This window comes from Roseovarius sp. (genome assembly GCF_030373445.1).
Taxonomy (GTDB): Bacteria; Pseudomonadota; Alphaproteobacteria; order Rhodobacterales; family Rhodobacteraceae; genus Roseovarius.
Window position 1 is genome coordinate 1 of sequence record NZ_JAUCYU010000005.1, and the last position, 107,976, is coordinate 107,976.

Genomic DNA, 107,976 nt, shown 5'->3' on the forward strand with positions numbered 1-107,976 from the left:
GTCTGCAATGTTATGCCACCGCCGACCTGGGCAATATCGCCTATGAAAGCGAGGCGGCCGACGGGATGATCGTCGACGAGGGTGTGATCGTGGAGATCGTGAGGCCGGGCACCGGCACGCCCGTCGCCCCCGGCGAGGTGGGCGAGGTGGTGGTGACCACGCTGAACCCGGACTATCCGCTGATCCGGTTTGCCACCGGTGACCTGTCGGCGGTGATGGAGGGCGCAAGCCCCTGTGGCCGCACGAATATTCGCATCAAGGGCTGGATGGGCCGGGCCGACCAGACGACCAAGATCAAGGGCATGTTCGTGCGCCCCGAGCAGGTGGCGGCGCTGGTGTCGCGCCATGACGAGATTTCCCGCGCCCGGGTGATCGCCAGCCGCGAGGGCGAGATGGACGTGATGACCGTGCAGATCGAGGCCGATGGCGGAGAGCCCGAATCCTATGCCAACGCGCTGGCCGATACGCTCAAGCTGAAGGGCCGGATCGAGATCGTCGCCAAGGGCAGCCTTCCAAACGACGGCAAAGTCATAGAGGATCAGCGCACCGGATATCGAAGCCTTGTCAGCCACTGACATACGATGCCCGATCGTTTCAGGTAAGCACTGTGGAGTTTTGCTTCGCGTCGCGTCGAGGCCTTGGCGTTCACCATGTGCTGCGGCATACTCGGGCTATCATTGTGTCGTGACCCGAGGCTCTTAATCGGTTCTACAGGTTCAGTATAGGGGTGCGCATGTCACATGCGTGTTTTCCGTGGGACCACTTGTTCTTGCCTTCGAAATGGTGATCTCGAACTTTCGTTACGGTGGGGAGCAGTATCGAACCGTCGGTCCGGATGTCAGATCGGCACACAAATCGCAAACGACGGTAAACAAGGCTCGATTATCCGCTCTATGGTCCAATGGTTTACACTGAATGACCATCCTTTGTTCAAGTGAGCAAGACGGGTGCCACTCTTTGACCGCCGCTACTGGTTAGTCAGGCGCCAGAACCCATGTTTGCGCGGGTGTTTCTCTTTGAGTGCCGTGACGAATTCCGCGTGGGTTGGGGCGTCTCCATGGTCTTCAATGGCGGCATCGCATGACTGGCATTCTTCAAGATGCCGCGCCGCGTGACGATAGCGTTTGGATTTCGCGCCATCGAGGCTGTCTTCAATCATTGCGCGCCGCATCAACGTTGCCGAGAGCGGGTGCTCCGCCTCAATCGCATCGGCGGTAGTCGAGAGAGTGTGATAGGAATTACCGTCCAATTCGTCGGCCCGAGCCATCACAACGCGAGCCGCGCGTGCGTGGGCTGACCAGTCAACGAGGAAACCAACGGCGGCCTCCACGCGGGGATATGTTTCCGCGAAGTCCAGGGCTGGAGGAAGCCGGTATCGAACGCTCGGTCCTGTATCCTGCAGATCACCCGTTTCGTGTGCCGTCGTGGTGTCTCAGTGCCGTGGCGACCAGTTCTGCCAGCCGACGTGCCTCGCCTTCACTCTGGGCGGCCGCTTGGTCAAAACCACGAGCCAGGTCTTCGCGTGCATTCGGGCCGTTTGTGACGGCCTCTGCCATTCCCATGACCATTGCCACTGCCGCGTGTTGCACCTCGATCACTTGATCCTCAAGTGCTTTGATTTTTTCTTCCGGCGTCATGGTGCCCTTTCGATATGCATCCGAGTTTATTGACAGTGGCAGCCTGTAAAGGCTCGCGACCTATGCGTAGTCCAATCGCTGAGTAGTGGTAAAGAACCCATCTGATTTTGAGCTGGGTAGAATTCTGGTTATATCTCGTCTTTGTCATCTGACGCCATCACGAGGGATGTTTTGCTCAACTTGCAAAACATTGACGCGTTTTCTCCGAAACGTACTGGACTGTCGCGCCGTTTCGAGCGTTGCTGTCCATGCGCCCGACAGAGTTTCGGGCTGCTCTCGGTGACAGGGCCGGCATTCGGCTGGCCCGCAACACGGGAGACCAACATGACGAAGACGAAGGCAAAGCTGGCAGGCAATAAGACCAGGAGCGCGGCACACAAACGGCAAGCCTCCAAACCGAAGACGCCGAGGAAGACCAAGGCCACGCTCATGCGCGAGATGCTGGAAGTCGAGGGCGGCGCCAGCCTTGACGATCTCTGCAATGCGACGGGCTGGCAGCCGCACACCGTGCGGGCGGCGCTCAGCGGCCTGCGCAAGGCGGGACACGTTATCGACCGCACCAGGGACGACGCAGGCAAGTCGATCTATCGGGTCACGGCCACAGGCGGCGCCACATGATGCCTCAAATCGACGAGATAGAAATGATGGACCGCCAGCAGCTCTTAGCGCTCTGGCAAGATCTCTTCGACGTACCGCCGCCAAAGAGCCTGAGCCGGCCCTTCCTGCGACGGGTGCTCGCCTTCGAGGTGCAGGCCCGCGCCATGGGCGGGCTGCCCAAAGGTTTTTCGGCCAAACTGGAGCGCGCGGCGGGGGAGGACGCGCCGAAGCGCAGTGATGGCCTGCAGCCTGGCGGGCGGCTCTTGCGCGAGTGGAACGGTATCACCCATGTCGTTGATGTCACGGAACAGGGGTTCCGGTGGCGCGATCAGACCTGGCGCTCGCTCTCGGCCATCGCGCGAGAGATCACCGGCGCGCACTGGTCGGGGCCGCGTTTCTTCGGCTTGCATGGCGGGGCAGGGCGGTGAGCCGCAAAATCCGGTGCGCGATCTATACCCGCAAGTCGACAGAAGACGGGCTGGAGCAGGGTTTCAACTCCCTCGACGCCCAGCACGAGGCCTGCGCGGCCTATGTGACCAGCCAGCGTGGCGAAGGCTGGACCCTACTGCCCGCCCGCTATGACGATGGCGGCGCGTCGGGTGGCACGTTGGAGCGCCCAGGGCTACAACGCCTCATGGCCGACATCGATAACGGCCGCATCGACATGGTGGTGGTCTACAAGATCGACCGGCTCACGCGCTCCCTTTCGGACTTTGCCAAGCTGGTGGACCGGTTCGAGGCGGCAGGCTGTTCGTTCGTGTCTGTCACGCAGGCCTTCAACACCTCCTCTTCGATGGGCCGACTGACACTCAACATGCTCTTGAGCTTTGCGCAGTTCGAGCGTGAGGTCACCGCCGAGCGCATCCGTGACAAGATCGCGGCCTCGAAGAAGCGGGGTCTCTGGATGGGGGGTGTCCCGCCGCTGGGCTATGACGCACATCCCGACCCCAACACCCGCAGCCTCGTCATCAACGAGGCGGAGCGTGAGACCGTCGAGACCCTCTATGCTCTCTACGACGAGCTCTGCTGCCTTCGGGCTGTCGAGCAGGAAGCCGAGCACCGCGGCCTGCGCTCCAAGCGGCATGTCTTCTCGACGGGCCGGGTGCAGGGTGGCGGGCCACTCTCACGCGGCCAGATCCATCACATTCTCTGCAACCCGATCTATACGGGCCGCATCCGCCACAAGGACAAGGTGTTCGACGGTCAACATGCTGCCATCATCGATGCTGACCTTTGGGACCGCGTGAAGGTCAAGCTGCAGGCGGCGAGCGCACGGCCGAGGTCGAAAGCTACGGCGCAGGTCGGCCCGACCGGTTCCGCTCCGCTGATGGGAAAGTTCCGTGACCAGACTGGCGATCGCTTGACGCCGAGTCATACGAGCAAAGGTCAGATGCGCGTCCGCTACTATGTCTCGAACCGCATACTCACTGGGACAAAGGATCCAAGCGGTTGGCGCTTGTCAGCGAGGCGCTTTGAAATCGGGGTCGCCGTCCTCGTTGCGGATCACCTCGATCACCTGTCCACGCGCCATGCCTTGTTCGGCACGCCGAACCTGGGGACGGCCGATGCCACCGGTCGCATGGTGACGAGATTGACTGAGCGCCTGCGGAACGGGGAGTCGCAGCTATTGGCGCAGCTTGTCAAAAAGGGACAGCTCGGGCACGAGAGGGTTTCCGTGACGCTCGATCGCGAGGCGCTTGCGGCGGCTTTGGAGATTGCGCCGGACAAGCTCGCAGAGCGGGCGGTCTCCATCGATGCCCCGTTTACGGTACGGCGTCGCGGCGTAGAGAACCGGCTCGTGGTCGGGGACATTCAGCCAGTGCCGGATCGCACGCTTCTGCGGGGCTTGGCCAAGGCACATAAATGGGCGGCGGATCTTCACGGCGGCATGCCGATTTCGCAGATCGCACGACGCGAACAGGTCACTGAGGCGTATATCCGAACTCGGGCGCAACTGGCCTTTCTCGCGCCCTCGATCCAAACCGCGTTCCTGCAGGGAACCCAGCCGGCTGACCTGACGCTCGAACGGCTGGTGCGTAGGGCGCTGCCCCTCGACTGGCACGCTCAGGAGCGTGCGCTGGGGTTTGCTCTTTGACGCCGCTTGGGCAAGCGTTGATCACTTTTTCTAATCGCCGACGATGTCCTTGCCGTCACCCCTTGAAGCGTGAACAGTGCCGCAGCTCCGCAGGTTGGCGATCGAGGGCGTAGAGCAGCTGGGACATGGTGTCCACCTGGTCATCATATTTGCCGTTTGGGAAGGACGCGACCTCAGACAGAAAACCCTCTTTCCAAAGTGCGTCGTGCGGTAGTCGTCCCTCCTTACGTTCCAGTTTTACAGTTTGTGCAGACATCCGCTGCACCTTGTCATGCCGCGGAGAGAAGCCCCGGACGCCACGATGGTTCTGTCGCATCAGATCATCGCATAGGCTGCGCCCGACATCCTGGGTCTCAACCACGATCAAATGCGGCGCCCATGTCTGCCGGAGCTTGAACGCCATTTGACGAAGCTCCGGGTAGATGTGCTGACCGCGATGCACATCGAGCAAGTCGATGTAATTGCCCTTGAGCCCCCAGGTGGTGCAGACCGAGTAGTCATTGGATTCGCCCGGCACCGAGGCGGTATCCCAGCTCTGCACGATGGCCTCGTAGTCTTTCCGGCGCAGGTTTGCAGGGATGGTCCCGAACCACTCGGGCCGAATGATCGAGCCGCCGGCCGGGGTGGGGGATTGCTGATACTGTGCCTCGAAGGTCTTGGACCCGACTTCCCGTCGCACCCGGTCGAGTGTCCCTCGGTCCATATGCGTCGGTGCCAGGATGTCATCAGGGCAGCGTGTCCAGGTCGCCCCTCCGGGAAGCGGGACCTCCCGGACTCTTGTCTCAATGGCAGGCAGCTCGAGGATTTCCCAGTCGCCTGAGGGCAAGAGACGTCCGGCCAGATCATCCTCATGGAGCCGCTGCATGATCAGAAGGATGGCGCCATGTATTGGCTTATCAAGGCGGCTTACTGTGGTCTCGCTATACCGCTTGTAAACAGCGTCGCGTTGAGTTTCCGATTGGGCGTCCTCGGCTTTCATCGGGTCATCGATGATTGCGAAGTCGCCTCCGAAGCCGGTTATTGCCCCGCCCATCGAGCGGGCCATTCGGTACCCCCCTGCTGTCGTCCGGAGTTCCGAAGCCGATGCACGACGCGGATCGAGCAAAAGTTCGGGAAACACAGCTCGATGCCACGGCGCCTCGATCAATCTGCGCACGTCCCGACTGAACCCTTCGGCGAGATCGCTTCCATAACTCAGGGACAAGATCCGCGCTCCGGGATGGCGCCCCATCAACCAGGCAGTGAAGGCCACATTGGCTATTGTGGATTTGAGGTGGCGCGGTGGCATGAGGATCATGGCGCGCTTGACCTCCCCGCGCTCGATGCGTTCCAGCAAATGGCAGATGGCCCGCATGTAGAGTGCGACGTCCAATGGCACGTCGCCGCGCAGCTCGCGAAAGGCACGGATGACGTAGCTCATGAGATTGTCGCGGTAGAGAAGCCGGGCGGCCTCAGCTGGGGGTATCAGTGACGTCATCGTCGTCCTCCGTCGGGTGTTCGAGGTCATGTTCGCTCTGGGCGTCCTCCAGAAGTTTCAACCAGTCTGCATGCGCACTCATCGCTTCGAGATCAGCTGACGTCAGCTGAAGCTGTTGGGGATGACTGGTCTCCGAGACATCGACTCCGATATAATCGGAAATAAATTTGATGGCCGGAAGGTCCCCTTTGAGAGCCTTTGCAAATACCGTAAACACCATGGCGTCGAGGTGCGTCATGGCCTGTGATTTCCCGTTTTTCTGGACGGTGATGTCCTCACTCGCAATCTGCATCAGCTTGGCCTTGATGCTGGTCTCCTTCTTACTCTTGCCCGACGGGTTGCCGGACTGGCCCTTCTGGAACTGGGTATGTTTCGGGGGCTTGCCGTAGCCGACTTCGTAGTCGGGTACCCCCTTTGGGTTCTTCGCCATCAGAAGGTCTCCTTGTCGGGGACGCCAGGAGCCTCAGAGGTCTCGCCCGACGTGCCACTTGCGATTTCGTTGAAAGAATGGCCGCTCTCGGCATGGATCGCGTCGCGCCCAGTCAGCTTCTGCCAGCGGCGGATCGACAGATCGACATAAGCCGGCTCGATCTCGACACCCACGCAGCGCCGCCCCGTGCGCTCGGCGGCCATGAGCGTTGTGCCCGATCCCAGAAATGGATCCAGCACCAAGTGGTCCGGTGCCGTGACATCAAGAAGCGCATCCATCACCAGCCGGACAGGTTTGACCGTTGGATGCGCCGCCCAAGCATCATCCGGGTCCTTGGCGCCACCTGTTGCCCCGGCGTATTCCCAGACATTGGTGCGGTTCCGGCCAAACTGCCCCAGTTGGACATTGTTCATATGTGCTGCCCCGGGTTTTCTGGCGACAAAAACGAACTCGTGGCGGCTGCGGTAAAGGCTGCCCATCCCGCCATTGCTCTTGGCCCAGACGCAGATGTTGAGGATGTCGAGGCCGAGCTTTTCGAGCGCCTCGTCCATTTCAACGTGATGCCGCCAATCCATGCAGGAGAAGACAACAGCGCCCGGTTTGATGTAGGCGACGGCCGACCCCAGCGCATCGACAAGCAGGGCTAGGAACTCGTCCCGGGACATCTCACCCGAGCCTTCCGCGAATTCCTTGAAGCCGCCTTTCTTGCCGCGCACGTGGCCGTTGACTTTCACGTTGTAAGGAGGGTCGGTGAAGACCGCGTCCGCCACATCACCGTTGAGGCATTTGGCAATGCTGTTGCTGTCGCGCGATGATCCGCAAACGATCCGGTGGTCGCCCAAAATCCACACGTCGCCCAGTTGGCTGACGATGGGTTCACCATGCGCCGCGACGTCATCGAGGTTATCGGCCGGGTCATCCTCGCCGACGTCATCTCCGCCGAATTTGATCGCTTCGATCTCGGGAAGCTCGAAGCCAGGGAGCTCGAAATCACCGTCGATCTCAATAAGTTCATTTATCTCGATGTGTAGCGCGTCGTCGTCCCACGCACCGGTTTCCTGAAGCTTGTTCAGGGACAATCTAAGACGACGGACTTCTTCGTCGGAGAGATCATCTACGATAATGCAGGGCACTTGTTCAGCCCCGAGCAGGCGCGCTGCCGCCAGCCGCGCGTGCCCGTCGATGACGTGGTACTTGCCATCGATCAGAATCGGAATGCGGTTGCCGAAGCGCGCGATGGACTGCTTGACAGCCTTCTCTTGTTTTTCGAGAGCCTTCCGAACTCGGCGCGGAGCGTCTTTGATTTTCCCTATCTCGACCCAAACAATTTCCACTGGCGGGAAGGGATCATTCTTGCCGTGGGTCGGCTTCGCTTGTTTGATGTGAACTGACATGGTCTCTCCGTACGCAATGTTAATTTCTGCGATGGAGAGAAGCGCCCTAGACGGCATGCTTCGACCATCGCGTTGAGAGCGATGAAGTCGGAAGCTTGCTGTATTCGAGCTTCGAATTTTGTATCTTTTCAATCGCAAGATCGCCTAAAGATGTCAATAGCTAATAATTGCGTAACTTATTGAACATAGTAGACAAACGGCCTGAAGGTCCTTAGCAAAATCCCCGCAGTTTGGACTGGACTTGGCGCGCGAACAGAGCGCCATTGCCGTGGGCGTGATGCGGTTCGAAGGTTGATTGAAGATGGGCGGAAAGGTTTGGGCCTTTGTCTCGGTCGGCTCGCTTCAGGCCGATGCCGATGTGCGACACGGGTGCATGCGCTGACATGGACAAGACGCTAGCCAGTGGCAAGCGTCGGACACGGAAACCGGTCATAGGCGCGCATTGGTGGCCTGCCAAGATCTGTCGAATTGGCAGAACGGTGATCTTCGAGCTGCCAAGTTCCTCGACGTGTCTGCGCCAAGAATATTTGAGAGGAAGGCCGGCGTCCTCCTCCTTGGTTGACCTTCAAAGAACTCCAGATAACAAGCCTTGACCATTCCCTGCAAATTCCCTGCTCGGACAGCCAGGGAAATCCTCGTAACTGCCTGATATCAGGAAACGTTCCTCGGGACTTTTCTCGTTGTTCGAAGAAATTTGAGAAATTTCCCTGCAAAATTCCCTGCGACCAGGGAAATCTCAGCAAAACCGAAGCGCGCCATTTGGCCAACTGAGACGCGGCCCGATGTTGCGCGGGAGATCAGGGAAACGGTGCGTCTCTGTTTCTAGATGCCGTCTGCAAGACCGGGAAAACACGCGGGAATTCGCAGGGAAAATGCACACGGGAAATGAGACTGGTCTGGGTGGCGGAGGAGGTGGGATTCGAACCCACGGTACGCTTTCACGTACGCCGGTTTTCAAGACCGGTGCAATCGACCACTCTGCCACTCCTCCGGGTCCGCATCTCCTTAAGGGGGCGCACGCGATTCTGAAAGGTGGCAAATCACGGGGAATTTCGCCAAGGGGCAAGCGGCGCACTTTTCTTGTGCCTTAACTGGCGCTAGACTGCACGCAGCGGGGTCCGCGTGGCGGGCTTGCGCGTGGGGCAACAGCGGAAAAATCCGGGTCAACCGGGAGGGCGCAGGGCAACGCGCCGCGACAGGCAAGGAACGTGGGATGGCGTATCACAATTCAGGGCGCAGTTTGTTGAGGGCGGGTACGGCGATCGCGCTTGCGGGCGGGCTGGCCCTTGGCGGCTGCGGCGAGGGCACCGAGGGCGGGGCCTTCGGGTTTCTCAAGCCCAAGGCGGGCGATGAAGAGGTTGCCGACATGCAGGACACCTCGACCACCAAGCTGGTCGAACGCGACGTCGAGGCGCCGGAGGTCTTCCAGGTCACCGACAGCGGCCTGTGGGACGGGCGCCCCTCGCTGGGTGGCGTCTGGGTGGCGCATCCGGACGTGAAGGAGCCCGAGCGGGTGATCATCCGCAACACCAAGAATTCCAAGTTCGTGATCGGGGCGCTGTTCCGGCGAGAGCGCAGCAATCCAGGTCCGTCGATCCAGGTCTCGTCCGATGCGGCCTCGGCGCTGGGCATGCTGGCAGGCGCGCCGGCACAGCTCAACGTGACCGCGCTGCGGCGCGAGGCGCAGCCCGAGGCGGAAGACGTGGCCGCCGCGCCGGCCGACCTGACCGCCCCCGAGGCCGTGGAAGAAAGCGCGCTCGACCCGGTCGATACCGCCGCCGCCGCGACGGAGCAGGTCGCCGCGACGCCGCCCGCGCCGGAGCCCGCGCCCAAGCCGGCGCAGAGCTCGTCGCTCGAGAAGCCCTATCTTCAGATCGGCATCTTCTCGGTCGAAGAGAATGCCCAGAACACCGCCGAGGCCATGCGCCAGAACGGCATGGTGCCGACGGTCAAGAAACAGAGTGCCAAGGGCAAGACCTTCTGGCGGGTCATCGTCGGCCCCGCCGCCAACACCACCGAGCGCAACGCGTTGCTGCGCAAGGTCAAGGGCGTCGGGTTCGACGACGCCTATCCCGTAACCAACTGAAGCTGATCCCTATGCCCCGTCTTCTTCCCCTCCTGGCGCATATCGTGCTGATCCTCCTGCTGGCGCTGCCGGCCCGTGCCTTCGACACCAATGCCAAGGCCGCCTTCGTGCTCGACATGACGACAGGCACCGTGCTTCTGGAAAAGAATGCCGACACGCCGCTGCCGCCGGCCTCGATGTCGAAGCTGATGACGCTCTACGTGGCGTTCGAGGCAATCCGCGACGGGCGGCTGTCGCTGGACGAGAAGCTGCCGGTGTCTGAGCACGCGATGAGCTATGGCGGCTCGACCATGTTCCTCGACACGACCGACCGGGTGACCGTCGAGGACCTGCTGCGCGGGATCATCGTGCTGTCGGGGAATGACGCCTGCGCCGTGATTGCCGAGGCGCTGAGCCCCAACGGCACGGAGGCAGGCTTTGCCCGCTACATGACCCAGCGCGCGCAGAAGATGGGCATGACCAACTCGACCTTCCAGAATTCCAACGGCTGGCCCGCTGCGGGCCACCTGATGAGCGTGCGCGACCTTGCGCTGCTGGCCCGCCGCATCATCGCCGACTTCCCGGAATTCTACCCGATGTTCGCCGAGACCGAGTATTCCTTCGACGGGCGGGCGCCGCAGAACACCCAGAACCGCAACCCGCTGCTGCGCCTTGGGATCGGGGCGGACGGGCTCAAGACCGGCCATACGGAACGGGCGGGTTACGGCCTTGTCGGCTCGGCCGAGCAGGGTGACCGCCGGGTGATCGTGGTGGTCTCGGGCCTGCAGACCGCCGCCCAGAGGGCCGAGGAGGCCGAGGCGCTGCTGACATGGGCCTTCCGCCAGTTCGTGCAGAAATCGGTGGTCAAGGCCGACACGCAGGTGGCCGCCGCCGATGTCTGGATGGGGCAGGCCGACCAGGTCGGGCTGGTCCCGGGCGAGGATGTCTCGGCCCTGCTGCCGGTGCTGTCCGACGAGGAGGTGCAGGCGCAGGTGGTTTACACCGGCCCGGTGCGCGCGCCGGTGGCCAAGGGCGACGAGCTGGCCCAGTTGGTCTTCGCGCCCGAGGGGCTGCCGGAGAAGAGCGTGCCGCTCTATGCCGCCAATGACGTGCCGTCGGGCGGGTTTCTCGTTCGGCTGAAGACGGTTTCGGGGTTGCTGATCAAGCGGCTGAGGCAGGGCCCCGAGGGCCAGCTTTGAGGGCCGGCGCCCGGTTCATCACGCTGGAAGGTATAGACGGGTCTGGCAAGTCGACGCAGGCGCGGCTGCTGGCCGAGGCGTTGCGCGGGCAGGGGCACGAGGTGCGCCTGACCCGCGAGCCGGGGGGTAGCCCCGGGGCCGAGGAGATTCGCAAGCTTCTGCTGGAGGGCGATCCGGACCGGTGGTCGGCCGAGACGGAGATCCTTCTGTTCACCGCCGCAAGGCGGGACCATCTCGAGAGGGTGATCGCACCGGCGCTGGAGCGCGGCGAGGTGGTGATCTGCGACCGGTTCGCCGACAGCACCCGCATGTACCAGGGCCTGCGCAGTGCCGAGGGGCGGGCGATGGTCGACCAGCTTCATGACCTGATGATCAAGCGCGAACCGGACCTGACGCTGTTGATCGATCTCGATCCGCAGGCGGGGCTGGACCGGGCGCTGTCGCGCAAGGGGAGCGAGGAGCGGTTCGAGAGCTTCGGCACCGATCTGCAGGCACGTATGCGCGAGGGGTTCCTGTCGCTGGCCCGCGACTTTCCCGACCGGATCACTGTCATTGACGGGGCCCGCGCGCCGGAACAGGTTGCGCAGGATATCCTGGGCGTCGTAACCTCGCGCCTCAGATGAGCGACGATCCTACTGCCAGACCTGACCAGATCGCTGGCGCCCCGCACCCGCGGGAGACGCCTGAACTTTATGGGCAAAAGCCCGCGGAGGAGGCCTTCCTGACCGCCTTCAACTCGGGCCGGATGCACCATGGCTGGCTGCTGACGGGCCCGCGCGGGGTGGGCAAGGCCACGCTGGCGTGGAAGATCGCGAGGTTCCTGCTGGCCACGCCAGAGGCCGACGATGGCGGGCTGTTCGGCGAGGCGCCGCCCCTTCCGGAGACGCTGGACATCCCCGAGGATCACCCTGTCGCGCGCCGTCTGCTGGCCGGGTCCGACCCGGGGCTCTACCACATCACCCGCCGGGTCAACGAGAAGACGGGCCGGCTGCGCGACATGATCGTCGCGGAAAACGTGCGTGATCTGAACAGGTTCCTGCACATGTCGGCGGCCGAGGGCGGGCGGCGCGTGGTGATCATCGACAGTGCCGACGAGATGAACACGCAGGCCGCCAATGCCCTGCTGAAGATGCTGGAAGAGCCGCCGGCGCGGACGACGCTTCTGTTGATCAGCCACCAGCCGGCACGGCTTCTGCCCACGATCCGGTCGCGCTGCCGGGACCTGCGGCTGGTGCCGCTGTCGACGGAAGACATGGCCGCCGCTCTGCGGCAGGCCGGGGTGGAGCCGGGCGAGGCGACAGAGGCGATTGCCGAGTTGTCCGGCGGGTCGGTGGGGGAGGCGGTGCGGTTGCTGAACCTCGACGGGTTAAAACTTTATGAAGAACTGGTCGGATTGGCGGCGAGCCTGCCGCGGCTCGACCGTCCGAAGGCCAACGCGCTGGCGCAGGCCGCCGCGATGCGGGGGGCCGAGGAGAAGCTCGACCTGCTGTTCGGCCTGACCGACCTGATGCTGGCCCGGCTGGCCCGCACCGGCGCCACCGGCGCCGCGCCGCCCGAAGCCGCGAGAGGCGAGGCCGAGATGCTGGCCCGCCTGTCGCCCGGGCCGCACCAGGCCCGCGCCTGGGCCAGCCTCGCGGTCGAGATCGGCGAACGGGCGCGGCATGGCCGGGCGGTGAACCTTGACCCTGCCGCTCTGGTGCTTGATACGGTCTTCAAGCTGCAAAACTGTGCCAGAGCCTGAGGTTTCATGTCAGACCCCGTCGCGATCACCGACAGCCATTGCCATCTCGACTTCGACACGTTCGACGAAGAACGTGACGATATCGTTAACCGCGCGGTCGAGGCCGGGGTCACGAAGATGGTGACGATCTGCACCAAGCTGCGGCTGGAGCCGCAGGTGCGGGCCATCGCCGAGGCCTACGCGCCGGTCTACTATGCCGCCGGTACGCACCCGATGAGCGCCGCCGACGAGCCGATGGCGACGGTCGACGAGCTGGTGAAACTGGCCGAGCATCCGAAATTCGTGGGCATCGGCGAGACGGGGCTCGATTACCATTACACCGCGGAGAGCGCGGAGGTGCAGAAGCAGAGCCTGCACATCCATATCGATGCGGCGCGCGAGACCGGGCTGCCGCTGATCATCCATGCCCGCGATGCCGATGAGGACATGGCGCGCATCCTGACGGACGAGTACAGGAACGGCGCCTATTCCTGTGTCATGCATTGCTTTTCTTCCGGTGAGGCGCTTGCGAAAGCGGCGCTGGAGCTGGGGTTCTACCTGTCGATGTCGGGCATCGCGGCCTTCCCGAAAAGCGGCGAGCTGCGGGATATCTTCGCCGCCGCCCCGGCCGACCGGATCCTGGTGGAAACCGACGCGCCCTACCTCGCGCCGCCGCCCTACCGGGGCAAGCGGAATGAGCCCGCCTATACGGTGCATACCGCCAAGGTGGGGGCCGAGGTGTTCGGCATGGACTGGCCCGATTTCGCCGCACAGACACAGGCCAATTTCCGGCGCCTCTTCTGGAAGGCGGCCGCATGACCGAAACGCGCTTTACCATCCTTGGCTGCGGGTCGTCCGGCGGGGTGCCGCGGCTGGGCAACAACTGGGGCGATTGCGACCCGGAAAACCCCAGGAACAACCGCCGCCGGTGTTCGATGCTGATCGAGCGGGAAGGCGAGGGGGGCACGACGCGGGTGCTGATCGATACCTCGCCGGACCTGCGCAGCCAGTTGCTTGGCGCGGGCGTGGGGGAGCTTGACGCGGTGGTTTACACGCACGACCACGCCGACCACGTGCACGGGCTCGACGACCTGCGGATGATCGTCTTCAACATGAAGCGGCGGGTGCCGGTCTGGGCCGATGGCGACACGCAGAACACGCTCTATTCCCGCTTCGGTTATGCCTTCATGCAACCCGAAGGCTCGCCCTATCCGCCGATCCTCGAGATGCACACCATCAAGGGCGACGTGGTGGTCGAGGGGGCGGGCGGCGCGGTGACGTTGCGGCCCTTCAAGGTGAACCACGGCTCGATCGATGCGTTGGGCTTCCGGGTGGGCGACCTGGCCTATCTGCCGGACGTGGCGGAGATACCCGAGGAGACGTGGGGCGCGCTGGAAGGGCTGGATTGCTGGGTGCTCGACGCGCTGCGCCGCACGCCGCACCCGACCCATGCGCATCTCGAACGCTCGCTGGAATGGATCGCCCGGGCCGGGCCGCGGCGCGCGGTGCTGACCAACATGCATATCGACATGGATTACCAGACGGTGGCGAACGAGACCCCCGAGCATATCACCCCTGCCTATGACGGCATGGTGATAACCTATACGGAATAAGGCGTTGCAGGCGCTTATTGATGTCATCCTTCCGGTCTTCCTGGTGATCGGGTTCGGCTATGTCGCGGTCTGGCGCGGCTGGTTCAGCCAGGCCGGGGTGGATGGGCTCACCAAGTTCTCGCAGAACTTCGCGATCCCCTGCCTGCTGTTCACCGCCATCGCGCGGCTCGACCTCGGGCAGAGCTTCGACATGCGACTGCTTGTCAGCTTCTACGCGGGCGCGCTGGTGGGGTTCACCTGCGGTCTCCTGGGGGCGCGGTTCCTGTTCGGGCGGGATTGGGAGGACGCCGTAGTTATCGGGTTTTGCTGCCTTTTCTCCAATTCCCTGCTGCTTGGCCTGCCGCTGACCGAACGCGCCTACGGGGCGGACGCGCTGGAGGCCAACTATGCCATCGTCGCGGTGCATTCCCCCTTCTGCTACGGCGTCGGGATCACGGTGATGGAGTTCGTGCGGGCCCGCGGGCAGGCCGGAATCAACGTGGCGGGCCGGGTGCTCAAGGCGATGTTCTCGAACGCGCTGATCCTCGGGATCGGGGCGGGGTTCATCGTCAACCTGTCGGGGCTGTACATCCCCGCCGTGGTGAATGACGCGCTCGACCTGATGGTGCGGGCGGCGCTGCCGGCGGCGATCTTCGGGCTGGGCGGGGTGCTGGCCAGCTACAAAGCGGAAGGCGATGTGCGGATCGTGCTTTATGCCTGTCTCATCTCGCTGATCGTGCATCCGACGGTGACACGCAGCCTTGGCATCGCGCTGCACCTGCCGGTGGAGCCCACGCGGTCGGCCGTGCTGACGGCGGCGATGGCGCCGGGGGTGAACGCCTATATCTTTGCATCCATGTATGGCCGTGCGATGCGCGTTGTTGCGACAACGGTGCTGTTCGCCACGACGTTAACAATTGGTACCGCGTGGGTGTGGCTGAGCTTCCTTCCGTAGACTGCAACGCTGTCGACAATCCTGACCCGAAAGCCTTAAGAATTCGCCAACGCCTCGCGATCACTCTTCCGGCGGGGCGCCCCCGGCGAAGCTGTTGCCGTTGACGTAGTCGCAGGGCGCCTCCTGCATCTGGAGGTGCAGGCCCTCGCCGGTATAGGGGTGGGCGCGGGCGAAGTCTTCGTCGACCTCGATGCCGAGGCCGGGCGCCTCGGGCGGGGTGACGAAGCCCTGTTCGACGCGGATCGAGCCCTTGATCAACCGGTCGTGGAACTCGGTCTCGATCGTCTCGCACATCAGCAGGTTGGGGATCGAAGCGGCGAGGTTGAGATTGGCCGCCCATTCCACCGGCCCGGCATAGAGATGCGGGGCGAGCTGTGCGTTGTAAACCTCTGCCATCGCTGAGACTTTCTTCATTTCCCAGATGCCGCCCGCACGCCCCAGGGCGGGTTGCAGGATAGCCGCCGCGCCCTCGCGCAGGAGGGGGGCGAACTCGGCCTTGGTGGTCAGCCGTTCGCCGGTGGCGATGGGGATGCGGACCTTGGCCGCCACCTGCGCCATCTGGCCGACGCTGTCGGGCGGCACGGGCTCCTCGTACCAGAGCGGCGAGTAGGGTTCGAGCGCCTGGCCGAGGCGGATGGCGCCGGCGGTGGTGAACTGGCCATGGGTGCCGAAGAGAAGGTCGGCGCGGTCGCCCACGGCCTCGCGGATGGCCTTGCAGAAGGCGACGGACATCGAGATGTCGGACATGGCCGGCATATGCCCGCCGCGCATGGTGTAGGGGCCGGCGGGATCGAATTTTACCGCGGTATATCCGCGGCTTACACAGTCCAATGCACTCTCGGCGGCCATCTCGGGCGAGGTCCAGAACTCGGAGATCTCATGGTGCGGCAGGGGGTAGAGATAGGTGTAGGTGCGGATGCGGTCGTTCATCTTGCCGCCCAGCAGCGCCCAGACGGGGCGGCCGCGCGCCTTGCCGAGAATATCCCAGCAAGCGATCTCGAGCCCCGAGAACGCGCCCATCACGGTGAGGTCGGGCCGCTGGGTGAAGCCCGAGGAATAGGCACGGCGGAACATAAGTTCAATGTTTTCAGGGTTTTCGCCCTGCATATGCCGCTCGAACACGTCGCGGATGACGGGCTTCATCGCCTCCGGCCCGATGGTCGAGGCATAGCATTCGCCCCAGCCGGTGATGCCGTCATCGGTGGTCAGCTTCACCAGTATCCAGTAGCGCCCGCCCCAGCCCGGCGCGGGCGGCGAGGTGACGATGATATCGAGGTCTTGCAGCTTCATGGCGGGGCTCCGGAGGGGGCTTTTGCGACGTCGGTATTACGTCGGTATCTTGTCGGTATTACGTCGGTGCCGTATCGGCCCGGCCTAGCGCAGCATGATCACGTTGCGCCGCGCGCCGCCCGTTTTGGTGTCGGCGAAGGCCTCGTTGATCTGGTCCAGCGACCAGCGGTTCGAGATAAGCTCGTCGAGCTTCAGCCGGCCTTGCGCGTAGAGGTCCATCATCCAGGGGATATCGCGCTTGATGACCACCTCGCCCATTTTCGAGCCGATCATGCCTTGGCCGGCGGCGGCGAAATTGGCGGGCTCGTAGGACGAGGCGGCCCCCGAGTGGGGCATGCCGACCATGATCACGCGGCCGCCCCCGGCCAGGTAGCGCGGCGCCTGGTCATAGGCGGGCACGGCGCCCACGGTGACGAAGACGGCATCGGCGCCCCGGCCCATCGCCTGCTTCGCGGCACGCCAGGGTTTCGCCTCGGTGGCCAGCACGCCGTCGGTCGCACCGAAGGCGCGGGCGTCCTCCAGCTTGGCCTCGCTCATGTCGACGGCGACGATGCGCCGGGCGCCGGCGATGCGCGCGCCCTGGATGGCGTTGAGCCCGACGCCGCCCGCGCCGATCACCACCACGTCCTGGCCCGCGCGCAGACCGGCGGCGTTCACCACCGCGCCGATGCCGGTGATCACCCCGCAGGCCAGCAGGCAGGCGGCGTCCATCGCCATGTCCTCGGGCATCTTCACCACCTGGCTGTGATGCACGACGACCTTCTCGGCGAAGGCACCGCAGGCCATGGCCTGGTGCAACACCCCGCCATCTGTCGTGGTGATCGGGCCGTGGTCGCCGTCGATGGGGGTTTCACAGCCCGTGGGCCGGCCGCCGCCGCAGCTGGGGCATTCGCCGCAGGCGCGGATCAGCGTCACGACAACCGGGTCGCCCTCGGCCAGCCCGTTGACCCCGGCGCCGACGCCGGTCACGCGCCCCGCGGCCTCGTGCCCGTAGACGGCCGGAAGCGTGCCACCCCAAGCGCCCTCGGCATAGGAAATGTCGGAATGGCAGATCGCCACGGCGTCGAGCGTCACCTCGATCTCGCCCATTTCGGGGGCGCGCAGGTGGATATCCTCGATCACGAGCGGTTTGCCGAATTCATGGCAGACGGCGGCCTTGATGGTTTGCATGTGCGTCCCTCCCGCAGGTTTTGAGGCCCAGCCTGACCCGGATTCTTTCCGGGGTGCAAGCCGGAAAACGGCCCGCAGGCCGGTGCAGGGCAGCAGGCCGCGCCCCGTGCTTCTTCTTGGGTAAAATACTCCGGGGGGAGCGTTGAAATCCCGCGGGATTTCAACGTGGGGGGCTGGCCCCCCCTCTGCGCCGGTTCAGATATGTCCCGTCTCGCGCAGGAAGTTCGTCAGCAGCCCGGCATAGTCCTCGGGCTGCTCGACGCAAGGCAGGTGCCCCGCCCGGCGCATCAGGTGGAAGGAGGCGCCCGGCACCAGCTCGACCGTTTCGCGCACGAGGTCGGGCGGCGTGGCGCCGTCTTCCGAGCCGGCGATGCCCATGACCGGAAGGCGCAGCCCGCTGGTGGGGGTATAGAAATCTGTGCCGGCGATGGCGGCGCTGCAGCCTATGTAGCCCTCGTCCGGCTGGCTGACGAGCATCTCGCGCCATTGGGGCAGGGCGTCGGAGGCGAGGAAGTCGCGCGAGAACCAGCGTTCCATCACCGCGTCGGCCAGCGCCTCGATCCCGCCCTTGCGGACGGCCTCGATCCGGTCCTGCCACATCTCCTGTGTGCCGATCTTGGCGGCCGTGTTCGACAGCACCAGCGCGCGGACCTGGTCGAGACGCTTGACCGCCAGCCCCTGGCCGATCAGCCCGCCGATGGAGAGGCCGACGAAGACGGCATCGCGCACGTTCAGATGGTCGAGCAGCTGTTCGGCATCCCGGACCAGCGCGCCCATCGCGTAAGGGGCAGGCGGCACGGAGCTTTGGCCGTGGCCGCGCTTGTCGTAGCGGATGATCCGCAGGCCTTGTGGCAGGTGGGGGAGGATGGGATCCCACAAATGCAGGTTGGTGCCGAGCGAGTTGGCGAAGACCACGGGCGCGCCGTTCGGGTCGCCGTCTTCTTCGTAATGCAGGGTGACGTCGTCGAGGGGCAGCTCGGGCATGGGGCCTCCGGTGGTCTTGTGGTTCGCGCCCGGGCCTGGCCCGGGGCCTTGTTGTCGGCTGCGCGAGGTCCCGGGTCAAGCCCGGGACGGGTCAGTAGGGCAGGCCCACGTAGTTTTCCGCCAGCGCCCGCTGGGCGGCCCCGTTCTCCGACAGGAAGGCCAGTTCGGCGGCCTGCACGTGCAGGTCGAATTCCGACTGTTCGGGGAAGCGGTGGAGCAGGTTGGTCATCGACCAGCTGAAGCGCTGGGTTTTCCAGATGCGTTTCAGCGCGGTCTCGGAATAGCGGTCGAGCCCTTCGCTCTCGCCGTCCTGATAGTGGGCGACCATGCCGTGATAGAGATAATGCACGTCGCTCGCGGCCGTGTTGAGGCCCTTGGCGCCCGTGGGCGGCACGATATGGGCGGCATCCCCGCAGAGGAAGAGCCGGCCCCAGCGCATCGGCTCGCAGACGAAGGAGCGCAGCGGCGCGATGGATTTCTCGATCGACGGGCCGGTAACGAGCTTTTCGGCCGTGTCCTCGGGGAGGCGGCGCTTGAGCTCTGTCCAGAAGGCATCATCCTCCCAGTCCTCGGGGCGGTCGGAGAGGGCGCACTGGATGTAATAGCGGCTGAGGTTCGCGTTGCGCATCGAGCAGAGGGCAAAGCCGCGTTCGGAATTGGCGTAGATCAGTTCGTGGTCGACGGGGGGTGTTTCGGACAGGATGCCGAGCCAGCCGAACGGGTAGGTCTTCTCGTACTCGGTGCGCACCTCTTCGGGGATCGCCTGCCGCGAGGGGCCGTGGAAGCCGTCGCAGCCGGCGATGAAATCGCAGTCGAGCCGGATGACCTTGCCGCCCTGCAGGAAGGTGATGTAGGGCGCGTCGGTGTCGAGGTCATGGGGCGTGACGCCCGCGCATTCAAAGAGCGTGGTGCCGCCCGCCGCCGCCCGCGCATCGTAGAGGTCGCGGGTCACCTCGGTCTGGCCGTAGACGATGACGTGGTTGCCGGTGAGTTTTTCGAAGTCGATGCGGAAGAGCCCGCTCTCGTGGGCGACGCCGGTGCCTTCGTGGATGATGCCTTCCTTGTCCATCCGTGTGCCCACCCCGGCCTCGCGCATGAGCCCGGCGAAGCCGGTCTCGAGCACGCCTGCGCGGATGCGGGCCAGCACGTAGTCGCGGGTCCGGCGTTCCAGGACGACGGTGTCGATCCCGTGTTTCATAAGAAGCTGGCCGAGCAGCAGGCCCGACGGCCCCCCGCCGATGATGGCGACCTGTGTGCGCATATTCGTCCTCCCTAAACGGTTGAGGCCAGTCTGGCGCAGGCCCCTATCCCGCGTAAAGGTCCATATGCGCCATCACCTGTCCATGATCTGACGCAAGTTTGTTATAGGGCGCCTCGGGGTGCGAGCCATCGGTCAGATGGTCGTTGAAGGCGCTGAAATAGGTCATCTCGCCGATCCGGCCGTCGAAATCGGGGTGGAAATGGCGCGACAGGAAGATCTGGTCGATCGACTCGAAGACCCCGCCGAAGGCCGCGGTGTAGACCATGTCGCGCAGGGATTTGCGGACGAAGAGCTTTTCGGCGGAATGCAGGCGGACGCGCTCGATATCCTCGGTGATCTGGAGGTTTTCCTGTTCGCTATAGCGGTCGGTGGGGCTTTGGGCGTCGTGGCGCAGCATCCAGGCATAGTTGCGGAAGGGCGTCTCGCCGGTGATGATCTCCGAGCTGACGGCGTGTTCGCCGTCGTTGAAATCGCCCATGGCCATGACCGGGTTGCCGGCCTGCAGCTCGGCCACGATCTCGCGGCGGAGCACCCAGGCCTCGGCCATGCGGCGGAGCGCCGAGCGGAGCGAACCCATGGCGCGGCCGACGGGGTCGTATTTCGTGAGGTCCTCTTCCGGCGCATAGGCGGCGCCGTCGGGTTTGATGTATTCGCCCAGCTTGGATTTCAGGTGGCAGTTGAAGACGGTGACGGTCTGGCCGCCGATGGGGATACGGGCCTTGAGGATCGGGCGCGAGAGGCGGCGGAGGGTGTAGTGGCCCGCGTCCTGCGCGTCGAGGCCGCGGAGGGGCTGGAACGGGATATGGAGCGGCTCGGGCAGGTCCTGGATGATCTCGGGCGGCTCGGCGAAGCCGAAGCGCGAAAGGAGTGCCAGGCCGGGGCGGCGCTTGCCGGGCTGGCCGGTGTCGGCGGAATTGGGGGCGAAGGCCAGCTCGGCCTCGCCGTAGGGATCGACGCGGATGCGGTCGAAGATGACCTTGCGATGGTAGCGCTTGGACTTGTCGGGGACGGTCGCGGCGTTCAGCACCTCGGCCCGTTCCGAGGCTTCCTCGATCACGTCGATCAGGGGCTCTTCCTCGAAGATCTCCTGGAAGCCCACGATATCGGCGTTCATGGTCAGAAGCTGGTCGGCCAGCCAGTCGGTCTTCCAGGCGTATTCCTCGGGCGTGTATTTCTGGAACTGGTAATATTCCTTGTCGGCGCCGATGAGGTTCTTGACGTTGAAACTGGCGATGGTGAAGCGGGGCATGGCGGGCCTTTGGGTTTTGGGTCAGTTGGATGTGTGAAAGGAATTGGCTGTAAGCTGTGGATAAGATGCGCGGTTTGGCGCGTCGGTTGAAAGGTGGCGTCGTTTTCCGCGCGGAAAACGGCGGGGAAAATGCCCATTTTCCAGCCCGGAATTTGCGCAAATTCCGGGGCGGGACGTCAGGCCATCCATGCGCTCAACCCTTCTTGTCCGGCAGGACGACGAGGGCATGGTCCTGCCCGTCGAGCGCGGCGTCGATGATCGGGGCGATCTCGTCCCAGTCGCCCCCGGCCATTCCGGCGCCGATCAGCGGATAGCCGACGCGGGCGTCGGGAAGCTCCTTGGCGATTGCCTCGAAGGCGGATTTCACGGCGTCGTAATCCACCTTCTTGCCGCGGCCGCGATAGTCGAACTGGGTGTAGGCGTTGACGATGGTCAGCTCGTTCCCGTCGCACTCGACCGTGGCACGGGTGATGGTGCCCAGCTTGTCGCGGTCGCCCTTTTCGGTGGCCTTGTCGGCCTTTTCCGCCTCGGGAAACTCTTTCGCGATGATCCTGGCGATGCCCGCGCCCATCTCGTTCTGGCAGTTGCAGCCATGCACGATGACATCGAACCGCCCGGATTGGCCGAGCTCCACCAGGTCGCCCTCGATGGTTTTCATGGGCCCTCCTCGAGCGTTGCCAGCGCGCGGCCGAAGATGGTGGCATCGACATTGCCGCCGGAGATGGTGCAGATCACCGTATCGCCCTCGATCTCGTGGCCGTGGTAGAGCGCGGCGGCCAGCGCCGCGGCGCCGCCGGGTTCGGCCACCAGCTTCAGCCGCTGGAACGCCACGCCCATGGCGCGCAGGCATTCCTCTTCGCTGACCGCGATGCCGGGGCCGCAGAGGCGTTGCAGGATCGGGAAGGTGATCTCGCCCGGCGAGGGCGTGAGGATGGCGTCGCAAATATTGCCCGAGGCGCGGGCGTTGCTTTCGCGCTGGCCGGATTCGAGCGAGCGGGTGACGTCGTCGAAGCCTTCCGGCTCGACCGGGCGCACCCGGAAGCCCGGCGCCTCGGCTTCCAGGGCCATGGCGACGCCGGAGGTGAACCCGCCGCCGCCGCAGCAGACCAGCACGTCGCCGCTCTCGATGCCTTCCTCGCGCGCCTGCTGGGCGATCTCGAGCCCGCAGGTGCCTTGGCCGGCGATCACCAGCGGTTCGTCGAAGGGTTTGACGAGGGTGAGGCTGCGCTCGGTCTCGAGCGCCTCGCCCACCGCCTCGCGGCTTTCGCCGTTGGCGCGGTCGTAGAGCACCACCTCGGCGCCCAAGGCGCGGGTGTTGTCGATCTTCAGCTTCGGCGCATCGGCCGGCATGATGATGACCGCCGGCACGCCGTATTCGGCCGCCGCCCTTGCCACGCCCTGCGCGTGGTTGCCGCTGGAATAGGCGAGGACGCCCTTGGCCCGCGTCTCGGGGTCGAGCGCCGAGAGGGCCGAGCGGCCGCCGCGATACTTGAAGCTGCCGGTGTGTTGCAGGCATTCGGCCTTCACGAAGACGCGGCGGCCGGCGATCTCGTCGAGGAAGGGGGAAGAGAGGAGGGGCGTGCGCCGGGCGTGGCCTTTCAGGCGCTCGGCGGCGGCACGGATCATGGTGATGTCGCTCAAGTGGTTCTCTCCAGCAGGGCGCGGATCGCGGTGAGGGATTGGGGTTCGTCGAGGAAAGGCACGTGTCCCCGGTCGGGGACCACTGCGGTGATCATGTCGGGGTGGCGGGCGTTCATCTCGGCTTGCGTCTCGGCGGTGAAGAGGTCGGAATTCTGCCCGCGGATCGAGGCGAGCGGCTGGTCCTTCAGCCCGTCGAAAAGCTGCCAGAGATCGGGGGCGTCGCCCGCGCCGGCCTGGCCGATCATGGCGTCGCGCAGGCGCGAGTCATATCGGATGCCGATGCCGCCGTCGTCGGGCTTTTCGAACCACATGAACTCGGCCTGCTCGCGCCAGCGTTCGAGCGGCACGCGGGGGAAGGCGGCCTCGTTGCCTGCTTTCAGGGCATCGGCGGCGCTGTCGAGATCGGGGAAGGGGGGCGTCTTGCCGACGTAATCCATGATCCGCTCGATGCCGATGGGGGCGACCTCTGGCCCGATATCGTTGAGCACCACGCCGTTGAGGCGGTCGGGATGGGTATGGGAGAGGGCCATGGCAATGAGCCCGCCGCGCGAGGTGCCGATGATGGTGGCCTTTGCCAGACCGAGGTGGTCGAGCAGTTCGACTGCATCCTGCCCTTCGCGCAGGATGTTGTAGGTCATGTAATCCTCGGCGTAATCCGATTGCCCGCGCCCGCGATAATCGAGCCGGATCAGGCGGGTCCCGGCCATGTGCGGCACGAGATAGGTGAAATCGGTGGTGTTCCGGGTGAGCCCGGCAAGGCAGAGGACGGGCGGGCCGTCGCCCTGATCCTCGTAAAAGAGGGACAGGCCGTCGGAGGTGGTGAACTTGGGCATCAGGCAGCGATCTCCGGTATTCCGGTGAGGTCTTTGAGAACGGTGTCGGGCCGGGCGGGCAGGCGGTCGATGGGGGCGCCCGCGCGGTTGACCCAGGCGGTGCGGAAGCCGTAGCCGGCGGCGGCCGCGGCGTCCCAGCCGTTGGAGGAGACGAAGAGCACCTCTTCCTTCGCGCAGCCGAAGCGTTGGCCCACGAGGTCATAGACGGTGCGGGCGGGCTTGAAGATGCCGACGCTCTCGACCGAAAGGACGTCGTCGAGCAGCGCGCCGATGCCGGCCGACTGCACCGCGCCGTCGAGCATGGGGGGCGAGCCGTTGGAGAGGATGGCGGTGGTTTTCCCGTTTTCCTTGAGGGCCTTGAGCATGTCCGGCACTTCCGGGAAGGCTTCGAGCTCCCAGTAGAGCTGGAGCAGGCGCTCGCGCAGCTCCGGGTCGCCCGCCAGCCCCTCGGCCTCGAGCGACCAGTCGAGCCCGTCCTGGGTGACCTGCCAGAAATCGGTATGCTCGGCGGTGATCGCCCGGAGCCAGGTGTATTGCAGCTGTTTGCTGCGCCAATGCTCGGCGATGGCGGGCCAGTGATCGCGGAACGCCTCGCGCCCCGGTTCCTCGGCGGCGTTGCGGGCGGCGGCGGCCACGTCGAAGAGCGTGCCGTAGGCGTCGAAGATGCAGGTGGTGATGGCCATGGTTGTCCCTCCCCGTGACGAGCGGCAGGTTGGCATGTCTGGCGGGCGGGTGGAAGGGCCATTTCCTTCAAGAAATATTGGTTTTGATCTCGCGCGCGGGCGCGCGTCGGTTTGCAATTCGGGTTCGGCGTTGCTACGTTGAGGTTTGTCGAGACAAGCACCCGCGTGGACCGCGGCCTTGTAAACCCATTCCCAAACCGATCGGATTCCATATGACCCAGGCAAAGACGGGCGACACCGTACGTATTCACTACACCGGCACCTTGACTGACGGCTCCACCTTCGACAGCAGCGAAGGGCGCGACCCGCTGGAATTCACCGTGGGCTCGGGCCAGATCATCCCCGGCCTTGATGCGGCCCTTCCGGGTATGGAAGAGGGCGAGAAGAAGACCGTCGAGGTTCCGGCGGACGAGGCCTATGGCCAGCCCGACCCGAATGCCAAGCAGGCCGTACCGCGCGCCGACATTCCGGAAGATATTCCGCTCGATATCGGCACCCAGCTTCAGGTGCAGACGCCGCAGGGCCAGGTGATGCCGGTGACCGTGGCGGAAGTGACCGAGGAGCAGGTGATCCTCGACGCCAACCACCCGCTGGCGGGCAAGGACCTGACCTTCAACATCGAGCTTGTCTCGGTGGCCTGACGACATACGCCGGACAATCCGGTAAGGGGAAACGCGCGCAAGGCCGAGGGGCCTTGCGCGCGCTTTTCGTGTGGTGGTGTGAGGCGCCGGGCGAGGGGCTGCCCGTGGGGTATAACACCGCCCGGAATCAAGCCGCGCCTTGGCGCGGCGCCGGGCGAGCGCCCGTCCGCCCCCGAGGGCGGGCGCTTCTGCAACGGGGCCATGCCGAGCTTAGGTTGGAAGTAGGCTGAACCATAAATCAACCATCACAACCGTCGGAGCGCCCACCCGCGGACGGCCGCCCGCCCGGCGCGTCGCTGCCTTAACCGAGCTCCAGCAGAACCGCCCCGGCGCGGCCCGGTTCCAGCACGATATCCTGTGCCTCGGCGGCTTTTTCCAGCGGCAGGACATGCTCGACATCCGGTTTCAGCGCCCCGTCGGCCAGGGCCGCGTGCAGCCGCTCGATGGCTTCGGCGCGCGGTGCGTCGGGCAGGATGTAGATCAGCGTGATGTCGAGTTTCAGCCCCTTGAACAGGTAGGGCCCGAAGGGAAGTTCCGGCGTCATGTTCTTGACCGAGCCATAGGCGGCGATGGTGCCGAGCGGTTTCATCACCTCGGCGAGCAGCGCGGCATTGACGCCGAATTCCACCTCGACGGCGCGGTCGATGCCCTTGCCGCCGGTCAGCTCGGTGATCTTCGCGGCCAGCTCGGGGTCGGCGTAGTCGAGCACGTGGTCGGCGCCTGCCGCCTTCACCCGGTCGGCGCCGCCCGTTGAGCAAGTGGCGATGACCGTGGCGCCGCCGGACTTGGCAAGCTGCACGGCGTTATGGCCCACGGCCCCGGCGCCGCCGCTGACGAGCAGGGTTTGCCCTGCCACGTCGCCGCCGCCGAAGACGGTCTGCGCCGCCGTCAGGCCGGGGATGCCCAGCGTGGCGCCGGCTTCGAGCGAGACGCCCTCGGGCAGCGGCACGGCCTGCGCCTCGGGCACGGCGATGTATTCGGCGGCGGTGCCGAAGGGGCGCTGCCACTGGCCGTTCCAGATCCAGACGCGTTGGCCGACACGGGCCGCATCGACGCCGTCGCCCACCGCCTCGATCACGCCGCTGCCGTCGGAATGGGGGATGATTCGGGGGAAGGGCGGTTTGGTCACCCCGGGGCGCGAGCCGGCGCGGGCCTTTGAATCCGACGGGTTCACGCCCGAGAAAGCCACGCGGACAAGCACCTCGCCCGGCCCGGCGGAGGGGGTATCGGCCTCGCCCGTTTCGAGGACATCGGCGGCGGGGCCGAAACGTTCATACCAGGCGGCGCGCATCTCGCTCTCCTTTTCGCTGAAATTCCAGGTGACTCACCGGCTTGCGGGGATGAGTAAAGGTTTTGTTTACCATGCGCACCTAATGCTCGGGGCCCTGAAAGTAAACGAACGGTGGCACATGATCATTGAAAGACGACCTGCACTTTTCCTCGCGGCCCTCGCCGTCTCGGCCGGGCTGGCCGGTTGTGGCACGCCCGAAAGCATGACCGAGCCGATCGTATCATCCTTCAACGAGGCAAGCGTCGAGATCCAGTTGGGGCAGGGCGACATGGGCTTCGTGAGCGAGGAGATGCGCGCGCAGGCGGTTCAGAAGGCCGACGCGAAAGCCGCGGAAATCTGTGCGCGCGGGCCGAACCGGCGGGCGGAATATGCAAGCCAGCGGCGCATCCCGCTCAGCCAGTATGTTTACGTGACCAAGCGACTGTATCTTTGTCTTAAGTGACTCGGTGATCCTTGCGTCGGGCGGCTGTTCGAGGAAGAACCGACGCCTTGACGCAAGGGGAGCCTGTATGCGCACCCCGGCCATGGATCCGGGGCGTCAGCAGCCTGTCGACGGGCGGCGGCCCGTGACAAGAAGGCATTCGCAAGTTGTTCTGGGAAAGGCCTTATTTCCCGGTACGGCGCAGGCGGATCACCACGTCGACGCTGGCCACCTCGGCCCCGTCGGGGGCCTTGGGCAGGCGGGCGATCTCGAGCTCCTCGGCGGGGGCGTCGGTGAGCTTCTGGTCGTCTTCCCAGAAGAAATGCGGGTGATCGTGGGTGTTGGTGTCGAAATAGCTTTTCGAGCCGTCCACCGTGATCTCCTGTACGAGGCCGGCGTCGCAGAACGCCTTGACCGTGTTGTAGATCGTCGCCAGCGACACTTTCTCGCAGGCCTCCTGCGCCGAGGCGTAGAGGCTTTCGGCGGTGAAGTGGCGGTGCCGGCCATCGCCGATCAGCAGGGTCGCGAGGGCGACGCGCTGTCTTGTCGGTCTCAGGCCCGAGCCTGCTAGCCACGCCTTGGCACGTGTGTTCGCTTGCGTTTCGGTCATTTCGTACCTCTTCGATCGGTTGCAATATAAGCAGTGGCACAGGGGGATTTCAAACAGATTTCATGGGTCTGGCCCATTGCCGCGGGGGTTGCGCGGGCTTGCAAGGCGCTTTGCCGCGATGGTAAGCAACGGGAACTGTGCCGCATCCAACATGAAAGGGTCGCCTGAATGGCCGACTACCCGAGCAGCTTCGACAAAGATGACCTGCTGAAATGCGCCCGGGGGGAATTGTTCGGCCCCGGCAACGCCCAGCTGCCCGAGCCGCCGATGCTGATGATGGACCGGATCACCGATATCTCGGCCGATGGCGGGCTGCATGGCAAGGGGCACGTGGTGGCCGAGTTCGACATCACCCCCGACCTGTGGTTCTTCGAATGCCACTTTCCCGGGAACCCGATCATGCCGGGCTGCCTGGGGCTTGACGGGCTTTGGCAATTGACCGGGTTCAACCTCGGCTGGCGCGGCTGGCCCGGGCGGGGCATGGCCGTGGGCGTGGGCGAGGTGAAGCTCAAGGGCATGGTGCGGCCCGACCGCAAGATGCTGACCTATTACGTCGATTTCACCAAGGCCGTGCAGACCCGCCGCCTGACCATGGGCGTGGCCGATGGCCGGGTCGAGGCGGATGGCGAGGAAATCTACCAGGTCAAGGACATGAAGGTGGCGCTCAGCGAGAGCTGAGCGCCGGCGTTATCAACGCAAGAGCCGGTCAGGCGGGCTGCGGCAGGGGCATGGCGCCTTCCGCTGCATGAGCCGCCCTGCCATCTTGCACCACCCTTCCCCAATGCCCTACAAGGCGTTGAGACAGCTAGGGAGGCAATATGCGCCGCGTCGTCGTCACCGGGCTGGGGATCGTCTCCAGCATTGGCAACAATGCCGAGGAAGTCCTTGCGTCGCTCAAGGGCGGGAAGTCCGGAATCACCGCAAACGAGGAGATGGCCGAGCACGGCTTTCGCAGCCGGATCGCGGGCGATCTGAAGATCGACGTGTCCGAGCATGTCGACAAGCGGACCCTGCGTTTCATGGGGCCGGGGGCGGCCTATGCCCATATCGCCATGCAGCAGGCGATTGCCGATGCCGGGCTCGAGGAAGGCGATATCGTCAACCCGCGCACCGGCCTTGTGGCGGGGTCCGGCGGGCCGTCGACATCCGCCATGCTGAGCGCGCACCAGACGGTGCTGAAAACCGGCGGGACCAAGCGGATCGGGCCGTTCGCCGTGCCGAAATGCATGTGCTCGACCGTGTCGGCGAACCTGTCGACCGCGTTCAAGATCAAGGGAATCAACTATTCGATCACCTCGGCCTGTTCGACCTCGCTGCATTGTATCGGCAACGCGGCCGAGCAGATCATGATGGGCAAGCAGGACGTGATGTTCGCCGGCGGCGGCGAGGAGCTGGACTGGACGCTCAGCTGCCTCTTCGACGCGATGGGCGCGATGTCGTCGAAGCGCAACGACACGCCGGAAGCGGCGAGCCGGGCGTTCGATGCCGACCGCGACGGGTTCGTGATCTCGGGCGGCGGCGGGATGCTGGTGCTCGAGGATCTGGAACACGCCAAGGCGCGCGGCGCGAAGATCTATGCCGAGGTCACGGGCTATGCCGCCACCTCGGACGGGCATGACATGGTGGCCCCCTCGGGCGAGGGCGGCGAGCGGGCCATGCGGCTGGCGCTGGATCAGCTCGGGAGCGACCGGAAGGTGGGCTACATCAACGCCCACGGCACCTCGACCCCGGTAGGTGATGCCGGCGAGGTGGCCGCGGTGCGGCGCATCTTCGGCGAAGGCCACGTGCCGCCGATCAGCTCGACCAAGTCGATGACCGGCCATGCGCAGGGCGCGGCCGGCGCGCTGGAGGCGATCTTCTGCCTGCTGGCGCTGGAGCATGATTTCATCATCCCCTCGATCAATGTCGACACGCTCGACCCGGAGATCAACGAGGGCGAGATCGCCACGGAATGCGCCGAGAATGCCGGGATCGACACGGTGATGACCAATTCCTTCGGCTTCGGCGGCACCAACGGCTCGATGCTGATGAGCAAGTATCACGGATAGGCAATAACAGATGAACAATTCGATGAAGGGCATGCGCGGGCTGGTCATGGGCGTGGCGAACGAGCGCTCGATCGCCTGGGGCATCGCCCGGGCCATGCACGAGGCGGGCGCCGAGCTGGCGTTTTCGTACCAGGGCGAGGCCTTCGGCAAGCGCGTGCAGCCGCTGGCGGCGACGCTGGGCTCGGACGTGCTGCTCGATATCGACGTGACCGACGAGGCCTCGCTCGACGCGGCGTTCGAGAAGCTGGGCGAGACCTGGTCGACCATCGATTTCCTCGTGCATGCCATCGCCTATTCGGACAAGTCCGAGCTGACGGGGCGGTTCCTCAATACCAGCCGGCACAATTTCAAGCATTCGATGGACATCTCCTGTTATTCCTTCATCGAGGTCGCCCGCCGGGCGCACCCGCTGATGAAGGAGAAGGGCGGCACGATGCTGACGCTCACCTACCAGGGGTCGAACCGGGTGGCGCCGAATTACAACGTGATGGGCGTCGCCAAGGCGGCGCTGGAGGCCACCACGCGGTACCTGGCCAACGACCTCGGGCCGGAAGGCATCCGGGTCAACGCCATCTCGCCCGGCCCAATGAAGACGCTGGCGGGCGCGGCCATCGGCGGCGCGCGGCGCACCTTCCGGCATACCGAGGAGAACGCCCCGCTCAGGGCCAATGCCACGCTTGAGGCGATCGGCGGCACGGCGGTCTATCTCGCCTCGCCCGCGGGGGCCTGTACCACGGGCGAGATCATCCGCGTCGATGGCGGCTATCACGTGCTGGGGATGCCGCAGGCCGAGAACCTCTGAAACCCGTTTTCGCCATGCCTTTGCCCTGCTTTGGCCAAACGGGCCTGTTAGGCGACGGTTATGGATTACATTCAGAAAGCCCAGGAACGGTATACCGAGAAACCCCATGTGGGGCGCTCGACACGGGCGCGGCGCTGGGCGCGCACGGTCTTGGGACTTCTGATCTTCACCTCGCTTTACGGGATCTGGCAGGAGCGGGCGCTGGCCCCGCCGGTGCATGACGGGATGCGCAGCATGGTCAGCCACGTGACCTATGCCATGGAAAATTCCGACGATATACGCGGTTTCGTGAAGCAGACTTTCGGCAGCCCTTCGGGCACGAGCGTCCAGCAGGAGTTCGACCCGATTACCCGCTGGCTGCTGAAATGGACGAGCTGAGCAGCGGCGCCTGACATCCGCGCCGCGCCGGGCTTGACGCCATCGGCACACGACCCCACGTGATGTGGGCTATGCCGACGCAAGAACGCTCCCATCCGAACGTGCCGGGCATTGACCAGAGCGACAGGCTCGTTCCGGTCAACCTGCGCCAGAGCGGGCAGACCCCGGTGCAATTGCTGATCTCGACCCGCGTGCGGAAATCGCCTTTCTGGCACCTGTCGATCGAGGCGGGCGCGTGGCGGGCGTCGGTCTACAACCGCATGTACCACCCGCGCGGCTATGTCCGCCCCGAGGATGGCGGCGCGATGGCCGAATACCGGGCCCTGGTGCATGGCGTGACCCTGTGGAACGTCGCGGTCGAGCGGCAGATCCGGGTGAAGGGCAAGCAGGCCGAGGATTTCGTCAACTACGTCATCACCCGCGATGCCAGCCGCATCAAGGTGATGCGGGGCAAGTATTGCATCCTGTGCAACGAGAAAGGCGGCATCCTGAACGACCCGGTCGTGCTGCGGCCCGCGCGCGACGAGTTCTGGTTCTCGCTGTCCGACAGCGACCTGATGCTGTGGCTTCAGGGGGTGAACACGCCGAAACGCTGGGATGTCGAGATCGACGAGATCGACGTGGCCCCCCTTCAGATCCAGGGGCCGCTGTCCGAGGACATGATGGCCGAGCTGATCGGCGAGGACCTGCGGAAGATTCCGTATTACGGATTGATGGAGGCCGAGATCGGCGGGGCGCCGGTGCTGATCAGCCAGACCGGGTTTTCCGGCGAAAAGGGTTACGAGGTCTATGTCTACAACGCCCACGAGACCGCCGAGCAGGTTTGGTATGCCCTGCGCGGCGTGGGTGCGCGCTATGGCCTGCGGGTGATCGCCCCGGGCCACCACCGCCGCATCGCCGCCGGCATCCTGAGCTGGGGGCAGGACATGGATCACGAGACCTCGCCCTTCCAGGTGAACCTGGCGTTCCAGGTGCCGAAGAAGAAAAAGGCCGATTACATCGGCAAGGCCGCGCTTGAAAAGCAACGCGAGCAGATCGAGGCGGGCAGTTATCCGTTCAGCCTCAAGCTTGTCGGCATGAAGATGGGCGGCCGGCCGATCACCGATTACGCGCCGGATTTCTGGCTGATCCAGAACAGTGAGGGCACGCGCTGTGGCTATGTCACCTCGCCCTGGTGGTCGCCGGAGCTGGAGACGAACATCGCGCTGGGCTACGTGCCCTGGGCGCTGTCAAAGGTCGGCACGGAGCTGAACGTGGAACTGCCCGAGACCTATGCCGAGCAATCCGGCGTGCCGGTGCGCGCCGTGGTTTCGGAAGTTCCGTTCGTCGCGTCGGAGCATCCGAGCGCGAGGGAACAGGGCAAGGGGACGGGCGAGTAGCGGCGTCGGCCGTTTCGGAACAGCCCGGCAGACCGCGAAGCGCAGGGGATCCGCCCGCTTTTTGCCGGGGCGGGACGCGGCTCAGGCCCAGATGTCGCCGATCGTGTAGCCCCGCGGGAACGGGTCCGTGGGGTCGAGGAGGTGTTGGGTGGTGCCGGTGATCCAGCCCTGTCCCGAGATGGAGGGGAGGATGGCGGGGTGACCGGCGACGGTGGTGGTCTCCTCAATGCGGCCGGTGAAGGTGGTACCGAGCGGGCCTTCGGTGATGAAATCCTCTTGCGGAGAGAGCTGACCCTTGGCGTGGGCGACCGCCATGCGGGCGCAGAGGCCGGTGCCGCAGGGGGAGCGGTCAAGCACGCCCGGCAGCGCGTGGGGGCGGGCCGGGTCGTAGCCGCCGGAGGAGACGGTGACGGCCTGCCGGGCATGGGTGCCCGGCGTGGTGGGCGCGCCGGTGAGGTTGGTGATGGTGGGCCCGGTGATGGCGGGGTTGTCCGGGTGGGTGACGGGGAGCTGGGCGCGGGCGGCGGCGAGGATGCGTTCGGAGGTGCGGACGATCTCGGCGCCGTTTGATGCGTCTAGGGAGATGCCGAGCGTGTCGGCATCGGCCAGCACGTAGAACATGCCGCCCCACGCGATGTCGACGGTGATCGGCCCGAGGTCGGGCACGTCGAGCGGGGCGTCGAGGTGGAGCGCGAAGGCGGGGACGTTGCGGAAGGTGACGCGGGTGACCTTGCCGTCATGGCAGTCGGCGCGGACGCGGACCAGGCCGGCGGGGGCCTCGAGGGTGAGGTCTGTGACCGGTTCGGTCATCGGCAGGATGCCGGTTTCCAGCAGGACGGTCGTCACGCAGATGGTGTTGGAGCCGGACATGGGCGGGTATTCCGTCTGCTCCATGATGATGAAGCCGGCGTCGGCGTCCGGGTGGCAGGGCGGCACGAGGAGGTTGCAGCAGAGCGCGGGCTGGCCGCGGGGTTCGCGGAGCATCAGGAGGCGCAGGTCGTCGGCGTGGGTGCGGAGGTGCTGCATCTGCTCGAAGACGGTGGCGCCGGGCAGGGGCGGGGCGCCGGAGGTGATGACGCGGCCGGGCTCGCCCTCGGCATGGGCCTCGACGGCGGTGATCATTCTCGTGGCGCGCATCGGTGCCTCCCCCGGTTTTGGGGGAGGCTATTGGGTCAGGGTGAAAAGGGGAAGGGCCCCTTATATGCCTCTTAGCTGTCCTGCGGGACGGCGGCGCGGTAGAGGTGCCAGGTGGCGTGGCCCAGCACCGGCAGGACGACGATCAGCCCGAGGAAGAGCGGCAGCGTGCCCAGCAGCATCAGGACCGCGACCACGGCGCCCCAGAGCGCGACGGTGACGGGGTTTTCCCGGGCGACCTGAAGCGAGGTGGCCACCGCGATGGGCACGCCCACATGCCGGTCGATCAGCATGGGCAGCGATATCAGGCTGATGACCAGCACGACCGCCGCGAAGACGAAGCCCACGGCCATGCCGGTGACGATCATCGTCCAGCCTGCAGAGGTGGTGAACACGTCGGTCAGGAAGGCGCTGGCGGAGGCGGGCGGTTCGGGGCCGAGTGTCCAGCCGTAAATCTGTAGCGCGGTGAACATCCAGGCCACGAAGATCGCCAGCAGGTAGAAAGCCATGGCCAGCACCGGGCCGATATTGCGGGCCTGCAGGACGGTGAGCGCGGTGCTCCAGTTGACGTTGGCCTGCGTCTCGGCCTTGCGGCTCATCTGGTAGAGGCCGATGGCGGCCACCGGCCCCAGCAGCAGGAAGCCCGCCGCGAGGGGGAAGATCATCGGCAGGAGCGCCTCGTTGAAGGCCATGACCGAGAGGGCGAGGCCGATGACGGGGTAGATCAGCACGATGAACATCACGTCGGTGCGGTAGCGCGAGAAATCGGCGAAACCGGCGGAAAGGGCCGCGCGGATGTCGGCGGTGGTGAGGATGTTGGTTTCCGGCGGTTCGGTGAGTTCGCTGCCGAGGGCGTCGGCGGCGCTGCCCATGGCGCGGCCGGTGCCGGAGGCGCCCTGGGCGAGCCATGTGAGGGGGTTTCCGATTGTCTTGACCATGATCGACCTCCCGATCGGGTGCCGGAACGGTCAGACCCGTCCCGGACGGGTGCCGGCGGCGCCGGCTTTCGGCCCGCCATTCCAAGGAGTTAGTGGGGAATTGTCGCATGTTTTGCCGATTCGCGCGAGGGGGATCACCAAGGCGTGAAGCGGGCTCAGTCGTTGTCGGTGAGGCCTGCGCCGGCGCCGGAGGCGCGGCTTTCGGGGGTGCCCGGCGCGTAGGTGCGGTGGGCGAAGGCGGTGAGGGTTTCCACCGCGCCCGCGGGGAGGTCGCCGCGATGGGCGCGGGGGAGGGGCTGGCCAGTCGCGTGTTCGGCGGGGCCGATTTCGAGCGTCTCGGTGCGTGTGGCGGTGAGCGCGGCCGGGTCGGCGATGTCGGCGAAGACGCCGTCGCCGCCGCAGGTGACGGTGACGCCGGGCCAGCGGATCGAGAGCGGGCGGCCGGCCAGGTCGGCGGCCCACGCGGTGTAGGGGACGAGAAGGAGCGGGCGGGCGGTGGCGGCCATGATGATGGTGCGGCCGTCTGCGAGGTCACGGGCGCGGTCGGTGAGCGCCGCGCCGGCGGCGGAGGGGCAGAGCAGGCCGTCGCGGGCGGCCCACGGGTCGGCATCGGTGCGGGGGCGGACGGCATCCCACGTGACGCTGTCCTGCGCGAGGAGCAGCGCGGCCAGCGTTTCCGCCCCCGGCCAGCCGGCGGCGCAGAGCCAGCGGGTGGCCTTGCCGGTTTCCTCGGCCAGCCCCCAATTCATCCCGCCGCCGCGGGCGGCCTTGCGGGCGAGCGCCTCGATCTCGTTCAGCGACCAGCTCATTCGCCGACCTCGGGCAGGCGCGGCAGGGTCCAGTCATCGGCGGCGTTGCGCGCGAGGTCCTCGGGGAAGGGGGCGTTCTGGTACATGTTGATGCGCACCCAGCGGTCGGAGCGCGGGTCGAAATGGCAGGCGCCGAAGAAGCTGAGCTTCATCCGGAGCATGTCGATGGGCATCATCGAGGCGTCGATCGTGTTGTCGCGGATCTCGGCATAGGGGAGCTGTGCGGCGATCTGGGCGCGGCGGGCGATGTGGCGGTGTTCCGGGTGCTTGAGCAGGAACTCGGCCACGGTGGGCGCGTCGGAGGCGGCGAGGGCGGCGTGCATCAGGGCGGCGTCGCGCCCGGGGCAGAGGGGCTGTTCGTAGGGGGCGAGGGGTTCCTCGAACCGTTCGCCCATGCGGGGCTCGAGCTTTTCCTCGGAGGTGTACCAGATGCGGGCCTGTGCGGGCTTCGCGCTCCAGTCGATGGCGAGGGCCCAGCCGTAGACATCCTCGATGATGACGCGGAGGTCGGCGAGGGGCATGGCGCCGTCGATGCGCCAGTTATCCTCCTCGTCGGCGCTCATGGTCTCGCAAAGGTCGTCGACCAGATCGCCATGGGGTTCGAGCAGGAGCGAGACGAGCTGTTCCTGCCCTTCGAGGGAGAGCGTGGCCTCGCCCCAGCGCCAGAGGCGGTCCCACGGGTAGGGGGCGGTCATGTCGGCGGTGTCGAGATGTTCCGTCAGCGCCAGCATGTCGGCGCGGAGGTCTTCCAGCTTGGCCTGCTGGCCGGGGTGCTCTGAGCGCCAGCCATGGGCGTGGATGCGGGCGCGGGCGGCGGTTTGGCGGAAAGCCGAGACAGTGGCACGCGGTGCCTCGGGGAGGGCGCGGACGCGGCGGAGCGCCTCTTCCCGGGAGGCGACCCAGTTGTTGAGGAGCGCGGGGTGGGTGATCAGGAAGGGCGCCATGCCGAGCCCGGTGGAATTTCCGATCCCGAAGCGGCGGCGCAGCACCGGGTCGAGGGCGAGGGCCTGACCGGGGGCGCGGACGCGGGCCATGTGCTCGACAAGGTCCATGACGAAGGCGCGGGTGAGGTAGACCGAGAGCATTTCGACCTGGAAGGGAGCCCGGAACTCGGGGCGGTCGGCGAGGGCGTCGCGGTCTGCGGCGCCGAACTTGCCGGAGCCGTAGACGGCGGTGGTGCGCATGAGGTAGCCAACCTCGGCGATTTTCCGCGCATCGGGCTGTTTTCCGGCGGCGAGGCGGTCGACCACGTAGTCCCAGAGCCGGACCGAGCGGTTGGCGCGGGAGAGCGAAAGTTCGCGCTCGGAGACGCGGCCGCCCTCCTGGCGGGGGACGTTCTTAGCGAGGCGGGCGATGTCGGCCTCGTCGGGGATGCCATCGAAGAGGGTGAAGGTGGCATCCCACGCGGTGGCGATCACCCGGTCAGAGCGCTGGTCGGCGGGCAGGTCGTGGGAGAAGGCGACGAGGGAATAGCTGTGGCGGGGCGTATGGGCCACGTAAACAGCGTGGCCTACGCCGTTGGTATCTATGTCGAAAACTCGTTCCTCGAAGCGCCATTGCTCGGCCTTCATGCGGCGCAGGAGCTGGCGCATGAAAGACAGGCGCGTCTGGTGGAACGCGCCGAGCCGGGCCAGTTTCATGACCGTGTCGGGCGCGCGCAGGGCAATGGTGGGCGTCTCGGCCTCGGCCATCATTCCGTCTTTCACTTGGCGCCGGGCCCGAAGTTCTGATCGAAAAATCGCAGCCAGTTCTCCCCCATGAGAGCGGCTGTTTCCCCGTCGTCAAAGCCTTTTTCGCGCAATCCTTGCTCGATACTAGCGAAATCGCGGTTGTCACGGAACCACGGGGGTTGCGGCGGGAAGCCGGGGGCCGTGGCGGAGCCCTCGCCGTAGTCGGTTTCCTTGGTCCAGCGGCCGGTGCGCATCCACTCGACAATGCTGTCCGGCTGGTCCTGGCAGAGGTCGGAGCCGATGCCGAAATGCTCGACCCCGAAGCGGTCGGCGGCGTCGGCGACCATGCCGCAGAAGCTGTCGAGCGTGCAGTCGGACTTGTCCTTGAGGTGATGGGGATAGAGGGAGAAGCCCATCATGCCGCCGTTTTCCGTGACCGCGCGGATCACGTCGTCGCGCTTGTTGCGCAGCGCAGGCTGCCAGCGGTGGGGATTGGCGTGGGTGATGGCGATGGGGCGTTCGGAGAGGTCGGCGGCCTCGATGGTGGAGCGGTCGGCGGAATGGCTCATGTCGATGACGAGGCCCACTCGGTTCATTTCCTTGATGACCTGGCGCCCCATGCGGGTGATGCCGGGGTCTTCGGCCTCGTAGCAGCCCGTGGCGAGGAGGGACTGGTTGTTGTAGGTGAGCTGCATGAAGCGGGCGCCGAGGGTGTGGTTGATCTCGACGAGGCCGATATCGTCTTCGATGGGCGAGGGGTTCTGGAAGCCGAAGAAGATGGCCGTGCGGCCGGATTCGCGGGCAAGGCGCACGTCGTCGCCGGTCAGCCCGTGGAAGATGAGGTCGGGGTGCTGTTCGAAGCGGCGGTTCCACGCCTCGATGTTCAGGACGGTTTCGTGGAAATTCTCGTGGTAGGCGATGGTGACATGAACCGCGTCGACGCCGCCCTCGCGCATCTGGCGGAAGATCTTCTCGGACCAGTTGGCGTATTGCAGGCAGTCGATGCGGTGGGGCCTTGCACCGGCCCGGGTGTCTTGCAGGGTCATGTTCGCGTCTTGCTCGCCGTCGCTGGGGATTTGACGGTATAGGGGCACGGGTGGCCGGCCAGATCAAACGCAAAATGGCGAGGATGGCCGCAGGGCGATCGCCGGCACGTCCGCGATCTTTGCTTGTGCCGCGTCCGGAGTGGTGCGAGAGTGAATGTCCGAGGTGCCGTTGCTCTTGTCGGAGGGCAACGGAGAATTGGGAAGCCGGTGAGAGGCCGGCGCTGCCCCCGCAACGGTAAGCATGGGGGGCAGGGGCGAGATGCCACTGGACGATTTGTCCGGGAAGGTGCCCCTGTCCTGACCCGCGAGCCCGGAAACCAGCCTTGGAGCAACGTCAAGCCGCGGGGGGCGGTGCGGGCGGATGGGTTTCGGCCATCGCCTTCCATGTCCTTCGCCCCAGTTCGGCCCGGGGTGTGGCCGGTGGAGGAAGATGAGATGACCGCAGCGCGGATACTGGATGGATTGGAACGCAGCGAGGCCACGGGTGCGGAGGCCGACAACGTGGCGCGCATGGGGTTCCTGGAATGGGCCTTTGGGTTGGAGGGCGAGGTGACGCCGGCCAAGGCGAAGGCGGCGCTGGACAGCGCCGAGGCGCAGGGGCCGGAGAGCGATGCGGCCTGTGCCTTCGTGGTGTTCCTGCGGCAGGCGACGCAGCCGATGATGGGCGGTGCGCGCCGGGGACGGCGGCGGGCGCTTCACTGAACGCGTGCGCCCGGCTAGGGTTCGGCATGACCAGCGAGAAAGAGAAGATGCAGGCCGGGGAATGGTATACGTGCCATGACCCGGAGCTGTTCGCGATGCAGGATGCGGCGAGGGCGGCGTGCCATGCGCATAACACCGGCGTGCCGGCGGAGCGGGGGCCGGTCGGCACCGGGTTGGCGGCGTTGTTCGCCGCGATGGGCGAGGGCTGCATGATCGAGGCGCCGTTTCATTGCGCCTACGGGGTGAACATCCATCTGGGCGCACGGGTCTACATGAACGCCGGCTGTACGATTCTCGATACCGCCGAGGTGCGGATCGGCGACGATACGATGCTGGGGCCGGGGGTGCAGATCTATTGCCCGACGCATCACAAGGACCGGGCCAAGCGGGTGGCCGGGCTGGAACGGGCGAGGCCGGTGACGATCGGGCGCGAGGTGTGGATCGCGGGCGGTGCGATTCTGTTACCCGGCGTGACGGTGGGGGACGGCGCGATCGTCGGCGCGGGCAGCGTGGTGACGCGGGACGTGGCGCCGGACACGATGGTGTTCGGCAACCCGGCGCGGGAGCGCGCCGGGTAGATCCGGTTCAGGCGTCCGTCAGGCCGCACCATTCGGCGATGAAGAGGGCGATGACTCCGGTGGATTGCTTGACGGAGGCAAGGTCGACCCGCTCGTCGAAGCCGTGGATGCTTTCGGCTATGGGCCCGTAACAGAGGCTGGGGATGCCGTGGTAGAGCCCGTAGAACCGGGTGTCCGTGAGCGCCGTGAACTGGCGGTCCTCGGGTCCGTCGGTGCCGAAGACGGATTTGTGTGCCGCCGCCAGCGCGGTTTCGGGGGCATCGGCGTTCTCCAGCACGAATCCGTCGGCCTGGAAGCCGTTCCAGACGATCTCGGGCGGGTTGGAGCGCAGGAACGGGTGGGCCTGCGCGGCCTTGGCAACGGTTTCGGCGATCTCGGCCTTCACGTCTTCGACCGACCAGCCGGGCAGGAGGCCCATGCGGCAGTCGACCTCGCACCAGGAGGGCACGGAGGAGGCCCAGTCGCCGCCCTTGATCTTGCCCGCGTTGAAGTTGACCGGGTGCTCGGCGCCCTTGAAGGCGGGGTGTTCGGCGGCGCGGGCGTTGTAATCTTCGCAGAGCTCTTCCAGCGCGGTGAGTACCTGGAACGTGCCCATGATGGCGTTGGCGCCGGTGCCGGCATAGGCCACGTGGGCGGGCTTGCCCTGAACGAGCAACTTGAACCAGACAACGCCGACCTGTGCGCGGACGAGGGTGTGGTGCGTGGGTTCGGGAATGAAGACGCAATCGGCGCGGTAGCCGCGGGCGAGGGTGGCGAGCGCCCCCATGCCGGTGCTTTCCTCCTCGATCACGGATTGGTAGTGGAGCCGGCCCTCGGGGGCGAACCCGGCGCGGCGGATGGCCTCTACGGCGAAGAGGGCGGCGGTATCGCCCGCCTTCATGTCGCCGGCGCCGCGGCCGTACATCCAGCCGTCTTTTATCACGGGGTCATAGGGCGGGGTGGCCCACATCTCGGCTGGGCCTTCGGGCACGACGTCTAGATGGCCCTGGAGAATCAGGGATTTTCCGCCCGATCCTGCGCCTTCGAGCGTGCCATTTACCGCGCGAATCTCGGTGATGTCGCCGGCGGAATCGCAAAAGCCCGGCTCGCTTGCCAGCTCGCTCATCGGCACGGTCCAGTCATCGACCTCCCATCCGCGGGTGGCGAGCGCGTCGGCCATGAAATCGAGCGCCGCGCCTTCCTCGCCCCGGCGACTGGGAATGCGCGTGAGGTCGGCAAGAAAGGCGACCTGGTCGTCGAAACCCGACTCGACCGCGTCGAGAATGGCCTGGGTGGTTTTTTCGGGGATGGCGGACATGACGGCTCCTTCTGTGATCCCGGGAAGGGGAGCAGCAGGGCGGCGAGCCGTCAAGGTGGATGTAGAAAAGGGGGCTCGGAAAATGAAAACGGCGGCGCCTGGGAGGAGGAGTGGCGCCGCCGTTCCATTACGTTCGGCCCTGGGAGGAGGAGTAGGGCCTTACGCAGCTGTTTGGACCAGAAGGTCCGTTGTTTTGGGCGACGACACCAGGGAGGAGGAGAGGTGCCGCCGCCATTTCCGGATGTCCCAGGGAGGAGGAGAGGGACACCCGAACCTTGTTATTCGCCGTAGATTGCCTCCCGCGCCTTGGCGCGGATGCCGGACCGGTGGATACCGAGGTCGGCCAGGGTGGCCGCGTCCAGCTCGGACAGTTCGCGCACGGTTGCGCGATAGGCGAGGTAGTCGTATGCCGCTTGCATCAGGTGATGCGCTGCAGCGCTAATTTCGATCGCGAGGCCCGTTCCTACGGCACCTTTCCCGCTTGTGTATGCCATCTCCGGCTCCGTCTTCTTTCCTGGTGCCCGAGGGCGTCGTCTTTTTATGTCGTCTTGTTGAGTACTAATTTACGCAAATGCTGCAGCTGCACAATACCTAGAAAAGCATTGCTGCTATGCAGAAAATGCATAAGCAAAGCTGACCTAAAATAAGGCAAGAAGACTGTTTTTTAAGCTGGAAATATCTACCCCTTGCAGGTGCAGAAAAATCTGCCACCTATTGCAGCAGAACTGACGGGAGAATGGGCATGACCGATATCCGCGCTGCGATCGAAGCCGAGCTGAAGCGGCTCGAGCTCCCCGACGGCGGCAACCTGATCTCGCGCGACATGGTGCGGGCGTTATCTGTCGAGGGGGGAGTCGCACGATTCGTCATTGAGGCTCCGAGTCCCGAAATCGCGAAAAAGATGGAGCCGCTGCGCGCCGCGGCGGAGCGTGCGGCCGCCTCGGTGGAGGGGGTCGAGCGTGCCTCGGTCGCGCTGACGGCGCATGAGCAGAGCGCCAAGGCGCCGCCGAAACCCGCCGGCGGGTCGGACGAGGGCGCGCCCTCGCTGAAACTGGGCGGGCATCCGAAGGGCGGGCAGGCCTCGATCCGGCCGGCCTCGGTGCGCTCGCTGATCGCCGTAGGCTCGGGCAAGGGGGGCGTGGGCAAGTCGACCGTGTCGTCGAACCTTGCCGTGGCGCTGGCGAAACAGGGCCGCAAGGTGGGGCTGCTGGATGCCGATATCTACGGCCCCAGCCAGCCGCGCATGATGGGCGAGAGCAAGCGCCCGGCCAGCCCCGACGGCAAGATCATCGAACCGCTGAAAGCGCATGGCGTGACCTTCATGTCGATCGGCCTGATGCTCGACCCAGACAAGGCGGTCGTGTGGCGGGGGCCGATGCTGATGGGGGCGTTGCAGCAGATGCTGAGCCAGGTGAACTGGGGCGAGCTGGACGTGCTGATCGTCGATCTGCCACCGGGGACGGGCGACGTGCAGCTGACGCTGAGCCAGCGGGCGCAGCCCACGGGCGCGCTGATCGTGTCGACACCGCAGGACGTGGCGCTTCTGGACGCGCGCAAGGCGATGGACATGTTCAACACGCTGAAGACGCCGATCCTTGGCCTGATCGAGAACATGTCGGTGTTTCACTGCCCTGAATGCGGCTACGAGGCGCATATCTTCGGCCATGGCGGCGTGTCGAAGGAGGCGGAGAAGCTGGGGATACCGTTCCTCGGCGCCCTGCCCATCGACCTTGATACAAGGCTGGCCGGTGACGAGGGCAAGCCCATCGCGCTGGGCGACGGCCCGATGGCGCAGGCCTATGCAAAGCTGGCCGACCGGCTGGTACAGGGCGGGATGGCCTGACCCGCTGTTCGGCGGCCCGGATCGCGCTAGGTCAGGGGCATGCTGATCGCGGTCATCTGCATTTACATGGGCGTCTGGGTCTGTGCGTATTTCGCGGCGCAGGCGGACGGGCGGGTGCGGTTCGCGGGGCTCTACGTGGTGGCGGTGCTGGTGTTGCCGAACTTGTTCGGGCTGGCGTTCTGGATGATTTATCAACGGGTTGACGGCGAGGGCGCGGCCGATCTGACGCGAATGGTGATCCTGGTCGGGGCAGGGCTGGGCCTTGTCTTCTACCCGCTGATCTATGTCCGGACGCGGCGGGGTGCGTGAGAGGCGCGTGAACCGCGCGCCACGGTCGAACGGTGCACTGCGTTTCGCGAGGCTCTGGAGTCAGGTTTTTCGCGAAACGCCTTAGTTGCTTTCCGTGGAGATCGGCAGCGGCGTGAGGTTGCCGTTGTTTCGCTTCTTCTCGTCCTCGAGGGCGGCTTTCAGCTCGGCCGCGCGCCTGGCCTTCTCGGCCTGTTCGGCCTCGGCGCGGGCCTTCGCCTCGGCCTCGCGTTTGGCCTGCGCGGTTTTCTCGGCCTCGAGGGCGGCAAGGCGCTCTTCCTCGCGCTTGGCGGCGGCTTCGGCCTCGGCCACGGCCTTGGCCTGGCGGTCGGCCTCCTTCCGGGCCTCCTCATCCTTCTCGGCCTCGAGACGGGCGATCTTCTCGGCCTCCTTGCGGAGCGCGGCCTGCTCTGCGGCGATCCGCGCTTCCTCGGCCTTGAGGATCTTTTCGGCCTTCTCGGCGGCCTCGAGCCGCTTTTCCTTTTCTCCGGGAAGCTCGACCGGGGAGAGGCCCATCTGCCGGGCGGCGGCCAGCGAGATCTTGGCCGAATCGAGCCCCTGCGGTTTCTGGTAGGCGCGGATGGCGGCCCTGGTGCCGCCGTCCATCTCGCCGTTGATCGGTCCGCGGTAATGGCCGCGCGCCTTGAGCGCCCGTTGCAGGGAGGTGTTGAATTCCGGCGTGAGCTGGTACTCGCAGGGGGTTTCGAACCAGGTGGCCTTGCGCGGCTTGACGATCTTCTGCTGGGTTTCCGTCTTGTAGACGGCGGGCGTGCCGGCGGTGCCGTCGGTCGCGAGCCCGGCAGGCTGGACGACGACCTGTTCGGTCACCGTTTCGATGACGGCGGGGGTTTCGTCCTGCGCCCAGCAGGTGCCGGGCTGGGCGCCGGGGGGCGCGTCGCGGGCGACCACTTCGGCGGGTTCGGCCATCTCGGGCAGGCCCGCCTGGCAGGCGCCAAGCAGGGATGTGGCCGCAACAACGGCTGGTAACAGGTTGATTTTCATGCTCGATGCCTCTTGCGGGCGGTCTTCTTGGGGCGCAGTCTAGCCGGTTTCGCCCTCGCGGGGAAGCGGGCAATCGGGATCGAGCAGCCGGTCTAGCAGCGGGGACACATCCTCGATCTCCTCGGCGACCACATGAACGACGCCGGCCTCGCGCTGAACCCGGCCGGTGACCCGCAGCAGCCGCCCCGAGATCACCGCCCGGCGGAAGCGTTCGTACATGTTGCGCCAGACGACGATGTTGACCACGCCGGTCTCGTCCTCGAGCGTGAGGAAGATCACGCCCTTGGCGGTGCCGGGGCGCTGGCGCAGGATGACCAGCCCCGCCACGGTGACGCGGGCGCCGCCCGGCGGCTCGTCGAGCCGGTCGGCGACGAGGGCCGCGGGCGGGCGCGGCCAGTCTGCGTAAAAGGCGGGCAGGGGGGACATGACTTTCATGAGAACGAATATAGAACATCCGGGATTTGTCGCAACTCCCGGCGCGTCCTGTCGCAAATGGGGCTGGCCTCTCCTACATGGCTTGGCTAGGAACCATTGAAATCCGAGGCGAGGGAGACCGCAGTCATGGCGAAAATCACCTATATCGAGCACAACGGCACGGAACATGTGGTCGAGGTGGCCAACGGGCTGACCGTGATGGAAGGCGCGCGCGACAACAACATCCCCGGCATCGAGGCGGATTGCGGCGGGGCCTGCGCGTGCTCGACCTGCCACGTCTATGTCGACCCGGCCTGGGTCGAGAAGCTGCCCGAGAAGGACGACATGGAAGAGGACATGCTCGATTTCGCGTTCGAGCCCGACCCGGCGCGCTCGCGCCTGACCTGCCAGCTCAAGGTGACGGATGCGCTGGACGGGCTGGTGGTGCAGATGCCCGAGAAGCAGATCTGATGCGCGCGCTGGCGGCGGTTGCCCTCGGGCTTCTGCTGCCGGCCGTCGGCTGGGCCTGCGAGGCGCGGACCGGGGGACATGGCCTGCCGGGGCGGGTTGCCGAGGCAGAAGTGGTCAATACGAAACCCGGTGGCGGTGTGCATGAGGGCTGGCTGCCGAGAGGCGCCCGGCTGGTGATGCATGCGGGGTTTTTGCAGGAAACGGACGAATACGGACATGGCGTGCTGGGCGACCTGCGCGATGCCAAGGCACTGACCATTCACCTGCGGATACTCGGCGATAGCCGCATCACTTGCCCGGCGGAGGTGATTCTTCCACAGGGCGAGGTGTTCGAGGATATCGCGCCGCGGCTGGCGGATCTCGACGGTGACGGGCTGCCCGAGATCGTCGTGGTGCAGTCGAACGCGCGGAAAGGGGCGCGGCTGGCGGTCTATGACCGGCGCGCACGGCTGGTGGCGGCGACGCCGAATATCGGGCAGCGGCATCGTTGGCTGGCCCCTGTGGCGGTGGCCGATCTTGACGGGGACGGGCATGTGGAGCTGGCCTATGTGGACCGGCCGCACCTGGCCAAGCGGCTGCGGGTGTGGCGGTTTCGCGGTGGTAAGCTCGAGCACGTGGCGGATGGCGAGGGGTTCACCAATCACCGGATCGGCTGGGATTTCATTGCCGGCGGGGTGCGCCGGTGTGGGGGCACTACGGAGATCATCACTGCCAACTCCGACTGGACCCGCAACGTGGCGGCCCGGCTCACATCAGGCCGGATCGCCCGCCGCGACCTAGGCCCCTACAGCGGCCCAAAAAGCCTCGACGCGGCAACAAACTGCCCCTGATCTTCTTCTGGCCGAAAATATCCCGGGGAGCGCCGGTTTGATGAAGCGCACCTGCGGTGCGACGGGCTGGCCCCTCGCTCCGGTCGGATGGCGCAAGCCATCCGATCAAAGAAGTTTACAAAGCCCGCCACCCGATATCGCGCCGGAACACGCCTTCGGGCCAGTCGATCTTCTCGATCATCCCGTAAGCACGGTCGGCCGCCTCGCGCAGGGTGGCTCCCCGCGCCGTGACGTTCAGCACCCGGCCGCCGGTGGCGATGACCTGGCCGTCCTTCCGCCCCGTTCCGGCGTGAAAGACCATGTGGAAGCTGTCTTCAGGAACGTCCTCCAGCCCCTTGATGACGCTGCCTTTTTCGTAGGCGCCCGGGTAGCCGTCGGCGGCCATGACCACGGTCATGGCGTGATCCTCGGCCCAGTTGACGCGGGCCTCGACGAGGCGGTTTTCGGCGGCGGCGTGGAGCAGGTCGAGCACCTGTGCGCCGAGGCGCATCATCAGGACCTGGCATTCCGGGTCGCCGAAGCGGACATTGTATTCGACGAGGCGCGGCTCGCCGTTCTTGATCATCAGCCCGGCATAGAGGACGCCCTGGTAGGGCGTGCCGCGTTTGGCCATCTCGCGCAGGGTGGGTTTTATGATCTCGTTCAAGGCCTTGTCAGCGATAGCTGATGTCAGGACCGGCGCCGGGGAGTAGGCGCCCATGCCGCCGGTGTTGGGGCCGGTGTCGCCTTCGCCGATGCGCTTGTGGTCCTGCGCGGTGCCGATGGGCAGCGCCTCTTCCCCGTCGCAGAGGATGAAGAACGAGGCCTCTTCGCCCTCCATGAACTCCTCGATCACCACCTCGGCGCCGGCCCCGCCGAAGGCGCCGCCGAACATGTCGTCGATGGCGGCGTGGGCCTCCTCGACGGTTTCAGCGACGATCACGCCTTTGCCGGCGGCCAGCCCGTCGGCCTTGACCACGATTGGAGCGCCCTGGGCTGTCACGTAGTCCTTGGCGGCGGCGGCGTCGGTGAAATGGCCATAGGCGGCCGTGGGGGCCTGTGCGGCGTCGCAGATTTCCTTGGTGAAGCTCTTCGAGGCCTCGAGCCGGGCCGCGGCCTCGGACGGGCCGAAGACCAGCAGGCCCGCGTCGCGCAGGCGGTCGCCGACGCCCGCGGCGAGCGGTGCCTCGGGGCCGATGATGACGAATTCGATGGCGTTGCCGTCGCAGAAATTCACCACCGCGGCGCCGTCCTCGATGTCGAGCGTGGCGCATTCGGCGATCTCGGCGATGCCGGCATTGCCCGGTGCGACGATCAGCTTGTCGCATTTCGGGTTCTGCATGACCGCCCAGGCCAGCGCGTGTTCGCGCCCGCCGCCGCCGAGGATGAGAATGTTCATGGCGCACGCCTCCTTGCCCGGTTCCGGCCTCTCGATAGCGGCAGCGGCGGAAGGTGGCAAGCGGTGGAAACGACCGGGAACAGGGAGGCGTTCGGGCACGTTGGGATCACAAGAAATCCACTCCAACCAAAGGACACGCAACATGGCACGTCTCGACAACAAGAAAGTCGCCATCCTGGCCACGCATGGCTTTGAACAATCGGAACTGGAACACCCGCTGAACGCCCTGCGCGAAGCCGGGGCCGAGGTGCACGTGATCTCGCCCGAGAGCGGCGAGATCAAAGGCTGGAAAGGCAGCGACTGGGGCACGCCCGTCAAGGTCGACGAGCTGCTCGACGATGCGCAGCCCGATCACTATGACGGGCTGGTGCTGCCGGGCGGGCAGATCAACCCGGACCTCTTGCGCGCGAACCCGACCGCTGTCGAGTTCGTCAAGGCGTTCTGGGCCGCCGGCAAGCCCATCGGCGCGATCTGTCACGGGCCCTGGCTGCTGGTCGAAGCGGGTGTGCTGAAAGGCAACAAGGTGACCTCGTACCACTCGATCAAGACCGACGTGATCAACGCCGGCGGCGATTGGGAAGACAGCGAATGCGTCTGCGAGAACGGCCTTGTCACCAGTCGCAACCCCGACGACCTGCCGGCCTTCAGCGCCAAGATGATCGAAGAGATCGCCGAGGGCCGCCACGACAAGCGCGCCGCGTAAGCGCGGGCGCTTTCCATCGCGGATCAGATCGGGCATGAATGGGTCATGTCCGATCTGATCGATGACCCGGCCCCGGGTGAGAATGCCCCCGAATTTTCCGTCTCCGAGCTGTCCGGCGCGGTCAAGCGCGTGGTGGAGGGGGAGTTCGGATTCGTCCGTGTCAGGGGCGAGGTGGGCCGCGTATCGCGGCCACGGTCGGGGCATATCTACCTTGACCTGAAGGACGACCGGGCCGTTCTGGCCGGGGTGATCTGGAAAGGAGTGTCCCAGCGTCTGGCGGTGCAGCCGGAGGAGGGGATGGAGGTTGTCGCCACCGGGCGACTGACCACGTTTCCGGGGCAGTCGCGTTACCAGATCGTCATCGACGACGTGAAGCCCGCCGGGGTGGGCGCGCTGATGGCGCTTTTGGAGAAGCGCAAGAAGGCGCTGGCGGCGGAGGGGCTGTTCGACGAGGCCCGCAAGAAGAGGCGGCCGTATCTTCCTGAAATCATTGGGGTTGTTACGTCGCCCTCTGGGGCGGTGATCCGCGATATCCTGCATCGTCTGCGCGATCGGTTTCCGCGCAAGGTGCTGATCTGGCCGGTGGCGGTTCAGGGTGAGCGCTGTGCGCCGGAGGTGGCGAGGGCCATCGAGGGGTTCAACCGGCTGACGCCCGGGGGCGCGTTGCCGCGGCCCGATCTGCTGATCGTGGCACGGGGCGGTGGCTCGGTCGAGGATCTGTGGGGCTTCAACGAGGAGATCGTGGTGCGGGCGGCGGCGGCGTCCCAGATCCCGCTGATTTCCGCCGTGGGGCATGAGACGGATACGACGCTGATCGATTTCGCGTCGGACGTGCGGGCGCCGACGCCGTCGGCGGCGGCGGAGCTGGCGGTGCCGGTGCGGCTGGATCTGCTGGCGTGGTTCGACAACCAGGAGGCGCGGCTGACCCATGCGCTGACCAAGGGGATCAGCGACAGGGGGCAGCGGTTGCGCGACCTGGCACGGGCGTTGCCGCGGGTCGAGACGTTGCTGGATGGGCCCCGGCAGAGGCTGGATGGCTGGGCCGAGCGGTTGCCGAATGCGCTGACCCGGTCGGTGCAGCTCAGGCGGGTGCAGCTTTTCGAGTGCTCCGGCGCGTTGCGGCCCGGCCTGCTGCGGCGGGCGTGGGAGAGTGACCGGCGGCGGCTGGAGACGGCGGTGGGCCGGCTGAGCACGGGGGCGATCGAGCGGGATATCGAACGAAAATCGCGGGATCTGACGGCGCTGTCGCGGCGGCTGTCGGATGCCGGAACGCGCCAGGTGCAGCGCTGGCGCGAGCGGATCGACGGGCTGGAGCGGCTGCGCGAGACGGTGGGCTACGAGGCGACGCTCAGGCGCGGCTATGCCGTGGTGCGGGGCGATGGCGGCGTGGTGACGACCAAGGCGGCGGCGGAGCGGGTCGGGACGCTGGAGATCGAGTTCGCCGATGGGCGACTGCCTGTGGTTTCCGGCGGTGGCGGGGCCCTGAAGCGGACGAAACCGAAGCCGGATGCGCCGGACCAGGGGTCGTTGTTTTGAGTCTTACGGCACGATCCGGAAATGTCAGGAATTGGAAATCATCCTGGTGATTTCAGCGATCAATTCGCCCATCCGCATCGCGAAAGGACAAGCCTAGACGCCGACGTCGGGCCCCATGCACATGAGCGGTTCATCCGTCTGGCGCACTTCGTAAAGCTCGGTCTGAGCCGGGTCGTTCTCGAACTGGGCGATCAGCCCGCCGGAGCGGCGCGTGAAGCTCCAGCATTGCGGATCGGGCTGGTTGTCGTAGACGAAGCAGATCAGCCCGTCGTCCTCGTACCAGACGCCTTCCTGGCACTTGCCGTCGAGAAAGGTCCAGCGGACGCGGCGGTTGGCGAGGTATTCCTCGGCCCCGTAGGGTTCGCCGCGCGAGCCGTAATAGAAGGTCTTGCCCTTGGTGTAGGCTTCGAACTCTCCGGCATCCATGACGTCCGCCGAGGCGGGCAGGGGCAGGGTCAGCAGGCAGAGGGACAGAAAGATTTTGCGCATGGGGCGAGTTTGGCAGATGCGATGGCGGGGCGCTAGACGATTCCGACGGCGTCGGTGCGGGTTTCGGGCGACGTGGCGTCAACCGGCTGCCAGCGGTCGCAGCGCGGGTTCATCATGCGGAACCAGAGCGGCGGGACCATGGCGATGGCGGCCATCACCGGCAGCGAGCGGGGCAGGCAGGGCATGGCCGAAGGGTCGAGCTGCAGTGCCGGGTAGGGGCGCGAGGGGGTGACGTGATGGTCGGAATGGCGCGGCGCGTTGACGGTGAGGGCGGATGAGAAGATATGCGGTGCGTTCCAGGAGTGCCGGGGGCCGACTGGTTCGGGCTTGCCATTGGGGAGCGTGCGGCGGCAGAGGCCGTAGTGCTGGACGTAATCGGACATAAGGATTTGCAATTGCGCGTAAATCGCCATGGCGAGGAGCGCGGCGAGCCCGGTGGGCCCGGCGATGAGGAGGGCCGCCGCCATGGTGGCGAGGGCGCCGCCCACGTAGGTGATATAGGGGTGCAGGCCGGGGTTCGAGGCGTTCCGGCGGCGGCGGTTCTCGGCGCGGAGGCCGGCGAGGAAGGATTGCCGGCCGACGCGGAGGGCGAAGCGGTAGAAATTCTCGCCCCGCGGCGCGCTGTTGGGGTCGGCGGCGCTGGCGACGTGGACATGGTGGACGAGGAGATGCGCGCTGGCGTGGTGGCCGACGAGGAGGGTGGTGTACATCCAGCGACCGAGATGGCGGAGCATGCGGTTCGGCTTGTGGATGAGCTCGTGCGCCACGGGGTGGGAGATCTGGCCGAAAACGAGGCCGCAGGCAAAGGCGGTCAGCACCCGTTCGGCCGGGGCGAGCCCGCTGGGGCCGCCGGCGGCCCATGTGCCCAGACCCAGCAGCACGAAATGGCCGAGGCCCAGCAAGGCAAGGAGGGGCGTGGCGGCGGGAAACTCGGCCTCGGGGTCGGTGTTGCGGATGACGCGGGGAATGAGCCTGTCCATCAGGAAGACGAAACCGGTGAGGTAGAAGGCAGCAAGCCACGGCCAGGCGCCGCCGAACAGGGCGGCGAGGCCCGCGAGGACGCAGGCAGACACCGTGACGCCGGCGAAGAGAAGCATCGTCAGCCGTCCTTTCGCCCCGAAAGACCAGATACCGAGGATGTCTACTACACCCGCAGTAAAGGAAACCACAACGCTTCCGGGCGCTTGTTTGTCGTTTTTGGCCTCGCGTTGTTGTCGAGCCACCGGTAGAACCCGGGCAACCACGTCAGAGGAGGTGTCGGATGGCACTGGATGAGCGCAAGGGTGTCTGGAAATCGGGGCGCGGCAAGGGCCGGCGCACGCCGAAGGGCCGTCAGCTCGAGGACCAGGCGTGGGAGGACGTGCGCGCGCTTCTGGGCGACGGGCCGCGGCGGACCGATCTGCTGATCGAGTACCTGCACCTGATCCAGGATGCGTTCGGCCACCTGTCGGCGGGGCACCTTCGGGCGCTGGCCGAGGAGCTGCGGATCGCGCAGGCCGAAGTCTATGAAGTTGCGACGTTTTACGCGCATTTCGACGTGGTGAAGGAAGGCGAGACGCCGCCGCCGGCGCTGACCATCCGGGTGTGCGATTCGCTGAGTTGCGAACTGGCCGGGGCGCAGGAGCTGAAGGCTGCGCTTGAGGCCGGGCTGGATGCGTTGGAGGTGCGGGTTCTGCGGGCGCCCTGCATGGGGCGCTGCGATACCGCGCCGGTGCTGGAGCTGGGGCACAACCATATCGACCATGCGACGCCGGAGAAGGTGAAAGCGGCGATAGCGGCGGATGACACGCACACGCATTTGCCGGAATATCAGACACTTGCGGCCTATCGTGAAGGTGGCGGGTATGCCACGCTGGCGGAGGTGCGCAAGAGCGGGATATTCGAGGATATCCAGCAGACGCTGCTTGATTCCGGGATACGGGGCCTTGGCGGCGCCGGGTTCCCGTCGGGCCGGAAATGGGGCTTCGTGCGGGCCGAGAAGGGGCCGCGCTACCTGGCCGTGAACGGCGACGAGGGCGAGCCGGGGACGTTCAAGGACCGCTTTTACCTTGAACGGGAACCACATGTTTTCCTTGAAGGAATGCTGATTGCCGGCTGGGCCGTGGAGGCCGAGACCTGCTTCATCTACATGCGCGACGAATACCCCGCCGTGCTGGAGATCCTGCGGCGCGAGATCGCGGCGCTGGAAGAGGCGGGGATCGTGGAGAAGGGCTATATCGACCTGCGCCGGGGCGCGGGGGCTTATATCTGCGGCGAAGAGAGCGCGATGATCGAATCGATCGAGGGCAAGCGGGGGCTGCCGCGGCATCGCCCGCCCTTCGTGGCGCAGGTGGGGATCTTCGACCGGCCGACCCTGGTGAACAATGTCGAGACGCTTTACTGGGTCACCAAGGTGCTGCGCGAGGGCAAGGATGTTCTGGCGGGGACCGAGAAGAACGGGCGGAAGGGGCTGCGCTCCTACTCCGTTTCTGGCCGGGTGAAGAAGCCGGGCGTGCACCTGCTGCCGGCGGGGTCGACCATTTCGGACGTGATCGAGGCCGCGGGCGGGATGCTCGACGGGCATAGGTTCAAGGCGTATCAGCCGGGCGGGCCGTCATCGGGGCTGTTGCCCGCGTCGATGGCGGATGTGCCGCTCGATTTCGACATGCTGCAGGAGCATGGCACGTTCATCGGCTCGGCGGCGGTGGTGGTTCTGTCGGACAAGGACAGCGCCAAGGAGGCCGCGCTGAACATGCTGCGGTTCTTCGAGGATGAAAGCTGTGGCCAGTGCACGCCGTGCCGGGTGGGCTGTGAAAAGGCGGTCAAGCTGATGGAGGCGGACCGCTGGGATCAGCCGCTGCTGGAAGAGCTTTGCCAGGCGATGGGCGATGCGTCGATCTGTGGCCTGGGGCAGGCCGCGCCGAACCCTATTCGCCTGACGATGAAGCATTTCCCGGATGAGGTCTGAGGGGTAAGCCCCTCAGATCGCTTTGAAAAGCCGCTGGAAGAGCCGGCCGCCGACGCGCGGCATGCCGACCATGTAGATTATCACCAGCGCGAAGAGGATGATCGCGGGCAGGCCGTTCAGTTCGAACCCGCCTTCGGTGGTGTCGCCGGTGACGGTGGCGATGATGAAGCCGAATATTAAGAAACTGAAAAACAGATCGAGAATAAAGGCGACGACGACGCGCCATGTTGCAGGTCTGGTTGTGGCTTCCGACATTTTTGTCCCTCCGCAAGCCTTGGAATGTCGGGACTTTAGCGGGAGTTTCGCGTCAGAAGAAGCAAATGATTAGCGGGCGAATGGTAAATAACCGGTAATGGGTACGTTCCTTGCCATCAGTTGCGTCGTGTCGGTGGCCTATGGGCTGTGGTTTTGTCACAGGCCGGTGACGGCGTGGCGGAGCATGGTGAAAACCGTGCCGGTGGCGATGCTCGCGGTCTGGGCGGCGCTGACGGGCGGGCCGGTGTGGCTGGTGGCGGCGCTGGGGCTGTCGGCGGTCGGGGATTACGCGCTGTCGCGAGAGGGCGAACCGGCGTTCCTTGCGGGGCTATGTGCCTTTGCGCTGGCGCATGTGGCGTATATCGGGCTGCTGTTCGGGCTGGTGGACGGGATGCCGCCCGCGGTGCCGCTGATGGCATTGCTGGCGCTGGCGGGGTCCACGGAGCTTTGGCTGGCGCCGCATACGGGCGAGATGCGCTGGCCAGTCAGGGGTTATGTTGTCCTGATCACGGTGATGGCGGGCTGTGCGCTGGCCTTGCCGGGGGCGTTGTGGCTGGCGGCGCTGGGGGCGGGGGCGTTCGTGCTGTCGGATACGGTGCTGGCGGTGCAGTTGTTCCGGCGGGACGTGGCGGCGCGGGTCGACAGGGTGCTGTCGGTGGCGCTTTGGGCGCTTTATTATGGCGCGCAGGTGATGATGGCGGTGGCGCTGGCGGGCTGAGGCTTCCAAATCCCCGGCAATGGGATTAGGTGAAAAGGGCAGGCAACCCGGAGGGCCCATGGCGTTTTTCTCAAAGCTTAAGGAACGCTTGTTCAAATCTTCCTCGAAGCTGGAGGAGGGGCTGGACGCGATCGTCGAGGACGGGGGCGAGGAGGAGGCCGCGGCGCCCGAGCCATCCGAGCCATCCGAGCCGCGCGAGCGGCCCGATGCGCCGCCCGAGGACCCGCAGCCCGATTTGCCGGAGCCGTCCGAGGCGCCGCCGGAGGCACCGGAGCCCGACCTGCCGCAACCGCAGGAGGCCCCGCCGGAAGCGCCGCAGCCGGACCAGCCGCCGGTGCCGGATGCGCCAAGGGAAGACCCGCAGCCCGACCTGCCGCCCGCGCCCGGATCGCCCCCTGAGACACCGGAGCCGGACCTGCCGGAGCCCGCGGAGCCGCCGCAGGAAGTGCCGACACGCGACGTGCCGCCGGCGCGGGACGTGGCGCCCGAGGCGATGCCGGCGCCCCTGTCCGAGGCGATGCCGGCGCCGATCCCCGAGCCCCTTCCGGGCCCGCAGGGGGAACTGGCGCCGGAGGCCGCGCCGCGGCCGGGATTGCTGGGGAGACTGTTCGGCCGGGGCGAGGCGAAGACGGTGGTGCGCCGGGCGCTGGATGACGACATGCTGGAGCAGCTCGAGGAGTTGCTGATCACGGCGGACATGGGCGTGGATACCGCGCTGCGGGTGACCGCGAACATGGCCGAGGGGCGGATGGGCAAGCGCGTGTCCAGCCAGGAGATCAAGGAATTGCTGGCGACCGAGATCGCCCGGATCATGGAGCCGGTGGCCAAGCCCATGCCGCTTTACCCCAACCGCCCCCAGGTGGTGCTGGTGGTGGGTGTGAACGGGTCGGGCAAGACCACGACGATCGGCAAGCTGGCGAGCCAGTTCAAGGCGGCGGGCAAGTCGGTGGTGATTGCCGCGGGCGACACGTTCCGCGCCGCGGCGGTGGAGCAGTTGCAGGTCTGGGGCGACCGGGCCGGTGTGCCGGTGCTGACGGCGCCCGAGGGCTCGGACCCCGCGAGCCTTGCGTGGGACGCGATGGACAAGGCTCAGAAGGATGGCGCCGACCTGCTGATGATCGACACGGCCGGGCGGCTGCAGAACCGGGCCGATTTGATGGAGGAGCTGGCCAAGATCGTGCGCGTGATCCGCAAGAAGGACGAGAGCGCGCCGCATAACACCCTGCTGGTGCTGGATGCGACGACGGGGCAGAACGCGCTGTCACAGGTGCAGACCTTTCAGAAGCTGGCGGATGTGAGCGGGCTGGTGATGACCAAGCTGGACGGCACCGCCAAGGGCGGCGTGCTGGTGGCGCTGGCCGACAAGTTCGGGCTGCCGATCCATGCCATTGGCGTGGGCGAGCAGATCGACGACCTCGCGCCATTCGATCCGGAGGAGTTCGCCGCCGCGCTGACCGGGCTCGAGGCACGGTGAGCCGGTCAGTGGGTGCCCATCCACATCTCGATCTGCCTGAGCGCGAAAAGCACGACGATCACGATGGCGGTGGCCATGGCCGCAAGCGACATCTGGCCCGCCCCGCAGCCGAGGCCGACCGCGCCCGCCAGCCAGAGCGAGGCGCCGGTGGTGACGTTCTGGACCTCGCCCTTGGAGGTGAAGATCAGCCCGGCGGCCAGGAAGGCGACGCCGGCGGTGACCGCCTCGATCATGCGGATCGGGTCGTTGCGCTGTTCGCCCGCGCCGCCGAATTCGAGGGCGGAGAGTTCCTGCCCGATGATGACGAAGAGGCACGCGGCGACCGAGACGAGGATATGGGTGCGCAGGCCGGCGGGTTTCCGGCGCCATTCCCGCTCGAGCCCGATCAGCGCGCCGAGCACGCAGGCCGCCGTGAGCCGGGTGAAGGCGAGCGGCGCCGGCACGACCGAGAAATTATGGGTGAACATATCGGCGAAGTGGTCGATCATGGTGTGATTTGTCTCCTACCTGACAATGCAACGAATTTGCGGGCCTGCGGTTCCGGGAGCGCGGCGAGGGGGCGGCATGGCCGGTAAGCCGGGGGCAATGGGCGGGCTGACCCGCGTGGCGGTGGTGGCGTTCGTGCTGGTGATGGCGCTGATGCTGGTGCCGGGCTATCTCGAGCGGTGGTCGGCGGAGCCGCCCGCGGAGGCGGCGTTCTACGTCCGGCAGGCGGTCGACAGGAAGGCGCGGGTGTTCCACGGCGACGGGAGTTTCGGGCGGATGCCGTCGGAGGTGCGGTTCGGCAGGGTGACGGCGTTTTCCTGCGAGGGCTCGGACGCGGCGCGGCGGGAATACGGCTGGAGGGGCGCGCGGGAGGTGATGTTCGATTGCCCCGCCACGTTCGAGGATGCCGAGGGCAACGGCTATGCGTGGGTGTTCCGGCTGATCCCCGAGGATGACCCGACCAACGAGCCGTCGCCCGAGGGCTACCGGACGATGCATATCCCCTCCGAGGAGGCGAGGGAGATACTGACCGAGGGCGGGCTGTTCCCGTGAGTGAGCGTGTGAGTGCGTGGGTGTGAGTGACTGGCTGATTTCGCTGGAGGGGACCGAGGCGGGGCACACGCTGGCGCTGTGCCTGGCGGTGTTCGCGGCGTTCCTGCATGCCGTGATGGGGGCGCTGCAGAAGGGGCGGTTCGACCCGTGGACCAGCCGGGGGGCGATCGACGCGAGCTATTTCGTGATCTCGGTGCCGCTGGCGCTGTTCGTGGTGCCGTGGCCCGAGCCGCATATGTGGCCGATCTTCGCGCTCTGTGCCGGGGTGCACCTTGTCTACAAGATCTTCCAGGGCATGGCCTATATGCGGGGCGCCTACACGGTGGTCTACCCGGTGGTGCGGGGAACGGGGCCGCTGTTTACCGTGATCGGGGCGTGGCTGCTGTTCGCAGAGACGTTCACGCCGGTGCAGTGGCTGGGCGTCGGGGTGCTGCTGGCGGGGATCTACGGGCTGGCGGTCTATAACCTGCGGACGATCCGGGTGGCGCGGGAGACGTTGCCGGCGGCGCTGGGGCTGGCGGTGATGACGGGGATCTTCGTGGCGCTCTACACCACGATCGATGCCTATGGCATCCGGGCCACGGCCAACCCGTTCACCTTCATCGTCTGGCTGTTCCTGGTCGACGGTATCTGCATTCCCATCTATGCGCTCTGGCGCTGGCGGCGGATGGCGCTGCGGCCCGAGCCCGGCGGGCTGATGGCGAGGGGTGTGCTCGGGGCCGTGGTGGCTTATATGTCGTTCGGGTCGATCATGCTGGCCACGCGGCTGGACAAGGTGGGCGAGGCGGCGGTGCTGCGCGAAACCTCGACGGTGTTTGCCGCGCTCATCGGCTGGCTGGTGCTGCGCGAGACGGTCGGCCCGCGGCGGATCGCGCTGATGACGCTGATAGCCGTTGGCGCGGTGATTGTGGAATTCGGAGGCTGAAAGGCAGGACATGGCAGGACGGAAGATCAACCAGGGGCTCAAGACGGCGCTGGAACTGGGCCCGATCATCGGGTTCTTCGTGGCGTATCTCTGGCTCAAGGACGAGAGTTTCGTCATGGGCGGGACCGAGTATGACGGGTTCATCGTGGTCACTGCCGGGTTCATCCCGGTGTTCCTTTTGTCGATGGCGATCCTGTGGAAGCTGACCGGGCATCTGTCGAAGATGCAGATGATCACGGCGGTGCTGATCATCGTCTTCGGGGGGATGAGCGTGTGGTTCAACGACCCGCGGTTCTTCAAGATGAAGCCGACGATCATCTACCTGCTGTTCGGCGGGTTGCTGGGGATCGGGTTGCTGCGGGGCCAGTCGTGGCTGGAATACGTGATGGAAGGGGTGATGCCGCTGACCCACCGGGGGTGGATGCTGCTGACGAAACGGCTGATGCTGTTCTTCTTCGGGCTGGCGATCCTGAACGAGGTGATCTGGCGGACGATGACCGAGGAGACCTGGGTTTATTTCAAGACCTTCGGACTGACGGCGGCGATCTTCCTGTTCTTCATCTTCCAGGGTGGCTTGTTCAAGGAACATGGCACGCAGGGGGAGAGCGACGACAAGGCGTGAGGGGCCGCGTGATCGACAGACCGCGGGGTGGCGATCCGACGGGAGTGGATGGCAGTTTATGCCTGCCTAATACATCCATCATAGATACGTTGCGCTCACCTCTCCCAATCGCCAGACCGTCGGGGCGGCCCCCCTATCGGCGATTGCAGGGCAATCGCCTGTCGGTCAACGGGCGATCGCGCGGCGTCGCGCCGTTGGCGCGACTTGATTCCGCGCGTTGGCGCGTGACCTAACGGAAACGCTCGTTTGGTCGGCGGTAGTTAACAAATCGTTAATGTCAGTGTGTTTCCACGCCGGCTCAGAGTGAGGCATTCCGGCGGACCGGCAACGGCACGCGCCAGTCGGGCAATTGCAGCACGCGGGACCAGCGCGGGTCGGGTCGGTCGGGGAGAATCGACCGGAGCCGGGCCTGGGAGAGCGCCTCGGGGTGGCGCAGGAGCGTGCGGTAGAGGCTGAAGACCCCCGGCCGCAGGTAGGACGACCAGTGGCAGATGCGCCCGCTGGGCGGGGCGACGGGGAAGCCGTGGGCGTTGAGCGCGCGCAGCGTGCCGGGGTGGTCGAGCTGCAGGGTGAGCGTGTTGGGCTGGCGCGGCATGGTCTGGGCCAGCGTGCCGTCGCCGCGATGGGGCGGGGCGATGAGGCGTTCGAGCAGGAAGTCGAAAAAGTCGTTCTCGCGGCTGGTGACGTTGAACACCTCCGCCGCGCAGCCGGCGGGCGTGGCGAGCGCGGCGCGGGCGCGGCCGCCGAACTCGGCCGGGTTGAGCAGGATGGCGCGGCCGACGTCGCCCTCGGCCAGGTGGGGCAGGGCGGAGAGCGCCACGCGGGCGCCCAGCGAATGGGTCAGCAGGTGGACCGGGCGGCCGGGCGCCGCGCGCCGGACCTGACGGATGAGGGTGGCGAGCGCGCGGCCGGCCTTTTCGGCGCGTTCGTAGGCCTGCCAGATGGTGCCGCGGGCGGGCCAGCCGAAGGCGAGGCCCAGCCCCTCGTCCTCGAATCCCGAGCCGAAGCCGAGGGCGCGCGGCCAGCTCAGCGCTTTCCAGCAGTCGCGGGCGGGTTCGAGGGCGAGGATATGGCGGTGCGGACAGTCGAAGGCGGCGCCGGGGGCGAACTTGAAGCCGTGGATCATCACGATCACCGGGCCGGGGTGTTGCAGCCCCTCGGCCAGCGCCGGGCCAAGCGGGCGCGGCGCGCCGTGAAGATCGGGCCCGTCGGGGCCCGCGGAGATCTGAAGAAGCGGCATACTGCTCGTAATCCCACTACATCTTGTGGCGAGGGGTTACGCGCACCATACGAAACTATTTTGAACCTATGGTTAAAGGACCGTGACAATGCCCCCGCGGGATTGACGCCGGGGCGTGCCGGGGCTAAAGCGTTCGGCGTGGCGATTTGTTACCGGATTGCGGGCCACGTAAAACAACACCGCTAAAGAGGTCAGGATGAAGGAACCCCCTTTCGCTTGGCCGCGTCGGGGGTTTTTTCATGGGCGAAAGGGGCCCGGAAGGACGGAATTATGACAGACTGGAACACACGCACGAAGCTGGTTCACGCGGGCAGCCGCCGGAGCCAGTATAACGAGGTCAGCGAGGCGATCTTCCTGACGCAGGGCTTTGTCTATGACAGTGCCGAGGCCGCCGAGGCACGATTCCTCGAGGCCGGGCCGGACGAGTTCATCTATGCCCGCTACGGCAACCCGACGGTGAAGATGTTCGAGGACCGGATCGCCGCGCTGGAAGGGGCCGAGGATGCGTTTGCCACCGCCAGCGGGATGGCGGCGGTGTCGGGGGCGTTGATTTCCATGCTCAGGGCGGGGGATCACGTGGTCTCGGCCCGGGCGCTGTTCGGGTCGTGCCTGTACGTGCTGGAAGAGGTTCTGACGCGGTTCGGGGTCGAGGTGACGTTCGTCGACGGCACGGACCTGGAGGCGTGGCGGGCGGCTGTCAGGGACGACACCAAGCTGGTGTTCTTCGAGACGATGGCGAACCCGACGCTCGAGGTGGTGGACGTGAAGGCGGTGGCGGAGATCGCGCACGCCAAGGGCGCCAAGGTGGTGGCGGACAACGTCTTTGCCACGCCGGTCTATTCCAAGGCGATCGCGCTTGGGGCGGACGTGGTGGTGTACTCGGCGACCAAGCATATCGACGGGCAGGGGCGGACGCTGGGCGGCGTGATCCTGGGCTCGAGGGAGTTCATCCGCAAGACGGTCGAGCCGTACATGAAGCATACCGGCGGGTCGATGTCGCCGTTCACCGCGTGGGTCATGCTGAAAGGCATGGAAACCATGGCGTTGCGGGTCAAGGCGCAGGCGGGGACGGCGCTGGAGATGGCGGAGGCGTTGCAGGGGCATGGCAAGCTTGACCGGGTGATCTATCCGGGGCATGGGAGCCATCCGCAGCATGCGCTCGTGAAGCGCGACATGGGGGCCGGGGGGACGGTGATCGCGCTGGACGTGAAAGGCGGGCAGGCGGCGGCGTTCCGGTTCCTCAATGCCTTGGAAATCGTCTTGATTTCCAACAACCTGGGCGATGCAAAGTCGATCGCGACGCATCCCGCAACGACGACGCATCAGCGGCTGTCGGACGAGCAGAAAGACGTTCTGGGGATCACGCCGGGGCTGGTGAGGCTGTCGGTGGGGATCGAGGATACGGGCGACCTGATCGCCGACGTGATGCAGGCGCTGGAGGCGGTCTGAGGGGGCAAAACCCGACGTCGGTATTACGTCGGTATTTTGTCGGTATTACGTCGGTGCGATATCGGTGCGGGCGGGGCTCGTCCGTCCTTGCGGACGGCCTCGCGTCGGGTGTGAACGGTGCAGTGGAGTGGTAGGAGGTGGTTGTCCGGCCTCGCGATGGTCGGATGCCGCCGGCCCCGGGGACCGGCGGGCCTTTTCTCATGCGCCGAGCGCCACCGGGGCGTGGCCTTCGCCGGCACACCATGCATTGTAGAGGTCGCGCAGCTTGTCGGTGTCGGTCCGGCTGGCCGGTGCGCCGCCCTGGTCCAGATAGGTGAGCGACCCGGTCATGGTGATCTGAATCACGACCGGTTCATCCCCCTCGCAGGACCAGCTGTCCATGTTTCCCGCAGGTTCGTAGACATAGGCGCCGGGCCCGGCGATCTCGCCGTTGCCGAGCCTGCGGCGGCCGGAGAGGTTGTAGGCGTGAACCTCGCCGCCATGGGCATGGGCGGCGATGGTGGTGCCGGGCTCGACCTTCAATTGCAGGGTGCGGTCATTGCCGTCGAGGCGCAGGATCCGGGCGGAAACGCCGGGCTCGAGCGGCATCCAGGGCAGGGTTTCGGTGTGGATGGGAGATGATGTGCGGTCCATTCTGGCCTCCTGATTTATCTCGACGTCAAGGTAAATATCAATTTGTCTCGACGTCAAGATAAATTCTGATAGGCTGGGTTCATGGCTGAAAACACTGACGAATCCCTCGATCACATCGGCCGGCTGCTGCTTCGGCGGCGGCGGGAGAGCCCGGATGTTCCGCTGGATGGCATGGCGATTCTCGGGCGGGCGAAGCGGTTGACGGCGCTGACCCGGCCGCCGATCGAGACGGTCTTCGAGCGCCACGGTATCGACGCGGGCGAGTTCGACGTGTTGGCGACGCTGCGGCGGTCGGGCGCGCCGTTCGAGCTGCGGCCGACGGAGCTGATGCGCGACCTGCTGATTTCCTCGGGCGGGCTGACCGACCGGCTGATGCGGCTGGAGGAGAAGGGGCTGATTGCGCGGCGCCGCTCGGAGGAGGACGCGCGGAGCAAGCTGGCCTGCCTGACGGCGGAGGGGCGGGCGCTGATCGACAGGGCCTATGCCGAGGACATGGCGCTGGAGGAGGAGATGCTGGCCGGGCTGACCGGGCCGGAGCGGCGCGAGCTTGCGGCGCTCCTGGCCCGGCTGTTGGCGCATTTGGAGGGCGGGGAGGCCGGCGCCTAGGTCTCGGGGTGTTCGAACTGTTCGGGTTTCGGCCACTGGTCCTCGCGCAGGACCTCGCCGGTTTCGAGGATCGACTTGAGGTTCGACAGGACCGCCGGCCAGCCGTTGCGCACGCCCTCGTCCATCATCGAGCCGGGTTCGAGCTCGGCATGGCGGACGGTGAGCCTGGTGTCGGGGCCGAGAGCCGTCAGCTCGTAGGTGACGCGGGAGAGCTTTTCGGGATTGTCGGCCTCTGTCCCGAAGGCCCAGCTCCAGACCATGCGGGTGGGCGGGTCGATCTCGATCACCCGGCCGCGCACGTCGACGGTGCCCTCGGCGTTGGTGCGGACATGTTCCCAGGGCGCGCCCTTTTCCCATGTCGAGCGGTTGTCGTGACCCCAGTAGCGGCGGGTGAGCTCGCCATCGGTCAGGCCGTTCCAGACGGTGTCGATATCGGCGCGGATGAAGACGGTGTAGACGAAATCCGACGCGGTGGGTTTGCCGGTCGAGGCGCGGGTGTCGTGGGCGGGGGTGATGTCGTCAGCCATGGCGCTTGGTTTCCTTTTTGTCTGCAGGGGCTTCGAGGCGGGTCTTGAAGTCGGCCAGCGCGTCGAGACGGGCGTCTTCGAACTTGCCGACCCAGCGATGCACGATGCCGGTCAGCGGCACGGGGTTGAGGAAGTGGCGCTTGCTGCGCCCCTGCCATTCGGTGGTGACGAGGTTGGCGGCCTCGAGGATGGCGATGTGCTTGGCCACGCCCTGCCGGGACATGGGCGCGCCCTCGGCCAGTTCGGAGAGGGTGAGCCCGCCGGTCAGGAACAGCCGGTCGAGCAGGTCGCGGCGGGTGGGGTCGGCGAGGGCGTGGAAGACATCGGTCATGGGGTGATATATGCAACCAATTGGTTGCATGTCAAGCGCGGCCGGTGAGCCGACCGGCTTCGGAAATGATCCGGGCTGTCGCATTCGGCGTAGATTTATGCGAGATTGGGATTTTCCGCCGGGACGCACTATGTGATAGACGGCAGGACAAAAGGGGATGGCCGCTGATGAATATCCATCGGACCAAGCTGGAGAACGCGCTGGACCGGGACGACGCCGAACAGGCGCTGTCGGTGCTGCGCGCGTGGGCGGCGAACGCGACCCCCGAGGAAGTGGCCGATCTCGACCCAGCCATTGCCCGGCTGCTGCCGCGCGGGGAGGTGACGAACTACCCGGCGCTGAGCCGGACCTACCCGGAGGAGTTCCAGCCCGACGACGCCTATCGCAAGTCGATGCCCGATCTGCAGAACGGCCCGGCCTCGCTCATCCGGGGGGCGAAGCAGCACCTGGAGCATGTGGGGATTTCCAATTTCCGCCTGCCGATCAGCTTTCATACCCGCGACAATGGCGACCTGACGCTGGAGACCTCGGTGACCGGGACGGTCAGCCTCGAGCCCGGCAAGAAGGGCATCAACATGTCGCGGATCATGCGGAGCTTCTACAAGCATGCCGAGAAGACCTTCAGCTTCGAGGTGATCGAGGCGGCGCTGGATGACTACATGTCCGACCTCGAAAGCGTGGATGCGCGCATCCAGATGCGGTTTTCCTACCCGATGAAGATCAAGTCGCTGCGGTCGGGTCTGGAGGGGTTCCAGTTCTACGATATCGCGCTGGAGCTGGTCGAGACCGGGGGCGTGCGGCGCAAGTTCATGCATCTCGATTACGTCTATTCGTCGACCTGCCCGTGCTCGCTGGAACTGAGCGAACATGCGCGGCAGTCGCGGGGGCAGTTGGCGACACCGCATTCGCAGCGGTCGGTGGCGCGAATCTCGGTCGAGATCAATTGCGACGCGCCGGGCTGTCTTTGGTTCGAGGACCTGATCGAGATGGCCCGCGCGGCGGTGCCGACCGAGACGCAGGTGATGGTCAAGCGCGAGGACGAGCAGGCCTTCGCCGAGCTGAACGCCGCGAACCCGATCTTCGTGGAGGATGCGGCGCGGCTGTTTTGCGAGCAATTGCAGAAGGATGCGCGGATCGGGGATTTCCGGATCATGGCCAGCCACCAGGAGAGCCTGCACAGCCATGACGCGGTGAGCATCCTGACCGAGGGCGAGACCTTTGCCGCCCAGAGCATCGACCCGAAGATCTTCAAGACGCTGTTCCACGTCGGCTGAGGCGGGGTTCGCCGGGCTTGAGCCGATGACCGGTTTCCGGGCGGTTTGCGCGCGGTTCGGCTGATTTTTGCGCGAATGTGAAAGCGTGCGCCCGTGTCGCGCGCTGCGCTGTTCCCGTGCCGGGGCGGGAGAGTTTATCCTGCTGTCACGTTTCCGCGCTATGCCGCGCGGACCACCCTAGCAGAGGATACATGACGATGTTGCCTGTCTCCGCCCCCCTGAAACTGTCGGCTGCCAGCATGCGGATGGCCGGATACGTGATCGAGAACAATTTGCGCGTGGCGCAGGTCTTCGGCCGTGCGGCGTTCCGGGCGAACCCGTTCCTGGGCCTGCCGTATAATTGTGCCGGACGGAGCGCGGTGAAGGCCGAGGAGGCGCTGGCCACGGATGCGACGCCGCCGGCCCGCAAGACGGCGGCGCCCGCGAAACCGGCAGCCGTGAAGACGGCGGACAAGAAAACGGCAGCCAAGCCGGCGCCCGCGAAGAAGGCGGAGGCGAAACCTGCGCCGGCGCCCGCGAAGAAGGCGGAGGCGAAACCTGCGCCGGCGCCCGCGAAGAAGGCGGAGGCGAAACCTGCGCCGGCGAAGAAGGCGGAGGCGGCGAAACCCGCGGCCAAGGCCGAGCCGGCAAAGGACGCGGCGAAACCGGAGGCGACGGCCGACGCGCCCAAGGCGGCCGCCGAGACCGGCGCCAAGCGCCCCCGCCAGCCCTCGGCCCCGCCGGCGATGCCGCCCAACGGCAGCGACAGCGGCAAGACCGGCGTGTGAGGCCGGGCCCGGCCGGGATGCACCAGATGCAAACCGGCCATACCGAATTTAGGCTTCTCATGTCAGCAATGCTGACCTAGCTTGAGTGGCAGGGAGGAAACCGAACCTGAACCAGACGAGGTTTCCAAATGGCTACTGCTACAACGAACTTTCATGCGACCGACGCCAAGCAAGGCGTTCTGAGCCGCTTTTTCGCATCCTTCATGCGCGGGCTTGAAGCGCATCACCGGGTGGCCTCGCGCCGCCAGGCGATCGAGAAGCTCGAGGCGAAATCCGACGAGGAACTCGCCAAGATGGGCCTGAAGCGGGACGACATTCCGTATTACGTCTTCCGCGACCTGTTCTACATCTGACCGCGTTGCGGCGGGCCGTGTTGCGGCCCGCCGGCGCCCTTGACCAAATGACGTGACGCGGATGACGGCATCGGCCGGACGCGCTTGACACTGTCAGGCGGCCCGGCCAAGGCTTCGCCTGACTATGGATCTGCGCCCCGTCGCATATGTGCTCGGCCTTCTGGTCATGGCCCTTGGCCTGACCATGATCGCGCCGATGCTGGTGGACATCGCCGACGGGCGGGGTCACTGGCACGTGTTTGCCGAGAGCGCGATCCTGACGGTGCTGTGCGGCGGCCTTGTGGCGCTGGCCTGCCGCAACGGTGTGCGCGAGGGGCTGACGCTTCAGCAGACCTTCCTTCTGACAACCGGCGTCTGGGTGGCGCTGCCGATCTTCGGGGCGATCCCGTTCCTGCTTGGCGCGACCGAGGCGCGGGTGGTGGACGCGATCTTCGAGGCGATGTCGGGGATGACCACCACGGGCGCGACCGTGTTCACGGGGCTGGACGAGCTGCCGCGCGGCATATTGCTGTGGCGCGGGCTGATGCAGTGGCTGGGCGGGATCGGGATCATCGTGGTGGCGATGGTGTTCCTGCCGGAACTGCGGGTGGGGGGGATGCAGATCTTCCGCTCGGAGGCGTTCGAGACGATGGGCAAGATCCTGCCCCGGGCGACGGAAATCTCGTCGAGCATCTCGATCATCTACGTCGGCATCACGGTGGCCTGCGCGATGTGCTACAGGTTCACGGGCATGGAGACGTTCGACGCGATCGTGCACGCGCTGACCACCGTCTCGACCGGCGGGTTTTCCAATTACGACGCTTCTTTCGGGACGTTCCAGGGGCCGGCGGAATGGGTGGCCTCGGTGTTCATGGTGCTGGCGGCGCTGCCCTTCGTGCGCTACGTGCAGATGCTGAACGGCGGGGTGACGCCGCTCTTCCGCGACAGCCAGGTGCACGTGTTCCTTGCGATCATCGCGGTGCTGGTGGCGGTGACGGCGGCGGTGCTGGTCACCATCTTCCCGCACCACCCCGAGCAGGCGCTGCGGGAGGCGACGTTCAACATCACCTCGATCATCACCGGCACCGGCTATGCCAGCGTCGATTACATGAAATGGGGCCCGTTCCTGATCTCGGTGTTCTTCTTCATCGGGCTGATCGGGGGCTGTGCCGGGTCGACCTCGTGCTCGATCAAGATCTTCCGCTACCAGCTTCTGTTCGCCTCGATCAGCACGCAGATGCGGCGCATCTACGCGCCGCATGGCATGTTCTCGCCGCGGTTCCAGGGCCGGCCGGTGGGCGAGGAGGTGCTGAACTCGGTGATGGCGTTCTTCGTCTTCTTCGTGGTCACGCTGGGCCTGTTGTCGGTCGCGCTGGGGATGACGGGGCTGGATTTCACAACCTCGGTGTCGGGTGCGGCCGCCGCGGTGGCCAATATCGGCCCCGGCCTGGGCGACACCATCGGCCCGGCGGGCAATTACGCCCCCCTCAACGACCTTGCCAAGTGGATCCTGACCGTTGGCATGCTGATTGGACGGCTGGAGCTTTTCGCCGTCTATGTCCTCTTTACCATAAGTTTCTGGAGAGCCTGATGAGCCAAAGACCCCTCGGAGCACAGATCAGCCACATGCTGAAATCGCGTGGCGTGGACGTGATTTTCGGAATTCCCGGCGTGCATAACCAGGAAATGTATCGCGGCATAGAGGAGGCCGGGATCACCCATGTGCTGGCCCGTCACGAGCAGGGCGCGGGGTTCATGGCCGATGGCTACGCGCGGGCCAGCGGCAAGCCGGGGGTGGCCTATATCATCACCGGTCCGGGGCTGTGCAACATCATGACGCCGCTGGGTCAGGCCTATTCCGACAGCGTGCCGGTGCTGGCGATCTCGTCCTGCCTGGACGAGACGGCGCGGCGGCGGGGACAGCTGCACCAGATGCTGGACCAGGAGGCGGCGGGCGCCTGCGTGTGCGAGTGGAGCCTCGAGGCACGGGATGCGGAAAGCGCCTATGGCCTCATCGACCGGGCGTTGACCGAGTTCGCCACGGGCCGCAAGCGGCCGCGGCATATCCAGGTGCCGATCAGGGCGCTGGAAGGGCTGGCCGATGCACCGCCGGCGGAGCTGCCCTGCCTGCAGACCGAGACAAGGCCGGTGGCCGCCGCCGAGCGGATCGTGGCGGCGCTGAAGGCGTCGGAGCGGCCTATGTTCGTGTTCGGCGGCGGGGCCGTCGAGGGCGCAAAGGACTGGAAGGCGGTGGTCGAGCAGGCCGGGGCCGCGAGTTTCACCACCTATGCGGGCCGCGGGGTCGCTGCCGGGCATGCGCTTGATTTCGGCGCCTACCTGGCCCGGCCGGAGAGTGCCGGGATGATCGCCAAGGCCGACCTTGTCATCGCCGTGGGCACCGAGCTTTCGGAGGTGGACCTGTGGCGCGACGAGCTGGGCCACGAGGGGCGGTTCATCCGGGTGGATATCGACCCCGAGGTGCTGCGCGCGGCGTCGGGGACGGAGCTGGCGTTCCAGGCCGACGCGGCGGCGCTGGCGCGTGAGATCCTGTCGGTTGGCGGGTTCGAGGCCGAGGCCGGCTGGCGCGAGGCCGACGTGGCCGCCGCCAAGGCGCGGTGGCGGGCGGAATCGGATGCCGAGCGGCCGGGGATCGTGCCGATCTGCGACGCGCTGCGCGACGTGCTTCCGGGCGACACGATGTTCTATTCGGACATGACGCAGTTCGCCTATACCGCCAAGGAAGTCTGGCCGATGGACCGGCCCGGTCACTGGCACCACCCGTTCGGCTTCGGCACGCTGGGCTACGCGCTGCCGGCGGCGATCGGGGGGGCTGTGGCGCGGGCGGGCAAGCCCACGTTGTGCATCGCCGGGGATTACGGCTTCCAGTATACCATCCAGGAGCTGGCGACGGCCGTGGAGCTTCGCCTGCCGCTGCCGATCCTGCTGTGGGACAACGGCAAGCTGAAGGAGATCGAGGACAGCATGGTCCGCGCGCAGATCGCGCCAAAGGCGGTGGACCAGATCAACCCGGATTTCGTGGCGCTGGCCAAGGCCTACGGGGCCTACGCGGAAAAGCCGGAGAGCCCCGAGGGCGTGGCGCAGGGGGTGATGACGGCGTTCGAGGCGGACGGGCCGACGCTTATCCACGTGACGCCGGCCGTGTCTGCATGAAGCGGGTATGGGGGCGCTGCCCCCCACGTTGAAATCAGGAGATTTCAACGCTCCCCCCGGGATACTTTTTGCCAGAAGAAGCCCGGGGTGGGGCATTTGCCCAGACGGGGTGCGAAAGGAAAAGGCCCGGGCGGTGGTGCCCGGGCCTTTGGCGTTTTCAGGGGTTGGGGATCAGTCCCAGCAGCTCACGAGCACGGTCATGCCGGAGGCCTGTTTCGACAGCGTCTCGGGCGGGATGGTGCTGCCGCCGCTGGTCGAGGCCGGGGTGATGCCGAGATCGGCCAGCACCTGGCGGACGGCGGCCGCGTCGGCGGCGAAGCTGACGCCCTCGGGGAGCTGGCGGCCCGACTGGCTGGCGGGAAGCAGCATGCCGACGACCGCGCCGTAGGCATCGACCACCGGCCCGCCGGCATCGCCTTCGAGCGTGGCGAGCGCCAGGCGCTTGAGGTTTTCCTCGCCGTTGAGACCGCGGGCGTCGGCGAGCTGGCCGAAGGTCAGGGTGGGGGAGCCGAGGACGCCGCCATAGGAGTAGCCGGCGACCGCGATGTCGGATTGCAGGCGCGGGGGCACGTCCTGGAAGGCGGCGACGGCGATCGGCGCCAGCGCGTCGACGGGTTTCAGCACGGCGATGCCGAGCGCCTCGTCGATGCCGATGACCTGGGCGTTGTAATCCTCGTCGAGGGTCACGCGCTCGCAGCCCTGGACCGCTTCGAGCGTGGTGACGACGGTGCCGGACTGGTCGACGTAGAAGCCCGAGCGCGACAGCTTGGGCTGGCGGATCTCGAGGCCGGAGACAAGGTCGACATCCTGCTGCACGTCGCCGCCGGCGCTGGGATCGAGCACGCCGTCGAGGCGCTGGAAGCTGGCCTGCATCTCGGCCATCAGGCGGGTGCGGCGGTCTTCGTCGCCGGCGGGCCAGATCAGGGTGAAGCCCTTGATGTGGCCGTCTTCGAGCGAGGCCTCGGTCTGGGAGACGATCGAGGCATTGCGGCCGGTGAGCGAGAAGCTGTTGCCGCTGATCTCGCGCGGGCCGTTCTCGGGGACGATGCGGAGGGTCTGCATGATGTCGTAGAGGCCGAGCAGGGTGCTGCGGTCGCCCGGCTGGCTGATCAGCAGGACGCGGGCCTCGGGGATGTCGCCGCTGGCGTTGAAATGGGCGAAGGGCGCCTCGTAGCGGTCGAAGGCGACGACGCCGGTGGGGACTTTCATCTGCACGCCCGCCTCGGTGTCGCGGACGGTGCGGATGGCGAGCCCGTCGAGCACGGAATTGTACTGGCCGAGCAGTTCGGCACGCTGGCGGGTGGTCATGACGCCGGTGGGCTCGTGCCCGTTGGAGCGCTGCCAGTCGGCCATGGCGCCGCGGGTGCCCGGGCCGATGGCGGCATCGATGGCGCCCTGGTAGTGGCCGGCCCATTCCAGCGCGATCTGGAGCTGGCGACGTTCCTCGGCGCTGAGTTGCGCCTCGCTCTGGCGGGCCTCGTACTGGGTTTCCTCGGGGATCTCGGGTTCGGCCACGACCTCGGGCTGGCCGGTGCCGGCGGTGGTGCCGGAGGCGGCGCCGGTGTCGGCCTGGGCCATCTGGGTGTTCGTGACGGTGTCGGTGGCCGTGTCGGTTTCGGTGGCCGTATCGGTTTCGGTTTCCGCGGCCGCGGCGGTATCCTCGGGGTCGGCGTTGCCCGCGGCCTCGGCCAGGGCGTCGGCGAGCTCGGTCACCTCGACGCTTTCGGTGGTGACGCCCTCGGCGGTCTCGGTGGTGTCCTCGGCCGGCTGAGTGAGCAGGTTGGCGCCCACGGGCCAGAATTGCTGTTGGTAGTTGGCGCTGTCGGCGACATAGCTGTCACGCGGGATAAGGCCCTGTTCGCGCAGGGAAATCATGACATTCTCGGCCTCGTCCGGCGAGTAGGGGCCGAGGGCCACGGCATACCAGCCGCCGCCGAGGTTGAAGCCGTTGACGTCATCGATGCGGGCACCGTAGGCGCGGATGGCCTGTTCGGTCACCGCGAGGTTGGGGTGGGATTCAAGCTGGATCCAGGAATTCTGTTGCTGGGCGGATGCGGTAAACGCCGAGAAAAAAAGGATTAGAAGAAAGGAAAGTACGGTGCGCGTCATTGAGTTACCCTGGCCATTGAACCCTGAAGTGGTCGTCCGGACCTTTCTATCAAACTGAACCGGGCGTGCATCCAAAATATGCGCGAGGGCGCAATTGACCCTGCGGGGGCGTGGCCGTAGGTAGGTCAACGACGACAACCGGGCCGGGAAAGAGGCGAGCATGGCGGAAAAATCGGAAAAGCCCCGCAGTTTCCAGGAGATCATCCTGCGGCTCCAGGCCTACTGGAGTTCCAAGGGCTGCGCGATCATGCAGCCTTATGACATGGAGGTGGGGGCGGGCACGTTCCACCCGGCGACGACGCTGCGCAGCCTTGGTTCGAAGCCCTGGGCCGCGGCCTATGTGCAGCCCTCGCGGCGGCCGACCGACGGGCGTTACGGCGAGAACCCGAACCGGCTGCAGCATTACTACCAGTACCAGGTGCTGATCAAACCCAGCCCGCCGGATCTGCAGGAGCTTTACCTGGGGTCGCTGGAGGCGATCGGGATCGACATGGACCTGCACGATATCCGCTTCGTCGAGGATGACTGGGAGAGCCCGACGCTGGGCGCCTGGGGGCTGGGCTGGGAGGTCTGGTGCGACGGGATGGAGGTGAGCCAGTTCACCTACTTTCAGCAGGTGGGCGGGCATGACTGCACGCCGGTGTCGGGCGAGCTGACCTACGGGCTGGAGCGGCTGGCGATGTACGTGCTGGGGATCGACCACGTGATGGAGATGCCGTTCAACGACCCCGACGCGCCCATTCCGCTGAAATACGGCGACGTGTTCCGGCAGACGGAAGAGGAATACAGCCGCTGGAATTTCGACGTGGCGAACACCGAGGTGCTGCTGAAGCAGTTCGAGGAGGCCGAGGCCGAATGCGAGGCGATCCTGACGCACCCGGTGGACGACCCCAAGACCGGCAAGCGGATCATCATGGCGCACCCGGCATATGACCAGTGCATCAAGGCGAGCCACATCTTCAACCTGCTGGACGCGCGGGGCGTTATCAGCGTGACCGAGCGGCAGGCCTATATCGGCCGGGTCCGGGCACTGGCCAAGCAATGCGCGGATGCCTTCGTGCAGACCGAGGCCGGGGGAGTGGAATGCAGCGCCTGATCCGGGCGGAGTTCGGACCAGAGAGGTTCGTTCGGAGTATGGGGGTGTCGGATCGGTTGAAGGCGCGCGGTCTCGTGACGGTATGCCAGTTGAGTTGCGTTGGGCCGTTCATCCTTGACACCTCGGGCCATGATCGCGAGGAGGCCGGTGAGCACCCTTCAGCTTCGCAGCCCGCGACGGGAACCGCGTTTCTGGATGTCTGTTTCAGGCAGGACTTCACGCGGGCCGCGGAAGCGTTCGGCCCGAGTATGGCCGACCTTGCCGGCGACGGGAAAAGCCTGGAGTTGACGGTGACCTATCCCGTCGCGTTCCTGCAGTGGTTCGAGGGGATCATAGGCGACGTCCGCACGCTTGGTGGCGTGTTGGGTTTTTTCGGTTGGTTGAATGGGCCGAAAACCCGTGACTCGGGCAACCTGAAGGTCGCAACCGATGCCTTGGGTCGCTTGTCGGACCGGGCGTTCAGTTCCGTTTCTCTTTCGCGCCAGCAGGCGAAGATTGAGCCGCTCGCAGAGGCAGAGTCTCGCGAGAGTACAACAGAGAAGGATTCGTGACGTGACCGGAAAGATCCTGAGCCTGATGATCGTGGTCTGTGCGGCCGTGGCGGGCGTGGCGCTCTATTACCTGCAGGTCTATGCCTATTACGAGGAGGTGGAGGCCACGGGCGAGGATGTGCGGATGACCGCGGTTGCCTCGGGGGAGCCGGAGGTGATTGCCTATGACGGGTTCGAGGGGATCGATGCGGACAGTTCGCCCATCCGGTACCGGGCGTGTTTTACGACCGAGACGCCGCTGGCGGAGCTGAACGAGACCTATCAGCCGTACGAGCGTGCCGTGCCGCTGGAGGCGCCGGGGTGGTTCGAGTGTTTCGATGCCGGGGCGCTGGGCGCGAAGCTGGAAGACGGCTCGGCCGTGGCCTTCATGGGCGAGGAGAATATCGAGTACGGGATCGACCGGATCGTCGCCGTGGCGGAGAACGGGCAAGGCTGGGTCTGGCACCAGATCAACCATTGCGGCGAAGTGGTGTTCGACGGACAGCCCGCGCCGGAGGGCTGCCCGGAGCCGCCCGACAGATATTGATCGGAACCTGACCGGCCGTTCGGCGCTTGTGTTCCCAGCAAAGGGAGAACAGCGCCATGTCCGAGAAAGCCCCCTATTGGGTCGTGCCCGTCATGCGAACCGGGTACGGGGCGCGCGGCGCGGTGTACCTCGTGGTCGGCACCCTGGCCCTGATGGCCGCCATCTTCGGTGGCGAGGCCGAGGGCACGACGGGCGCATTGGAACAGCTCAAATCGCAGGCCTGGGGGGTGATCGCCCTGTGGGGGATCGGCCTGGGGCTGTTGTGTTTCATGGTCTGGCGGGTGATCGACGCGAAGATGGATCTCGAGACCTATGGCACCGGGCTGAAGGGCGTGGTGGCCCGTGGCGGGCAGGCGGTGACTGGGGTGATCCACGGTGCGCTGGGCCTCTGGGCGATTGCCGCGGCGCTGGGGATTGGCACCGGCGGCGGCGGCTCGAAGAGCTGGACCGCGAAGCTGTTGGCGATGCAGTATGGCCAGTGGATCGTCGGGCTGGCGGGCGCAACGGTGGTGGGCGCCGGAATTTACTATTTCTACAAGGCGTATTCCGAGAAGTACAAATCGCACCTGCACCGCACGTCGGTGATGGAGCGGCTGGACCCTGTGGCGAAGGTGGGGCTGGTGGCGCATGGCGTGGCGGTGGCGCTGATCGGGGGGTTCCTGATCTATGCCGCCATGACGGCCTCTCCCGAGCAGGCCGGGGGGCTGGGCAGGGCGTTCGACACGATCAGGGGAATGGCGTTCGGGCGGATATTGCTGATCCTGCTGACCGCCGGATTGATCGCCTTTGCCCTCTTCTGTTTCATCGAGGCGGTGTACCGGATCGTGCCGGCACGGGCCGGGCCGGACGTGAAGACGCTGGCGAAGCGGGCCGAGAGGAAGGCCGATCCGCGGACCTGATCCCGGCGCTCCTGCCGAAATCCGGCTGGACGTTGTGGCGAGGCGCCGTTATCCAACCCGGGACTTTCCACAAAGCCCCGGGTTGAGACCACATGCCTGATCTTCTGATCGAACTGTTTTCCGAGGAAATCCCGGCGCGGATGCAGCGCCGTGCGGCCGACGACCTGAAGGCGCGGATGACCGATGGCCTGGTCGAGGCGGGGCTGACCTATGGCGGGGCGGCGGCGTTCTCGACCCCGCGGCGGCTGGCGCTGGCGCTTGAGGGCCTGCCGGCAGAGAGCCCGACGGTGGTGGAAGAGCGCAAGGGACCCCGCGTCGATGCACCGGAGAAGGCGCTGGAAGGATTTTTGCGCGGTGCGGGGGTGTCGAAGGACGAACTGGAAATCCGCGACGAGAAGAAGGGACAGGTGTATTTCGCCAAGATCACCAAGCCGGGCCGTCCGGCCGAGGCGATCGTGGCGGAGGTGCTGGAAGGGGTGATCCGGAATTTCCCCTGGCCCAAGGCGATGCGCTGGGGCGCGGGCAGCCTGCGCTGGGTGCGGCCGCTGCATTCGATCCTGTGCGTGCTGACGGATGACGCGGGGGAGGCCAGCGTGGTCGACCTGGAGATCGACGGGATCAGGGCGGGCAATACCACGCAGGGTCACCGTTTCATGGGGCAGGGCCGGTTTGCCGTGACGGGGTTCGGGGATTACGCCGCGAAGCTCAAGCGGGACAAGGTGCTGCTGAACCCGGAGGAGCGCGAGGCGCATATCTGGCAGGAGGCGGAGAACCTGGCTTTTGCCGGTGGTTTCGAGGTGGTCGAGGACAAGGGCTTGCTGGCCGAGGTGGCGGGGCTGGTGGAGTGGCCCGTCGCGCTGATGGGGGAGATCGGGGAGGAGTTCCTCGGGCTGCCGCCGGAGGTGTTGCAGACCTCGATGAAGGAGCATCAGAAGTTCTTCTCCGTGAAAAACCCGAAGTCCGGCCGAATCGAGCGGTTTATCACGGTCGCGAATATCGAGACGGAGGATCATGGCGCGACGATCCTGGCGGGGAACCAGAAGGTTCTGGCGGCAAGGTTGTCGGATGCGAAGTTCTTCTGGGAGAACGATTTGCGTGTGGCCCGGGACGGCATGGGCGCGTGGATCGACCAGCTGGAGCATGTGACCTTCGAGCGGCAGCTGGGCACGCAGGCGGCAAGGATCGCGCGGATCCGGGCGCTGGCGCAGGAGATTGCGCCGGCGGTTGGCGCCGATGTGGAGATGGCGGACGCGGCGGCGCGGGTGGCCAAGGCGGATCTGTCGTCGGAGATGGTTTACGAATTCCCGGAATTGCAGGGGCTGATGGGGCGGTATTACGCCGAGGCCGCCGGGCTGCCGGAGGACGTCGCGGCGGCGTGCGAGGAGCATTACTCGCCGCTCGGCCCCTCTGACGAGGTGCCGACGCGTCTCGTTTCGGTGAGCGTGGCGCTGGCGGACAAGCTGGATACGCTGACCGGGTTCTGGGCGATCGATCAGAAGCCTACCGGGTCGAAAGACCCGTTCGCCCTGCGCCGGGCGGCACTGGGGGTGATCCGGATCGTGCTGGACAATGGCTACCGGATCAAGCTGGACCGGTTCATCGACGGGCAGTTGCTGCGCCACAAGATCGGGTTGAATGCGAAGAAGGCCAGTGAGGGCGAGATCGACACGCTGGAGGAGGTTCTGGACGAGGTCGCCGATCACGGCGTGTTCGGGGCGGCGTTCCAGGCGGTGCTGGATCGGGTGAAGGACCGTGACGGCGCGCCGGAGACGGGCGACGGGAGCCTGTTGCGCACGGTGGGGGATGCGGTGCCGGACCTGAGCACCGACCTGCTGGCGTTCTTCCATGACCGGTTGAAAGTGTACCTGCGGGATCAGGGCATCCGGCATGACGTGATCGACGCGTGCCTGGAGCTGGATGGCGGCGATGACCTGGCGCTGATCGTGGCAAGGGCGCGGGCGTTGCAGGAGGTGCTGGCGACGGAAGAGGGCGAGAACCTCGTGCAGGGGTTCAAGCGGGCCAACAACATCCTGCGCCAGGCCGAGGAGAAGGACGGGGTCGAGTATTCCTTTGGCGCGGACGTGAAGTTTGCCGAGGCGCCGGAGGAGAAGGCCTTGTTCGCTGCGCTGGACCGGGCCGAGCGGGCGATTGCCGCGGCGGTGAAGGAAGAGGACTTCGGCGCGGTGATGGCGGCGATGGCGGGCCTGCGGGCGCCGATCGACGCGTTTTTCGAGGCGGTGCAGATCAATACCGACAAGGATATCGTGCGGCGCAACCGGCTGAACCTGTTGAACCGGATCCGGGTGATCTGTCTGCAGGCGGCGGACCTGACGCGGATCGAGGGGTAGGACGCCGGGCAGCGCCCGTCCGGCCGGCCTGGAAACGGCACCGATTGTTTCCAGCCCGGTCATGATCTTACGACAATCTGCCTCTTATTCCACCCTGTCGCCCAATTGTTACACGGCTCTTGCTTTTGAGCGCGTGAAGCGCAATGGTGCCGCAGTGCAGCAAAATGATGAGCATATCACCCTGATCACGCCGGATGCGCCGGTCAAGACCGACACCCACGGGGGCCGGGCCAAGTGCCTGCAACGCCTTGTCAGGCTGGAGCTTCCGGTGCCCTGCACGCTGGCGCTGTCGTTCCAGACCGTGCGCCGGATCGCGCAGGGCGAGATGCCCCCGGCAGACCGGCTTCTGGCGCCGTTCGCGGGCAATGCCATCCTCTGCGTGCGGCCCTCGTCGGAGGATCCGGACTGGGGCGGGCCGGGGGCGGTGCTGAATATCGGGATGAACGACGCCCGCTATGCCGAGATGTCCGAGACCATCGGGCAGGAGGCGGCGGCGCGGCTTTACCTGCGCTTCGTGCAGAGCTTTGCCATCCACGTGGCCCGGCTGGACCCGGAGGCGTTCGAGGACGTGGCCGACGAGCCCGCGACAGGCCTGAAACAGGCGCTGGCCGCCTACGAGGACGAGACGGAAGAGGCCTTCCCGCAGGACCCGGGCGTGCAGCTTGGCGAGGTGCTGCGCTCGATGGCGCGGGCGTGGGAGGGCACCAGCGCGCGGCTTCTGCGGCAGGCCAAGGGGGCGCCGGCGGATGCCGGGCTGGGGCTGGTGGTTCAGGAGATGGCGCTGGGGCTGGGCGAGGGCGAAAGCGGCTCGGGGGTGATGCAGCTTGTCAACAGCCAGACCGGCGCGCGGCAGATCACCGGGCGCTACCTGAGCCAGAGCCAGGGCCGCGAGGCGCTGCGCGGCGGGGCCGATGCGCTGTTTCTGGAGCGTGACCCGCGGGGGCCGTCGCTGGAGGAGCTGGCGCCGGAGGCCTTTGCCGAGCTGAAAGAGCATACCGCCTTGATGCGCGTGCGGCTGCGCGAGGAGATGCAGGCCGAGTTCACCATCGAGAACGGGCAGCTGTTCCTGCTGGACGGGGTACGGGTGGCGCGGAACGCGCGGGCCGCCGTGGCGATTGCCGTGGCGCTGGCCGAGGACGGGATCATCGCCCACGAGGAGGCGCTGATGCGGATCGAGCCGCGGGCGCTGAACGAGCTTCTGCACCGGCAGGTCGACCCGGAAGCGCCGCGCGACGTGCTGGCCAGCGGCATCGCCGCGAGCCCGGGCGCGGCCAGCGGGCGGATCGTGTTCACCGCCACCGAGGCGCAGGCCTGCGAGTCGCGCGGGGAGCCGTGCATCCTTGTCCGGCGCGAGACCAGTTCCGAGGATATCCGCGGCATGAACGCCGCCGTGGGCGTGCTGACCGAGCGGGGCGGGATGACCAGCCACGCCGCCGTGATCGGGCGGGGGATGGGGAAACCGTGCGTGGTCGGGGCCTCGTCAATCGAGTTTCACATGCGGCGCAAGTTCCTTGTCTTCCCCGACGGGCGGCGGCTGAATGCCGGGGACATGGTGACGCTGGACGGCACCAGCGGGGACATCCTTGCGGGCGACACGCCGCTTCTGGAGCCCGCGCGCGACGAGTCGCTGGCGACGCTGATGGAATGGGCCGACGCGGCGCGCGACATCGCCGTGCGGGCCAATGCCGACACGCCCGCCGATGCCGAGGTCGCCCGCACCTTCAAGGCGCAGGGGATCGGGCTGTGCCGGACCGAGCACATGTTCTTCGAGGCCGACCGGCTGACGGTGATGCGCGAGATGATCTTTGCCGATGCCGGCAAGGACCGGGCCGCCGCGCTGGAGCTTCTGCTGCCGATGCAGCGGGCGGATTTCATCGACCTTTTCCGGATCATGCAGGGCCAGCCCGTCTGCATCCGGCTTCTCGACCCGCCGCTGCACGAGTTCCTGCCGACCGACCGCTCGGGCATGCTGGAACTGGCCGAGGCGCTGGACCTGCCGCTGTCGGACGTGACGCGGCGCGTGGAGGCGCTGGGCGAGTACAACCCGATGCTGGGCATGCGGGGCGTGCGGCTGGGGATCACGGTGCCGGAGATCTACGAGATGCAGGCGCGGGCGATCTTCGAGGCGACGGTGGCCGCCAGCCACGAGGGCGAGGCGGTGGTGCCCGAGATCATGATCCCGCTGGTCAGCGCCCGGCGCGAGGTGGAGCTGGTGAAGGCGCGGGTCGACGCGGTGGCGACGGCGGTGCGCAACGAGACGGGCAAGGACTTCACCTATCGCCTCGGCGTGATGGTCGAGACGCCGCGCGCCGCGCTGCGCGCCGGAGAGATCGCGCCGCTGGTGTCGTTCCTGAGCTTTGGGACGAACGACCTGACGCAGATGACATACGGGCTCAGCCGCGACGACGCGGGGCGGTTCATGTCGAAATACGTGCAGCAGGGGGTCTATGCCGAGGACCCGTTCCATACGCTCGATGCCGACGGGGTGGGCGAGTTGCTGGAAATCGGCGCGGAAAGGGGCAGGAAGGCGAAATCCGACCTCGTCCTGTCGATTTGTGGAGAGCACGGGGGGAACCCCGAATCAATCGCGTTCTGCCGGGCGGCGGGGTTCGATTACGTCTCCTGCTCGCCGTTTCGGGTGCCGGTTGCGCGACTCGCCGCCGCACAGTTGGCGGTGAGAGACAGAATCGGTTAAGTCCCTGTGGGCGTTTGGTAATTTTTCGCAAGGGACACAGGTCATTATTTTTCAATTGTTGCATGGAAGACTTACCCGGCGGGCAGGGGGGTGGACGCCGGGTGCCATCTCGCATATCGGGCCCGGATGCTTGGGCTTTTAAGGCCCGATCTGGGAAGGGAAAATTACATATGTTCCGTATTGTTTTTTCATTGCTGCTGGCGATGGCGGGTGCCGCGTCGGCCGACACGACCATGACGCGGCTGCTTGAGAACGAACGCCGCGCGATCAACGCGCTGCCCGAGGCGCGGCTGGCCAGCTTTCTCACGCGGCCCACGCTGGAGGTCGAGTATTCGGCGAAATGGCTGGCGGGGCAGGCCCCGCGCAAGGGCGACGCGGAGTGGCGCTGCCTTGCCGAGGCGCTGTATTTCGAGGCGCGCGGGGAAAGCGTGAAGGGCCAGTTCGCGGTGGCCGAGGTGATCCTGAACCGGGTCGACAGCGTCGATTTCCCCGATGAGATCTGTGCCGTGGTGCACCAGGGCACGGGCGCCAAGTACCAGTGCCAGTTCACTTATACCTGTGACGGCAACAAGGAAGTGATCCACGAGAAGCGGGCGTTTGAAAATGTCGGCAAGGTGGCCTACCTGATGGTGAAGGGCGCGCCGCGGGCGCTGACCCAGGGGGCGACGCATTACCATACGCGCGCCGTCAATCCGCGCTGGGCGCACCGGTTTCCGCGCACCGCGACGATCGGGGTGCACCACTTCTACCGGATGCCCACGCGCCTGACATCGAACTGAGCGCCGCCACGCCGGGCCGCGCGCCAAAAACCGGTTGACTCGGGCGCGCGGGGCTATAAAAGGCGGGCTTCACGGGATTTTCACGGACGGGCTGCCCGTCCTGTGCAGGAGCGAGACAAATGGCAAAGCCGACCACTATCAAGATCCGCCTGAACTCGACCGCGGGCACCGGCCATTTCTATGTGACCAAGAAGAACGCACGGACGATGACCGAGAAGATGTCGATCCGGAAGTATGACCCGGTCGCGCGGAAGCATGTCGAGTACAAGGAAGGCAAGATCAAGTAAGGTCTTGCCCTTTTGACGGTATCGCGAGAGCCGCGCCTTCGGGCGCGGTTTTTTGTTGTTGAGGGGGTAGCGGGCTGGCGCCCATCCTGCGGTGCGGCCGGGCTTTCGTTCGGTGCTAGGTCCCGGCTCGCGGGCCGGGACGGGGTGTTGAATGGTTGGGGCGCGGTGGGTTGGCACCCACCCTACGGATCTTCGGCTATCTTGGAGATTGTGGACGGAATGCTCTCCAAAAAGGAAAGGGCCGGTCCAAGGACCGGCCCCGCCTGATGCGATCTTGGAGGGATCGTTTTATTCGCGATTGCCGAACAGGCTCAGCAGCATCATGAACATGTTGATGAAGTCCAGGTACAGCCGCAGCGCGCCCATGATGGCCGACTTGCCGAGCCACTCGCTGTCGCCATGGTGGGCGTGGGCGAGATACTCGTTCTTGATGTCCTGCGTGTCATAGGCGGTGAGGCCTGCGAAGATCAGCACGCCGATGATCGAGATGGCGAACATGATGGCCGGCGAGCCGAGGAAGATGTTCACGATCGACGCCACGATCAGGCCGATCAGGCCCATGATCAGGAAGCTGCCCCAGCCCGAGATGTCCTTCTTGGTGGTGTAGCCCCAGAGGGACAGGCCGGCGAAGGCGATCGAGGTGATCAGGAAGACCTGTGCGATCGAGTAGGCCGTGAAGACCACGAAGATATAGGCGATCGAGACGCCCATCACCGCCGAGAAGGCGTAGAAGAAGAGCTGGGCGGCGGCGGCGGAAAGCCGGTTGATCACGGCGCTGAAGGCGAAGACCATGATCAGCGGCGCGAACATCACGATGTAGCGGGTGAACCCGGTGAAAAGCGTCTCCATCATCGCGGCGTTGGTGCCGACGGCCCAAGCTGCGAGGAAGGTGATCAGCATGCCTACGGACATCGTGCCGTAGACCTTGTTCATGTGGGCGCGCAGGCCCTGGTCAACCTGGCCGGCAGTGCGTGCGCCAGATGCCGTCCGGATTGTATCAAACTCAGCCATTCAAGCCTCCGATAAGTGTCAAGACCAGTCCCGTCCACGGACTTTGACCTAATATCGGATGGCTGGCACTGCTTTTCAAGCTTTTCCGGGCCGTTATGACCCGGAAAAACACTGTTACCTGATCCAGTGGTGGGGCACGTCCCAGGCGGGGCGGCGTGCCTCGTCCAGCGCGTCCCGGCGGGTCAGCCCCATGTCGCGCAGGGCGGCGTCGTCGAGTTTCGCGAGCTTGCGGCGCTGGCGGCGCAGGATGAGGAGATCGAGCAGTGACGCCCGGCGGCGGGTGTGCGGGCAGGCGCGGGAGCGGGGGACGGAGAGGAAGGCCATGACGATATCCTTTTCGGTCTGTGATGCTTCGGGGCGTTTCCATCGTTGATGTTGATGAAGATGGAGGATAGGTTATCATTTGTGAAACGAATGTTTGTGACCTCCAGCATCAAGGAGCGTGATGAATGAGGAATCTCGACGTAACGACCCTGCGCTCGTTCGTGGCGGTGGCCGAGCAGGGTGGGGTGACGCGCGCCGCAGCGGCGCTGAACCTGACGCAATCGGCCGTGTCCATGCAGCTCAAGCGGCTGGAGGAGCTGCTGGGCCAGGACCTGCTTGACCGGAGCAACCGGCGGATCGCGCTGACCGGCTCGGGCGAGCTGTTGCTGACCTATGCCCGCCGGCTGGTGGAGCTGAACGACGAGGCCGTGGGCCGGCTGACGGATGACGTCTACGAGGGCGAGCTGATCCTCGGGGCGCCCTACGACGTGATATACCCGGTGGTGCCGCAGGTGCTGAAGCGGTTCCACGCGCTCTGCCCGCGGGTCAAGGTACAGCTCAGGTCGTCGACCTCGCTCAAGCTGCTGGATTCGCTGAAGCGCGGAGAGGTCGACCTGATCCTGACGACCGAGGAGAAGCCGGGACAGGGCGGCGAGACGCTGACCGAGATGCCGCTGCGCTGGGTCGGGGCGCAGGGCGGGCTGTCGTGGAAGCGCAAGCCGCTGAAGCTGGCCTTCTGCAATGTCTGCATCTTCCGCGCCGGCGTGCTGCGGAAGCTGGACGATGCCGGGATCGACTGGGAGATGGCGGTGGATTCCGACGACGACCGGTCGGTCGAGGCGCTGATCAGCGCCGACCTGGCCGTGGGGGCGTTGCTGGAAGACAGCGTGCCGCCGCACCTCGAGGCGATCCAGTCGGGCGGGGCGCTGCCCGACCTGGGCATCCAGCGGATCAACATGTACGGCGCCGACAGCCGCAAGGAGGTGCTGGGCGAGCTGGCCGACATGCTGCGGCAGGGGTTTGCCGCGAGCCGCGGGCCGGTCGCGGTGCCGTCCGCGGCTACGGCGTGATCACCACCTTGCCGGTGGATTTGCGGGTGCGGAGAAGCTCGAGCCCCTCTTCGACCTGATCGAGCGGCAGGGTGTGGCTGACATGGGGTTTGAGCCGGCCCTCGGCATACCAGCCGAAGAGGGTGGCGAGGCTGTCGCTGATGACCTGCGGGCGGAACCTGAGGTAGCCGCCCCAGTAGAGGCCGAGGACGGAGATGTTCTTGACCAGCAGGTGATTGGCCGGGATCTGGGGCACCTCGCCGCTGGCAAAGCCGATGGCGAGGATGCGGGCCTCGGGGTTGCAGGCGCGGAAGGCGGCCTTGAACTGGTCGCCGCCTACGGGATCGTAGACCACGTCGAGCCCGCCTAGCGCCTTGCAGCGCTCGCGGATATCCTCGGTTTTCGCGTCGATCAGGTGATCGGCGCCGGCCTGTTCGGCCACCGCCAGCTTGTCGGCGCCCCGCGCGCAGGCAATGACGGTGGCGCCCATCTGCTTGCCGATCTCGACCGCCGTGAGGCCGACGCCGCCGGCCGCCCCCAGCACCAGAAGGGTTTCGCCCGGCTGCAGCCGCGCCTTGTGGTCGAGCGCCACGTGGCTGGTGCCATAGGCCACTTGGAAGGCCGCGGCATCGGTGAAGGGCATGGCATCGGGCAGCGGCACGCAGCGCTCGGCCGGGAAGCAGCCGACTTCGGCCAGTCCGCCCTGTCCGCCGAAGACGGCGACGCGCTGGCCGATCATGGCATCGTCGACGCCGGGGCCGCAGGCCTCGATCGTGCCGGCCACTTCCATGCCCAGCGTGAAGGGCGGCTCGGGCGTATCCTGGTACTCTCCCTTGATCATCAGCAGGTCGGCGAAATTGAGACCGCAGGCGCCGATTCTCAGACGGACTTCGCCCTCGGAGGGGGCGGGGGTGTCGATCTCGCGGATGGTGGCGGGCGTGTTGTCGGGCAGGACCTGAAAGGCGCGCAAGGGCTCTCTCCGTAGTTAGGAACGGGCGATAAGGGCTTGGCGTGACTTGGCGATTTCGGCCGCCCGAGTCAATCGCGCCGGGGCTCGACCGGGGACCGGTCGGCGGGGAGACGCGCTCCGATTGTGTTGGATTTTAACCAATCACGTATTTAGGTAGCGGTTGTGCTTGTAAATTCGTATACACGCGATACCATATGTTGGCCCTGCAGGGATGCGCAGCGGCTGAAGATTGTACCCATTTCCTTTGGGGCCGCCTTGCGGGGCGGGACCGGAGGTTTTGTGAGCATTGTCAGGAGAGGATAAAACATGCCGCACCCCGTTGATGTACATGTCGGAAAGCGTATCCGGCACCGCCGCTGGCTTGTTGGGATGACCCAGCAGCAGCTTGCGCAAAGCGTGGGGATCAAGTTCCAGCAGATCCAGAAATACGAGACCGGCGCGAACCGCGTCAGCGCGTCGCGCCTTTGGGATATCGCCGAATCGCTCGACGTGGATGTCAGCTTTTTCTTCGAGGGTCTGACCTCGGAGGAAGAGGCGCAGCAGGAGCATGCAAGCTCGGTGCCCGCCGATATCCTTGGCGACAAGGAAGCGCTTGAACTGGTCCGGTCGTACTATGCGATCCCGGAAAACCAGCGCCGCCGCCTGTTCGACCTCGCCCGGGTTCTGAGCGACGTCGCTTGATCGTGGCTGCCCGGCCGGGCTAAGCAGGCCGCGAATGCGGCAGAGGGACCGGCGGGCAGATGACAACAGACGAAATCGTGCAAACGGCACACGCGCTGGCGGATGCGGCGCGTGAGGCCATTTTGCCGTTTTTCCGGTCGGCCGGGATGCGGGCCGACAACAAGGCCGGCACCGGGTTCGACCCGGTGACAGAGGCCGACCGCGCCGCCGAACGGGCGATGCGCGAGATCCTCGCCGCGCGGCGGCCGCAGGATGGCATTCTCGGAGAGGAATACGGAGCGACGCGGGGAGAGAGCGGCCTGACATGGGTGCTCGACCCGATCGACGGGACGCGTGCCTTCCTGTCGGGCACGCCCACGTGGGGCGTGCTGATCGCGGTGTCTGACGAGACCGGGCCGGTCTACGGGCTGATCGATCAGCCCTACACGGCCGAGCGGTTCGAAGGCGGGTTCGGCCGGGCCGGGATGCAGGGGCCGCAGGGCGCGCGGCGGCTTGCCACGCTGGGCGCCCGGCCGCTGTCGGAGGCCATCCTGTTCACCACCTTCCCGGAACTGGGCAGCGAGGCAGAGCGTGACGGGTTCGCCGCCGTGGCGCGCGAGGTGAAGCTGACCCGCTACGGGATGGATTGCTATGCCTATGCGCTGGTCGCCTGTGGCCAGGTCGACCTGGTGATCGAGGCGGGGTTGCAGCCCTATGACATCCAGGCGCCGATCGCGGTGATCGAGGCGGCGGGCGGGATCGTGACCGACTGGCAGGGACGGCCGGCGCACCAGGGCGGCCGCGCGGTGGCCGCGGCGGGGCCGGAGCAGCACGCGGCGGCGCTGGAGATATTGTCGAAGGTTGCGGGATAGAGAATGCGCTTTCTCTATTCCGGAATTTGTGCAAATTCCGGGCGCCTGCCGTGATGGCGGTTCATTTCCGGGGGCGTTTGCGATAAGCTGTCCCCGACCACGGGTCTTCACCCCTTTCCCCCGTGGCCCAGCTTCATGCGATCTGAGGGGGTCGGATGCGATGAAGGGGGCTTTCCATGGCTGAAATCCTGATCCGTGGTGCGGACCACGTGCTTACCATGAACGAGGCGCGCGAGGAATTGCGCGGGGCGGATATCCTGTTGCGGGACGGCGTGATCGCCGGGATCGGCGAGGGGCTGGAGACGCGTGGCGAGCTGGTGGAGGCGCGCGGCTGTGTCGTCACGCCGGGCCTCGTGAACACGCATCATCATCTCTACCAGACGCTGACCCGTGCCGTGCCGGGCGGGCAGGATGCGCTGCTGTTCGGGTGGCTGAAGACGCTCTACCCGATCTGGGCCAGGTTCGGACCGGAGGAGATGTTCGTCTCGGCGCAGGTGGGGCTGGCGGAACTGGCGCTGTCGGGGTGTTCGCTGAGTTCGGATCACCTGTACCTGTATCCCAACGGGGCACGGTTGGAGGATACCATTCACGCCGCCGCCGAGGTGGGGCTGCGGTTTCATCCGACGCGCGGGGCGATGAGCATCGGCGAGAGCGAGGGCGGGCTGCCGCCAGATGCGCTGGTGGAGGCGGAAGCGGCGATCCTGGAGGATTGCATCCGGGTGATCGACGGGTCCCACGATGCCGGTGAAGGATCGATGTGCCGGGTGGGCGTTGCGCCCTGTTCGCCGTTTTCGGTGAGCCGCGACCTTATGCGCGAGGCGGCGCTGCTGGCGCGGGACAAGGGGGTGATGCTGCACACCCACCTGGCCGAGAATGACGAGGATATCGCCTATTCCGAGGCGCAGTTTGGGTGCCGGCCGGGGCAATATGCCGAGGATCTGGGCTGGACCGGCGATGACGTGTGGCACGCGCATTGCGTGAAGCTCGATGGAGCGGAGGTCGACCTGTTCGCCCGGTCGAGGACGGGGGTGGCGCATTGTCCGTGCTCGAATTGCCGGCTGGGCTCGGGGATCGCGCCGGTGCGGGCGATGCGGGATGCGGGCGTGCCCGTGGGGCTGGGTGTGGATGGCTCGGCCAGTAACGACGCGGGGAATATTGCGTTGGAGGCCCGGCAGGCCATGCTGTTGCAGCGGGTGGCAAGGGGGGCCGATGCGATGAGTGCGCGGGAGGCCTTGGAGATCGCCACGCGGGGCGGGGCGGATGTGCTGGGGCGGCCGGATTGCGGGCGGATCGAAGTGGGCAAGCGGGCGGATATCGCGGTGTGGGATGTGTCGGGCGTCGAGAGCGCGGGGAGCTGGGATCCGGCGGCGCTGATGCTGGCGGGGCCGGTGAAGGCGCGGGATTTGTTCGTGGAAGGGCGGTCCGTTGTGCGTGAGGGCCGGATGGTGACGGTGGATTTGCCGAAGGTGGTGGAGCGGCAGAACGTGTTGGCGCAGAGGTTGATGGGGTAGGGGCGCCTGCCCCGGGGCCTGTGGCGGGGCTTCTGGCGGGGCGAGGTCCCGGCTCGGGAGCCGGGACGGGGGAGGATTTGCGGGCAGGGCAATGGTGGGTTTCACCCACCCTACGGGTCAGCCGAGCGCGCGGCGGCCGTTTACCCAGACCGCTTTCACCGCGCGGTCGTCGCCCATCATGATCGTCGGGAAGAGCGCCTCCCATATGTCCTCGGCCGAGGCGGCGCGCTGGGCGATGGCCGGGGTCGAGGCGAGGTCGAGGGCGATAAGGTCGGCCTCCATTCCCGGGGCGATGTTGCCGATCTGGTCGCCCATGTGCATCGCGTCGGCGGAGCCGGCGGTGGCGAGCCAGTAGAGTTGGGCGGGGTGCAGGGCCGTTCCGGTGAGCTGGCCGATCTCGTAGGCCGCCGCCATGGTGCGCAGCATCGAAAAGGACGACCCGCCACCGGTGTCGGTGGCCAGCCCCACGCGGTGCCCTTCGGCCTTGGCGAGCGCCATGTTGAAAAGGCCCGAGCCGATGAAAGTATTGGAGGTTGGGCAGTGGACGAGCGCGGCGCCGACCTCTCGCAGCCGGTCGCGTTCACGCGGTTCGAGGTAGATGGCGTGGCCATAGAGGCCGCGTGCACCCAGGAGGCCGTGGGCTTCGTAGGTGTCGAGGTAGTCGCGGGCCTGCGGAAAGAGGGATTTGACCCACTCGACCTCGTCGGGCTGTTCGCTGAGATGGGTCTGCATCAGGCAATCGGGATGCTCGGCCCAGAGCGTGCCGAGGGCGGAGAGCTGGTCCGGCGTCGAGGTGGGCGAGAAGCGGGGCGTGACGATGTAGGAGAGGCGATCGGTGCCGTGCCAGCGCTCGAGCAATGCCTTGCTGTCGTCATAGGCGGATTGCGTGGTGTCGCAGAGTGCCTCGGGGGCGTTGCGGTTCATGCAGGTCTTGCCGGCCGCGGCGCGCAGGCCGCGGGATTGCGCCGCGGTGAAGAAGGCCTCGACGCTTTCCGGGTGGATGGTGCAGTAGCTGGCGACCGTGGTGGTGCCGTTCGAGAGCGTCAGGTCGAGGTAGCGGCCGGCGATCTCGGACGCATAGGCGGGATCGGCAAAGCGCATCTCCTCGGGGAAGGTGTAGGCGTTGAGCCAGTCGATCAGGCGCTTGCCCCAGCTCGCGATCATGGCGGTCTGGGGGTAGTGGGCATGGGCATCGACGAAGCCCGCGGTGATGAGCGCGTCGCCCATGTCCTCGGGTGTCGCCTGCGGTGCGGCCTTGCGCAGCGCGTCGGCCGTGCCGGTCTGCACGACGCGGCCGTCGCGGATCAGCACCGCCTCGTCGAGCCGCGCCGCAAGGGCCGGATCGCCCTCGAACGGCGTGCCTGTATAGACGAGCACCCGGCCCGTCAGGAGAGTTTCGCTGGTCATCTGCTCATATCTGCCTGTTCGCGTACCGGTTGCACCATAGGCAGCGGACAGGGGAGGGTAAATGCGGCTATTGTCATTGTTTTCCCGAAGGTGCTTCTTTAAGGCGGAGCGAAAGTGGCAAGGCGCGTTTTTTGCGCGGCCCGGTGCAACCGGCGGCCCGCTGGCGCGTTTCATGGCAGGCTGGCCACGTATGGCTGGCCGGGCAGGTTCGGTGCGGAAAGGGGTGGCGCATGGCTGAAGACGACGCTGTGGCGGAAACCGAGACCGACCGCGAGGACGATGCCTATGTGCTCGACGATCGCGCGGTGGCGCGGATCATGTACGCGGTCGACACGGAAGACCGCACCCGCCTTCTCGAAGAGCTGGAACCGCTGCACGCGGCCGACATCGCCGACCTTCTGGAACAGGTCAACGCCTTCGACCGGCGTCGGCTGATCGAGCTGTACGGGCGGGATTTCGACGGCGACATCCTGTCGGAACTCGACGAGTCGATCCGCGAGGAGGTGCTCTACACGCTGCATCCCGAGGTGCTGGCCGAGGCGGTGCGCGACCTCGAATCGGACGACGTGGTCGATCTTGTCGAGGACCTCGAGGAAGACCAGCAGAGCGCCATTCTCGACGTGCTGGAAGACAGCGACCGGGTGGCGGTTCAGCATTCGCTGACCTACCCGGAATATTCCGCCGGCCGCCTGATGCAGCGCGAGGTGGTGATGGCGCCCGAGCACTGGAACGTGGGCGAGGCCATCGACTACCTGCGCAACCAGGACGACCTGCCGGACCAGTTCTACCACATCATCCTTGTCGATCCGCGGCTGAAGCCGGTGGGCAACGTCACGCTGGGCAAGCTGATGGCGTCGCGGCGCGAGGTGCTGCTGACCTCGCTGGTGGAGGAGACGTTCCATGTCATCCCCGTCACCCAGGACGAGGAGGACGTGGCCTATGCGTTCAACCAGTACCACCTGATATCCGCCCCCGTCGTGGACGAGAACGAGCGGCTGGTGGGCGTGATCACCATCGACGACGCGATGATCGTGCTCGATGAAGAGCACGAGGAAGACATCATGCGCCTCGCCGGCGTGGGCGAGGGCAGCATCGCCGACCGGGTGATCGACACGACCAAGCAGCGCTTTCCGTGGCTGGCGGTGAACCTTGTCACCGCGATCCTCGCCTCGCTGGTCATCGCCCAGTTCGAAGAGGCCATCGCCACGGTGGTGGCGCTGGCGGTGCTGATGCCGATCGTGGCCTCTATGGGGGGCAACGCGGGCACGCAGAGCCTGACGGTGGCGGTGCGGGCGATTGCCACGAAGGACCTGACCGGCCGCAACGTCTGGCGGGTGATCCGGCGCGAGGTGCTGGTGGGGCTGATCAACGGGCTGATTTTCGCCGTGGTGATGGGGATCATCGGGGTGGTGTGGTTCGGCGGCCCGGAACTGGGCTACGTGATCGCTGCCGCAATGGTGATCAATCTTGTCGTGGCCGGGCTTGCCGGCACGGTGATCCCCGTGATCCTTGACCGTATCGGCGTCGACCCGGCGCTGGCGTCTGGCGCCTTCGTGACGACGGTGACGGATGTGGTCGGGTTTTTCGCCTTCCTCGGACTGGCGGTTGTGGTGCTTCTATGAACGATCTGACGGCGGTGAAGGCAGAGGCGCGCAAGGCGGCCTTCGCCCGGCGCAAGGCGGCGCACGAGGCCGCGCCGCCGGGCGAGGCGGGACACCTGGCGGAAGTGCTGGCGGGCTATCGGGGCGTGCCGCTGTCGGGCTACATGGCGATCCGGACCGAGATCGACCCGCTGCCGGTGATGGCGGAGGCCGCGGCCCACGGGCCGGTAGGCGTGCCGGTGATTCAGGGGAAAGGCCTGCCTTTGATATTTTCCCGGTGGGAGCCGGGCTGTGCACTGAAGGAAGGGCCGTTCGGGGCCATGATCCCGGAGGTGGACGATTTCCTCGAGCCGGAAATCCTGATCGTGCCGTTGGTGGCCTTCGACCGGCAGGGCGGGCGGCTGGGCTATGGCGGCGGGTTCTACGACCGGACGCTGGAGCTTCTGCGCGGCAAGCGCGCGACGCTGGCGATTGGCTTCGCCTATGCCGCGCAGGAGGCCGAGGGGCTGCCGCTCGAGCCCACGGACCAGCCGCTCGACATGGTGGTGACGGAGCGCGAGGTCATCAGCCTCTGATCAGGTGAGATGCGACAGAAGCGTGTCGCGCGCGCCGGTGAGGTGCGCGCGCAGGCGCTCGGCCGCCGCCGTGGTCTGGCCCGCGCGGCAAAGGTCGCGCAGGGCGGCGTGGTCGGCGAGCCATCGGTCGGTGTCCTCGGGCAGGATCGCGTAGGACGCGATCTGCACCCGGCAGGCCCGGCGCAACCCGTCGATCATGGCCTGTTGCCGGGAGCGTTGGGCAGGGGCGTAAAGCGCTGCGTGAAACAGGGCGTCACCTTCGGCCCAGTTGGCGTTGCGCGCCTCGAGATCCGAGCGGGCGAGCGCATAGTCGATCCGGTCGAGGTCCTGTGGCGTCATGCGCTTCAGCGCCCGGGCAAAGAGGTCGGTTTCCAGAAGCAGGCGCAGGTCATAGGCCTCGATCACCTCGTCGCGGGTCATCTGGACGACCCGGGCGCGCCGGTTGGGCGCAAGTTCGACCAGCCCGGCGCTTGCGAGCCGGGCCAGCGCGTCGCGCACGGGTATCCGGCTGACGCCGAACCGCGCGGCCAGCGCCCCCTGCGGCAGCACGCTGCCCGGGGCGAGGGTGCCGCCGAGAATGTCCTTTTCCAGTGTGTGAGAGATATCTTCGGGGGTCAAATCTGGTCTGGTCTCCGGTGGGTGTAAAAGTGTATACAGATATACAGAATCGAACACAACGGAGCAATGCATGGCACAGCATGACTACACCGCCCGCGTGGTCTGGACAGGGAACCGGGGCGAGGGGACGGCGAGCTATCGCGCCTATGACCGGACCTGGAACGTCGAGACGCCGGGCAAGCCGGTGATCCATTGCTCGAACGATCCGCTGCTGGGGGGCGACCCGACGCTGCACAACCCGGAGGACATGCTGATCGCGGCGCTCTCGGCTTGCCATATGCTGTGGTATTTGCATTTCGCCTCGGATGCGGGAATCGCGGTGCAGGGCTATTCCGACGATCCGCTGGCATTGGGCGAGACAGAGCGGTCCGGGGCGAGCCGGTTCCTGGGGGCGGTGCTTCGGCCCGAGATCGCGGTGCCGGCGGGGACGGACCTGGACAAGGCCGATGCCATTCACCACGAGATCGGCAAGGTGTGTTTCATCGCCCGGTCGGTGAATTTCCCGGTCAGCTACGATGCGCGTTACGTTCCAGGCTGACCCGGCGCCGCTCACCAGCCGTTGCGGGCTGTTGCGCGACGCGCGCCTGTCAGGGCGCGGGGAGGGGGCGGGTCAGAGCGGCCAGAAGAACGGGATCAGCGCCGAGGCCAGCAGGCCGATCGACAGGTTGAGCGGGATGCCCACCTTGATGAAGTCGGTGAACTTGTAGCCGCCCGGCCCGTAGACCATCATGTTGGTCTGGTAGCCGATCGGTGTCGCGAAGCTTGCGGAGGCCGCGATCATCACCGCCACCACCAGCGGGCGGGGATCGTATCCCAGTGCCTCGGCCAGCCCGATGGCGATTGGGGTCACCACCACCGCAACGGCGTTGTTCGAGACCAGTTCTGTCAGCACGCTGGTCAGCAGGTAGATGGCCCAGACCGTCAGGAAGGGCGAGGTATGGGCCAGCAGGGGGGCCACCCCGGTGACGAGAAGCTCGACCGCGCCCGAGGCTTCCAGCGCGGCGCCGATGGCGAGCATGGCGAAGATCAGCGCCAGCAGGTGGCCGTCGACGAAGCCGAACGCCTCGTCCGTGTCGACGCAGCGGGTGAGGAAGACCACCGCCATCGCCAGCACGGCCAGCATCAGGATCGGCGCCACCCCCATCGCCGCCAGCACCACGATGCCCGCCAGCGCGCCGACGGCAATGGGGGCATGGCTGCGACGGTAGGCGCGCTCGGTGGGTTTCGAGACGTCGACCATGTTCATCTCGGTCGAGAGGCGGTTGATGTCCTCCGGCGCGCCTTCGAGCAGCAGCGTGTCGCCCACCTGCACGACGATATCGTCGAGCTGGCGGCCGATATTCTTGTCCTTGCGGTGCACCGCCAGCGGGTAGACCCCGAAGCGCCGGCGCAGCCGCAGGGCGCCCAGCCGCCGCCCCACCATGCGGCAGTCGGGGGTGATCAGCGACTCGACGGTGGTGGTTTCCACCGCCGAGACCTGGTCGACGCGCTTGAGGCTCTTGTTGCGCTGGAGGCTCAGAAGCTCGGTCACCTGGGTGCGCAGGACCACGCGATCGCCCACTTCCAGCATCACCCCGTCTAGGTTGCGGCGCAGCGACTGGTCGCCGCGGATCACGTCGACGAGGCGCACGCCCTCGCGCTTGAAGAGCTGCACGCTGTTGACCTCGCGGCCGACGAGGTTCGATTCGGGCGGGATGACGGCCTCGGTGAAGAACTTGCGCGACTTCCGGTCGCTCAGCAGGGTGGCCATGCTGGCCCGGTCGGGCAGCAGCCGGGGGGCGACGAAGCGCAGGTAGAGCGCGCCCCAGATGGCAAGGATGATGGCCAGCGGTGTGACCTCGAAGATGGAGAAGGCCGCAAGCCCCCCGGCGCGGGCGACGCCGTCGACCAGCAGGTTGGTCGAGGTGCCGATCAGCGTCAGGCAGCCGCCGAGGATGGCGGCATAGCTGAGCGGGATCAGGAACTTGCTGGCCGAGACATTGAGCTTGCGGGCAAGCTGGACGAAGACGGGGATCATCACCACCACGACGGGCGTGTTGTTGACGAAGGCCGAGGCGAGCATGACGAAGGCCATCAGTGCGCCGATGGCGAGGGCGGGCCGGGCACCGGCCTGGGCCTCGGCCAGTTGGGTGAACCAGTCGAGCGCGCCGGTCCGCACGAGCGCCCCCATCACGATGAACATGGCCACGATCGTCCAGGGGGCGGGGTTCGACAGCACGCTCAGCGCCGCGTCATAAGGCAAAAGCCCCAGCGCCAGCAGCACCGCGGCGCCGGAGATGGCGACGACCTCGGTCGGATAGATCTCGCGGATGAACAGCAAGAACATGACGGCGACCACGCCAAGGGTGACCAGGGCCTGCCCGGTCTGGGAAAATTCGACGAATTGCATCAGGCTTGACTGTCCCGTTCCTGTTGGCTGCCATCTTTCCCGATGGGGGGCAGCGGGGCAAGTGCGATCCGGGGTCGCGGCTGGACGAGGAAGATGCCGACCAGCATCAGTGCCAGTGCCGCCCAGATATAAGGCGAATAGCTTTCGCCGAGCAGGGTGATCGACCACGCCACGCCGAAGCCGGTCACGAGGTAGGAGACCTGGGCCGCGAAGACCGGGCCGGCCTGGGCGACCAGCCAGAAATAGCCGGTGTAGACGATGCCGTGCACCACGGCGCTGGCGACGATGGCGGCGTCGGGCGCGCCCCAGGGGCCGCGCGGGTCGATCCACTGGCCGGTGGCGAGCGCCAGCGCCAGGGCGATGGGCACGCCGGTGAGCGAGGCGCCCGCCAGCATCTGCACCGGGTCGAGCCCGTTCGCGCCGAACCGGGCCACGATATTGCCCTCGAGCCCGTAGAAGAAGGGGGCGACCAGTGCCAGCGGGATGAAGGCCGCCATGGCCGGGTGGGGCAGGCTGGCATCGGGGCCCACGATCAGCAGCACGCAGCCCAGCCCGAACAGCAGCCCCAGCGCCCGGGTCCAGCCGAAGCTGTCATTGCCAAGCGCGATGGCCACCGGGAAGGCGAAGAGCGGCACGGTGGAAAGCAGGATCGCCAACACCCCGGCCGGCAGTTCGACGGCCGCCGCGTAGGAGGCGGAGTTGGGCAGGATGGTCCCGATCACCGCGATCAGCAGGTAGACGCGGAAATCGCCCCGGGTGAGCGGCACGCGCCGCCCGCGCAGGATGGTAGCGACGGTCAGCATTGTGCCGGTGATGACCAGTTGCCAGAAGATCAGGCCGAAATGGCGGTAGCCTTCGCTGACCGCGATCTTCGAGAGCGGCGTGGTCAGTCCCCAGCCCGCGCCGATGACGACGAGCGCCAGCACCAGCGACAGGCGGTGGGCGAGGGCGTCGCCCGTCATGTGGGCCCGGCCTCGTCGCAGGCGGGCAGGCGCGCGGCCTCTTTCGGCACGCCCAGCCGGAACGACGGCCGGGGCCGGACGAGGAAGATCCCGCCCAGCGTCAGCGCCAGCGCCACCCAGATGAAGACGGAGTAGCGCTCGCCCAGAAGAACCATCGACCAGAGCACGCCGAATGCGGTGACGATATAGGCCGATTGCGAGGTGAAGACCGAGCCCGCGCGCCCGACCAGCCAGACATAGGCGGCATAGACCAGCCCGTGGGTGACGGCCCCCAGCGCCAGCGCCGCCTCGGGGATGCCGAAGCCCTGGAGCGGGTTGATCCACTGGCCCGACAGGAGCGCGATGGGCAGCGTGATGACCGCGCCCGCCGCCGAGGCGCCGACGATGGTGCGGAAGGGGTCGAGCCCGTAGGTGCCCCAGCGCGCCACGATATTGCCCTCGGTTGCGTAGAGCAGGGGTGCGAGCAGGGCGAGAAAGACGAAAGCGGTCATTGCCGGGTCGGGCAGGCTGGCCTTCGGCCCGATCATCAGGATCACCCCCGCCATGCCGAACAGCAGCCCGGTCAGGCGCACCCAGGAGAAGCGGTCATTGCCCATCGCGAGCGCGATCAGCAGGGAAAAGAGCGGTGCGGTCGACATCAGGATCGACAGGATGCCGGCGGGCAGTTTCGAGGCGGTGAGGTAGAAGAACACGTCCGGCAGCACCGCGCCGGTCAGGGCCACGACGATGAACAGCCTGAGGTGGTGGGGTTTCAGCGGCACCGGCTTGCCCGCGAAGCGCGTCATGGGGGCGAGGACGGCAACAACGATGACCAGTTGCCAGAAGATCAGGCCATAGGGCTGGTGGCCCGTGCTGGTGGCGACCTTCGCGAGCGGCACGGTCAGGCCCCAGCCCGCCCCCATGAAGAACAGCACGAGGACATAGAGCGGCTGGCCGGTCACGGGGCGGCCTGCTGCAGCCGCCCGCCTTCGCGTATCATGGACACGTTGACCGCCTTGCCGGTCCGGTCGTCGGTCTCGATGAACAGCCCGCAAAGCGTGGCCTCGCCCATGGCCGGGGTGAAGCGGGTCTTGCCCATGCCGGTGATGAAGCGGCGCATCGGCTCGGTCTTGTCCATGCCGATGATGCTGAGATAGTCGCCGCACATGCCGGCATCGGCCTGGAACGCCGTGCCGCCCGGCAGGATCTGGGCGTCGGCGGTGGGGATGTGGGTGTGGCTGCCGACGACGACGCTGGCGCGTCCGTCGCAGAAATGGCCCATCGCCATCTTCTCGGAGGTCGCCTCGCAATGCATGTCGACGAGCGCGGCCTGCACCCCGCCGCCCGGCACATGGGCTTTCAATACCGGCTCGATGGCGCTGAACGGGTCGTCGAAGGCGCGCTTCATGAAGACCTGGCCCAGCACCTGTGCCACCAGCACTTTGCGTCCGCGCCCGTCGGTAAACACCCGGTGGCCGCGGCCCGGCGCCTCCTTGGCGAAATTGATGGGGCGAACGATGCGCGGCTCGGTCTCGATATACTGGAGCATGTCCTTCTGGTCGAAGGCATGGTCGCCCAGCGTGAGGCAATCGGCACCGGCCTCGAGCAGGAGCTTGGCATGCTCGCCCGACAGGCCCATGCCGCCGGTGGCGTTCTCGCCATTCACCACGGTGAAATCGACCCGCCACTCGGCCTTGAGGCGCGGCAGGTTCTCGGTCACGGCCCGCCGCCCGGCGCGGCCCATTACATCGCCCAGATACAGAAGTCTCATTATGCGGTGTTAGGGCGGCGGCGGGGCGAGGGCAAGGGGCGATGCTGTGCGCCCCTGCGCAGCAAGTAGGCGTGGCGCGGTTCGGATGCCTCCGGGGCGGGGTACTCGGACTGGACTTACGATGGGCCTCCGTGCTTCTTCTGGCCGGAAAATATCCCGGGGGTGTGGGGGCTGGCCCCCACTCCGGCCGGTGCGGGTCAGAGCGGCCAGAAGAGGAGGATCGCCGGTATCGACACCGCCACCACGAGGATCTCCAGCGGCAGGCCCATGCGCCAGTAATCCGAGAACTTGTAGCCGCCGGGCCCGAGGATGAGGGTGTTGTTCTTGTGGCCGATGGGGGTGAGGAAGGCCGAGGAGGCGGCGACCGCCACCGCCATCAGGAACGGGTCGGGCGAGACTCCCAGGCCCTGCGCCATCTGGATGCCCACCGGGGCGGCGACGATGGTGGTGGCGGTGTTGTTGAGCACGTCCGAGAGGCTCATCGTGACGATCATCAGCACGGTGAGGATCACCCAGGCGGGCATCCCCTCGGTGAGCGCGACGAGGCTGCCGGCAATCAGCTCGGTGCCGCCCACGTCCTCCAGCGCCGCGCCGAGGGGGATCATCGAGCCCAGCAGCACGACGACGGGCCACTCTATATGGGTATAAAGCTCGTTCAGGGGCACGATGCGGGTCAGCACGTAGGCCATCACCACCAGCCCCAGCGCGATGGGCAGGTAGAGCAGCCCCACCGAGGCCGCCCCCACCGCCGCACCGAAAAGGCCGATGGCCAGCCATGTCTTGTTGTTCTGGGTCACCGCCAGCCCGCGGTCGGCCAGAGGCAGGGCGCCCAGCCAGTCTGTCACGTCGCGGCCGGTGGCCTTGGGCACCAGCAGCAGCAGGATGTCGCCCGCCCGGATGGTGGTGTTGCGGACCTGGCTGGTGATCTTGCGGCCCTGCCGGGAAATGCCCATCAGCACCGATTGCTGGCGCCAGTGCAGGCCCACGTTCTGGGCCGTTCGGCCGACGAGGCGCGAGCTCTGGGGCACCACGACCTCGACGATGTCGAGCCCGTCGCCCTCGGCCTGGAGGCGCTCTTCGCGCTGCTTGTCGGAGAACGCGAGCGAGAGGGAGGAGCGGAATTCGTCGAGCGCGTCGGGCTTGGCCTCGATCACCAGCGCGTCGCCTTCCCGGAGCATGGTGTTGATGGCCGCGCCGTAGCGGCGGCGGCCGTCGCGGATGACGCCGATGAGCGCCACGTCGGTCTTGTTGGCGGTTTCTTCCAGCTCGATCAGGCGCTTGCCGATCAGGTCGGAGCCTTCGGGCACGGTGAGCTCGGCGATGTAGTCGGCGATCTCGGAGGCTTCGAGCACGGTATCCTCGCGCTGCGGGATGAGCCGCCAGCCGACGAGCGCCACGAAGAGGAGCCCGGCCACGGCGGTGACCGCGCCGACGGGGGCGAAATCGAACATGGCAAACGGCGCGCCCAGGGCATCCTCGCGGATCGAGGCGATGATGATGTTGGGCGGCGTGCCGATCAGCGTGGCCATGCCGCCGAGGATGGTGGCGAAGGAGAGCGGCATCAGGCTGAGCCCCGCCGCGCGCTTGGCCTTGCGGGCGGTCTGGATGTCGACGGGCATCAGCAAGGCAAGGGCCGCGACGTTGTTCATGAAGGCCGAGAGCACGCCGCCGATACCGCCCATCAGAGCGATGTGGGAGCCGAGGCTGCGGGAGCTGTCGACCATGGTGCGGGTGATGAGGTGCACCGCGCCCGAGCGGACGAGGCCGGCCGAGACGACCAGCACCAGCGCCACGATGATGGTGGCCGGGTGGCCGAAGCCGGAGAACGCCTCCTCGGTCGGGACGACGCCGAGGACCACGCCGATCAGCAGCGCGGAAAACGCCACGATATCATAGCGGTAGCGCCCCCAGAGCAAGAGCGCGAAGACCGCCCCGAAGAGCGAGAAAAGGATGATCTGGTCGGTTGTCACGGCGGCCCTCCGGGATTAGGTGCAGCCAAGCCTATTCGGGCCGGGAACGCAACCGGCTTGCGGGGCAGGCGGGGCGTGATTTATAGACGGTCCGAACAACTGACATCTGACTGGTATCTGACGGAGCGCACGACATGGCCGGCCATTCCAAATGGGCAAACATCCAGCACCGCAAGGGGCGGCAGGACGCCGTGCGGGCCAAGCTTTTTTCCAAGCTTTCCAAGGAGATCACCGTGGCCGCCAAGATGGGCGACCCGGACCCGGAGAAGAACCCGCGTCTTCGGCTGGTGGTGAAGCAGGCGAAGTCGCAGTCGATGCCGAACGACAATATCGACCGGGCGATCAAGAAGGCGATCGGCGGTGAGGGCGAGGATTACGAGGAGGTTCGCTACGAGGGCTATGGCCCCAATGGGGTGGCGGTGATCGTCGAGGCGATGACCGACAACCGCAACCGGACCGCCTCCAACGTGCGCTCGACCTTTACCAAGAATGGCGGCAACCTTGGCGAGACCGGCTCGGTCGGGTTCATGTTCGAGCGGAAGGGCGAGGTGACCTATCCCGCGGATGTGGGCGATGCCGACACGGTGATGATGGCCGCGATCGAGGCCGGGGCAGAGGATGTGGAGAGTAGCGAGGATGGCCACATCATCTGGTGTGCCGATACCGATCTGAACGATGTCTCCAACGCGCTTGAGGCCGAGCTTGGCGAAAGCACGACGACCAAGCTTGTCTGGAAGCCGACCACCACGACCGAGATGGATTTCGAGGGGATGGAGAAGCTGATGAAGCTGATCGACGCGCTGGAGGACGATGACGACGTGCAGCGCGTGACCACGAATTTCGAGGCGTCGGACGAGGTGATGAGCCAGCTTGCGGCGGAGTGAATTCCGCGCAGATCGGGACGGTTTGGACGGCGCCCCTCGGGGCGCCGTTTTTGTTGGGGATGGGCCGAATTCCAACGTCGGTATTACGTCGGTATCTTGTCGGTATCGCGTCGGTGCGAATTGACGGCGGTGGTTTTTCGACCGAGTGGTCGTGCGCCGGGGCGTTGTGGTGGGACGATATCTTGAAAAGATATCGGATCGAATTCTTTTCAAGAATTCGAGTTGTTGGCGGCGGGGTGGCCCCCGCCCTATGGCGACAGGTGGGCGCGGAGTTGCGCTTCGAGATAGATCCTCGGGCTATGGCCGTCGCCGCGGAGTTCGAGGGCCTTGCCGATCTTTCCGCCGTGGGACTTGTGCGTGTAATGCGGGCTGCCCTCGGCGCCGATGATCAGGAAATCGGTTTCGCGGGTGGGGGTCTTCTGCACGGTGGCGCCAAGCTCTTCCAGCCGTGCCGTGAGCTGGCGCCGGGTGCCGAAGTCGAACCCGCCCGTCGGGACGACGTGCCGGCCTTCGAACAGGATGGCATCAAGCTGGTCGGTGTCGCTTATGACCGGGATCGCCTCGCAGCTGGGGATGCCGGTGTCGGCATAGCTGTCGCCGACGAGGCTGGTGATCAGGTGGCTGATCTCGGCGGCTTCGGCCGGGTCGATGACGCCGTCGCAGAGCGCGTCGCGCACCACGTGCCGGAGGGCGGCGATGCGCGGATCGGTGTCGAGGTCGTGGGCGGCGTTGATCCGGTCATGCAGAACCTGCGCCTCGCGCGTGGTGATGATGCCGTCGCAGTTGATGCCGGCGCAGAAGCCAAGCAGGCGATTGGCCGCGGAGCGGGGGCAGGCCGGGTCGATCTTCCCGCTTCGGATCTCGGCGATCTGGGTGAGGACATCGAGCAGTTCCCCGAGGGTGTCGTGATGGCCCGCCGCCGCCTCGCTCAGGATCTCGGCCGCGTCTTCGTCGCCCACCTGCGCGCAGACGGCCCTGCATTCGGCAAGGAGCGGTTCCAGTTCCGTTTCCTCCACCCGGCCATTGGCAAGAACGCCGTCGATGAACCCGATGAAGAAACACTCGTTCTTGGCGGTGTTGGCCTTGGCGTGGATGGCCTCCAGCGCCTCGGATTCGTAGCTCAGTTCTTTTGTCACTCTTGTCCTCCTCTGTCCCTGTCCGGAGGGTGGAGGCGGGCGGTTAACAACCGGTTAAGATTACTCGGGTGGGGGGGGAACGGGGGCGCGCGGTGGGTTGGCACCCACCCTACGGCGACAGGTGGGAATTTCGTCGGCGGCACCCGCCCCCAAGGGTGTTTCCGCAAGGGCCGGTGACCGGGCGGGGTGGCTCCCACCCGAACCCCGTTACCGATTGAAGCCGCACTCGCCATAGCCGCCGGTGCAGGCGGCGTAGTCGTAATCGCCGGTGGCCTTGCAGGCCCAGAAGCCGCGGTTGGTTTCGCCGCGTTTCAGGTTGTTGTCGGTGCCGCAGGACCAGCCGCCGTCCTTTTCACGGATGCACATCTTGATGAAGGTCGCGGAGGGGCAGTTGTTGGTGACGATGATATGCAGGGAATCGTCGCGGTTGCACTTGGTGCCCCATTGCCGGTCGAGCGAGATGCAGAGGCTCATGTCGTCGGCGTTGCCTTCGGTCGGGATCGAGAGGAAGGCGAGGAGGGCAATGGATTTGGCGATGTCGAAGCCGGTGGAGACGGTTCTGGATACGAGGGACATGGGGAATCTCCTTGTTTGAATGGGGGGGCGCCGGTCGGGGTGGGTCCGGAGGGGCGCGAGTTGAAAGGTAGTGCGTTGAAAAGTGGTGGGTTTGAAATGGTCGTGGGGGGAGTGTGTTGGGTTTGGGTTTGGGTGTCAACCGTGGGGTGGAGTGGTGGGTTTGCACCCACCTTACGAGGATTGGTTCGCTCGTCCGGATTGGGCCGGAGGCCCCGGCTCGGGGGTCGGGGCGGGGGTGGTTAGTCCGGTGCCGCCAGATGGGTCCGGGCCGCGCGCCTGACCGCCCGTGTCAGGGCGGCCAGCGCGGGGGCCATCAGGCGCGGGGTCTGCCAGTAGAGGGGCGTGTCGACGCGGGTGCCGTCGCCGAGCGCCACCAGGCGGCCCGTGGCGAGATCGTCGGCGACGAGGGCGACCGGGTTCACGCCCCAGCCGATGCCGAGGCGGCAGGCCTGCACGAAGCCTTCGGAGGAGGGCAGGCGATGGCTCGGAGGGGAGAGGCGCGTGCCGGTCACGCGTTCGATCCAGAGATGCTGGAGCCGGTCCTTGGGGTCGAAGCGGAGCATCGGCGCGCGTGCGAGCGCCTTTGCGGTGACGCCGGAGGGGAAGTGGCGGGCGATGAAGGCGGGGCTGGCGGTGGCGACGTAGGGCAGGGCGCCGAGGGGGAGCGCATCGCAGCCCGGGGCCGGGTCGGGCTGGGCGGTGACGGCGCCCAGCACTTCGCCGCGGCGGAGCCAGTCGGCGGAATGGTCCTGGTCGTCGATGGAGAGCTCGAAGAGGTGATCGGGCAGGTCGCTCAGCGCGTCGAGGAACCACGTCGCAAGGCTGTCGGCGGGGAGCGCAAGGCGGATGCGGGTTTGCGGCGCGGGCGCGAGGGCCGAGAGGTCGCCCGCAAGCTGTGCTTCCAGCAGGGCGACCTGGTCGGCATGGGCGGCGAGGCGGCGGCCGGCCTCGGTGCCGGTGCAGGGCTTGGCGCGGGTCACGAGCTGGGCCCCGGCGCGGGTTTCGAGCGCCTTGATGCGTTGCGAGACGGCGGATTGGGTGAGGCCGAGATCCTGTGCCGCCGTCTCGAACCCGCCGTGGCGGAGGACGGCGGAGAGGGCGGCGAGCTGGGCGGGGTCGAATTGCATTAGCAGTACTGATGTCGGGTCAATTTCATTCGTTTGCGTAATGTGACGCTCCGGGCTAGGCCGGTCAAGCTTTTGACAGGAGAACCGGCCATGCAGGCATATTTCGCGGGGTTCGCGCTGGGGTTTTCGCTGATCCTGGCGATCGGGGCGCAGAACGCGTTCGTCCTGCGGCAGGGGCTCAGGAATGCGCATGTCTTCGCCGTGGTCCTAACCTGTGCGCTGTCGGATGCGGTGCTGATCGCGGCGGGCGTGGCCGGGTTCGGGGCGTTGGCCAGGGCGGTGCCGGGGCTGGAGGGCGTGATGCGGTTCGGGGGCGCGGCGTTCTTGCTGTGGTACGGGGCAAGGACGTTATGGGCCGCGTGGACGGGCGGCGAAGGGATGGAGGCGGGCAAGGGCAAGGCCGGGTTGCGGGCGGCGCTTCTGACCTGCCTGGCGCTGACCTGGCTGAACCCGCATGTTTACTTGGATACGGTCGTCTTGCTGGGGTCGGTGAGTGCGCAATATGGCGACAAGCCGGGGTTCGGCGCGGGGGCCGTGAGCGCGAGTTTCGTGTTCTTCTTCGGGCTGGGCTACGGCGCGCGGGTGCTGGCGCCGGTGTTCCGGCGGCCGGGGAGCTGGCGGGTGCTGGACGGGATCGTCGGGCTGACGATGTGGGCGATCGCGGCGAAGCTGACCTGGATGTGAGGCGCGTCAGGCGGGTTTGTGGCCGGAGACGCTGGTGGCGCAGCCGAAGAAATGGCGGTGGAACGTGACGGTGAGCCCTTCGTTGTGGAGCGCCTCGGCCATGTGCGTGCAGTCGCGGAAGTTGCGGGTGTAGGGGCCGAGCATGGTGAAATCCTGCGCGCCGCGGAGGAAGAGGCGTTCGATCAGCGGCAGGGCGTGGTCGATATAGGCGCGGTAGAGCGGGCGCAGGGCCCAGCCGTGGGGGTCGGAGGCCTCGATCAGGGCGAAATGCCCGCCGGGCTTGAGGAGGCGGGCGACCTGGCGGGCCAGCGTGGCCTGCTGGGCGGGGGTGAAGGTCTTGAGGCCGAAGGCGGCGACGAGCAGGTCGGCCCGGGCCTCGGGGAGGTCGGTGGTCAGCGCGTCGGCCTCGATATGGGTGATGCGGGAGGCGCGGGTGCGGTGGAGGCGGTCGACGGCGTGCAGGTGCATGTTGCGGGAGATGTCGAGCGCGGTGATGGAGGCGAGGCCGGGAAAGCGGCGCAGGAGGTGCGGCCAGAGCTCGCCCGTGCCGGCCATCAGGTCGATCACGGTGGCGCCGGGGCCGGTGGGCGGCAGGAGCGCCACGCATTGCCGGCGCCAGGTGCGGGTGAAGCCGAAGGAGCTGATCGCGCTCCACCAGCGGTAGTTCGCGGCGCAGCGGTCGAAGAGCCCGGCGACGAAGGCGGGGTCGTAGATGTCGGGCACGGAGGCGGGGGCTGGTTCGGGCGTGGGGGCGGGCATCGGGGCGGCTTTGCAAATATCGCTGCAGGGTAGCCGGACCGGTGGCGCAGGCCAATCACGTTATCGGCAATGCACAGCCGGTGTGAGACAAGGGCGATTGCGGTTTCGCGGGGCTGTGCTACCTCATGATCGGGGGTACGGAGCTGAAAAGGGCGCGGCGATATGGACATTGAACATCACACGGGTGACGGCAAGGGCCGGTTCACCGCGAGGATCGGCATCGGGCCGGAGGCGGAGATGACCTATTCGGTCGCCGGCAAGGGGATGATCATCATCGACCACACCGAGGTGCCGGATGTCTATCGCGGCCAGGGCGTGGGGCTGGCGCTGGTCGAGCGGGCGGTCGAGATGGCGCGGGAGCAGGGCAAGCAGATCCTGCCGCTGTGCCCGTTCGCCGCCGCGCAGTTCCGCCGGCACCCGGAATGGAGCGACGTGCTCAACCGCGCGGCGCCCAAGGGCCAGGCGGGATGAGCTGGGCGCCGGGCCTCGAGCCGGGCTGCCCCGAAGCCGGAAAGCTTGACGATATCGAGACGCTGATCGTGCCGCGCGCCCGTGACATCGGCGGGTTCGAGGTGCGCCGCGCCCTGCCGGCGCCCAAGCGGCAGATGGTGGGCCCGTTCATCTTCTTCGACCAGATGGGCCCGGCGGAGTTCCTGACCGGGCAGGGGATCGACGTGCGCCCGCACCCGCATATCGGGCTGGGGACGGTGACGTACCTGTACGAGGGCGAATTCGAGCACCGCGACAGTCTGGGCACGCACCAGATGATCTATCCGGGCGAGGTGAACTGGATGGTGGCGGGCCAGGGCGTGACCCATTCGGAACGCACCAGCGCCGCGACGCGGGAAGGGCGGAGCCGGCTGTTCGGGATCCAGACCTGGGTGGCGCTGCCCGAGCGCGACGAGGAGCGCGCCGCCAGTTTCGAGCATCACGGCGAGGCCGCGCTGCCGGTGCTGGAGGGCGAGGGCAAGCAATTGCGGCTGATCATGGGGCGCGGCTGGGGCGAGAGCGCCCCGGTGGGGACGTTCTCGGAGATGTTCTATGCCGACGTGGTGATGGAGCCGGGGGCGATGCTGCCCCTGCCGGAGGATCACGAGGATCGCGGGGTCTATGTCACGCAGGGCGCGGTCGAGGTGGCGGGCGAGGTGTTCGAGGCCGGCCGGATGATGGTGTTCCGGCCCGGCGACGCGATCACGCTGAAGGCGGGGCCGCAGGGCGCGCGGCTGATGGCGCTGGGCGGCGAGACGCTGAACGGGCCGCGCTATATCTGGTGGAATTTCGTGGCCTCGAGCGAGGAGAAGATCGTGGCGGCCAAGGCGGCCTGGGCCGAGGGCGACTGGGCGCACGGGCGGTTCAGCCTGCCGCCGGGGGATGATGCGGAGTTCATTCCGCTGCCGGGGTAAGGGCCCGGTGCCCGGTGGGCCCGGGGCCGGTCAGCGCGTGAAGCTCCGGGCGCCGGCGGGCTGGGCGATGCCGGAGCGGAGATCGGCGCGCAGGCGGAGGCCGCAGCGTTCGATCATCCGGCAGGAGGCGACGTTGGTGGTCCGGGCGAATTCCTGCACCCGGTCTGCGCCGAGATCTCCGACCGCCTGCCGCAGGGCGAGCGCGTTGACCCGGATGCCGACGCCCCGCCCGCGCATGTCATCGCGCACGGCGACCAGCCCGGCCCAGGCGGTGGCGTGGTGCGGGCTGTGGCGGTTGTAGGGAAAGTAGGTGAAGGCGGTGGCGGCGATGGACCCGTCGGCGGGATCGGTCAGCACGGCGAGGAAGGCCGGGCCGGTCTGGCCCGAGAGCACCTGGGCCGGGTAGGGGGCGACGCCGCGACCGGCCATGAAGGCCTGGACCTGCTCGAGGAGTCCGGGGTCGGTGCAAGCCTGTGGCCCGGCCGGGACGAGATCGTCGCCAGGGCTCGCGAGGAGGGCGTCGCAGGTGGCCCGGACGGTGTCGCGCGGGCCGTCGAACACGTCCCACCACGTGATGACGCAGCCGATCTCGGCGAGGCGGCGTTCGACCTCGGGGCAGGCATCCGTGGGGATCATCCGGAAGGTGATGGCGCCCTCGTCGCGCAGGGTGGCGGCGATCCGGTCCCAGCCGAGCCGGTCGGGATCGTCGGTGCCGGCCATGCGGGCGGCGAAAACGGCGCCCGGTATCTCGCGCGCCGCCCCGGCCCCGGCCAGGGCGGCCGCCTGCAGCCTGCGCTGGCCGTCGCTTCCGTAGAGGCCGGGACTGGTGTCGGTCATGGCGTGTCCGCTTTGGATGTCGGGGCAGTGTAGCACGACAGGCGCGGTTTTCGGACCTTTCGCGTCGAGGGGGTGGTGCGGGAAAATTCCGCGCGGAATTTTCGCCCGGAAAATGCGTATTTTCCGGGTCATTTTCTGCGCAGAAAATGACCTGTCGTGGTGGGATGGTGCCGGAGTTTTGCGAAACTCCGGGGCCGGAAAACTGGAATTTGCCGGGGCCCGCGTGGCGCGCCGGGGGGGCGGCACAGCCCTGGCCGTGCCGGGGCGGCGCGGGGCAAAACCCGCTCGACATTCCCCCGCCCGAGACGGTTAATGCGGCCCATGCAGGACGAGTCACCCGCCGTACACCCCGCCGACCCCGGCCAGTCCAACCCGATCGCCGGCGTGTGCTGGATGATCGTGACCGGCGTGATGCTGGTGGGGGTCACCGCGATGGTGAAGATCCTCGGCACGCGCATCCCCTCGGTCGAGGCGACGTTCCTGCGGTTCCTGCTTGGGCTGGTCTTTGCCCTTCCGATGCTGTGGCGGGCCGGGGAGTTCCGCTTCGACCGCGGCACCTGGGGCCTGTTCGGGCTGCGCGGGCTGGCGCACATGGTGGCGGTGGTGCTGTGGTTCTATGCCATGGCGCGGATCCCGATCGCCGATGTCACCGCGATGAATTACATGTCGCCCATCTATGTCACCATCGGCGCGGCGCTGTTCCTGGGCGAGCGGCTGGCCCTTCGGCGGCTGCTGGCGGTGGCGGCGGGGCTGGTGGGGGCGCTGATCATCCTGCGGCCGGGGCTGCGCGAGGTGGGGGCCGGGCACCTGGCGATGGTCTTCGCGGCGATGATCTTCGGGGCGTCGTACATCTTCGCCAAGCTCCTGTCGGACAGGTGCAGCCCGGCGGTGGTGGTGGCGATGCTGTCGATCTCGGTGACGATCCTGCTGGCGCCGCTGGCGGCGCTGAACTGGGTCACGCCGACGTGGTCGGAGCTGGGCATCCTGCTGGTGGTGGCGGGGCTGGCCACGGCGGGGCATTACGCGATGACGCGGGCCTTCCGGGCGGCGCCCCTGGCGGTGACCCAGCCGGTGACCTTCCTGCAGCTCGTCTGGGCGGTGAGCCTGGGCGCCTTCGTCTTCGGCGAGCCGCTTGACCCCTGGGTGATCGTCGGCGGGCTGGTGATCGTGGCGGCGGTGAGTTTCATCAGCTGGCGCGAGGCGGTGCTGAAGCGCCGGGCATTGACGCCCGCGAGTGCCGCGACGAAACTGTAGGGCATTCCGGGCCCGTTCGGCGGGCCTGCAAGGCGACAGGTTTCGGGGGGATTGGTCATGAAACGGTTGATGGCCGGCGCGCTGGCGCTGGCGCTGTGCCCGGTGTCGGCGATGGCCGGGCTAGAGATCTGCAACGACACGGGCGAGACGCGGTCGGTATCGGTGGGGTACAAGCAGGGCGAGACCTGGGTCTCGGAGGGCTGGTGGACCATCGCGCCGGGTGCCTGTGCCGAGCCGGTGGGCGGGGCGTTGACCAACCGCTACTACTATTACCGGGCGACGGCGGCGGGGCAGGGCTTCCGGGGAGAGGGGTACAGCTTCTGCACGCAAGGCGAGGCCTACACGATCGTTGGCGATGCCGACTGCGCGGCCAGGGGGTACGAGGCCGCCGATTTCGCGGTGATCGATACGGGCGAAACGGCGGAAAGCTTTTCCTTCCGGATCGAGGCGCGGGCCAGGCGGAAGGAAAGCGTGGCGAAGGGGAAATCCGCGGAAGGCGCCGTGGCGGTGCAGGCCGGGGTGCAGACGGGGGTGCAGGCCGGGGCGCAATCGGGGGCGCAGCCGACGTCGGCGGCGACGGTATTGCTGAGCGGGCTGAAGCGGGGCGTGCATGGCGAGCCCTTCACCGACCGGCTGATCTTCCAGGGCTGCGATTTCTACGACGGGTTCGAGGCCTGCACCTTCATCGCCAATGGCTGGAAGTATTTCGCGGGGTATGACGACCCGACGCCGCGCGCCTTCCTGGCGCGGCTGGAGGCGCTGCCGAACAACACGCCGATGCAGGTGACGGGCGACCTGACCGGGTCTGGCGACAGCACCGCGCAGCTTGCGGTGAGCGAGATCGAGATCCTCGGGCCGGATGCCTATGCCGGGCTGCGCGCGGCGATGCAGGGGAGCTGGGTCTCGGCGGACGACCCCAACGAGACGCTCCATATCCAGGGGGCGGAGATGCATTCCTATTACAAGGCGGGGTATCTGGACACGATGTATCTCGACGTGAAGGCGGATTGCCCGGACAGTGCCGGGGCGGGGCCGGTGCTGATCCAGACCAGCGCGCAGCACCGGGACAGCTATTGCTACCTGATCGACAATCTGGCGGGCGGGTGGATGGACCTGATCCTGATGGGGCACGAGGCGATGATCAGCTACCGGAAGGCGGAGTGAGGGCGGCGTCGCGCAGGAAGAGATTTGATGCCTCCGGCGGGAGTATTGGGGCCAAGAAGACGCGGGGGACGGGGCGAGGCGCGGCGCGTGGCCCGGGCGGGGGTGGCAAGAGATTTCATGCCTCCGGCGGGGATATTTGGGGCCAGAAGAAGTCGGTGGAGGTTGGGGGCCGAGTGCTGTGGCGCGTGGGATGGGCCTTGCGCAGCAAGAGACTTCATGTCTCCGGCGGGAGTATTCTTGGCCAGTGAAAGCCGGGGGTGGGGAAAGTGGCCGGGATAGGGGGGCGGAGGGGCGCTGCCGGCGCGGGGCCGGCAGGCCGGGGGCGCTCAGCCGTGGGCGGCGGGCGCTTCGAAGAGGATGAGTTCGACACGCTCGTCACCTGCGACATAGGCGTCGTGGCCGGGCGGGATTTCGAAGAAATCGCCCCGGGTGATGGCCGTCTCGGTGCCGGTGTCGACCATGCGCACCACCAGCCGGCCGCCGAGGCAGTAGCCGGTGTGGCGCATCGGGCAGGCATCGGGCGCGCCGAGGAGCGGTTTCTCGTCGGTCTCCCATGTCCAGCCGGGCTCGAAGACGGCGCGCATGCCGGCGGTGCCGTCCTGCATCTTCACGATGTCGATGCCGCCGCGGTCCTTCATGTCGAGGGCGTCGTCGGGGGTTTCGAAGCGTCTGATCTCGATCTCTCGTGTCATGTCGGTGCCTCGCTTTCGGGTTACTGGTGTATGATGTCGGGTTTGAGGGTGTGCAGGATATCGGCGACCTCGGCGCGGGTCGCGCCGTCGTAGCCGAGCGCCTGCATGGTGCCGAGGATGTCGCCCGCGGCGGCCTCGTATTCCGGCGGGGCGATATCCATGCCGCGATGGGCCTCGGCCATGGAGCGGCCCCGGTAGGCGTCGGGGCCGCCGGTGCCCCTGGCGAAGAAGTCGCAGGTGTGCCGCTTGATCTCCTCGACCCGGGCGGGCCGGCTTTCGTAGGGGGTGAAGCGCGCGCGGATCGCGGGGTTTTCCATATGCGCCGCGATGGCGCCGTCGACGATGCGCCGTATGCCGGGCGCGCCGCCCAGGCGTTCGTAGAGGGTGACGGTGCTGATCTCTTCGGTGATGGATGGGGTCATGGCTCCTCCTGTCTGGTGCGGGGTGGCGGATCGTGCCGGGTCAGGCCGGCGTGGCGCGGGTGGCCCGGACGTCGGCGGCGGTCATCGGGGTGCCGCCGATGGCCCATGCGCCGCTGGCGATCTCCTGGACGCGCACCCAGGTGACGCTGCGCAGGGCCTCGCCCTCGATGCGGACCATGGCCTCGGTCACCTCGGCGATCATCTGTTGTTTCTGGCTGTCATCGAAGACGCCTTCGATCAGTTGGATGTCTACCAGTGGCATGTGCGTGATTCCCTTTTCGCTGTCCGGTTTCGGTGGCACCGGGGTTTCCCGGCGTGGGGACAGGCTGCCATCCGGGCCCGCCGCGGCGCCAGTTCACGGAGTGTACCGGGCCGATACAGGTTCTGAACTGGCCGGGGCGGGGGGTGGTATGGCAGGCTGGGTGACGCTAGGGAAAGGAGGCTAGGATGACGAATGCGAGCTACAGGCAGTTCTGCCCGGTCGCGATGGCGGCCGAGGTTCTGTGCACGCGGTGGACGGTGGTGCTGCTGCGCGAGCTGGTGGCCGGGTCGACCCGGTTCAACGAGCTGCGGCGGGGCGTGCCGCGGATGTCGCCGGGGTTGCTGTCGAAGCGGCTGCGGGAGCTGGAGGCGGCGGGGATCGTCGCGCGCGAGCCGGTGCCGGGGTCGAAGGAGATCGAGGCCTACCGGCTGACCCAGGCGGGCCGCGATTTGCAGCCGGTGGTGGAGGCGATCGGCATGTGGGGCCAGAAATGGGTGGAGACCGAGCCCTCGCTGGAGAATCTCGATGCGGAGCTGCTGATGTGGGACATGCGGCGGAACCTGAACACCGAGCCGGTGCC

Annotated in this window: 113 protein-coding genes, 1 tRNA gene, 1 pseudogene and 2 riboswitches (1 of these 117 only partly in view); of the genes and pseudogenes, 61 read left to right on the plus strand and 54 right to left on the minus strand. The window is 66.7% G+C overall.

Annotated features, from left to right (window positions below; genetic code table 11):
• A pseudogene (locus tag QUV18_RS10210) lies at positions 1-575 on the plus strand (phenylacetate--CoA ligase family protein); the annotation flags it as partial.
• Between the two features lie 392 nt (positions 576-967).
• Here the strand turns inward: QUV18_RS10210 and QUV18_RS10215 are convergent.
• The gene (locus QUV18_RS10215; RefSeq protein WP_366914644.1) at positions 968-1,402 is read right to left on the minus strand and encodes a DUF6880 family protein; all 435 of its coding nucleotides are present in this window, start codon (positions 1,400-1,402) and stop codon (positions 968-970) included.
• A gap of 1 nt (position 1,403) precedes the next feature.
• Positions 1,404-1,637: a hypothetical protein gene (locus tag QUV18_RS10220; RefSeq protein WP_300893809.1), complete on the minus strand. Its 234-nt coding sequence runs from the start codon at positions 1,635-1,637 to the stop codon at positions 1,404-1,406.
• A gap of 324 nt (positions 1,638-1,961) precedes the next feature.
• On the opposite strand from QUV18_RS10220, the gene QUV18_RS10225 reads away from it, so the two are divergent.
• Genes QUV18_RS10225 through QUV18_RS10235 form a run of 3 tightly spaced genes read left to right on the plus strand, consistent with a single transcriptional unit; the run spans position 1,962 to position 4,329 of the window.
• Positions 1,962-2,255: a DUF3489 domain-containing protein gene (locus tag QUV18_RS10225; protein ID WP_300893810.1), complete on the plus strand. Its 294-nt coding sequence runs from the start codon at positions 1,962-1,964 to the stop codon at positions 2,253-2,255.
• 26 nt (positions 2,256-2,281) lie between these two features.
• Entirely contained in the window at positions 2,282-2,662 is a 381-nt protein-coding gene (locus tag QUV18_RS10230; RefSeq protein WP_300893811.1) for a DUF2924 domain-containing protein, read from the plus strand.
• Positions 2,659-4,329 (plus strand): recombinase family protein, encoded by a 1,671-nt coding sequence (locus QUV18_RS10235; RefSeq protein WP_300893812.1) that lies wholly within the window; start codon positions 2,659-2,661, stop codon positions 4,327-4,329. The genes QUV18_RS10230 and QUV18_RS10235 overlap by 4 nt, the downstream gene beginning before the upstream one ends.
• A gap of 55 nt (positions 4,330-4,384) precedes the next feature.
• Here QUV18_RS10235 and terL read toward each other — a convergent pair whose 3' ends face one another.
• The 4 genes from terL to QUV18_RS10255 all read right to left on the minus strand — a co-directional run bounded on the left by terL (position 4,385) and on the right by QUV18_RS10255 (position 8,621).
• Positions 4,385-5,749, minus strand: coding sequence for a phage terminase large subunit (terL, locus tag QUV18_RS10240; RefSeq protein ID WP_300893813.1), 1,365 nt, complete (start codon positions 5,747-5,749; stop codon positions 4,385-4,387).
• Between the two features lie 31 nt (positions 5,750-5,780).
• Complete coding sequence (locus QUV18_RS10245) at positions 5,781-6,236, minus strand: DUF5681 domain-containing protein (protein WP_300893814.1); 456 nt, start codon at positions 6,234-6,236, stop codon at positions 5,781-5,783.
• A complete protein-coding gene (locus tag QUV18_RS10250; RefSeq protein WP_300893815.1) occupies positions 6,236-7,630 on the minus strand; it encodes a DNA methyltransferase in 1,395 nt (464 codons plus the stop codon). Before QUV18_RS10250 ends, QUV18_RS10245 begins: the two co-directional genes overlap by 1 nt.
• A 901-nt stretch (positions 7,631-8,531) precedes the next feature.
• Positions 8,532-8,621 (minus strand) — tRNA-Ser (locus QUV18_RS10255).
• A 222-nt stretch (positions 8,622-8,843) separates the two neighbouring features.
• Between QUV18_RS10255 and QUV18_RS10260 the strand changes: the two genes are divergently transcribed.
• Genes QUV18_RS10260 through QUV18_RS10290 form a run of 7 tightly spaced genes read left to right on the plus strand, consistent with a single transcriptional unit; the run spans position 8,844 to position 15,161 of the window.
• Positions 8,844-9,716: an SPOR domain-containing protein gene (locus QUV18_RS10260; protein WP_300893816.1), complete on the plus strand. Its 873-nt coding sequence runs from the start codon at positions 8,844-8,846 to the stop codon at positions 9,714-9,716.
• A gap of 11 nt (positions 9,717-9,727) precedes the next feature.
• Positions 9,728-10,894 carry a D-alanyl-D-alanine carboxypeptidase family protein gene (locus tag QUV18_RS10265; RefSeq protein WP_300893818.1) on the plus strand — a complete coding sequence of 389 codons (1,167 nt, stop codon included), beginning with the start codon at positions 9,728-9,730 and terminating at the stop codon, positions 10,892-10,894.
• Positions 10,891-11,517 carry a dTMP kinase gene (gene tmk / locus QUV18_RS10270; protein ID WP_300893819.1) on the plus strand — a complete coding sequence of 209 codons (627 nt, stop codon included), beginning with the start codon at positions 10,891-10,893 and terminating at the stop codon, positions 11,515-11,517. The genes QUV18_RS10265 and tmk overlap by 4 nt, the downstream gene beginning before the upstream one ends.
• Positions 11,514-12,635, plus strand: a complete 1,122-nt coding sequence (locus tag QUV18_RS10275) for a DNA polymerase III subunit delta' (RefSeq protein WP_300893820.1) — start codon at positions 11,514-11,516, stop codon at positions 12,633-12,635. Before tmk ends, QUV18_RS10275 begins: the two co-directional genes overlap by 4 nt.
• 6 nt (positions 12,636-12,641) lie before the next feature.
• Positions 12,642-13,433, plus strand: coding sequence for a TatD family hydrolase (locus tag QUV18_RS10280; RefSeq protein WP_300893821.1), 792 nt, complete (start codon positions 12,642-12,644; stop codon positions 13,431-13,433).
• Positions 13,430-14,227, plus strand: a complete 798-nt coding sequence (locus tag QUV18_RS10285) for an MBL fold metallo-hydrolase (RefSeq protein ID WP_300893822.1) — start codon at positions 13,430-13,432, stop codon at positions 14,225-14,227. Before QUV18_RS10280 ends, QUV18_RS10285 begins: the two co-directional genes overlap by 4 nt.
• Positions 14,228-14,231: 4 nt before the next feature.
• Positions 14,232-15,161 (plus strand): AEC family transporter, encoded by a 930-nt coding sequence (locus QUV18_RS10290; RefSeq protein WP_300893823.1) that lies wholly within the window; start codon positions 14,232-14,234, stop codon positions 15,159-15,161.
• A gap of 60 nt (positions 15,162-15,221) precedes the next feature.
• Here QUV18_RS10290 and QUV18_RS10295 read toward each other — a convergent pair whose 3' ends face one another.
• The 9 genes from QUV18_RS10295 to QUV18_RS10335 form a co-directional block, all read right to left on the minus strand.
• The gene (locus QUV18_RS10295; protein ID WP_300893824.1) at positions 15,222-16,451 is read right to left on the minus strand and encodes a mandelate racemase/muconate lactonizing enzyme family protein; all 1,230 of its coding nucleotides are present in this window, start codon (positions 16,449-16,451) and stop codon (positions 15,222-15,224) included.
• Positions 16,452-16,535: 84 nt separating this feature from the next.
• Positions 16,536-17,621 (minus strand): zinc-binding dehydrogenase, encoded by a 1,086-nt coding sequence (locus tag QUV18_RS10300; RefSeq protein WP_300893825.1) that lies wholly within the window; start codon positions 17,619-17,621, stop codon positions 16,536-16,538.
• Positions 17,622-17,816: 195 nt separating this feature from the next.
• Complete coding sequence (gene pcaD, locus QUV18_RS10305; RefSeq protein ID WP_300893826.1) at positions 17,817-18,605, minus strand: 3-oxoadipate enol-lactonase; 789 nt, start codon at positions 18,603-18,605, stop codon at positions 17,817-17,819.
• 91 nt (positions 18,606-18,696) lie between these two features.
• Entirely contained in the window at positions 18,697-19,866 is a 1,170-nt protein-coding gene (gene pobA / locus QUV18_RS10310) for a 4-hydroxybenzoate 3-monooxygenase (RefSeq protein WP_300893827.1), read from the minus strand.
• 43 nt (positions 19,867-19,909) lie between these two features.
• Positions 19,910-21,115: an endonuclease/exonuclease/phosphatase family protein gene (locus tag QUV18_RS10315; protein WP_300893828.1), complete on the minus strand. Its 1,206-nt coding sequence runs from the start codon at positions 21,113-21,115 to the stop codon at positions 19,910-19,912.
• Between the two features lie 193 nt (positions 21,116-21,308).
• On the minus strand, positions 21,309-21,773 hold the full coding sequence (locus QUV18_RS10320; RefSeq protein WP_300893829.1) for a macro domain-containing protein: 465 nt from the start codon (positions 21,771-21,773) through the stop codon (positions 21,309-21,311).
• The gene (locus QUV18_RS10325; RefSeq protein ID WP_300893830.1) at positions 21,770-22,756 is read right to left on the minus strand and encodes a threonine/serine dehydratase; all 987 of its coding nucleotides are present in this window, start codon (positions 22,754-22,756) and stop codon (positions 21,770-21,772) included. The genes QUV18_RS10320 and QUV18_RS10325 overlap by 4 nt, the downstream gene beginning before the upstream one ends.
• Positions 22,753-23,589, minus strand: a complete 837-nt coding sequence (locus tag QUV18_RS10330; RefSeq protein WP_300893831.1) for an alpha/beta hydrolase — start codon at positions 23,587-23,589, stop codon at positions 22,753-22,755. The genes QUV18_RS10325 and QUV18_RS10330 overlap by 4 nt, the downstream gene beginning before the upstream one ends.
• Positions 23,589-24,272: a haloacid dehalogenase type II gene (locus QUV18_RS10335; RefSeq protein ID WP_300893832.1), complete on the minus strand. Its 684-nt coding sequence runs from the start codon at positions 24,270-24,272 to the stop codon at positions 23,589-23,591. The genes QUV18_RS10330 and QUV18_RS10335 overlap by 1 nt, the downstream gene beginning before the upstream one ends.
• A 212-nt stretch (positions 24,273-24,484) precedes the next feature.
• Here QUV18_RS10335 and QUV18_RS10340 point away from each other — a divergent pair, with 212 nt between their 5' ends.
• Complete coding sequence (locus QUV18_RS10340; RefSeq protein ID WP_300893833.1) at positions 24,485-24,913, plus strand: peptidylprolyl isomerase; 429 nt, start codon at positions 24,485-24,487, stop codon at positions 24,911-24,913.
• A gap of 301 nt (positions 24,914-25,214) precedes the next feature.
• On the opposite strand, the gene QUV18_RS10345 is transcribed toward QUV18_RS10340, so the two are convergent.
• Positions 25,215-26,204: an NADPH:quinone reductase gene (locus QUV18_RS10345; protein WP_300893834.1), complete on the minus strand. Its 990-nt coding sequence runs from the start codon at positions 26,202-26,204 to the stop codon at positions 25,215-25,217.
• Positions 26,205-26,322: 118 nt separating this feature from the next.
• Here QUV18_RS10345 and QUV18_RS10350 point away from each other — a divergent pair, with 118 nt between their 5' ends.
• Complete coding sequence (locus QUV18_RS10350; protein ID WP_300893835.1) at positions 26,323-26,646, plus strand: hypothetical protein; 324 nt, start codon at positions 26,323-26,325, stop codon at positions 26,644-26,646.
• A gap of 163 nt (positions 26,647-26,809) precedes the next feature.
• On the opposite strand, the gene irrA is transcribed toward QUV18_RS10350, so the two are convergent.
• Positions 26,810-27,235: an iron response transcriptional regulator IrrA gene (irrA, locus tag QUV18_RS10355; RefSeq protein WP_300893836.1), complete on the minus strand. Its 426-nt coding sequence runs from the start codon at positions 27,233-27,235 to the stop codon at positions 26,810-26,812.
• Positions 27,236-27,403: 168 nt separating this feature from the next.
• On the opposite strand from irrA, the gene fabA reads away from it, so the two are divergent.
• From fabA to QUV18_RS10380, 5 genes are all read left to right on the plus strand, one after another.
• Positions 27,404-27,913: a bifunctional 3-hydroxydecanoyl-ACP dehydratase/trans-2-decenoyl-ACP isomerase gene (gene fabA, locus QUV18_RS10360; protein ID WP_300893837.1), complete on the plus strand. Its 510-nt coding sequence runs from the start codon at positions 27,404-27,406 to the stop codon at positions 27,911-27,913.
• A gap of 140 nt (positions 27,914-28,053) precedes the next feature.
• Complete coding sequence (gene fabB, locus QUV18_RS10365) at positions 28,054-29,283, plus strand: beta-ketoacyl-ACP synthase I (RefSeq protein ID WP_300893838.1); 1,230 nt, start codon at positions 28,054-28,056, stop codon at positions 29,281-29,283.
• Positions 29,284-29,293: 10 nt separating this feature from the next.
• Positions 29,294-30,085, plus strand: coding sequence for an enoyl-ACP reductase (locus QUV18_RS10370; protein WP_300893839.1), 792 nt, complete (start codon positions 29,294-29,296; stop codon positions 30,083-30,085).
• A gap of 60 nt (positions 30,086-30,145) precedes the next feature.
• Positions 30,146-30,463: a hypothetical protein gene (locus QUV18_RS10375; RefSeq protein WP_300893840.1), complete on the plus strand. Its 318-nt coding sequence runs from the start codon at positions 30,146-30,148 to the stop codon at positions 30,461-30,463.
• Between the two features lie 71 nt (positions 30,464-30,534).
• Entirely contained in the window at positions 30,535-31,842 is a 1,308-nt protein-coding gene (locus QUV18_RS10380; protein ID WP_300893841.1) for an aminomethyltransferase family protein, read from the plus strand.
• An 81-nt stretch (positions 31,843-31,923) separates the two neighbouring features.
• Here the strand turns inward: QUV18_RS10380 and QUV18_RS10385 are convergent, their stop codons facing one another.
• The 5 genes from QUV18_RS10385 to QUV18_RS10405 all read right to left on the minus strand — a co-directional run bounded on the left by QUV18_RS10385 (position 31,924) and on the right by QUV18_RS10405 (position 37,487).
• Entirely contained in the window at positions 31,924-32,979 is a 1,056-nt protein-coding gene (locus QUV18_RS10385) for a proline racemase family protein (protein ID WP_300893842.1), read from the minus strand.
• 71 nt (positions 32,980-33,050) lie between these two features.
• Positions 33,051-33,914 carry a DUF2189 domain-containing protein gene (locus tag QUV18_RS10390; protein ID WP_300893843.1) on the minus strand — a complete coding sequence of 288 codons (864 nt, stop codon included), beginning with the start codon at positions 33,912-33,914 and terminating at the stop codon, positions 33,051-33,053.
• A 155-nt stretch (positions 33,915-34,069) separates the two neighbouring features.
• Positions 34,070-34,723 carry a DUF3726 domain-containing protein gene (locus QUV18_RS10395; RefSeq protein WP_300893844.1) on the minus strand — a complete coding sequence of 218 codons (654 nt, stop codon included), beginning with the start codon at positions 34,721-34,723 and terminating at the stop codon, positions 34,070-34,072.
• The gene (locus tag QUV18_RS10400) at positions 34,720-36,414 is read right to left on the minus strand and encodes a hypothetical protein (protein WP_300894151.1); all 1,695 of its coding nucleotides are present in this window, start codon (positions 36,412-36,414) and stop codon (positions 34,720-34,722) included. Before QUV18_RS10400 ends, QUV18_RS10395 begins: the two co-directional genes overlap by 4 nt.
• A gap of 11 nt (positions 36,415-36,425) precedes the next feature.
• Positions 36,426-37,487, minus strand: a complete 1,062-nt coding sequence (locus QUV18_RS10405; RefSeq protein WP_300893845.1) for a membrane dipeptidase — start codon at positions 37,485-37,487, stop codon at positions 36,426-36,428.
• A 96-nt stretch (positions 37,488-37,583) separates the two neighbouring features.
• A riboswitch (cobalamin riboswitch) is annotated at positions 37,584-37,780 on the plus strand.
• A 94-nt stretch (positions 37,781-37,874) separates the two neighbouring features.
• On the opposite strand from QUV18_RS10405, the gene QUV18_RS10410 reads away from it, so the two are divergent.
• Positions 37,875-38,141: a hypothetical protein gene (locus tag QUV18_RS10410; protein ID WP_300893846.1), complete on the plus strand. Its 267-nt coding sequence runs from the start codon at positions 37,875-37,877 to the stop codon at positions 38,139-38,141.
• A 26-nt stretch (positions 38,142-38,167) separates the two neighbouring features.
• Entirely contained in the window at positions 38,168-38,719 is a 552-nt protein-coding gene (locus QUV18_RS10415) for a sugar O-acetyltransferase (protein WP_300893847.1), read from the plus strand.
• Between the two features lie 7 nt (positions 38,720-38,726).
• Here QUV18_RS10415 and QUV18_RS10420 read toward each other — a convergent pair whose 3' ends face one another.
• Positions 38,727-40,016, minus strand: a complete 1,290-nt coding sequence (locus tag QUV18_RS10420) for an ArgE/DapE family deacylase (protein ID WP_300893848.1) — start codon at positions 40,014-40,016, stop codon at positions 38,727-38,729.
• 278 nt (positions 40,017-40,294) lie between these two features.
• On the minus strand, positions 40,295-40,435 hold the full coding sequence (locus tag QUV18_RS10425) for a DUF1127 domain-containing protein (protein WP_300893849.1): 141 nt from the start codon (positions 40,433-40,435) through the stop codon (positions 40,295-40,297).
• 323 nt (positions 40,436-40,758) lie between these two features.
• Between QUV18_RS10425 and QUV18_RS10430 the strand changes: the two genes are divergently transcribed.
• Positions 40,759-41,859 carry an Mrp/NBP35 family ATP-binding protein gene (locus tag QUV18_RS10430; RefSeq protein ID WP_300893850.1) on the plus strand — a complete coding sequence of 367 codons (1,101 nt, stop codon included), beginning with the start codon at positions 40,759-40,761 and terminating at the stop codon, positions 41,857-41,859.
• Between the two features lie 39 nt (positions 41,860-41,898).
• Positions 41,899-42,168, plus strand: coding sequence for a hypothetical protein (locus QUV18_RS10435; protein WP_300893851.1), 270 nt, complete (start codon positions 41,899-41,901; stop codon positions 42,166-42,168).
• Between the two features lie 81 nt (positions 42,169-42,249).
• Here the strand turns inward: QUV18_RS10435 and QUV18_RS23565 are convergent, their stop codons facing one another.
• Together QUV18_RS23565 and QUV18_RS10445 are read right to left on the minus strand one after the other, a co-directional pair.
• On the minus strand, positions 42,250-43,167 hold the full coding sequence (locus QUV18_RS23565) for a peptidoglycan-binding protein (protein ID WP_366914635.1): 918 nt from the start codon (positions 43,165-43,167) through the stop codon (positions 42,250-42,252).
• Positions 43,168-43,206: 39 nt separating this feature from the next.
• Complete coding sequence (locus QUV18_RS10445) at positions 43,207-43,602, minus strand: OB-fold nucleic acid binding domain-containing protein (protein WP_300893852.1); 396 nt, start codon at positions 43,600-43,602, stop codon at positions 43,207-43,209.
• Positions 43,603-43,728: 126 nt separating this feature from the next.
• Here QUV18_RS10445 and QUV18_RS10450 point away from each other — a divergent pair, with 126 nt between their 5' ends.
• Together QUV18_RS10450 and QUV18_RS10455 are read left to right on the plus strand one after the other, a co-directional pair.
• A complete protein-coding gene (locus tag QUV18_RS10450) occupies positions 43,729-44,052 on the plus strand; it encodes a 2Fe-2S iron-sulfur cluster-binding protein (RefSeq protein ID WP_300893853.1) in 324 nt (107 codons plus the stop codon).
• The gene (locus QUV18_RS10455) at positions 44,052-44,882 is read left to right on the plus strand and encodes an FG-GAP-like repeat-containing protein (RefSeq protein WP_300893854.1); all 831 of its coding nucleotides are present in this window, start codon (positions 44,052-44,054) and stop codon (positions 44,880-44,882) included. Before QUV18_RS10450 ends, QUV18_RS10455 begins: the two co-directional genes overlap by 1 nt.
• 115 nt (positions 44,883-44,997) lie before the next feature.
• Here the strand turns inward: QUV18_RS10455 and purD are convergent, their stop codons facing one another.
• A complete protein-coding gene (gene purD, locus QUV18_RS10460) occupies positions 44,998-46,260 on the minus strand; it encodes a phosphoribosylamine--glycine ligase (protein ID WP_300893855.1) in 1,263 nt (420 codons plus the stop codon).
• A gap of 142 nt (positions 46,261-46,402) precedes the next feature.
• Between purD and QUV18_RS10465 the strand changes: the two genes are divergently transcribed.
• Both QUV18_RS10465 and xseA read left to right on the plus strand, forming a co-directional pair.
• A complete protein-coding gene (locus tag QUV18_RS10465) occupies positions 46,403-46,963 on the plus strand; it encodes a type 1 glutamine amidotransferase domain-containing protein (protein ID WP_300893856.1) in 561 nt (186 codons plus the stop codon).
• A gap of 45 nt (positions 46,964-47,008) precedes the next feature.
• Positions 47,009-48,499 carry an exodeoxyribonuclease VII large subunit gene (xseA, locus tag QUV18_RS10470; protein WP_300893857.1) on the plus strand — a complete coding sequence of 497 codons (1,491 nt, stop codon included), beginning with the start codon at positions 47,009-47,011 and terminating at the stop codon, positions 48,497-48,499.
• Positions 48,500-48,592: 93 nt separating this feature from the next.
• Here xseA and QUV18_RS10475 read toward each other — a convergent pair whose 3' ends face one another.
• On the minus strand, positions 48,593-48,988 hold the full coding sequence (locus QUV18_RS10475) for a hypothetical protein (RefSeq protein WP_300893858.1): 396 nt from the start codon (positions 48,986-48,988) through the stop codon (positions 48,593-48,595).
• Positions 48,989-49,020: 32 nt separating this feature from the next.
• Complete coding sequence (locus QUV18_RS10480; protein ID WP_300893859.1) at positions 49,021-50,085, minus strand: alkane 1-monooxygenase; 1,065 nt, start codon at positions 50,083-50,085, stop codon at positions 49,021-49,023.
• Positions 50,086-50,249: 164 nt separating this feature from the next.
• Between QUV18_RS10480 and QUV18_RS10485 the strand changes: the two genes are divergently transcribed.
• A complete protein-coding gene (locus QUV18_RS10485; RefSeq protein WP_300893860.1) occupies positions 50,250-51,935 on the plus strand; it encodes an NAD(P)H-dependent oxidoreductase subunit E in 1,686 nt (561 codons plus the stop codon).
• 12 nt (positions 51,936-51,947) lie between these two features.
• Here the strand turns inward: QUV18_RS10485 and QUV18_RS10490 are convergent, their stop codons facing one another.
• The gene (locus tag QUV18_RS10490) at positions 51,948-52,190 is read right to left on the minus strand and encodes a hypothetical protein (RefSeq protein ID WP_300893861.1); all 243 of its coding nucleotides are present in this window, start codon (positions 52,188-52,190) and stop codon (positions 51,948-51,950) included.
• 97 nt (positions 52,191-52,287) lie between these two features.
• Here QUV18_RS10490 and QUV18_RS10495 point away from each other — a divergent pair, with 97 nt between their 5' ends.
• Positions 52,288-52,908, plus strand: coding sequence for a lysoplasmalogenase (locus tag QUV18_RS10495; RefSeq protein ID WP_300893862.1), 621 nt, complete (start codon positions 52,288-52,290; stop codon positions 52,906-52,908).
• A 58-nt stretch (positions 52,909-52,966) separates the two neighbouring features.
• Positions 52,967-54,382 (plus strand): signal recognition particle-docking protein FtsY, encoded by a 1,416-nt coding sequence (gene ftsY / locus QUV18_RS10500; protein ID WP_300893863.1) that lies wholly within the window; start codon positions 52,967-52,969, stop codon positions 54,380-54,382.
• 5 nt (positions 54,383-54,387) lie between these two features.
• On the opposite strand, the gene QUV18_RS10505 is transcribed toward ftsY, so the two are convergent.
• The gene (locus QUV18_RS10505; protein WP_300893864.1) at positions 54,388-54,870 is read right to left on the minus strand and encodes an MgtC/SapB family protein; all 483 of its coding nucleotides are present in this window, start codon (positions 54,868-54,870) and stop codon (positions 54,388-54,390) included.
• A 76-nt stretch (positions 54,871-54,946) separates the two neighbouring features.
• Between QUV18_RS10505 and QUV18_RS10510 the strand changes: the two genes are divergently transcribed.
• Genes QUV18_RS10510 through QUV18_RS10520 form a run of 3 tightly spaced genes read left to right on the plus strand, consistent with a single transcriptional unit; the run spans position 54,947 to position 56,967 of the window.
• The gene (locus QUV18_RS10510) at positions 54,947-55,420 is read left to right on the plus strand and encodes a hypothetical protein (protein WP_300893865.1); all 474 of its coding nucleotides are present in this window, start codon (positions 54,947-54,949) and stop codon (positions 55,418-55,420) included.
• Positions 55,421-55,442: 22 nt separating this feature from the next.
• Positions 55,443-56,345, plus strand: coding sequence for an EamA family transporter (locus tag QUV18_RS10515; RefSeq protein WP_300893866.1), 903 nt, complete (start codon positions 55,443-55,445; stop codon positions 56,343-56,345).
• A gap of 10 nt (positions 56,346-56,355) precedes the next feature.
• Positions 56,356-56,967 (plus strand): inner membrane-spanning protein YciB, encoded by a 612-nt coding sequence (locus tag QUV18_RS10520; protein WP_300893867.1) that lies wholly within the window; start codon positions 56,356-56,358, stop codon positions 56,965-56,967.
• 298 nt (positions 56,968-57,265) lie between these two features.
• Here QUV18_RS10520 and QUV18_RS10525 read toward each other — a convergent pair whose 3' ends face one another.
• The gene (locus QUV18_RS10525) at positions 57,266-58,207 is read right to left on the minus strand and encodes a DUF726 domain-containing protein (RefSeq protein WP_300893868.1); all 942 of its coding nucleotides are present in this window, start codon (positions 58,205-58,207) and stop codon (positions 57,266-57,268) included.
• A gap of 128 nt (positions 58,208-58,335) precedes the next feature.
• Positions 58,336-58,414, plus strand: a riboswitch (SAM riboswitch).
• A 60-nt stretch (positions 58,415-58,474) separates the two neighbouring features.
• Here QUV18_RS10525 and metZ point away from each other — a divergent pair.
• The gene (metZ, locus tag QUV18_RS10530; protein ID WP_300894152.1) at positions 58,475-59,656 is read left to right on the plus strand and encodes an O-succinylhomoserine sulfhydrylase; all 1,182 of its coding nucleotides are present in this window, start codon (positions 58,475-58,477) and stop codon (positions 59,654-59,656) included.
• Between the two features lie 198 nt (positions 59,657-59,854).
• Here the strand turns inward: metZ and QUV18_RS10535 are convergent, their stop codons facing one another.
• The gene (locus tag QUV18_RS10535) at positions 59,855-60,289 is read right to left on the minus strand and encodes a hypothetical protein (protein WP_300893869.1); all 435 of its coding nucleotides are present in this window, start codon (positions 60,287-60,289) and stop codon (positions 59,855-59,857) included.
• 81 nt (positions 60,290-60,370) lie between these two features.
• Between QUV18_RS10535 and QUV18_RS10540 the strand changes: the two genes are divergently transcribed.
• Positions 60,371-60,895: a MarR family transcriptional regulator gene (locus QUV18_RS10540; protein WP_300893871.1), complete on the plus strand. Its 525-nt coding sequence runs from the start codon at positions 60,371-60,373 to the stop codon at positions 60,893-60,895.
• On the opposite strand, the gene QUV18_RS10545 is transcribed toward QUV18_RS10540, so the two are convergent.
• Together QUV18_RS10545 and QUV18_RS10550 are read right to left on the minus strand one after the other, a co-directional pair.
• Positions 60,892-61,422, minus strand: a complete 531-nt coding sequence (locus tag QUV18_RS10545; RefSeq protein WP_300893872.1) for an SRPBCC family protein — start codon at positions 61,420-61,422, stop codon at positions 60,892-60,894. The genes QUV18_RS10540 and QUV18_RS10545 overlap by 4 nt on opposite strands.
• Complete coding sequence (locus QUV18_RS10550; protein WP_300893873.1) at positions 61,415-61,753, minus strand: metalloregulator ArsR/SmtB family transcription factor; 339 nt, start codon at positions 61,751-61,753, stop codon at positions 61,415-61,417. Before QUV18_RS10550 ends, QUV18_RS10545 begins: the two co-directional genes overlap by 8 nt.
• A gap of 167 nt (positions 61,754-61,920) precedes the next feature.
• Here QUV18_RS10550 and folE2 point away from each other — a divergent pair, with 167 nt between their 5' ends.
• The 5 genes from folE2 (at position 61,921) to QUV18_RS10575 (ending at position 67,297) form a co-directional block, all read left to right on the plus strand.
• On the plus strand, positions 61,921-63,027 hold the full coding sequence (gene folE2 / locus QUV18_RS10555) for a GTP cyclohydrolase FolE2 (RefSeq protein WP_300893874.1): 1,107 nt from the start codon (positions 61,921-61,923) through the stop codon (positions 63,025-63,027).
• Positions 63,028-63,218: 191 nt separating this feature from the next.
• On the plus strand, positions 63,219-63,794 hold the full coding sequence (locus QUV18_RS10560) for a hypothetical protein (RefSeq protein WP_300893875.1): 576 nt from the start codon (positions 63,219-63,221) through the stop codon (positions 63,792-63,794).
• Between the two features lie 128 nt (positions 63,795-63,922).
• Positions 63,923-64,147, plus strand: a complete 225-nt coding sequence (locus QUV18_RS10565; protein ID WP_300893876.1) for a hypothetical protein — start codon at positions 63,923-63,925, stop codon at positions 64,145-64,147.
• A 124-nt stretch (positions 64,148-64,271) separates the two neighbouring features.
• A complete protein-coding gene (locus tag QUV18_RS10570) occupies positions 64,272-65,717 on the plus strand; it encodes a TrkH family potassium uptake protein (RefSeq protein ID WP_300893877.1) in 1,446 nt (481 codons plus the stop codon).
• Positions 65,717-67,297: a thiamine pyrophosphate-binding protein gene (locus tag QUV18_RS10575; protein ID WP_300893878.1), complete on the plus strand. Its 1,581-nt coding sequence runs from the start codon at positions 65,717-65,719 to the stop codon at positions 67,295-67,297. Before QUV18_RS10570 ends, QUV18_RS10575 begins: the two co-directional genes overlap by 1 nt.
• Before the next feature lie 171 nt (positions 67,298-67,468).
• Here QUV18_RS10575 and QUV18_RS10580 read toward each other — a convergent pair whose 3' ends face one another.
• Positions 67,469-69,406, minus strand: coding sequence for a serine protease (locus tag QUV18_RS10580; RefSeq protein WP_300893879.1), 1,938 nt, complete (start codon positions 69,404-69,406; stop codon positions 67,469-67,471).
• Between the two features lie 160 nt (positions 69,407-69,566).
• Here QUV18_RS10580 and QUV18_RS10585 point away from each other — a divergent pair, with 160 nt between their 5' ends.
• From QUV18_RS10585 to rpmG, 8 genes are all read left to right on the plus strand, one after another.
• Positions 69,567-70,502 carry a glycine--tRNA ligase subunit alpha gene (locus QUV18_RS10585; protein WP_300893880.1) on the plus strand — a complete coding sequence of 312 codons (936 nt, stop codon included), beginning with the start codon at positions 69,567-69,569 and terminating at the stop codon, positions 70,500-70,502.
• Positions 70,490-71,053, plus strand: a complete 564-nt coding sequence (locus tag QUV18_RS10590) for a hypothetical protein (RefSeq protein ID WP_300893882.1) — start codon at positions 70,490-70,492, stop codon at positions 71,051-71,053. Before QUV18_RS10585 ends, QUV18_RS10590 begins: the two co-directional genes overlap by 13 nt.
• Position 71,054: 1 nt before the next feature.
• Positions 71,055-71,579, plus strand: coding sequence for a DUF6446 family protein (locus QUV18_RS10595; RefSeq protein ID WP_300893883.1), 525 nt, complete (start codon positions 71,055-71,057; stop codon positions 71,577-71,579).
• A gap of 56 nt (positions 71,580-71,635) precedes the next feature.
• On the plus strand, positions 71,636-72,478 hold the full coding sequence (locus QUV18_RS10600) for a DUF1206 domain-containing protein (protein WP_300893884.1): 843 nt from the start codon (positions 71,636-71,638) through the stop codon (positions 72,476-72,478).
• 92 nt (positions 72,479-72,570) lie between these two features.
• Positions 72,571-74,826: a glycine--tRNA ligase subunit beta gene (glyS, locus tag QUV18_RS10605; RefSeq protein ID WP_300893885.1), complete on the plus strand. Its 2,256-nt coding sequence runs from the start codon at positions 72,571-72,573 to the stop codon at positions 74,824-74,826.
• A gap of 154 nt (positions 74,827-74,980) precedes the next feature.
• Positions 74,981-77,521: a putative PEP-binding protein gene (locus QUV18_RS10610; protein WP_300893886.1), complete on the plus strand. Its 2,541-nt coding sequence runs from the start codon at positions 74,981-74,983 to the stop codon at positions 77,519-77,521.
• 170 nt (positions 77,522-77,691) lie between these two features.
• Positions 77,692-78,300 carry a cell wall hydrolase gene (locus QUV18_RS10615; RefSeq protein ID WP_300893887.1) on the plus strand — a complete coding sequence of 203 codons (609 nt, stop codon included), beginning with the start codon at positions 77,692-77,694 and terminating at the stop codon, positions 78,298-78,300.
• 119 nt (positions 78,301-78,419) lie between these two features.
• The gene (gene rpmG, locus QUV18_RS10620; protein ID WP_057816833.1) at positions 78,420-78,587 is read left to right on the plus strand and encodes a 50S ribosomal protein L33; all 168 of its coding nucleotides are present in this window, start codon (positions 78,420-78,422) and stop codon (positions 78,585-78,587) included.
• A 288-nt stretch (positions 78,588-78,875) separates the two neighbouring features.
• On the opposite strand, the gene QUV18_RS10625 is transcribed toward rpmG, so the two are convergent.
• Positions 78,876-79,598: a Bax inhibitor-1/YccA family protein gene (locus QUV18_RS10625; protein ID WP_300893889.1), complete on the minus strand. Its 723-nt coding sequence runs from the start codon at positions 79,596-79,598 to the stop codon at positions 78,876-78,878.
• 114 nt (positions 79,599-79,712) lie between these two features.
• Positions 79,713-79,922 carry a DUF1127 domain-containing protein gene (locus QUV18_RS10630; protein ID WP_300893890.1) on the minus strand — a complete coding sequence of 70 codons (210 nt, stop codon included), beginning with the start codon at positions 79,920-79,922 and terminating at the stop codon, positions 79,713-79,715.
• 125 nt (positions 79,923-80,047) lie between these two features.
• On the opposite strand from QUV18_RS10630, the gene QUV18_RS10635 reads away from it, so the two are divergent.
• Positions 80,048-80,932: a LysR family transcriptional regulator gene (locus QUV18_RS10635; RefSeq protein WP_300893891.1), complete on the plus strand. Its 885-nt coding sequence runs from the start codon at positions 80,048-80,050 to the stop codon at positions 80,930-80,932.
• Here QUV18_RS10635 and QUV18_RS10640 read toward each other — a convergent pair.
• Positions 80,922-81,881, minus strand: coding sequence for an NADPH:quinone oxidoreductase family protein (locus QUV18_RS10640; RefSeq protein ID WP_300893892.1), 960 nt, complete (start codon positions 81,879-81,881; stop codon positions 80,922-80,924). The two genes, QUV18_RS10635 and QUV18_RS10640, sit on opposite strands and share 11 nt — an antisense overlap.
• 306 nt (positions 81,882-82,187) lie before the next feature.
• On the opposite strand from QUV18_RS10640, the gene QUV18_RS10645 reads away from it, so the two are divergent.
• The 3 genes from QUV18_RS10645 to QUV18_RS10655 all read left to right on the plus strand — a co-directional run bounded on the left by QUV18_RS10645 (position 82,188) and on the right by QUV18_RS10655 (position 84,924).
• Positions 82,188-82,562, plus strand: coding sequence for a helix-turn-helix transcriptional regulator (locus QUV18_RS10645; RefSeq protein WP_300893893.1), 375 nt, complete (start codon positions 82,188-82,190; stop codon positions 82,560-82,562).
• 59 nt (positions 82,563-82,621) lie between these two features.
• The gene (hisN, locus tag QUV18_RS10650; RefSeq protein ID WP_300893894.1) at positions 82,622-83,413 is read left to right on the plus strand and encodes a histidinol-phosphatase; all 792 of its coding nucleotides are present in this window, start codon (positions 82,622-82,624) and stop codon (positions 83,411-83,413) included.
• 176 nt (positions 83,414-83,589) lie between these two features.
• Positions 83,590-84,924, plus strand: coding sequence for an 8-oxoguanine deaminase (locus tag QUV18_RS10655; RefSeq protein WP_300893895.1), 1,335 nt, complete (start codon positions 83,590-83,592; stop codon positions 84,922-84,924).
• A 117-nt stretch (positions 84,925-85,041) separates the two neighbouring features.
• Here the strand turns inward: QUV18_RS10655 and guaD are convergent, their stop codons facing one another.
• Positions 85,042-86,331, minus strand: coding sequence for a guanine deaminase (guaD, locus tag QUV18_RS10660; protein WP_300893896.1), 1,290 nt, complete (start codon positions 86,329-86,331; stop codon positions 85,042-85,044).
• Between the two features lie 230 nt (positions 86,332-86,561).
• Here guaD and mgtE point away from each other — a divergent pair, with 230 nt between their 5' ends.
• Both mgtE and QUV18_RS10670 read left to right on the plus strand, forming a co-directional pair.
• The gene (gene mgtE, locus QUV18_RS10665; RefSeq protein WP_300893897.1) at positions 86,562-87,953 is read left to right on the plus strand and encodes a magnesium transporter; all 1,392 of its coding nucleotides are present in this window, start codon (positions 86,562-86,564) and stop codon (positions 87,951-87,953) included.
• Positions 87,950-88,507, plus strand: coding sequence for a 5-formyltetrahydrofolate cyclo-ligase (locus tag QUV18_RS10670; protein WP_300893898.1), 558 nt, complete (start codon positions 87,950-87,952; stop codon positions 88,505-88,507). The genes mgtE and QUV18_RS10670 overlap by 4 nt, the downstream gene beginning before the upstream one ends.
• On the opposite strand, the gene QUV18_RS10675 is transcribed toward QUV18_RS10670, so the two are convergent.
• Entirely contained in the window at positions 88,508-89,125 is a 618-nt protein-coding gene (locus QUV18_RS10675; RefSeq protein WP_300893899.1) for a GntR family transcriptional regulator, read from the minus strand. It abuts the gene before it with no gap.
• Between the two features lie 70 nt (positions 89,126-89,195).
• On the opposite strand from QUV18_RS10675, the gene QUV18_RS10680 reads away from it, so the two are divergent.
• Positions 89,196-89,663, plus strand: coding sequence for an OsmC family protein (locus QUV18_RS10680; RefSeq protein ID WP_300893900.1), 468 nt, complete (start codon positions 89,196-89,198; stop codon positions 89,661-89,663).
• Between the two features lie 72 nt (positions 89,664-89,735).
• Here QUV18_RS10680 and QUV18_RS10685 read toward each other — a convergent pair whose 3' ends face one another.
• From QUV18_RS10685 to QUV18_RS10705, 5 genes are all read right to left on the minus strand, one after another.
• Positions 89,736-91,514 carry an SLC13 family permease gene (locus QUV18_RS10685; protein ID WP_300893901.1) on the minus strand — a complete coding sequence of 593 codons (1,779 nt, stop codon included), beginning with the start codon at positions 91,512-91,514 and terminating at the stop codon, positions 89,736-89,738.
• Positions 91,514-92,476: a DMT family transporter gene (locus QUV18_RS10690; RefSeq protein ID WP_300893902.1), complete on the minus strand. Its 963-nt coding sequence runs from the start codon at positions 92,474-92,476 to the stop codon at positions 91,514-91,516. The genes QUV18_RS10685 and QUV18_RS10690 overlap by 1 nt, the downstream gene beginning before the upstream one ends.
• Positions 92,473-93,417 carry a DMT family transporter gene (locus QUV18_RS10695; protein ID WP_300893903.1) on the minus strand — a complete coding sequence of 315 codons (945 nt, stop codon included), beginning with the start codon at positions 93,415-93,417 and terminating at the stop codon, positions 92,473-92,475. The genes QUV18_RS10690 and QUV18_RS10695 overlap by 4 nt, the downstream gene beginning before the upstream one ends.
• Positions 93,414-94,226 (minus strand): TIGR00282 family metallophosphoesterase, encoded by an 813-nt coding sequence (locus QUV18_RS10700; protein ID WP_300893904.1) that lies wholly within the window; start codon positions 94,224-94,226, stop codon positions 93,414-93,416. The genes QUV18_RS10695 and QUV18_RS10700 overlap by 4 nt, the downstream gene beginning before the upstream one ends.
• A 197-nt stretch (positions 94,227-94,423) precedes the next feature.
• Positions 94,424-96,196 carry an SLC13 family permease gene (locus QUV18_RS10705; protein WP_300893905.1) on the minus strand — a complete coding sequence of 591 codons (1,773 nt, stop codon included), beginning with the start codon at positions 96,194-96,196 and terminating at the stop codon, positions 94,424-94,426.
• Between the two features lie 134 nt (positions 96,197-96,330).
• On the opposite strand from QUV18_RS10705, the gene QUV18_RS10710 reads away from it, so the two are divergent.
• A complete protein-coding gene (locus QUV18_RS10710) occupies positions 96,331-97,080 on the plus strand; it encodes a YebC/PmpR family DNA-binding transcriptional regulator (RefSeq protein ID WP_300893906.1) in 750 nt (249 codons plus the stop codon).
• 248 nt (positions 97,081-97,328) lie between these two features.
• Here the strand turns inward: QUV18_RS10710 and QUV18_RS10715 are convergent, their stop codons facing one another.
• The 3 genes from QUV18_RS10715 to QUV18_RS10725 form a co-directional block, all read right to left on the minus strand.
• Positions 97,329-98,216 carry a BRCT domain-containing protein gene (locus tag QUV18_RS10715; protein WP_300893907.1) on the minus strand — a complete coding sequence of 296 codons (888 nt, stop codon included), beginning with the start codon at positions 98,214-98,216 and terminating at the stop codon, positions 97,329-97,331.
• A gap of 207 nt (positions 98,217-98,423) precedes the next feature.
• Positions 98,424-98,792: a hypothetical protein gene (locus tag QUV18_RS10720; RefSeq protein ID WP_300893909.1), complete on the minus strand. Its 369-nt coding sequence runs from the start codon at positions 98,790-98,792 to the stop codon at positions 98,424-98,426.
• A gap of 239 nt (positions 98,793-99,031) precedes the next feature.
• Positions 99,032-99,919 carry a LysR family transcriptional regulator ArgP gene (locus tag QUV18_RS10725; RefSeq protein WP_300893910.1) on the minus strand — a complete coding sequence of 296 codons (888 nt, stop codon included), beginning with the start codon at positions 99,917-99,919 and terminating at the stop codon, positions 99,032-99,034.
• A gap of 90 nt (positions 99,920-100,009) precedes the next feature.
• Between QUV18_RS10725 and QUV18_RS10730 the strand changes: the two genes are divergently transcribed.
• Positions 100,010-100,603: a LysE/ArgO family amino acid transporter gene (locus QUV18_RS10730; RefSeq protein ID WP_300893911.1), complete on the plus strand. Its 594-nt coding sequence runs from the start codon at positions 100,010-100,012 to the stop codon at positions 100,601-100,603.
• Between the two features lie 6 nt (positions 100,604-100,609).
• Here QUV18_RS10730 and QUV18_RS10735 read toward each other — a convergent pair whose 3' ends face one another.
• A complete protein-coding gene (locus tag QUV18_RS10735) occupies positions 100,610-101,362 on the minus strand; it encodes a class I SAM-dependent methyltransferase (RefSeq protein WP_300893912.1) in 753 nt (250 codons plus the stop codon).
• Positions 101,363-101,524: 162 nt separating this feature from the next.
• Here QUV18_RS10735 and QUV18_RS10740 point away from each other — a divergent pair, with 162 nt between their 5' ends.
• Together QUV18_RS10740 and QUV18_RS10745 are read left to right on the plus strand one after the other, a co-directional pair.
• Positions 101,525-101,833, plus strand: a complete 309-nt coding sequence (locus QUV18_RS10740; RefSeq protein ID WP_300893913.1) for a GNAT family N-acetyltransferase — start codon at positions 101,525-101,527, stop codon at positions 101,831-101,833.
• The gene (locus tag QUV18_RS10745; protein ID WP_300893914.1) at positions 101,830-102,765 is read left to right on the plus strand and encodes a pirin family protein; all 936 of its coding nucleotides are present in this window, start codon (positions 101,830-101,832) and stop codon (positions 102,763-102,765) included. The genes QUV18_RS10740 and QUV18_RS10745 overlap by 4 nt, the downstream gene beginning before the upstream one ends.
• 30 nt (positions 102,766-102,795) lie before the next feature.
• On the opposite strand, the gene QUV18_RS10750 is transcribed toward QUV18_RS10745, so the two are convergent.
• The gene (locus QUV18_RS10750; RefSeq protein ID WP_300893916.1) at positions 102,796-103,602 is read right to left on the minus strand and encodes a GNAT family protein; all 807 of its coding nucleotides are present in this window, start codon (positions 103,600-103,602) and stop codon (positions 102,796-102,798) included.
• A gap of 321 nt (positions 103,603-103,923) precedes the next feature.
• Here QUV18_RS10750 and QUV18_RS10755 point away from each other — a divergent pair, with 321 nt between their 5' ends.
• Positions 103,924-104,856, plus strand: coding sequence for a DMT family transporter (locus QUV18_RS10755; protein ID WP_300893917.1), 933 nt, complete (start codon positions 103,924-103,926; stop codon positions 104,854-104,856).
• Between the two features lie 57 nt (positions 104,857-104,913).
• Positions 104,914-106,020 carry a DUF1036 domain-containing protein gene (locus tag QUV18_RS10760; RefSeq protein ID WP_300893918.1) on the plus strand — a complete coding sequence of 369 codons (1,107 nt, stop codon included), beginning with the start codon at positions 104,914-104,916 and terminating at the stop codon, positions 106,018-106,020.
• 326 nt (positions 106,021-106,346) lie between these two features.
• Here the strand turns inward: QUV18_RS10760 and QUV18_RS10765 are convergent, their stop codons facing one another.
• Genes QUV18_RS10765 through QUV18_RS10775 form a run of 3 tightly spaced genes read right to left on the minus strand, consistent with a single transcriptional unit; the run spans position 106,347 to position 107,396 of the window.
• Complete coding sequence (locus tag QUV18_RS10765) at positions 106,347-106,712, minus strand: cupin domain-containing protein (RefSeq protein ID WP_300893920.1); 366 nt, start codon at positions 106,710-106,712, stop codon at positions 106,347-106,349.
• Positions 106,713-106,732: 20 nt separating this feature from the next.
• Entirely contained in the window at positions 106,733-107,134 is a 402-nt protein-coding gene (locus QUV18_RS10770) for a group 1 truncated hemoglobin (RefSeq protein ID WP_300893922.1), read from the minus strand.
• Between the two features lie 40 nt (positions 107,135-107,174).
• Positions 107,175-107,396: a tautomerase family protein gene (locus QUV18_RS10775; protein WP_300893924.1), complete on the minus strand. Its 222-nt coding sequence runs from the start codon at positions 107,394-107,396 to the stop codon at positions 107,175-107,177.
• Between the two features lie 185 nt (positions 107,397-107,581).
• On the opposite strand from QUV18_RS10775, the gene QUV18_RS10780 reads away from it, so the two are divergent.
• Positions 107,582-107,976, plus strand: partial view of a helix-turn-helix domain-containing protein gene (locus QUV18_RS10780; RefSeq protein WP_300893925.1) — the 5' portion only. It continues 304 nt past the right edge of the window; the window shows 395 of its 699 coding nt (coding positions 1-395); the start codon lies at positions 107,582-107,584; the stop codon falls past the right edge of the window.

What these genes read in the sequence shown, in the direction of transcription:
- pcaD (WP_300893826.1), bottom strand. Translation starts at nt 18,605, where the DNA reads ATGCCCGAGCTGCCCCTCGACGACGTCACCCTGCATTACGAAGAAGAC.
- QUV18_RS10700 (WP_300893904.1), bottom strand. Translation starts at nt 94,226, where the DNA reads ATGAGACTTCTGTATCTGGGCGATGTAATGGGCCGCGCCGGGCGGCGG.
- QUV18_RS10430 (WP_300893850.1), top strand. Translation starts at nt 40,759, where the DNA reads ATGACCGATATCCGCGCTGCGATCGAAGCCGAGCTGAAGCGGCTCGAG.
- QUV18_RS10315 (WP_300893828.1), bottom strand. Translation starts at nt 21,115, where the DNA reads ATGCCCCGCTTCACCATCGCCAGTTTCAACGTCAAGAACCTCATCGGC.
- fabB (WP_300893838.1), top strand. Translation starts at nt 28,054, where the DNA reads ATGCGCCGCGTCGTCGTCACCGGGCTGGGGATCGTCTCCAGCATTGGC.
- QUV18_RS10670 (WP_300893898.1), top strand. Translation starts at nt 87,950, where the DNA reads ATGAACGATCTGACGGCGGTGAAGGCAGAGGCGCGCAAGGCGGCCTTC.
- QUV18_RS10260 (WP_300893816.1), top strand. Translation starts at nt 8,844, where the DNA reads ATGGCGTATCACAATTCAGGGCGCAGTTTGTTGAGGGCGGGTACGGCG.
- glyS (WP_300893885.1), top strand. Translation starts at nt 72,571, where the DNA reads ATGCCTGATCTTCTGATCGAACTGTTTTCCGAGGAAATCCCGGCGCGG.
- QUV18_RS10300 (WP_300893825.1), bottom strand. Translation starts at nt 17,621, where the DNA reads ATGCAAACCATCAAGGCCGCCGTCTGCCATGAATTCGGCAAACCGCTC.
- QUV18_RS10380 (WP_300893841.1), top strand. Translation starts at nt 30,535, where the DNA reads ATGCCGACGCAAGAACGCTCCCATCCGAACGTGCCGGGCATTGACCAG.
- QUV18_RS10745 (WP_300893914.1), top strand. Translation starts at nt 101,830, where the DNA reads ATGAGCTGGGCGCCGGGCCTCGAGCCGGGCTGCCCCGAAGCCGGAAAG.
- ftsY (WP_300893863.1), top strand. Translation starts at nt 52,967, where the DNA reads ATGGCGTTTTTCTCAAAGCTTAAGGAACGCTTGTTCAAATCTTCCTCG.
- QUV18_RS10375 (WP_300893840.1), top strand. Translation starts at nt 30,146, where the DNA reads ATGGATTACATTCAGAAAGCCCAGGAACGGTATACCGAGAAACCCCAT.
- QUV18_RS10250 (WP_300893815.1), bottom strand. Translation starts at nt 7,630, where the DNA reads ATGTCAGTTCACATCAAACAAGCGAAGCCGACCCACGGCAAGAATGAT.
- QUV18_RS10545 (WP_300893872.1), bottom strand. Translation starts at nt 61,422, where the DNA reads ATGGCTGACGACATCACCCCCGCCCACGACACCCGCGCCTCGACCGGC.
- QUV18_RS10465 (WP_300893856.1), top strand. Translation starts at nt 46,403, where the DNA reads ATGGCACGTCTCGACAACAAGAAAGTCGCCATCCTGGCCACGCATGGC.
- QUV18_RS10230 (WP_300893811.1), top strand. Translation starts at nt 2,282, where the DNA reads ATGGACCGCCAGCAGCTCTTAGCGCTCTGGCAAGATCTCTTCGACGTA.
- QUV18_RS10480 (WP_300893859.1), bottom strand. Translation starts at nt 50,085, where the DNA reads ATGCTTCTCTTCGCCGGCGTCACGGTGTCTGCCTGCGTCCTCGCGGGC.
- QUV18_RS10475 (WP_300893858.1), bottom strand. Translation starts at nt 48,988, where the DNA reads ATGCGCAAAATCTTTCTGTCCCTCTGCCTGCTGACCCTGCCCCTGCCC.
- QUV18_RS10485 (WP_300893860.1), top strand. Translation starts at nt 50,250, where the DNA reads ATGGCACTGGATGAGCGCAAGGGTGTCTGGAAATCGGGGCGCGGCAAG.
- irrA (WP_300893836.1), bottom strand. Translation starts at nt 27,235, where the DNA reads ATGACCGAAACGCAAGCGAACACACGTGCCAAGGCGTGGCTAGCAGGC.
- QUV18_RS10410 (WP_300893846.1), top strand. Translation starts at nt 37,875, where the DNA reads ATGACCGCAGCGCGGATACTGGATGGATTGGAACGCAGCGAGGCCACG.
- terL (WP_300893813.1), bottom strand. Translation starts at nt 5,749, where the DNA reads ATGAGCTACGTCATCCGTGCCTTTCGCGAGCTGCGCGGCGACGTGCCA.
- QUV18_RS10625 (WP_300893889.1), bottom strand. Translation starts at nt 79,598, where the DNA reads ATGGCTGAGTTTGATACAATCCGGACGGCATCTGGCGCACGCACTGCC.
- fabA (WP_300893837.1), top strand. Translation starts at nt 27,404, where the DNA reads ATGGCCGACTACCCGAGCAGCTTCGACAAAGATGACCTGCTGAAATGC.
- QUV18_RS10385 (WP_300893842.1), bottom strand. Translation starts at nt 32,979, where the DNA reads ATGCGCGCCACGAGAATGATCACCGCCGTCGAGGCCCATGCCGAGGGC.
- QUV18_RS10425 (WP_300893849.1), bottom strand. Translation starts at nt 40,435, where the DNA reads ATGCAAGCGGCATACGACTACCTCGCCTATCGCGCAACCGTGCGCGAA.
- hisN (WP_300893894.1), top strand. Translation starts at nt 82,622, where the DNA reads ATGACAACAGACGAAATCGTGCAAACGGCACACGCGCTGGCGGATGCG.
- QUV18_RS10615 (WP_300893887.1), top strand. Translation starts at nt 77,692, where the DNA reads ATGTTCCGTATTGTTTTTTCATTGCTGCTGGCGATGGCGGGTGCCGCG.
- QUV18_RS10285 (WP_300893822.1), top strand. Translation starts at nt 13,430, where the DNA reads ATGACCGAAACGCGCTTTACCATCCTTGGCTGCGGGTCGTCCGGCGGG.
- QUV18_RS10350 (WP_300893835.1), top strand. Translation starts at nt 26,323, where the DNA reads ATGATCATTGAAAGACGACCTGCACTTTTCCTCGCGGCCCTCGCCGTC.
- QUV18_RS10585 (WP_300893880.1), top strand. Translation starts at nt 69,567, where the DNA reads ATGGCGGAAAAATCGGAAAAGCCCCGCAGTTTCCAGGAGATCATCCTG.
- QUV18_RS10720 (WP_300893909.1), bottom strand. Translation starts at nt 98,792, where the DNA reads ATGTCCCTCGTATCCAGAACCGTCTCCACCGGCTTCGACATCGCCAAA.
- QUV18_RS10775 (WP_300893924.1), bottom strand. Translation starts at nt 107,396, where the DNA reads ATGCCACTGGTAGACATCCAACTGATCGAAGGCGTCTTCGATGACAGC.
- QUV18_RS10435 (WP_300893851.1), top strand. Translation starts at nt 41,899, where the DNA reads ATGCTGATCGCGGTCATCTGCATTTACATGGGCGTCTGGGTCTGTGCG.
- pobA (WP_300893827.1), bottom strand. Translation starts at nt 19,866, where the DNA reads ATGCGCACACAGGTCGCCATCATCGGCGGGGGGCCGTCGGGCCTGCTG.
- guaD (WP_300893896.1), bottom strand. Translation starts at nt 86,331, where the DNA reads ATGACCAGCGAAACTCTCCTGACGGGCCGGGTGCTCGTCTATACAGGC.
- QUV18_RS10755 (WP_300893917.1), top strand. Translation starts at nt 103,924, where the DNA reads ATGCAGGACGAGTCACCCGCCGTACACCCCGCCGACCCCGGCCAGTCC.
- QUV18_RS10390 (WP_300893843.1), bottom strand. Translation starts at nt 33,914, where the DNA reads ATGGTCAAGACAATCGGAAACCCCCTCACATGGCTCGCCCAGGGCGCC.
- QUV18_RS10505 (WP_300893864.1), bottom strand. Translation starts at nt 54,870, where the DNA reads ATGATCGACCACTTCGCCGATATGTTCACCCATAATTTCTCGGTCGTG.
- QUV18_RS10520 (WP_300893867.1), top strand. Translation starts at nt 56,356, where the DNA reads ATGGCAGGACGGAAGATCAACCAGGGGCTCAAGACGGCGCTGGAACTG.
- QUV18_RS10225 (WP_300893810.1), top strand. Translation starts at nt 1,962, where the DNA reads ATGACGAAGACGAAGGCAAAGCTGGCAGGCAATAAGACCAGGAGCGCG.
- QUV18_RS10575 (WP_300893878.1), top strand. Translation starts at nt 65,717, where the DNA reads ATGAGCCAAAGACCCCTCGGAGCACAGATCAGCCACATGCTGAAATCG.
- mgtE (WP_300893897.1), top strand. Translation starts at nt 86,562, where the DNA reads ATGGCTGAAGACGACGCTGTGGCGGAAACCGAGACCGACCGCGAGGAC.
- QUV18_RS10570 (WP_300893877.1), top strand. Translation starts at nt 64,272, where the DNA reads ATGGATCTGCGCCCCGTCGCATATGTGCTCGGCCTTCTGGTCATGGCC.
- QUV18_RS10345 (WP_300893834.1), bottom strand. Translation starts at nt 26,204, where the DNA reads ATGCGCGCCGCCTGGTATGAACGTTTCGGCCCCGCCGCCGATGTCCTC.
- QUV18_RS10455 (WP_300893854.1), top strand. Translation starts at nt 44,052, where the DNA reads ATGCGCGCGCTGGCGGCGGTTGCCCTCGGGCTTCTGCTGCCGGCCGTC.
- QUV18_RS10770 (WP_300893922.1), bottom strand. Translation starts at nt 107,134, where the DNA reads ATGACCCCATCCATCACCGAAGAGATCAGCACCGTCACCCTCTACGAA.
- QUV18_RS10420 (WP_300893848.1), bottom strand. Translation starts at nt 40,016, where the DNA reads ATGTCCGCCATCCCCGAAAAAACCACCCAGGCCATTCTCGACGCGGTC.
- QUV18_RS10445 (WP_300893852.1), bottom strand. Translation starts at nt 43,602, where the DNA reads ATGAAAGTCATGTCCCCCCTGCCCGCCTTTTACGCAGACTGGCCGCGC.
- QUV18_RS10525 (WP_300893868.1), bottom strand. Translation starts at nt 58,207, where the DNA reads ATGCCGCTTCTTCAGATCTCCGCGGGCCCCGACGGGCCCGATCTTCAC.
- QUV18_RS10335 (WP_300893832.1), bottom strand. Translation starts at nt 24,272, where the DNA reads ATGGCCATCACCACCTGCATCTTCGACGCCTACGGCACGCTCTTCGAC.
- QUV18_RS10730 (WP_300893911.1), top strand. Translation starts at nt 100,010, where the DNA reads ATGCAGGCATATTTCGCGGGGTTCGCGCTGGGGTTTTCGCTGATCCTG.
- QUV18_RS10450 (WP_300893853.1), top strand. Translation starts at nt 43,729, where the DNA reads ATGGCGAAAATCACCTATATCGAGCACAACGGCACGGAACATGTGGTC.
- QUV18_RS10600 (WP_300893884.1), top strand. Translation starts at nt 71,636, where the DNA reads ATGTCCGAGAAAGCCCCCTATTGGGTCGTGCCCGTCATGCGAACCGGG.
- QUV18_RS10645 (WP_300893893.1), top strand. Translation starts at nt 82,188, where the DNA reads ATGCCGCACCCCGTTGATGTACATGTCGGAAAGCGTATCCGGCACCGC.
- QUV18_RS10750 (WP_300893916.1), bottom strand. Translation starts at nt 103,602, where the DNA reads ATGACCGACACCAGTCCCGGCCTCTACGGAAGCGACGGCCAGCGCAGG.
- QUV18_RS10560 (WP_300893875.1), top strand. Translation starts at nt 63,219, where the DNA reads ATGACGATGTTGCCTGTCTCCGCCCCCCTGAAACTGTCGGCTGCCAGC.
- QUV18_RS10415 (WP_300893847.1), top strand. Translation starts at nt 38,168, where the DNA reads ATGACCAGCGAGAAAGAGAAGATGCAGGCCGGGGAATGGTATACGTGC.
- QUV18_RS10760 (WP_300893918.1), top strand. Translation starts at nt 104,914, where the DNA reads ATGAAACGGTTGATGGCCGGCGCGCTGGCGCTGGCGCTGTGCCCGGTG.
- QUV18_RS10340 (WP_300893833.1), top strand. Translation starts at nt 24,485, where the DNA reads ATGACCCAGGCAAAGACGGGCGACACCGTACGTATTCACTACACCGGC.
- QUV18_RS10550 (WP_300893873.1), bottom strand. Translation starts at nt 61,753, where the DNA reads ATGACCGATGTCTTCCACGCCCTCGCCGACCCCACCCGCCGCGACCTG.
- QUV18_RS23565 (WP_366914635.1), bottom strand. Translation starts at nt 43,167, where the DNA reads ATGAAAATCAACCTGTTACCAGCCGTTGTTGCGGCCACATCCCTGCTT.
- QUV18_RS10295 (WP_300893824.1), bottom strand. Translation starts at nt 16,451, where the DNA reads ATGAAGCTGCAAGACCTCGATATCATCGTCACCTCGCCGCCCGCGCCG.
- purD (WP_300893855.1), bottom strand. Translation starts at nt 46,260, where the DNA reads ATGAACATTCTCATCCTCGGCGGCGGCGGGCGCGAACACGCGCTGGCC.
- QUV18_RS10690 (WP_300893902.1), bottom strand. Translation starts at nt 92,476, where the DNA reads ATGACGGGCGACGCCCTCGCCCACCGCCTGTCGCTGGTGCTGGCGCTC.
- QUV18_RS10245 (WP_300893814.1), bottom strand. Translation starts at nt 6,236, where the DNA reads ATGGCGAAGAACCCAAAGGGGGTACCCGACTACGAAGTCGGCTACGGC.
- QUV18_RS10400 (WP_300894151.1), bottom strand. Translation starts at nt 36,414, where the DNA reads ATGGCCGAGGCCGAGACGCCCACCATTGCCCTGCGCGCGCCCGACACG.
- QUV18_RS10275 (WP_300893820.1), top strand. Translation starts at nt 11,514, where the DNA reads ATGAGCGACGATCCTACTGCCAGACCTGACCAGATCGCTGGCGCCCCG.
- QUV18_RS10765 (WP_300893920.1), bottom strand. Translation starts at nt 106,712, where the DNA reads ATGACACGAGAGATCGAGATCAGACGCTTCGAAACCCCCGACGACGCC.
- QUV18_RS10580 (WP_300893879.1), bottom strand. Translation starts at nt 69,406, where the DNA reads ATGACGCGCACCGTACTTTCCTTTCTTCTAATCCTTTTTTTCTCGGCG.
- QUV18_RS10265 (WP_300893818.1), top strand. Translation starts at nt 9,728, where the DNA reads ATGCCCCGTCTTCTTCCCCTCCTGGCGCATATCGTGCTGATCCTCCTG.
- QUV18_RS10220 (WP_300893809.1), bottom strand. Translation starts at nt 1,637, where the DNA reads ATGACGCCGGAAGAAAAAATCAAAGCACTTGAGGATCAAGTGATCGAG.
- QUV18_RS10740 (WP_300893913.1), top strand. Translation starts at nt 101,525, where the DNA reads ATGGACATTGAACATCACACGGGTGACGGCAAGGGCCGGTTCACCGCG.
- QUV18_RS10540 (WP_300893871.1), top strand. Translation starts at nt 60,371, where the DNA reads ATGGCTGAAAACACTGACGAATCCCTCGATCACATCGGCCGGCTGCTG.
- QUV18_RS10590 (WP_300893882.1), top strand. Translation starts at nt 70,490, where the DNA reads ATGCAGCGCCTGATCCGGGCGGAGTTCGGACCAGAGAGGTTCGTTCGG.
- QUV18_RS10535 (WP_300893869.1), bottom strand. Translation starts at nt 60,289, where the DNA reads ATGGACCGCACATCATCTCCCATCCACACCGAAACCCTGCCCTGGATG.
- QUV18_RS10655 (WP_300893895.1), top strand. Translation starts at nt 83,590, where the DNA reads ATGGCTGAAATCCTGATCCGTGGTGCGGACCACGTGCTTACCATGAAC.
- QUV18_RS10495 (WP_300893862.1), top strand. Translation starts at nt 52,288, where the DNA reads ATGGGTACGTTCCTTGCCATCAGTTGCGTCGTGTCGGTGGCCTATGGG.
- QUV18_RS10330 (WP_300893831.1), bottom strand. Translation starts at nt 23,589, where the DNA reads ATGCCCAAGTTCACCACCTCCGACGGCCTGTCCCTCTTTTACGAGGAT.
- QUV18_RS10370 (WP_300893839.1), top strand. Translation starts at nt 29,294, where the DNA reads ATGAACAATTCGATGAAGGGCATGCGCGGGCTGGTCATGGGCGTGGCG.
- QUV18_RS10735 (WP_300893912.1), bottom strand. Translation starts at nt 101,362, where the DNA reads ATGCCCGCCCCCACGCCCGAACCAGCCCCCGCCTCCGTGCCCGACATC.
- QUV18_RS10710 (WP_300893906.1), top strand. Translation starts at nt 96,331, where the DNA reads ATGGCCGGCCATTCCAAATGGGCAAACATCCAGCACCGCAAGGGGCGG.
- QUV18_RS10510 (WP_300893865.1), top strand. Translation starts at nt 54,947, where the DNA reads ATGGCCGGTAAGCCGGGGGCAATGGGCGGGCTGACCCGCGTGGCGGTG.
- QUV18_RS10630 (WP_300893890.1), bottom strand. Translation starts at nt 79,922, where the DNA reads ATGGCCTTCCTCTCCGTCCCCCGCTCCCGCGCCTGCCCGCACACCCGC.
- QUV18_RS10725 (WP_300893910.1), bottom strand. Translation starts at nt 99,919, where the DNA reads ATGCAATTCGACCCCGCCCAGCTCGCCGCCCTCTCCGCCGTCCTCCGC.
- QUV18_RS10680 (WP_300893900.1), top strand. Translation starts at nt 89,196, where the DNA reads ATGGCACAGCATGACTACACCGCCCGCGTGGTCTGGACAGGGAACCGG.
- QUV18_RS10395 (WP_300893844.1), bottom strand. Translation starts at nt 34,723, where the DNA reads ATGAGCTGGTCGCTGAACGAGATCGAGGCGCTCGCCCGCAAGGCCGCC.
- xseA (WP_300893857.1), top strand. Translation starts at nt 47,009, where the DNA reads ATGTCCGATCTGATCGATGACCCGGCCCCGGGTGAGAATGCCCCCGAA.
- QUV18_RS10490 (WP_300893861.1), bottom strand. Translation starts at nt 52,190, where the DNA reads ATGTCGGAAGCCACAACCAGACCTGCAACATGGCGCGTCGTCGTCGCC.
- QUV18_RS10320 (WP_300893829.1), bottom strand. Translation starts at nt 21,773, where the DNA reads ATGAAAACCATCGAGGGCGACCTGGTGGAGCTCGGCCAATCCGGGCGG.
- rpmG (WP_057816833.1), top strand. Translation starts at nt 78,420, where the DNA reads ATGGCAAAGCCGACCACTATCAAGATCCGCCTGAACTCGACCGCGGGC.
- QUV18_RS10635 (WP_300893891.1), top strand. Translation starts at nt 80,048, where the DNA reads ATGAGGAATCTCGACGTAACGACCCTGCGCTCGTTCGTGGCGGTGGCC.
- QUV18_RS10280 (WP_300893821.1), top strand. Translation starts at nt 12,642, where the DNA reads ATGTCAGACCCCGTCGCGATCACCGACAGCCATTGCCATCTCGACTTC.
- QUV18_RS10565 (WP_300893876.1), top strand. Translation starts at nt 63,923, where the DNA reads ATGGCTACTGCTACAACGAACTTTCATGCGACCGACGCCAAGCAAGGC.
- QUV18_RS10685 (WP_300893901.1), bottom strand. Translation starts at nt 91,514, where the DNA reads ATGCAATTCGTCGAATTTTCCCAGACCGGGCAGGCCCTGGTCACCCTT.
- folE2 (WP_300893874.1), top strand. Translation starts at nt 61,921, where the DNA reads ATGAATATCCATCGGACCAAGCTGGAGAACGCGCTGGACCGGGACGAC.